Genomic DNA, 114,963 nt, shown 5'->3' on the forward strand with positions numbered 1-114,963 from the left:
TAATGCTGTACAGCCGCAAGTCTGATATGAAAAGGATGTTTCATCGTTCTGGACCTCCAGATTCCGGAATCTGGTGTCCAGGATCTGGGGTTCAGTGCACCGCCTCCCCCCTGGCTACCCCGGCTCCCGGCAAAGAAAATCGCCGCTACGCGGTGCACTCAGCTTATTCCCGCAGGCTTAGGGTCGGGGGCAATCCTACATCCATGTAGGTCGCCCCCTCTCGGCGCATCCCTGCGCCTCGCCCCGGCCTACAGGAAACGCTTCGTCGATTTTCAGCCGGACGAGGGAGTCGCTGTAGGTTCTTTATTATCCTGAAATTATTTTATCGCGATAAGCATACGAAATTACAGGTGCTCCCTCTCCCACCGGGAGAGAGTACAAACACCAAAAACGGCAACCTGTGAGTTGCCGTTTTGCGTTTACCTATGCCACCTGCTGACTTTCCTCTTCTGTGCGCTGGGCCTCTTCGGCCTCCTGCGCCAGGAGCTGTTTCTCGTACACCTTAAAGAACGGGTAATAGATGATGGCGGAGACCACCGCGAGCAGCACCACGAGGATCGCCGCGCGGAAGTCCCAGCCCAGCGCCCATGCGGCTCCTACAGGCGCAGGCGCGGTCCAGGGAACAACGGAAATCACACGGCCAATCAGATCCAGCTTCATCGCCGCCCACGCCAGCACGGCGTTAACCATTGGCGCCAGCAGGAACGGGATAAAGAACACCGGGTTCATGACGATTGGCGTACCGAAGATCACCGGTTCGTTGATGTTGAAAATGCTCGGTACCACGCTCAGACGCCCAATGGAGCGCAGATGCGCGGAGCGACTACGCAGATAGCAGAACACCAGCCCCATCGTAGCCCCGGAGCCACCAATCACAATGAAGAAGGTCCAGAACGCCTCCATAAAGATGTGCGGCAGCGGCGTGCTTTGTGCCAGCGCGGTCTGGTTCATCCCCAGGTTGGTGAGCCAGAACATCTGCAGCATCCCGGAGACAATCGCCGCCCCGTGAATGCCCGCAAACCACAGCAGGTGCCCAATCAGCACCGCCAGCAGTATCGCCGGTAGCGAGTCCGCCGCTGCCACCAGCGGTTTAAAGATGGCCATGATCGCCTGCGGGATCAGCATGCCAAACTGTGACTGAATAAGCAGGCTCAGCGGATAGAGGGTTAACACCACCACCAGCACCGGGATCAGCAGGTCGAAGGAGTTTTTGATCATCGGCGGCACCTGATCGGGCAGGCGAATACCGATGTTGTGAGCCTTCAGAAAACGCATCATCTCAACACAGTAGATCGCCACCAGAATGGCGGTGAAGATCCCCGTGCCGCCGAGGCTATCCACCGGCAACGCACCTTTGGTTTTTGGCGCGGCAATCAGCAGGAAGGCCATCAGCGACAGCATGGCGCACATGAAGGGATCGAGCTGATGCGACTTAACGTAATGCTTGCCGAGGTTGTAAGCGATAGCGGCACAAATATAGAGGGACATCACGCCCATCGTCATATCGAAGGGGGTGAGGATCTGGCCTTCGAACTGTTTTGCCATATCCAGCCAGGCGCGGGCGAAGCCCAGGGTGGTGTCCGGTGAAAACGGCGGGTAGGCAAACACCAATAAGAACGAGCCGACAATCATAAACGGCATGGCGGAGATAAAGCCGTCGCGGATCGCCATCACGTGACGCTGGGAAGAGATGCGTCCGGCAATGGGGCTGACATAGTTTTCGACAAAGCGGAATATCAGGTTAAACGCAGCATGGTTGGCAGACATAACGGCTCTCCTGTCAGACGATCGGTTCGGGCGCTGTTACGCCGCACGTTGTTCCATATACCACTTTCACCACCTTGCTGGTTCGCATACCAGCGGTACTGCTCAAACGGATAGGTTTCATAATCGACTCTTATTATTGGATACAGGGGAAATGACGTAATCAGTATTAATCTCCGCATCATGGTCTGCAACCGGTTACTGTAACCGGTTTCCGTGATTGTGAAGAGGATCCAGAAATCGCTGATATCAGAAGTGGGTGACTTAGGAAATATTTACAGAGCATAATTTCTTATGACAGATTACGCAGAGTATTTTTCTGGAGGAAACAATGAGTTTGCAGTCTGTGCGCCAGTTTTTTGCTGATCACGCCCCGGATGTTGAAGTCATCGAGCTGGGTCAGAGTACCGCCACCGTTGCGCTGGCGGCCGAAGCGCACAACGTTGCGCCGGGACAGATAGCGAAAACGCTGTCGCTGAAAATTAAAGACGAGGTGATCCTCGTGGTCGCCAAAGGCGATGCGCGCCTTGATAACAAAAAGCTGAAGCAGACGTTTGGCGCAAAAGCCCGGATGCTTAGCAGCGATGAAGTGGTGACAATAACGGGACATCCCGTTGGTGGCGTCTGCCCGTTTGGACTGGAAACGCCGCTGGCGGTTTACTGTGATATTTCGCTCAGGGAGTATGCGGAAGTTCTGCCTGCCGCCGGGGCGATCCACAGCGCGGTGCGCATTTCTCCGGAAAGAATGGCGGAGCTCACTCAGGCTACATGGGTGGACGTTTGTCTGTAAGACCCGCGCCAGACATTATTCTGGCGCAGTCTTATATGCCGATTATGAAAAATGCGGAACAATAAAGCGCGGCGCGCGGTGATCCGGTACAGGGAAATGCGTCAGGATATCTGCCGCGTGCAGTAACCCCACGTCAGAACGAACACCAAGCTTAAGCATGGCATTAAACTTATGCGCACGAATGGTTTTGATGTTGCGATCCAGTCGGATGGCGATTTCCGGGATGGAAAAGCCGCACGACATGAACTGCAAAATGGCGCGTTCAGTCGGGCTCAGCAAACGCCCACGGTGAATATTCCAGTGGTTGTTGTGGCAGTCATTTACCCGTCGGTTCTCGCTCAATAATTTGCTCAGTTGCTCCTGCAGGTCGGCCAGCGGCGCGGATTTCAGAAGGACCCCGTGCAGACGTGACGGCGAAAGCTGATTAATCAGGCTTGCTTCTGACGCATCCGATGCCAGCACAATTCGCTGGATAGCACCGTGAGTGGCTGAAATTTCCTTAATACATACCAGACAGTTACGCCGCTCTTCACGCTCATCAGAGAGCGAATAAATCAAAGACGCGTACGGAACAAAATTAAGTGAGGACTGAAAACTGGCAATATTACTAAACAGATGGACTTCATAACCTTTGAATGCCGGACTGGCAAAAAGATGCTTCAGCCCCATAGCACTCATCATGCACTTTTCGACGATAGCGATATGTCTTTTTGTAGCGCTCTTTTCCATTCGTCTTGCTCTCCATAGGCAGAGAATAAACTCAGCTCTTTCATTCCCTTAGTGCTGTTAATCCACGCATACATTTCGGCGTTACTCGTTAAGGCGAGTCTTCTCATTGCGCTATTTTTTTGCGCGCTTACCGTTTTATTACTCTTTTTGAGCAATGCGGCGATTTGATTAATTCCCCATCCTTTCCCAAGCAAGCGTAATACTTTACGCTCCGAGAACGTCAACATGACATCGTCCTGATTGTCATAAAACTCTTCCGGATCGGGTCTTAATAACGTCTGACTAATACGTTCGGCATGTTCACTGCCGGAACGAACTGCCTTAACCAGGCCTTCGACAGGTTCTGCGTCAGACAGTAACGTACTTTCTGGTCGCATCAGAAGTTCAACGGCAAGAGGATAAAATGCGCGAGAAACCAAAAATATCCAGTGAATATCTCTATACTGATTTTGTAATGCGTAATACTGATTGCAAATATTACGCGGATTATGCTGTTCACCTGAAATATCAACGATGATCACAATGGCGCGACGCAGTTGAAGAAGCGTGAGTTCTTCATGGGAGCGGCAGTATGAACGTTCGTAGTCTGGGAAATAGCGTGACATAATGCTCCCGATACCGGTTTGCATTATGGGTGATTTACCAATTATTATTACGCTTTTACAAGCTATTGTCGGTACTTGTGTTCCGAATCCATTCATACGGCCATTCCGTGTCTTTCATCCAGTTGAAATACCTGATCATTTAAAATGGCGACGTAAAAATGTAATGTTTTTCCTTTTTCGTTAGCTGAGCAAAATGAGAGTGCGATAAGAACCAGCATCACAAATGTATACACCGCCAAAACGGCGTTAATATCGCAAAATAATGACTAAATGTTAACCCTTGCCCCGTGATATTTTCAGAAAGAGTAAATTAGATACTCTAAATATAAATTTAATAAATGTAAAAATATAAAAAACATAGAAATTAATAATTAATCATCTGAAAATAACACCTGGTGACAGCACCAATCTGCTTAAACCTTGATCTGGCCCAGCGCAAGCGCCACAGGGTTGTGTGCTAAAAGTAGACATTCCGGCCATTCAACACCAACTCTCCCTCAGGGCAACAGATGCAGGCAGATCAGTCCCCACAACGCGCCGCCACGCGACTGTGTATTCAGTGCGGCCTTTTTTTATTACAACACGGAGCCGAAAGCGCCCTGGTGGAAGAGCTCTCCACCCGCCTGGGGCTGGCGCTGGGCATGGACAGCGTAGAAAGCTCCATCTCCTCCAACGCCATTGTGCTGACCACCATCAAAGGGGGCCAGTGCCTGACCTCAACGCGAAAAAACCACGATCGCGGGATCAACATGCACGTCGTCACCGAGGTGCAACACATCGTGATCATGGCGGAACACAAGCTGCTGGATATGCAGGACGTCGAAAAACGCTTTAGCCAGATCAGGCCGTTGCGCTATCCACGCTGGCTGGTGGTGCTGATGGTGGGCCTCTCCTGCGCCTGTTTCTGCAAGCTCAATAACGGCGGCTGGGACGGCGCCCTGATCACCTTTATCGCCAGTACCCTCGCCATGTACGTACGACAGGTGCTGACAGGCCGGCATCTGCACCCGCAAATTAATTTCTGCATCACCGCGTTCGTCGCCACCACCGTCTCCGGGCTACTGCTGCGACTGCCGGGTTTCGCCACGACACCCACCATCGCCATGGCCGCCAGCGTGCTGCTGCTGGTGCCGGGCTTTCCGCTGATCAATGCCGTGGCGGATATGTTTAAAGGGCACATTAATACCGGCCTGGCACGCTGGGCGATTGCCAGCTTACTGACCCTCGCCACCTGTATCGGGGTGGTGATGGCCATGACCTTATGGGGGCTTCGCGGATGGGCGTAATCGATTTTCTCTGGGCGCTGGCCCAGGACATGATCCTGGCGGCCATTCCGGCGGTGGGGTTTGCCATGGTGTTTAACGTTCCCCGTCGCGCCCTGCCGTGGTGCGCGCTGCTGGGGGCTATCGGCCACGGCTCGCGCATGGCGATGATGACCGCTGGAATGAATATCGAATGGTCGACCTTTATGGCCTCAATGCTGGTCGGCAGCATCGGGATCCAGTGGTCGCGCTGGTATCTGGCGCACCCGAAAGTCTTTACCGTCGCCGCGGTGATCCCGATGTTTCCGGGGATCTCAGCCTATACCGCGATGATTTCGGCGGTGAAGATTAGCCATTTTGGCTACAGCGAAGCGCAGATGATCATGCTGCTGACCAATTTCCTGAAGGCCTCGTCGATTGTCGGCGCCCTCTCAATCGGGCTGTCGATACCCGGACTCTGGCTCTACCGCAAGCGCCCCCGGGTCTGAGAGTTGTGTTCTCCCGCAGCCGTGGCGATAATCCTCTGTTCTCATATGGCTAAGTAAGGAGCGGATGTGGCTAACCCTGGCAGCGAAAACGCAGAAAACAGCGACGGATCCCGCCTGAAAGATAAAATCTTCCTCAGCGCCCTCTCGCTGTTTGCCGAGTACGGGCTTAACGGCGCGCGCATGGAGCAGATTGCCGAGAAAGCGGGCACCACCAAGCGAATGGTGGTGTATCACTTTAAGACCAAAGAGAACCTCTACCTGCTGGTACTGGAGTATGTCTACACCCAGATCCGCGCCAGTGAAAAGCAGCTCAGCCTGGAGGCGATACCGCCGGTAGAAGCGCTGGTGCAGCTGGTGGAAACCACCTTTGACTATCACGCCGATCACCCCGACTACATTCGTATCATCTGCATGGAGAACATGCAGCGCGGCCGCTATATGCAGCAGTCAGCCTTATTGCGCCAGGTCAACCGCAGCGCGCTGGATCTGCTGGAAATCATCCTGAACCGCGGCAAAGAGAAGCAGCTGTTTAATGAGACGGTGAACGCACGGGATCTGCACCGCCTGATCAGCAGCTTCAGCTTTCACTATGTGGCTAACAGCTACACCTTTACCCTGCTGTTTGAAGACGGGGCCGATGAACAGGCCCAGCGGCAACACTACCGAAAAATGGCGGTTCAGGTTGCCTTGCGTTATACCTGTCCTTAGCTCACACAACCCTGAGATAAGGAACCAACCATGTCTTTAGATAAAGTTGTCTATACCGCCAAAGCCAAAGCCACCGGTGGCCGTGATGGTCGCGCCACCTCGTCCGATGGCGTGCTCGATGTGAAGCTGGGCGTGCCCAAAGAGATGGGCGGCGCGGGCGGTGAAGTCACCAACCCGGAACAGCTGTTTGCGGCGGGCTATTCAGCCTGTTTTCTCGGCGCGATGAAGTTCGTGGCCGGGCGCGACAAAATCACCATGCCGCAGGATGCCTTTATTGAGGGCGAAGTGGGAATTGGGCCGCTGCCAACCGGGTTTGGCATCGAAGCAAAACTGAATATCCACCTGCCGGGGATGGACGCCGCCGAGGCGAAAAAACTGGTCGATGCGGCACACATTGTCTGCCCGTATTCTAACGCCACCCGCAACAATATTGATGTGACGCTGAATATTATCTCCTGACTTTTCAGGGGGTCAGGGAGCGGGTCTCAGACCCCTGCCTGCCCCCTCCTCTCTGTGCTACCATAAGCCCATATCTCGTCCGCAGTAATTCAGTAGAGAAGTGCTATGTCCTCCAGAATCCTGACCACCAGCGTCACTGGCATTGATGCCTTTATGCACGATCCCCGCGGCGTGCTGGCGAATGCGCAAGGCGGTACCGTCGCCGTATTTGCCGATAACGCACCGGCGTTTTATGCGATCACGCCGCAGCGTCTGGCCGAGCTGCTGGAAACGGAAGCGCGCCTGTCGCGCCCGACCAGCGATGTCACTCTGGATACCCAATTCTTCGACGAACCCACCAGCGCGCCGGTTGCGGTGCCGATGGGGAAATTCGCCATGTATCAGGGCTGGCAACCTGACCCGGACTTTCAACGCCAGGCGGCGCTGTGGGGCATCGCCCTCACCCAGCCTGTTGCCCCGGAAGAGCTGGCCGCCTTCACCGCCTACTGGCAGGCGGAAGGGAAAGTGTTTCATCATATCCAGTGGCAGCAAAAGCTGGCGCGCAGCGTGCAGATCAACCGGGCCAGCAACGGCGGTCAGGCCAAACGCGATGTAAATACCTTTTCTGAACCGGATAAACAGATCCCCCACGGATTCCGAGGTGCCAAATGAAAGAGTTCGGCGAACTGATGAAGCGTCTGCAAAAGATGATGCCGGCCAACGTCAAACCGGCCTTTACCACCGGCGAAGAGCTGCTGGCGTGGCAAAAAGAGCAGGGAGAAATCCGCGCGGCGGCGCTGGCACGGGAAAACCGCGCCATGAAAATGCAGCGCACCTTTAACCGCTCTGGCATTCGTCCCCTGCATCAGAACTGCTCCTTCGATAACTACAAAGTGGAGAGTCAGGGGCAGTTGAAAGCCCTGCAGCAGGCGCGCCAGTACGTTGAAGAGTTCGACGGCAACATCGCCAGCTTTATCTTCAGCGGCAAGCCGGGCACCGGCAAAAACCATCTCGCGGCGGCCATCTGCAACGAGCTGCTGCTGCGCGGTAAATCGGTGCTGATTATCACCGTGGCCGACATCATGTCAGCCATGAAGGATACCTTCAGCAACCGGGAGACCAGCGAGGAGCAGCTGCTTAACGATCTCAGCAACGTCGACCTGCTGGTGATTGACGAGATCGGCGTGCAGACCGAATCGCGCTATGAAAAAGTGATCATCAACCAGATCGTCGATCGCCGCTCCTCTTCCAAGCGCCCGACCGGTATGCTCACCAACCATAACGTTGATGAAATGACGCGTCTGCTGGGCGAGCGGGTGATGGATCGCATGAAGCTCGGCAACAGCCTGTATGTGATTTTTGACTGGGAAAGCTATCGCAGCCGCGTTACCGGTAAAGAGTATTAGGATTGTTTACCGCGAAGCGCACAAGCATGAGGTTTATACTGGCTGCCATTCCGCCCGACGGGCAATCGACAGAGCATGCTTTATGAAAACACATTTTCTTCTCAGCGCCGCAGTCAGCGCCCTTCTGATGACGGGTGCAGCACAGGCAGCCTCCTCCTGGCAGGACACGCTTAACAGCGCCGCCAGCCAGCTTAGCGCGGGCAGCACCTCTTCCCAGAGCGGCGGCCTCTCCGCTTCCGCATTGACCGGTCTGCTGGGCAGCGGCACCGAGTCGCTCTCCGCCAGCAACATGAATAACGCCGCCGGGATCCTCGAGTACTGCGCCAAAGAGAAGCTGGCCTCGATGACCGATGCCACCAATATTAAAAACCAGGTGCTGGGGAAACTGGGTATCGATACCCCGCAAGAGCAGCAGCAGGACACCAACTATCTGGAGGGCATCCAGGGTCTGCTGAATGCCAATAACGGCGAGCAGCTGAATCTGGAAACCATCGGCAACTCACCGCTGGCGAAAAAGGTCAAAGCCCAGGCCTGTGATTTTGTCCTGAAACAGGGCATGAGCTTTATCTCCTGATCCCCGAAACGCCGCGTCCCTTACCGCGGCGTTTACCCCCATCCCCCGCAGAAAGCGACGCCGGTCAAACATTCGATTTTCTAAACCAAATCCTAACAACAGCACAATTACGTGACACTACAATTGCAGCTTGATGGCATCGCCATTACATTGGATCACCCAAAAATTAAACAGTTAATCCGCTAATATGCGGATGCCTTTGTTGAGGATAAGCTGTTGTCAGAGTTTATTTCTGTTGCCCTGTTTCTCGCCTCGGTCGTTATCTATTCCCGCAAAGCGGGTCGTAACACCTGGTGGTTTGCCGTCACCCTTATGGTGCTGGGGCTTTTTGTCGTTTTAAACATTACCCTCTACGCCAGTGACTACTTTACCGGCGACGGCATTAACGATGCCGTTCTCTACACCCTGACCAACAGCCTGACCGGCGCAGGGGTTAGTAAGTACATACTTCCTGGTGTTGGCATCGTGGTAGCGCTGGTGACGGTGTTCGGCCTGCTGGGCTGGATCCTGCGCCGCCGTCGCCATCATCCGCACCATCTCGGCTACAGCCTTCTGGCGCTGGTGCTGGCCCTCGCCTCGGTGGACGCCAGCCCGGCGTTTCACCAGATCACCGAGCTGGTGAAATCGCAGTCCCGCGATGGCGATCCCGACTTTGCCGCGTATTACAAAGAGCCGGGTAAAACCATTCCCAATCCGAAGCTCAATCTGGTCTATATCTACGGCGAAAGCCTGGAGCGGACCTATTTTGATAACGACGCCTTCCCGGATCTCGCCCCGGAGCTGGGTGCTATCAAGAACGAAGGGATCGATTTCAGCCATACCGCGCAGCTGCCCGGCACCGACTACACCATCGCCGGGATGGTCGCCTCCCAGTGCGGTATTCCGCTGTTCGCCCCGTTTGAAGGCAACGCATCCGCGTCGGTGTCCAGCTTCTTCCCGCAGAATATCTGCCTCGGCGATATCCTGAAAAACTCCGGTTATCAGAACTATTTCATGCAGGGCGCCAACCTGCGTTTCGCCGGGAAAGACGTGTTCCTGCAGTCCCACGGCTTTGACCATCTGTATGGCGCAGAAGAGCTGAAAACCACCGTCGCGGATCCGACGTACCGCAACGACTGGGGCTTCTACGACGATACGGTGCTGGATGAAACATGGAAAAAATTCGAGGAGTTGTCGAAGTCCGGCAAACGTTTCTCGCTGTTTGCCCTGACGGTGGATACCCACCATCCGGACGGTTTTATCTCCCGCACCTGTCAGCGCAAGAGCTACGCGATTGACGGCAAACCGAATCAGTCGTTCAGCGCGGTGGGTTGCAGCCAGGAGCATATCGCGGCGCTGATCGAAAAAATCAAAGCCTCGCCTTACTTTAAAAATACGGTGATTGTGGTCTCTTCCGACCATCTGGCGATGAAAAACACCGCCTGGGATGCGCTGAACAAGCTCGATCGCAGCAACCTGTTCTTTATTCTGCGTGGCGATAAGCCCCAGCAGGAGGTGATGGCGGTGAAGCGCAACACCATGGATAACGGTGCCACGGTGCTGGATATCCTCGGCGGGGATAACTTTATCGGCCTGGGTCGCAGCAGCCTCTCCGGGCAGTCGCTCTCCGAAGTGTTCCTTAACATGAAGGAAAAGGTGCTGGCGTGGAAACCGGACGTGATCCGTCTGTGGAACTTCCCGAAAGAGCTGAAAGACTTCACCATCGACAGCCAGAAAAACATGATGGCCTTCTCCGGCAGCCATTTCCGTCTGCCGCTGCTGCTGCGCGTCTCCGATAAGCGGGTCGAACCGCTGCCGGAAAGCGAGTACTCCGCTCCGCTGCGCTATCAGCTGGCGGACTTTGCCCCGCGGGACAACTTCGTCTGGGTCGATCGCTGCTACAAGATGGGCCAGCTGTGGTCGCAGCCGCTGGCGCTTTCCACCGACTGGTGCGTTTCTCAGGGCCAGCTGGGCGGTGAGCAGACAGTGCAGCACGTCGATAAAGCGCAGTGGAAAGGCAAGACGGCGTTTAAGGATACGGTGATCAGCACCGATCGCTATCAGCGTAACGTCGAGTTGTTGAAAGTGTCCGACAACGACATCCGCTACAAGGCCGACAGCTTTGTCTTTAACGTGGCCGGCGCGCCAGAAGAGGTGAAGCAGTTCAGCGGGATTTCACGTCCGGAAACCTGGGGCCGCTGGTCCAACGCCCAGTTGGGCAATGAGGTGAAGATCGAATACAACCAGCCGCTGCCGGCGAAATTCGATCTGGTGATCACCGCCAAAGCCTGGGGGCCGAACGTCAACAAGCCGATCCCGGTGCGCATTGGCGATAAAGAACAGACCCTGACGCTGGGTCATGACGTCACCACCACCACGCTGCATTTCGACAACCCGTCGCGCAGCAGCACGCTGGTGATTGTGCCGCCTGCACCGGAGTCCACCAACGAAGGGAATATTCTCGGCCACTCTCCGCGTCAGCTGGGGATTGGCATGGTGGAGATCAAAGTGGTTAACGCCGAAGGGTAATTGCGGTGTGGGTGCCGGGTGGCGCTGCGCTTACCCGGCCTACAAAACCGTAGGCCCGTGCAAGCGAAGCGCCGCCGGGCACAAAAGCGCCCTGCCTGAACAGGGCGCTTTTTACATCAGAAGGTTTCCCAGTTATCACCGCTGTCGGTAACGGCCGCTTTACGCGTCGTGACCGGCGACACCACGGTTTTCACCGCTGCGTTGGCACGGGCTTTCTGCTGCTCCTGCTGAATACGGAACACCGCCACCGCCTGAGTCAGGCGGCTCGCCTGCTCTTCCAGTGCCGCCGCTGCCGCTGCAGATTCCTGCACCAGCGAGGCGTTCTGCTGCGTGACGCGATCCATCTCGGCAACCGCCAGACCCACCTGGTCGATACCGCGGCTCTGCTCGTCAGAGGCAGAGGCGATCTCGCCCATGATGTCGGTCACGCGGGTCACCGCGCTGACGATTTCACCCATGGTCTCACCGGCGCTTTCTACCAGCGTGGAACCCAGCTCAACGCGACCTACAGAGTCTTCGATCAGGCTCTTAATTTCGCGTGCCGCCTGGGCGCTACGCTGGGCCAGGTTACGTACTTCACCCGCCACCACCGCAAAACCACGACCCTGCTCACCGGCACGCGCTGCTTCTACCGCCGCGTTCAATGCCAGAATGTTGGTCTGGAAGGCAATACCGTCGATCACGCTGATGATGTCGGCAATCTTCTGCGAACTGCCGGCGATGTCACGCATGGTTTGCACCACGTTATCCACCACTTTACCGCCCTTCTGCGCGGTCTCGGACGCGCTCAGCGCCAGATGGCTCGCCTGACGGGCGTTTTCGGCGTTCTGCTTCACGGTGGCGGTCAGCTCTTCCATGCTCGCAGCGGTTTCTTCCAACGAGGCCGCCTGCTGCTCGGTACGGGAGGAGAGATCGTTGTTACCCATGGAGATTTCGCTTGCGCCGCTGTAGATGGCGTTCGCGCCATTACGTACGTCGCCCACGGTACGCATCAGTTCAGCCTGCATATGACGCAGCGTATCGGCCAGCTGGCCCATCTCGTTAGAGCCGTCAACTTCGATGCGTTTCACCAGGTCGCCGCTGGCGATGTGGCGAATGCTGTCGGTCAGGCGGTTCAGCGGAGAGATCAGCGAGTGACGGATACCCAGCCAGACGCCGACGATCACCACCAGCACCAGGATCAGCACGCTTAACAGGATCCAGATAGCCTGGCTGTAGGAGCTGTTGCTGTCATCCACGGCGGTCTGATACAGATGATCGTTCTGCTGCAGATAGTTCACGTACTGCTTCTCAAAGCCGTCCTGGTAGCTCTGGGTCGGCTGATCGAAGAACTCGTTGATCTTGCCCGCACCCAGGAGCTGGATCAGTTCGGCCAGCGCACCGTGATAGATATCGTAGTTGCGTTTGATTTCCAGCGCGGCGCCTTCACTCTGGCGCGGGTCGCGCGGCAGAGCTTCGTAATCCGCCCAGTTCTTTTCCGCCTGCTTCAGGGAAGCCGCCGCAATCTGCATCAGATCGTTTACGGTCGCGCCGCTACCGATGTTGTTCTGATCCATCATGTAGCGGATGCCCGCGCGGTTCAGGGTGTTACGGGTTTGCAGCAACGCTACCCAGCTGCCGTTAAGCGTGGACTGTTGCTGACGAATGGTTTGCAGGACGGTGAAGTTTTCTTTGTCATGCTTCAGGGCATTAAAGAAAAGACCACCGGATGTGAGCTGTAAAAGGCCAAAAATAACTAAGACCAGCAATAAGCTGGTAACAATTTTGATACGTTTTAACATGATTTCTCTTTCCCACCAGACTGGTACAGAATTTTCGGCCTGAAACAGGAAAACTTTACGGAAATTGTGTTGATGACCGCAGCGATCTACTCCTCTTCTTCTGTCGTCCCCGTTCCGTCACCCAGGGCAATAAACTCCTGCAGCAGCGCCGTCAGCTGCTGCATTTTCTCCGGCGTGTATTGCGCCTCAATCCGCTGATAGGCCTCTTCCACCTGCGCCTGGGCGCGTTCATACAGCGCGTTACCCTCGCTGGTGAGCGACACGTACAGCTTGCGCTGGTCGTTGAGCGGCTTTAAGCGCAGCACCAGTCCGTCACGCTCCATCCGCGTGAGAATGCCGGTCAGGCTCGGGCGCAGAATGCAGGTGCGAAACGCCAGGTCGTGAAAATCCATCGACGGATGTTCCGCCAGCACGCGCACGATCCGCCACTGCTGCTCCGTCAGATTCTGCTGCTTGATAATCGGGCGAAAAAAGGTCATCGCGGTTTCCCGCGCCTGGAGTAGTGCGATAGTTAACGAATCGTGCATGGCGCTCCCACCTCAACATCATTAATAACGAAACAATCAATGCATAATGCTGCATCTGCACGCCAGCGGCGCGACTGAAAAGTCTAACAGATATCACATTAAAAAATTAACTTACTGATATATAATACTAATTATATATACATGTAAATTTATTGTTATCACTATCACAAATCATTTACTTCTGTTTGCCAAACGCACACCGGAGGTCTAAAACCTATTCATTAACATATTAATGAACTCAAAACCCGGTAAGCGGGCCAGAGGAGAAAGGAATGAAAGGTACTGTTTTCGCGGTGGCACTCAATCACCGCAGCCAGCTCGACGCCTGGCGCGACGCATTTAACCAGCCCCCTTACAACACGCCGCCGAAAACCGCCGTCTGGTTTATCAAACCGCGCAACACCCTGATCCGCTCCGGCGATGCCATCCCGCATCCGGAAGGGGAACAGGTGCTGAGCGGCGCCACGGTGGCGCTGATTGTGGGCAAAACCGCGACAAAAATCCGCCCGGAAGAGGCGGCGGAGTACATCGCCGGTTACGCCCTCGCAAACGAAGTGAGCCTGCCGGAAGAGAGCTTCTACCGCCCGGCGATCAAAGCCAAATGCCGGGACGGTTTTTGCCCGCTGGGCGAGATGGCGGCGATAAACAGCGTCGATAACCTGACCATCACTACCGAGATCAACGGCCGGGAAGTGGATCGCTGGAACACCGCCGATCTGCAGCGCAACGCGGCCACCCTGCTGAGCGAGCTGAGCGCCTTCGCCACCCTGAACCCGGGCGACGCCATTCTGCTGGGCACCCCGCAGTCCCGCGTGGCCCTGAACCCGGGCGACAGCGTACGCGTGCTGGCCGCAGGCCTGCCGACCCTGGAAAACAGCGTGATCAACGCCCGCGAGCTGCCGGAAAACCGCACCTTTGCCTGGCCGCTCTCCACCAGCGGCACCCTGTTTGCTCTGGGGCTGAACTACGCCGATCACGCCAGCGAGCTGGACTTTAAGCCGCCCACCGAGCCGCTGGTTTTTATCAAAGCGCCAAACACCTTTAACGAACATAACCAGACCTCGGTGCGCCCGGACAACGTCGAGTACATGCACTACGAAGCCGAGCTGGTGGTGGTGATCGGCAAAACCGCCCGCAACGTCTCTGAGGCCGACGCCATGGACTATGTGGCGGGCTACACGGTCTGTAACGACTATGCGATCCGCGACTATCTGGAGAATTACTACCGCCCCAACCTGCGGGTAAAAAGCCGCGACGGCCTGACGCCCATCGGCCCGGATATCGTGGATAAATCGGCGATTGCCGACCCGCACAACCTCACCCTGCGCACCTGGGTCAACGGCGAACTGCGCCAGCAGGGCAGCACCCGGGATCTGATCTTCAGCGTCCCGTTCCTGATCGCGTACCTGAGTGAATTTATGACCCTGCAGCCGGGGGACATGATCGCCACCGGCACGCCGAAAGGGCTGGCCGACGTACGCCCGGGGGATGAAGTGGTAGTGGAAGTGGAAGGCGTTGGCCGTCTGGTCAACCGGATTGTCAGCGAGGAGACACGGTAATGAAGAAGATTAACCACTGGATCAACGGTAAAAACGTAGCGGGTAACGACTACTTCCACACCACCAACCCGGCCACCGGCGAGGTGCTGGCGGAAGTGGCCTCCGGCGGCGAAGCCGAGATAAACCAGGCGGTAGAGGCGGCGAAAGCGGCGTTCCCGAAATGGGCCAACCTGCCGATGAAGGAGCGCGCGCGCCTGATGCGCCGTCTGGGCGATCTGATCGACCAGAACGTGCCGGAGATCGCCGCCATGGAGACCGCCGACACCGGCCTGCCGATCCACCAGACCAAAAACGTGCTGATCCCGCGCGCCTCGCACAACTTCGAGTTCTTCGCTGAAGTGTGCCAGCAGATGAACGGCAAGACCTACCCGGTCGATGACAAGATGCTGAACTATACCCTGGTGCAGCCGGTGGGGGTTTGCGCCCTGGTCTCGCCGTGGAACGTGCCCTTTATGACCGCCACCTGGAAGGTTGCGCCCTGCCTGGCGCTGGGCAACACCGCGGTACTGAAGATGTCGGAACTCTCGCCGCTGACCGCCGACCGTCTGGGGGAGCTGGCGCTGGAAGCCGGTATTCCGGCGGGCGTACTGAACGTGGTGCAGGGCTATGGCGCGACGGCGGGCGACGCACTGGTGCGTCATCATGACGTGCGCGCCGTGTCGTTCACCGGCGGCACCGCCACCGGACGCCGCATCATGCAGAGCGCCGGACTGAAAAAATACTCGATGGAGCTGGGCGGTAAATCGCCGGTGCTGGTGTTTGAAGATGCCGACATCGAACGCGCCCTGGACGCCGCCCTGTTCACCATCTTCTCCATCAACGGCGAACGCTGCACCGCGGGCTCGCGCATCTTTATTCAGCAGAGCATCTACCCGGAATTCGTCAAGCGCTTTGCCGAACGCGCCAACCGCCTGCGGGTGGGCGATCCGACCGATCCGAACACCCAGGTCGGGGCGCTTATCAGCCAACAGCACTGGGAGAAAGTCTCCGGCTATATCCGTCTCGGCATTGAAGAGGGCGCCACCCTGCTGGCGGGCGGCCCGGACAAACCATCCGATCTGCCTGCGCACCTGAAAAACGGCCACTTCCTGCGCCCGACGGTGCTGGCGGATGTCGACAACCGCATGCGCGTCGCCCAGGAAGAGATCTTCGGGCCGGTGGCCTGCCTGCTGCCGTTTAAGGATGAAGCCGAAGGGCTGCGTCTGGCTAACGACGTGGAATACGGCCTGGCGTCGTACATCTGGACTCAGGACATCAGCAAAGTGCTGCGCCTGGCGCGCAACATCGAAGCGGGCATGGTGTTTGTGAATACCCAGAACGTGCGCGATCTGCGTCAGCCGTTTGGCGGCGTGAAGGCCTCCGGTACCGGCCGCGAAGGCGGTGAGTACAGTTTTGAAGTGTTCGCCGAGATGAAAAACGTCTGTATCTCGATGGGCGACCATCCGATCCCAAAATGGGGGGTGTGAAATGGGCAAGTTAGCGTTAGCAGCAAAAATCACGCACGTTCCGTCGATGTATCTCTCTGAGATCCCGGGCAAAAACTTTGGCTGCCGTCAGGGGGCCATCGACGGACATAAAGAGATCGGCAGGCGCTGTCGCGAGATGGGTGTTGATACCATCATTGTGTTCGATACCCACTGGCTGGTGAACAGCGCCTATCACATCAACTGTGCGGATCATTTTAAAGGCGTCTACACCAGCAACGAGCTGCCGCACTTTATCCGCGACATGACCTACGACTACGACGGCAACCCGGCGCTGGGCCAGCTGATCGCCGACGAAGCGGTGGCAAAGGGCGTGCGCGCCAAAGCGCATAACATCCCGAGCCTGAAGCTGGAGTACGGCACCCTGGTACCGATGCGCTACATGAACGCGGATAAGCACTTCAAAGTGGTGTCGATCTCCGCCTTCTGCACCGTGCATGACTTTGCCGACAGCCGCAGGCTGGGGGAGGCCATCATCAGCGCCATCGAAAAATATGACGGCACCGTGGCGGTGCTCGCCAGCGGCTCGCTGTCGCACCGCTTCATTGACGACCAGCGCGCCGAAGAGGGGATGAACAGCTACACCCGCGAGTTTGACCGGCAGATGGACGAGCGCGTGGTGAAGCTGTGGCGCGAAGGCCAGTTCAAAGAGTTTTGCAGCATGCTGCCGGAGTACGCCGACTACTGCTACGGCGAGGGCAATATGCACGACACGGTGATGCTGCTGGGCATGCTCGGCTGGGACAACTACGACGGCAAGGTGGAGTTTCTCACCGAGCTGTTCCCGAGCTCCGGCACCGGCCAGGTTAACGCCGTTTTCCCTCTGCCCGCATAAGGACGCCCCATGCCGCACTTTATTGTCGAATGTACCGAGAACATCCGCGACCAGGCGGACCTGCCGGGCCTGTTTGCTCAGGTTAACGAGGCGCTGGCCGCCACCGGGATCTTCCCCCTCGGCGGCATCCGCAGCCGCGCGCACTGGGTGGATACCTGGCAGATGGCCGACGGTAAGCATGATTACGCGTTTGTGCATATGACGCTGAAAATCGGCACCGGCCGCAGCCTGGAGAGCCGTCAGCAGGTGGGCGAGATGCTGTTTGGGTTGATTAAAGACCATTTCGCCGGACTGATGGCGGCGCGCTATCTGGCGCTGTCGTTTGAGATCGAAGAGCTGCACCCGACGCTGAACTTCAAGCAGAACAACGTGCACGCCTTGTTTAAGTAGCCGTCTGCTTGCCCCTCACCCTGACCCTCTCCCCACAGGGGAGAGGGGATAATACCGTCACAGGATACCGCCATGCTCGATAAACACACCCATACCCTGATTGCCCATCGCCTGCATCAGGCGGAACAGACCCGGGAGCAGATCCGCGCCATCTCGCTGGATTACCCGTCCATCACCATTGAGGACGCCTACGCCGTCCAGCGCGAATGGGTGAGCCTGAAGATCGCCGAAGGCCGCGTGCTCAAGGGCCACAAAATCGGCCTGACCTCAAAAGCGATGCAGGCCAGCTCGCAGATCAGCGAGCCGGACTACGGCGCCCTGCTCGACGACATGTTTTTCCATGACGGCAGCGATATCCCCACCGACCGCTTTATCGTCCCGCGCATTGAAGTGGAGCTGGCCTTCGTGCTGGCCAAACCCCTGCGCGGCCCGAACTGCACGATGTTCGACGTCTACAACGCCACGGATTACGTGATCCCGGCCCTGGAGCTCATCGACGCCCGCTGCCACAACATCGACCCGGAAACCCAGCGCCCGCGCAAGGTGTTCGACACCATCTCCGATAACGCCGCCAACGCCGGGGTGATCCTGGGCGGTCGCCCGATCCGCCCTGACGAGCTGGATCTGCGCTGGATCTCCGCCCTGCTCTACCGCAACGGAGTGATCGAGGAGACCGGCGTCGCCGCTGGCGTGCTGAACCACCCGGCGAACGGCGTGGCGTGGCTGGCGAACAAGCTGGCACCCTACGACGTGCAGCTGGAACCCGGCCAGATCATCCTCGGCGGCTCCTTTACCCGTCCGGTGGCGGCGAGCAAGGGCGACACCTTCCATGTCGATTACGGCAACATGGGCTCCATCAGCTGCCGCTTTGTCTAAGGAGACGACCATGGAAAACGCCTTCAAAAACGCGCTGAAAGCGGGCAAACCGCAGATCGGCTTATGGCTGGGGCTCACCAGCAGCTACAGCGCCGAACTGCTGGCCGGAGCCGGTTTCGACTGGCTGCTGATCGACGGCGAGCACGCGCCCAACAGCGTGCAGACCGTTCTGACCCAACTGCAGGCTATCGCCCCCTACCCCAGCCAGCCGGTGGTGCGCCCGTCGTGGAACGATCCGGTGCAGATCAAACAGCTGCTGGACGTCGGGGCGCAAACCCTGCTGCTGCCGATGGTGCAAAACGCCGACGAAGCGCGGCTGGCGGTGCGCTCAACCCGCTACCCGCCTGCGGGCATTCGCGGCGTCGGCAGCGCCCTGGCCCGCGCCTCGCGCTGGAACCGCGTCCCGGATTACCTGCAACAGGCCAACGACGCCATGTGCGTGCTGGTGCAAATTGAAACCCTAAGAGCGCTGGAAAATCTGCCGCAGATCCTGGATGTCGAAGGGGTGGACGGGGTCTTTATCGGCCCGGCGGATCTCAGCGCCGACATGGGCTTTGCCGGTAATCCGCAGCACCCGGAGGTGCAGGCCGCCATTGAACAGGCCATCGCGCAGATCCTAAGCGCAGGTAAAGCGCCCGGCATCCTGATGGCCAACGAACAGCTGGCCCGTCGCTACCTTGAACTCGGGGCGCTGTTTGTCGCCGTCGGCGTGGACACCACCCTGCTCGCCCGCGGCGCCGAAGCCCTGGCAGCACGCTTTATCGATACCCCGGTTACGTCAGTTAATAACAATAAATCCGTCTACTAAACGTAAGATCTGGAGCGCACCATGACGACCCTACAAACTCAAGACACTAAAGCCGTTGAACATCGCGTGATCAACAAGCTGTTTCGTCGCTTGATCGTGTTTCTCTTTATCCTGTTTGTCTTTTCGTTTCTCGACCGCATCAACATCGGCTTCGCCGGACTGACGATGGGCAAAGATCTGGGCCTCACCTCCACCATGTTTGGCCTGGCCGCAACCCTGTTTTACGTTACCTACGTACTGTGCGGGATCCCCAGCAACATCATGCTGGCGAAGATCGGCGCCCGCCGCTGGATCGCCGGGATCATGGTGGTGTGGGGCATCGCCTCCACCTGCACCATGTTCGCCACCAGCCCGCAAACGCTCTACGTCCTGCGCATGCTGGTGGGCATTGCCGAAGCCGGTTTCCTGCCGGGGATCCTGGTCTATCTCACCTGGTGGTTCCCCGCCTATCACCGCGCCCGCGCCAACGCGCTGTTTATGATCGCCATGCCGGTGACCATGATGCTGGGCTCGATCCTCTCGGGCTACATTCTGGCGATGGACGGCCTGTGGAACCTGAAGGGCTGGCAGTGGCTGTTCCTGCTGGAGGGGCTGCCGTCCGTGGTGCTTGGCGTGGTGACCTGGTTCTTCCTGAACGACACGCCGGATCAGGCGACCTGGCTGGACGATGAAGAGAAGCAGACCCTGAAGACGATGATCGCCCGGGAGCAGGAGAACGCTGTTGCCCACGCCGCTACCCCGCGCTCGACGCTTCGCGAGGTATTGACCCCGGCGGTGCTGCTCTACACCCTGGCCTACTTCTGCCTGACCAACACCCTGAGCGCCATCAACATCTGGACGCCGCAGATCCTGCAGAGCTTTAACACCGGCAGCAGCAATATCGTGATTGGCCTGCTGGCGGCGATCCCGCAGTTTTGCACCATCCTCGGGATGATCTGGTGGAGCCGCCGCTCCGACAGGCTGAAAGAGCGAAAAAAGCACACCATCCTGCCGTACCTGTTCGCGGCGGCGGGATGGCTGCTGGCATCGGCGACGGATCACAGCCTGATCCAGCTGCTTGGCATCATCATGGCCTCAACCGGATCGTTTACCGCCATGGCGATCTTCTGGACCACCCCGGATCAGGTTATTAGCCTGCAGTCCCGGGCGGTGGCGCTGGCGGTGATCAACGCCATCGGCAACGTCGGCTCCGCCGTCAGCCCGCTGCTGATCGGCATTCTCCGCGACGCCACCGGCAGCTTCAGCTCCGGGTTGTGGTTCGTGGCCGGGCTGCTGGTGGTGGGTGCGCTGGTGCTGACGCGTATTCCGATGACCCGGCAGGAGAGCCGGGAAAGCGTGCCGGACATGGCGACGCAGAAGATCCACTGAGGAGCAGCTATGTGCCAGAGCCCGATTGCCAATATCGACATCAGCAAAGAGTACGACGAGAGTCTGGGTACTGACGATGTGCACTACCAGTCCTTTGCCCGCATGGCGGCCTTTTTTGGCCGCGATATGCAGGCCCATCGCCACGACCACTATTTTCAGATGCACTTTCTTGATACCGGGCAGATCGAGCTCCAGCTGGACGATCACCGCTACTCGGTGCAGGCCCCGCTGTTTGTCCTGACCCCGCCATCGGTGCCGCACGCGTTTTTCACCGAGTCGGACAGCGACGGGCACGTGCTGACGGTACACGAAGATCTCATCTGGCCGCTGCTGGAAGTGCTCTACCCCGGCACCCGGGAGACCTTTGGGCTGCCGGGTATGTGTCTGTCACTCGCCGATAAGCCGGACGAGCTGGCGGCGCTCAGCCACTACTGGCGGCTGATTGAACGGGAGTCCACCGGGGATCTGCCCGGTCGGGAACACACCCTGGTGCTGCTGGCGCAGGCGGTGTTCACCCTGCTGCTGCGCAACGCGAAGCTCGACGACCACGCGGCTAACGGCATGCGCGGCGAACTGAAGCTGTTTCAGCGTTTCAACCAGATGGTCGACGGGCACTTCCACCAGCACTGGACGGTGCCCGATTACGCCAGCGAACTGCACCTCACCGAATCGCGCCTGACCGACATCTGCCGCCGCTTTGCCAACCGCCCGCCGAAACGGCTCATCTTCGACCGCCAGTTGCGCGAAGCCAAACGGCTGCTGGTCTTTTCCGACAGCGCGGTGAACGAGATCGCCTGGCAGCTGGGGTTCAAAGACCCGGCCTATTTCGCGCGGTTTTTTAACCGGTTAGTGGGGTGCTCGCCAAGCATGTATCGGGCGCAGAAGGTGCCGGTGTCTTGACTCCTCTGCGGCCTGTTCCCCGGTGGCGCTGCGCTTACCGGGGCTACGAATCGTAGGCCGGGTAAGCGTAGCGCCACCCGGCAGGCAAACCGCACAGGATCACTGCACGGTCAGGTGCATAAGCTACTCAACGAGATGCGGTGGTAAATCGACATCACACAGATAACGAAGCTGGTTTAGCGCCTGCAAAGCATGCTTCCAGAAGCAGGTGGTTATAGAGAGTGCGGCCTGATCCCCTCACCCTAACCCTCTCCCCACAGGGGAGAGGGAACAAACCGGCACACTCACGTAGGCCGGGATCGCTACGCTTCACCCGGCAGGCAGGCCGCACAGGATCAATGTTTGAAAGCTGTTCATTCAGCGATTTCAGTGCAACTGAAAGGCACCGCGAAGCAGCGATTTTCTTGCCGGTAGCCCAGGTCGCCAGGGCGGTGGCGATTGAGCCGCCCTGGCACGTTCACCGGTTCCGTATTAACAAAGAAGCACGGCTCTGGAAGTGAACGGAACCCCCACCTGAGCCGCCTGTTCCCCTCACCCTAACCCTCTCCCCACTGGGGAGAGGGAACAACCCGCACACTCACGTAGGCCGGGTAAGCGCAGCGCCACCCGGCAGGCAGACCGCACAGGATCACTGCACGGCCAGGTACACCAGTTGCTCGACGAGATGCGGTGCTAAATCGACATCACACAGATAACGAAGCTGGTTTAGCGCCTGCGAAGCATGCTTACAGAAGCAAGCTAATCAGGAGCTTGAAAGCTGTTAATTCAGCGATTTCAGTGCAGCTGAAAGCAACAAACCTGAAGCCTCACCCTGGTCCGGCTGAAAATCGCTGAGTCGTTTCCTGCAGGCCGGGGCGAGGCGCATGGACGCGCCGAGAGGGCATAGCCTGCATGGATGCAGGCTGGTGCCCGACCCGAAAGCCGGAAGGAATAAGACGAAGGCACCGCGAAGCGGCGATTTTCTTGCCGGTAGCCCGGGTCGCCAGGGCGGTGGCGATTGAGCCGCCCTGGCACGTTCACCGGTTCCGTATTAACAGAGAAGCACGGCTCTGGAAGTGAACGGAACCACCACCTGAGCCGCCTGTTCCCCTCACCCTAACCCTCTCCCCATAGAGGAGAGGGAAAAACACCATTCACCCTCAAACCCCACCCCGATCACAATTCTCAAACCCGCCTGAAAAGTACCCGTCGTTGACCCATTCGTCCCTTCACGGCCCGCCTCTCTCACGCTTCAATTAAACAACAAAAACAACACATAAATTTAACAACCATATTCCGATACGAGGTCCCTATGAAACCTGAAGATTTCCGCGCGAGCACCCAACGTCCGTTAACCGGCGAAGAGTATCTGAAGAGCCTGCAGGATGGCCGTGAGATCTACATCTACGGCGAGCGTGTGAAAGATGTGACCACCCATCCGGCGTTTCGCAATGCGGCGGCCTCGGTCGCGCAGCTGTACGATGCGCTGCACAAACCTGACATGCAGGACACGCTGTGCTGGAACACCGATACCGGCAGCGGCGGTTACACCCATAAGTTCTTCCGCGTGGCGAAAAGTGCCAGCGATCTGCGCCAGCAGCGCGACGCCATCGCCGAGTGGTCCCGCCTGAGCTACGGCTGGATGGGGCGCACCCCGGACTACAAAGCCGCCTTCGGCTGCGCGCTGGGCGCTAACCCGGCGTTTTATGGTCAGTTCGAGCAGAATGCCCGGAACTGGTACACCCGCATTCAGGAAACCGGCCTGTACTTTAACCACGCTATCGTCAACCCGCCGATCGACCGCCATAAACCGGCCGACGAAGTGAAAGACGTCTACATCAAGCTGGAAAAAGAGACCGACGCGGGGATCATCGTCAGCGGCGCAAAAGTGGTTGCCACTAACTCGGCGCTGACCCACTACAACATGATCGGCTTTGGCTCGGCGCAGGTCATGGGCGATAACCCCGACTTCGCCCTGATGTTTGTCGCACCGATGGATGCCGAAGGGGTGAAGCTGATCTCCCGCGCCTCTTACGAACTGGTGGCTGGCGCGACCGGGTCTCCTTACGACTACCCGCTCACCAGCCGCTTTGACGAGAACGATGCGATCCTGGTGATGGATAACGTGCTCATCCCCTGGGAGAACGTGCTGATTTACCGCGACTTCGACCGCTGCCGTCGCTGGACCATGGAGGGCGGTTTCGCCCGCATGTATCCCCTGCAGGCGTGCGTGCGCCTGGCGGTGAAGCTCGACTTCATCACCGGGCTGCTGAAAAAGTCGCTGGAGTGTACCGGCACCGCCGAATTCCGCGGCGTGCAGGCCGATCTGGGCGAGGTTGTGGCCTGGCGCAACATGTTCTGGGCGCTGAGCGACTCCATGTGTTCCGAAGCCACCCCGTGGGTCAACGGTGCTTACCTGCCGGACCACGCGGCGCTGCAAACCTACCGCGTGATGGCCCCGATGGCCTACGCGAAGATCAAAAACATTATCGAGCGCAACGTCACCAGCGGCCTGATCTACCTGCCGTCCAGCGCCCGGGATCTGAACAATCCGCAGATCGACAAATACCTGGCGAAATACGTGCGCGGCTCTAATGGCATGGACCACGTGGAGCGCATCAAGATCTTAAAACTGATGTGGGATGCCATCGGCAGCGAGTTCGGCGGTCGCCACGAGCTGTACGAGATCAACTACTCCGGTAGCCAGGATGAGATCCGCCTGCAGTGCCTGCGCCAGGCGCAGACCTCCGGCAACATGGACAAGATGATGGCGATGGTCGACCGCTGCCTGTCTGAGTACGACCAGAACGGCTGGACGGTTCCGCACCTGCACAACAACACCGATATCAACCTGCTGGACAAGCTGCTGAAATAAGGCAGCGGGAGGTAAACATGCAACATGATGAACAACGCCTGCGTTTTCGCGACGCGATGGCCAGCCTCTCTGCGGCGGTCAATGTCATTACCACCGACGGCGAAGCCGGACGCTGCGGCATCACCGCTACCGCCGTCTGCTCGGTAACGGATACCCCACCGTCGGTGATGGTGTGCCTGAATGCCAACAGCGCCATGAACCCGGTTTTCCAGGGGAACGGCAAGCTGTGCATTAACGTGCTCAACCACGAACAGGAGCTGATGGCGCGGCATTTTGCCGGAATGACCGGCATGGCGATGGAGGAGCGGTTCACCCTCTCCTGCTGGCAAAAAGGGGCGCTGGCCCAGCCGGTGTTAAGCGGAGCGCTGGCGAGCCTGGAAGGTGAGATTAGCCAGGTACAGACCATCGGCACCCACCTGGTCTACCTGGTGGCAATCAAAAATATCCACTTAAGTGAGGACGGACACGGGCTGATTTACTTTAAACGCAGATTTCATCCGGTGTTAATTGAGCAAGAATTAACCGTTTAATTCCCTCCCCCAGCCAGTCGCCTTCGCGGCTGGCTATTTTTCATACGATTTAGTTTACCTTAGAAATAATCACTGACATTAATTCTCATAGCCCAATAAGAATTTTCTCGCCCCCACCAGAGTTAATAGGCTTTTGCTATTTTTCCGCGATCGATACGCAAATTGAATGAATTTCAAATGACAGAATCGTCCTAATTATGTAATCTCCGTCACGCAAACATTTTAGTGAATAATAAAAGTCAAATTAGTTGTTGGCTGAATAGTACCCCTGCGTCATTACAATAAAAGCTGCACAATTTTTAGCCGGAATGGGACTTTTCCGTGCGGTAGCCTACCCTTTTTTTGGATTCTCTTACTTACGCCTGCGTTTTTGCATCTCCTGCGCCTGCAAGATTTCTCCGCTGATTTGCTATTAAAATCAGCCGAATATCATCAAAGTTTTATTTCACATTCCAGTTTTAGAATTGTTGGAAAATATTGATCTTATGAAGAATGCAACTCGCCTTCTGGTGATTTCGCTCGCCCTCATGCTGAGTGGCTGCGCATATTCCCCGAAGCAGGTTGAAGCATCCCGACCGCTTGTGAATCAGACTGCTTCTACCGACCTCCAGGCTATGGCAGCCAACCTGCAACAACCTCTGAACACGCTGCCGCAGGGCGCATCGCTCAGCGCCAATGGCAATACCTACACTTTAGGCCAGCGCTATGTCTCTGCCCTTGGGCTGGAATGCATTGAACTGCTGCGTAACCGCAACTACAACCAGTCCCAGCGCGGTGTGACCTGCAAGAACGGTGATACCTGGTATCTGGTACCACAGCTGGAACAGGCTTCCGCCAGTAACCTGCTTGCCGTGCAATAATTTTGAAGAGAAATGTTGTGAAGATAACGAATTTACGGCAATTGAGTGCCGTTCTGTTGCTGGCCTGCGTCTCCTGCGCATCTTTAGCCGCCCCCACCCAGCAAGAAGCCCAGGCTTTTGGGATGAACACCCCGGCAGATAACGGCGATGGCCGACTGCAACTTGGCGGCGAGCAGGCGATGAGCGGCCAGGCGAACACCTCCTCCACCACCGGGACTTTCGCGCAGCAAAACCGTCAGGGCATGTTACTGCCGGGCGAGTCCGACGTGCGTAAATTACTCCCGCAGTCCGAGTCCGGCCTGCCCCCTCCTTACGGCGCCAACCTGTTTGCCGGTGGCTATGAAACCGAGCGCAGCGACGGCCTGAACGATAATTACCTGATTGCTCCTGGCGACAAGCTGAATATCTGGATCTGGGGCGCAGTGAATTTCTCCAACGTCGTGACCGTGGATAATCAGGGTAATATTTTCATTCCTGATGTCGGGCCAATTAACGTTAAAAATGTGGCGGCGAGCAAGGTTAATAACTTAGTCACCAGCCACATCAGCGAAGTATTCACCAATAACGTTAATGTTTACGTTAATTTATTGACCGCGACGCCGGTCAGCGTATATGTCACCGGACCGGTGATCCGCCCTGGACAATATGCCGGACAGTCATCCGACAGCGTTTTATATTTTCTGAAACGCGCGGGGGGTATCGATTCCGACCGCGGAAGCTATCGTCATATTAAAGTATTGCGCCAGAACCGCGTGATCCAGCAGATCGACCTGTACGAGTTTATGCAGCAGGGCAGAATGCCGAAACTGTCGCTGAAAGATCAGGACGTGATCCTGGTTGAACCGCAGGGGCCGATGATCAACGTGGCGGGGAAAGTGCGTAACCCGTTCCGTTTCGAGCTGAAGAACAGCACCGCGCTGGGCTCTGAGCTTATCGACTACGCCCTGCCGCTTGCCAAGGTGAGCCATGTGGGCGTGATTGGCGATCGCTCCAACGGCCCGTTCTCGGTCTATATGCCGTATAAAGATTTCGACCGCATTCAGCTGAGCGACGGCGATAAAGTGCTGTTCAACGACGACATGCATGCGCAGGTGTACGACGTGCAGGTGATGGGCAGCTACCGTGGGCCGTCTTACTTCACCGTGCGTAAAGAGACCCGTTTGCACGATCTGCTGAACCACATCCCGATTGACCCGAACATGGCGGATTACGGCTCGATCTACATCATGCGTAAGAGCGTGGCCGCGCGGCAGAAAGAGATGCTGGAAGACTCCCTCAACCGCCTGGAGCGCAGCGTGTTTACCGCGCCAGCCAGCTCCGACGGTGAAGCCTCCATCCGTACCAAAGAAGCCGAGCTGGTGATGCGCTTTGTGGAAAAAGCCCGCAAGATCCAGCCGCTGGGTAAAGTGGTGGTGTCAGATAAGGGCGTTATCGCCAACATCCTGCTGGAACAGGGCGACCAGATTGTGATCCCGAACAAAACCGACCTGATTCAGGTGGGTGGCGAAGTGATGATGCCGCAGGCGGTGGTGTTCAACAAAAACGCCAGCCTGGAAGACTACGTGGCCTGGGCAGGCGGCTTTACCGACCGTGCGAACGACCAGCGTATTGCCGTGGTACATGCCAACGGGCTGATGGAGTTTAAAGACGGCGGTGATGTGATGCCGGGCGATCAGATTCTGGTCATGCCGAAAGTGGACAGCAAAATGATGCAGTCCATCAAGGACATCACCCAGGTCATCTATCAGGTTGCCGTGGCGGCCAACGTGGTCCTGAATTAACCCTCAACGCGGGCTCGCTTCATCGCGGGCCCGTTCTGTTACATCGGCCTTCTTATGCTTAAACCTGTTCTCAATCAAACGCCCCGCAGCTCGTTCCAGGTGCTGCGCGATGTGACGTTTGGCCTGCTTATTCGTGAACTGAAAACGAGATTTGGGAGTTACCGGCTGGGGTATGCCTGGGCGCTGTTGGATCCGTTGTTGATGATTGGTTTGTTTAGCGCGATTTTTGGGATGCGCGGGCACAGTGGGTTTGGTGGCGCGCCTGCACCGCTCTTTATCACCGCAGGCTATCTGCCGTTTATCTTCTTTAAAAATGTGGTGAGCAAACTGCAGTCAGCGGTCAATGCTAACAAGGGGCTGTTCTGCTACCGCCAGGTGACGCCGTTCTCCACTTTTATCGCCCGATTTATCCTTGAGACCATCGTTGGCATGATGGTCGGCGGCATACTGATCCTGGGATTATTGTGGTTTGGGTTTGATGCCGTGCCAAGCGATCCCTTACAGGTGATCCTCGTTTATCTCATGTTAATGATCTTTTCATTCTCGCTCGGCATCATTTTCTGTGTGACGAGCAATTTAGTTAAAGAAGCCGATAAATTCCTACGTCTATTAATGATGCCGCTCTTGTTTATTTCTTGCGTTATGTATCCTCTAGCGAGCATTCCAGCGCAATATCAACACTGGTTTTTATGGAATCCGTTGGTCCATGCCCTTGAGTTGATTCGTTCAGGTTGGATAAGCGGCTATATCAGTCCGAATGCTAGTTGGGGTTATTTATTCGGAGTAACCTTAATGCTGCTGACGTTTGCCATGTGCTGTTATCGTCTGAACCATCGCCGCCTGATAGCAAGCTAAGAGATATAGCATGATTGTTCTGGAAAATGTCTCCAAGTATTACCCCACCAAATTTGGCCGCAATTATGTTTTGCGGGATGTAAGCATCACGCTGCCGCACAATCGTAATATCGGTATTTTGGGTGTCAATGGGGCAGGTAAATCTACCTTGCTTCGCCTTCTGGGCGGCATGGATATGCCCAATAAGGGCAAAGTCACCCGCCACAGTCGTGTCTCCTGGCCGTTGGCTTTAAATGGCGGTTTTCAGGGAAGTATGACTGGACGGGAAAATACCCGCTTTGTTTGCCGCATCCATGGCGTGCGTGACACCGGGGCTATTGAAGAGTGGGTAAAAGAGTTTTCGGAAATAGGCCAACATTATGAGTTACCGATTAAAGGCTACTCCAGCGGTATGAAATCGAAATTCTCTTTTGCCGTCAGTATGGCCTTTGATTTCGAAATCTACCTGACCGATGAAATTATGTCCGTTGGGGACGCCCGCTTTAAGCAGAAATGTATTGATACTTTTAATCAGAAACGTGAGACCGCCAGCTTAATCATGGTATCGCACGATATGAAAAACTTACGCCAACAGTGTGATATGGGTATTTTGCTGCGCAACGGTACCCTCGAGGTGTTCGACAATATTGACGATGCCATCCGCATTTATCAGAGTTTGTAATTAGCCGAAAAATCATGACCCAACCTATTCGTTCCAATAAAGCATCAGGAATGATGCGTAAGCTGCGCAAGTTAAAAAATAAACCGAAACATTTTATTGTAGACTCCAGCGGATTCCGTCTTGCTCAACGCTCATGGAAGCATAGCCTTAAGCTCGGCAGCTTTATGTGGGTAGTCGCCTGTTTTGCTATCGCTGTTCTCTACTTTGGTTTAATCGCTTCAGACCGCTATGTGAGTCGCGCGCAATTAGTCATTAAACAGGCCGACCAAATAAAGATGTTGCCTGATGCGCTGTCAATGCTGGGCCTGGGTGGAAGCAACCATGAAGATGTGTTGCTTGTACAAGATTACATGAACTCTCCAGATCTGCTCGCAAAACTGGATAAAGAGTTGGGTCTGAAAGCGCATTATCAGAGCCACGATGTCGATTATTTTTCGCGCTTATCTGGTGATGTAAGCCAGGAAGACTTTCTTAAATATTATCGGGAGCATCTGTCATTACGTCTGGACGATATCTCGGGAGTACTAACCATAGAACTGCAAGCCTTTGACCCTGCTTATGGTCAACGCGTGGTTAGCCTGATGCTTAAAGAATCAGAGGGCTTTATCAATAAACTCGGTCATCAGGTAGCACTGGAACAACTGGCTTTTGTCGAAAAAGAGGTCGATCGCGCTTACCAACGTGTTCAGGATGAAAAAGCAAAGGTTCTTGATTTTCAGAACAAACATAATCTGATTAGTCCTGAATCAACCAGTACTGCCCGCTTGGGTGTTGTCAGCCAGATCGAAAGCGAACTGGCAAGTCAGCAAGCGCAACTGAAACAATTGCAGAGCTATATGCGAGACACAGCCCCTGCAGTAATTTCAGTCAAAGCCAGAACGGAAGCCTTAACTGAGCAACTGGCGCAGGAAAAGGCCAGACTCACTGGCACCGATCAGGATGCGATGAATGAAGTTACCGCTCGCTATATGGATGTCCAAACGCAGGCTACTCTGGCCGCCGACCTTTATAAAAGCGGGCTTATCAGCCTGGAGCAAGCTCGGGTTGAGGCGTATCGTAAACTTAAGTACTTGCTTGTAGTGAGCCAACCGTCACTTGCTCAAGATGCAGAATATCCGCGACGTCTCTATAATCTGGCGACTATCGGGGTACTGCTTTGTCTGATGTATGGGCTAATTGTTATGGGTCTTGCTACGTTGCGTGAGCATCAGGACTAACCCCTCTTAAGAACAAAATTAATATCGTTATTTTAATGTAGTCAATTCGAGAAATTTACATTATGAAAAACCAACAGACAGTGGATGTTCGCAGTTTTTATGATGAAGTTCCATTTGATGGGGACATTACCGAAAGTATTGAACAGACATTTAAACAGCAAGGCGAGACGTTGCTTAATTTGTCAGAGCAATTTAACAAAGCGCAATACAAGTTAGCCCTGTCGTTGATGCTACAGTGCAAGGGCCACGTTATTATTTGTGGTATGGGCAAATCGGGTCACGTAGGGCGTAAAATGTCTGCGACATTTGCTTCCACCGGTACCCCTAGTTTTTTTGTACACCCTGCAGAAGCTTTTCATGGTGATCTAGGAATGATCACTTGTGATGACGTGGTTATTTTAATTTCAAATAGCGGAGAAACTGATGAGATATTAAAGCTCATCCCTTCGCTAAAAAATTTTGGCAACCGTACTATCGCAATCACTGGCGGGTTACAATCTACCTTGGCCAAAAACGCTGATGCAGTATTAGAAATAAAAATGCAAAGTGAATCTTGTCCTAACAACCTTGCACCGACGACATCTACTACGCTAACTATGGCAATCGGTGATGCATTGGCATCCGCGTTGATGAATAAACGCCACTTTATGCCAAATGATTTTGCCAGATTCCACCCCGGTGGTAGCCTGGGCCGCCGTTTATTAACTCGTTTAAAAGATGTAATGAGTCAACGACTTACAAAGGTATCCCCCGATTCGCCTTTAAAGGAAGTTATTGTAGATATGACTCAGGGTCATCATGGTATAGCGCTAGTAATAAAAGCACATATACTTATCGGAGTCATTACCGATGGAGATTTGCGAAGAGCGATGACAAGAAATGATTTTGATTTAAACACCTTCAAAGCAGAGGATATTATGACGCTGAACCCCATTACCGCGTCTCAGTATTCAATGTTAAGTGATGCGGAAGATTTAATGAGAGAGTGTCAAATAAAGCAACTTCTAGTAGTAGATGATACAAATACACCTGTGGGCATTTTAGATTTTTATAATTAGTAGTACTTCGCACTATGTTAGGAGTTGCAAGTAATAAAATATTTCTTTTTACTTTCGAAAAATTATTTTCAAAAAGTAGCAACTCCTTACTTAAAAATAATATTAACTTCATTATAGTATTAATTTAAAATTCTCATTTTTTAAAAATTATAAAGTACAAAAAACCCAACTCATTTTCACTATTTTAATTTACTGTTAAAAGCAAATAATAATTAAATTATAAAATTAATAAGCGAATTTTACTGCTATGTTTTTAATCATAGTAAAATATATTAGGTTATAACTTCATTACTTACTTCAATAAAAAACTTAAAATTACGCAAGGATTTATTAAAAGACATTAATACATCAAGCACAAATAAATTATTAGAGATGAGTCATAAGTTCATGATTTATAATAAATTCGCTATTTTTACAAAGCTTCCTTTTATTTCCCTAATGCTTTTCAGTAGATTTTCATTATCGGAAATGCTTTGTGAACTACCAACATCTCTAAAAGGTAATATTACATTAAATAAAAGTTGTATATATAGTGGCGGCTTAACTATTGCGGATAGTTACACATCATTGGATTGTAACGGTGCAGAGATTGATGCAAGTAAATTCAAAGATGGTATTTTGATTAGTTCAAAAGGGAAAGAAATTAAAAATATAACTATAAAAAACTGTAAAATAAAAAATGCTATTGAATCTGGAATACGTTCCTCATGGTTAGGACGCGACACTAACAAATCAAAGGAATTGAATAGATATCTAAAAACCCCGCACAAAATCATTATTGACAATGTTGAAATAATTAAATCTGGAAAAAATGGTATTTTCATAGATGATTATTCTTCATTCGTTACTATCAAGAAATCTACTATCAAATACTCTGGCTCAACCGCTATATATATAGAGCATGACTCGAAAAATAACATTATTGATAGTAACTTAATACAATTTAATGGTTATAAAAATGATTTCCCTAGGCGAGAAGCTATAGCAATTGATTCCTCTCAACATAATATTATCATTAATAATAATTTTATTAATAATGGCTTGGGAGGGATTTTTATCTACAAGAATTGTAGCGAACAAATTCATAGTGGCAAACAAGAAATAAGAAAAATGCATTCTAACTATAATGTAATTGAAGGAAATCACTTTGAAAATGAAAAAATAGGTGTTTGGCTGGCTTCAAGACAGAATAAAAATTTAAAAAAATGGATTGTGGCGATGAACCTATTGATATTGAAAGATTTTATTTTCGAGATTATGCTGATCATAATAAGGTAATCAACAATTTTTTTAATTATGTCAAAGTTCCTATTATCGATTTTGGTAAAGAAAACAATATATCTGGAAACGTCATTAATTAATTTTATAGCTATCATATGACATTCCTATTCGAAATTAATTATATAGAGGTATTGAGTAAGTGAATAGAAAATTTAAAAAACTTTTAAAAAATCCCAGTTTATATTTCAAAGATGCAATTGGCAATTATAAAAAAAGAAATGATGCTGAAACTGAAGGGATGATTTTTGCATTTCATATAAATGAATGGAAACGACCTATTATTAAATCATGGTTTAGCGATCGAAACTTTACATTTGTTCCTTTTAATTTCAAAAATAACACCATCAAAAATAATTGGCTAAATAAAATTAAAAACACAAAAAATGCCGAGATTTTTGTATGGGGAATGAATTTGCCTGAACCATTTTCTTCTCTCAACATAAAAAAAACTTTTATAGAAGATGGATTTATCCGTTCGATAGGTTTAGGCGCGTCCCATACACCACCTCTATCACTTAATTTTGACTCCAAAACTCTTTACTTCAATGCTCGCGAAGAGTCTGATCTTGAGCTCCTACTTAATACAGCCAAATTTGATGAGCATATTCTCACTAGAGCTAAAAAACTTAAAGAAAAATTAATTTCTACTGGCATTAGCAAGTATAACAACTCCTCTCCAGTAGATTTGTTTAAGATCTATGGAGAAAAAAATGCTAAAAGAATCTTGGTTATTGGGCAAGTTGAAGATGATGCATCAATTGAATACGGCTCAAAAATAAAATATACTAATAATGATCTTGTTACACTTGCCAGATTAGAGAATCCAGATGCACAAATTTTCTATAAACCTCATCCGGATGTACTTAATGGTTTTCGGAAATACCAGTCCAATCCTCAGGATGTAAAAAATATATGCCAAGTCATTACACAAGATCTCCCTCTGTCCCAAGCATTTAAAACAATAGACCATGTTTATACCATTTCTTCTTTGGCTGGATTTGAAGCCCTGATTAGAGGCATTCACGTAACTACTTTAGGGTGCCCTTTCTATTCAGGATGGGGATTAACTGATGACAGGCAAGAGAATCCTCGCCGACAACGCACTCTTACGGTAGATGAGCTTTTTGCTGGAGCGTACATACAATATCCAAAATATTTCGATCCTATTTATAGGAAATATATTACGCCAGAAGAAGCATTAGAAGTGCTTGTTCGCCAAAGGGAATTGGTGCACCATTCGCAGGCTGAAGAATTAAAAGAGCTTGAAAATATAGTTACAACTACATTCTGTTTCCGTATTAATGATTGGAAACGGCCTATTATTGAAAGTTGGTTTCCTGATAAAAAATTCGTTTATGTGCCTTTTAATTTTAAAGATAGGGAAATGACAAAAAAATGGGTTCAGAAGATAAAGAATACGAAAAAATCCGAAATGCTAATTTGGGGAATGAAACTGCCAGAAGCATTTAGGAATATTGAAATTAAGAAAATTTATGTAGAAGATGGGTTTTTGCGTTCAATTGGGCTTGGGGCTGCACATACACCTCCGATTTCACTTAATTTTGATTCAAAAACCCTTTATTTCAATGCTCGTGAAGAGTCAGATTTAGAGGTAATCCTTAACACTTTTAAATTTGATGCAGACTTGTTAAAAAGATCTCAAGAATTCAGAGAAAAATTAATTTCATCGGGGATTAGCAAATATAATAATTCCTCTCCAGTAGATATCTCATCTATATATGGAGAAAAAAATCAAAAAGAGTTTTAGTAATTGGCCAAGTCGAAGATGATGCATCTATTGAATACGGCTCAACAATAAAATATACAAATAATGAACTAGTGACCATTGCTAGATTAGAAAACCCCAATGCTCAAATTATCTATAAACCTCATCCAGATGTACTTAATGGTTTCCGAAAATACCAGTCCAACCCCCAGGATGTGAAAAATATATGTCAAATAATCACCCAAGATCTTCCTTTGTCGCAAGCATTTGAAACGATAGATCATGTTTATACTATATCTTCTTTGGCTGGCTTTGAAGCTCTTATAAGAGATATCCGTGTGACTACATTAGGATGCCCTTTTTATTCAGGATGGGGGTTAACTGATGACAGGCAAGCAAATTCACGTCGTCAACGTAAACTTTCAATTGATGAACTTTTCGCTGCCGCCTATATTCTGTATCCAAAATATTTCGATCCTATTTACAAGAAATATATTTCACCGGAAGATGCATTAGAGGCCCTTATTCGGCAGAGAGATATAATCCATCAATCACAAGTTGAATCTACTAAATATAGCGAAAAACCAATGACAACCGTTTTCGGTTTTCATATCAACGATTGGAAACGGCCGATTATTGAAAGCTGGTTTCCTGACAAAAAATTCTTATATGTACCTTTCAATTTTAAAGATAAAGAAACATTAAAAATTTGGGTTAAAAAGATAAAAGACACAAGAAATGCAGAAATGCTGATTTGGGGAATGAAACTACCCGTAGCATTCAGTAAGCTTGAAATTAAGAAAACCTATGTAGAGGATGGTTTTTTGCGTTCTGTCGGCCTTGGCGCAGCACACACACCACCGCTTTCACTTAATTTTGATTCAAAAACTCTGTATTTCAATGCTAGAGAAGAATCCGATTTAGAGGTTCTACTTAATTACTTTGATTTTGATGAAAACATGCTAAATAGATCTCGTGAATTTAGAAAAAAGTTAATACATTCTGGTATAAGTAAGTATAATAACTCATCACAAGTTGATATTAACTCTGTTTATGGCCAGAAAAAATCAAAAAGAATTTTAGTTATTGGTCAGGTTGAAGATGATGCCTCTATTGCATATGGTTCCGCAATAAAATATACAAATAATGATATTGTGACAATTGCAAGACTTGAAAACCCTGAAGCACAAATTATTTATAAACCTCATCCTGATGTAATTAACGGATTCAGAAAACACCAGTCTAATCCTCAGGATGTAAAAAATATATGTCAAGTTATCACTCAGGATGTTCCTTTAGCCCAAGCACTCGAAACCATAGATCATGTTTACACTATATCCTCTCTTGCTGGTTTTGAAGCTCTAATACGCGAAATAAAAGTAACTACGATGGGTTGCCCTTTCTACTCTGGTTGGGGCTTGACAGATGATAGACAGCCAAATTCTCGGCGTACACGTGTTTTAAATATTGATGAGATCTTTGCCGCATCATATATCATATACCCAAAATATATGAATCCACTCACTCGAAAACATATCTCCCCTGAAGAAGCTCTTGATTTCTTAATAAAAATGAAAGAATTTAGCACATGCCAAACTACGATTGCTAATAATGTTCAATTGGAAAATAATGTAAAATTAGATGAGCTTCTGCTAATACGAGATGATATCCAAAACCTACAAGAGACGATTAGTTTATTATCTAAGCGCATTGATTCCCATCTCATCGAGCATGTGAAAAAAAGCCATGTTACAAATTAATGTTTATTGCTTAGACAAAGGCTGGCTCTTTAATGATTTAAAAGAGCTATTTAATATTGCTGGTTGTAAAGCTAGTACTAATCCTCAAAATAATTGTGACGCCTGGATATGCATTCGCTCATCAGAATTAAAGTTTTCACCAGATATTACGCGAACAATTGTCCAGGTTCATAATATGGAACCTCACGATATTCATTTATTTAATGCAGCATTGGGAGTTGTTTTTACTCATCCTATGCAAGAATGGTTGTGGCGGCGAAGCGGGTATAATGGAACATCTATTACGATACCAATCGGAACCCGGAAAATTATTCAGCCTCATGCCATTATGCCTCAGCGACCTACGGTTGGTTTTTTTTGCGGAGAAAATAGATTTAAATGGAAAGGATCTGATGTCTTCAAAAAAGTCGTTATTGCTGCAAAAAAATAGTCGATTTTGATGTTTTAATGATAGGACGTGGCTTAGATCATATTTCTGATTTAGGACTTTATGAGAAGAGAGCAGCAAATCCAGATGATTATTCAAGAATAGATTTACTTTTTACAGCATCTATAAGCCCAGGCGTACCTTTAAGCGTTTATGAAGCTTGTGCGTGTGGCAAAATAGTAATTACAACTCCACGATGGTTTCCTCCGGGGCGTTGGCCCTCTGTAAAAACAGGGCAGACACATAGAGAATTAACTAAACATCTTATATCTGCATTGAAAAATCGTGAAAATCATTTTAACAATGCTATTAAATATGCATCTTCACCATATATATTGGAGGACTGGATCATCAAAAACATTGATTTTTTGAATAAAAAACTTAAGCGCAATCTTGATATCATTAATAAATTACCAAGGTAGTTAATAACAACCAAGGAAAATAGTTTATAATCCTACTCTCTTTTATTGATTATTAAACTAAAGCCAATAACTCAGTGTGCAACGTCAAATTCTTTATAATAAACAAATTTATTTTACCTATCACCACAAAATATTTTGCTAATGATTCAAGTGTTTCTTTTTAAATTCGATTAAACTTTAGTGTATTTAGTATTTAATTATTAAATTTGCTTACGCTACAACCTACGCTTACTACGCATACGAATAATATTATCTGCATTAGGTTGCTATTGTAGGCATGGCCAGCGTAAACGTATATCACCTTTCAATGCTGATGGCTTGGGGTAAATAGTATTGGATCTGGTTCATTTTAAGAATTATAATCCATATATATGATTATTCACTTCAAGAATGGTAAGTAATGAGATTTCAATGAAAAACATAAAAGTTAACGGCAATTTTTCTGAAAATAAAATAATTTCATCTGGGATTGAAGCTTTAGGTGACAATCAGATAAAGTTTTGGAATAAATCGTCTGGCAATATAATAAAATTCGGCAACTCTTTTTATTGTAATAACCTCAACATTGTATTTAAAGGTAATAATAATAAATTAATTATTGGTGATGATGTCAAATTTACTGGTCACATTCTTATTGTTGGTTCCAACCGAACAGTTCAAATTGGTAATGGCACTACTGCGCAAGGAGTTTATATTTTAAGCAGAGATGCAGATGTTACAATAGGTAATAACTGCATGTTTTCAAGGGAGATAGAAATCCGTTCCACTGACGTTCATAAGATTTATGATTTAGCAACCGGTGATCGACTTAACTTGGCTAAAGACATTATCATTGGTAATCATGTTTGGATTGCGGCAAGGGCTATTGTATCTAAAGGTGCCATAATCCCAGATGGATGTGTAATTGGTGCTTCATCTTTTGTAAACAAGGCTTTTGATATTCAGAACTGTATAATTGCAGGTACACCAGCAAAAGTTATTAAAGAAAATATAAGATGGGAAAGGTAATTTCATAACGCGTACTATTTATTAGTAATTTCATCAGTATGAGCGCCCCCATTTATTTTTGAAGATAACTATCAAATAATGTAATATTTCTTATATCTTCTACTAACCTGAACATAATGAACCCATGAGTATCTTTCTGATATCTATTGAATAGTTATCGACAATACATCTGAAAATTAATTAGTTACATTTTTAATCACTAAAGGAATATACCGTGTTTTTAATTGCAGGCCCTTGCGTAATTGAATCAGAGCAACTCGTCATGGACGTTGCCGGACGTATCAAAGAAATCACCGACAAACTGGGTATGGAATACATTTTCAAATCCAGTTTCGACAAAGCTAACCGTAGCTCTACCGATAGCTTCCGTGGCCCGGGCATGGAACGTGGCCTGCAGATCCTGCAAAAGGTTAAAGAGACCTATGGCTTACGTGTATTAACCGATGTGCACGAAGACACTCCAGTAGAAGAAGTTGCCTCTGTTGTTGATGTTCTGCAAACTCCCGCTTTCCTGGTGCGTCAGACTAACTTTATCCAGCGTGTCGCTCGTTGTGGCAAGCCTGTGAACATCAAAAAAGGTCAGTTCCAGGCACCGTGGGATATGGAGCAGGTAGTTAAGAAATGCCATGAAGTTGGCAACCAGGATATCTGGCTGTGCGACCGTGGCACCTCATTTGGCTACAACACCTTGATCTCTGATATGCGTGGCCTGCCGGTAATGCGTCGCACCGGCTGTAAAGTTGTCTTTGATGCCACTCACTCTGTGCAGCAACCGGGCGGACAGGGTGCTACCAGTGGTGGTCAACGTGAATTTGTTCCTGTACTAGCGCGTGCTGCCATAGCTGTCGGTGTAGATGGCCTGTTTATGGAAACGCACCCAGAGCCAGCTAAGGCATTAAGTGATGGGCCGAATATGTTGCCTCTTTCTGTCATGGAAGAGATGTTGACCGTATTAGCTGAAATCGATCAAGTTACTCGCTCTCACCGCTTCCTCGAAGATACTTTGATTTAAGTATTTTCCCCTCACTATCGACGAAAAGGCGTATTCAATAATACGCCTTTGCTTTATCCGCCCTGCCGCTAAATTAATGGACTTTTTTATGCCTTACAAAATTGTAATTCCAGCCCGTTATGGTTCCAGTCGTTTACCGGGTAAGCCCCTGGCGTTGATTGATGGTCGCCCTATGGTTTGGCATGTATGGCAACGTGCACTGGAAACCGGGATCACATCTGCGGATATCTGGATTGCAACCGATGATCAACGCATCTATGACACAGCCATGGATTTCGGTGCCAATGTGGTGATGACCGATGTTAACCACAGCTGCGGTACTGACAGACTTGCCGAAGTCGCTAAGCTGCAAGGCTGGGCTGACAATGAGATCGTGGTCAATGTACAGGGCGACGAACCTCTGCTTCCCGCACATCTGATCAAGCTAGCAGCTGATACCTTAGCAGCCGATCGTGAGAGTGGTATTGCTACACTGGCATGCCCTATCATGGATTTCGAGCAAGTTATGGCTCCACAGTGCGTCAAGGTAGTAACAAATGCAGCAGGTCAGGCACTCTATTTTTCTCGTGCGCCTATTCCATGGGATCGGGACACGTTTGCCCAGTTGAAAGCTACTGATGCAGATGTTGCGCTCACTGGCGCAACGTCGAGCTGGTTACGTCATATCGGTTTATACGCTTATAAAGTCAGTACCCTGATGTCTCTGAGCAATCTTCCTGTCTCTCCGATCGAGCAACTGGAGTCACTTGAACAGCTAAGAGCACTCTGGCATGGCATCAAGATTGCCGTTGCCCGTGTCGAACAGGCTCCTCCGCACGGTGTTGATACCCCGGAAGATCTGGTACGTATCCAGCGTCATTTCGAGTCTGAGGTTGCAACAGCATAATGACGGTTTGGGTCAGCAGCAAAGGTGTGTATATCCGCCGCCATCAGATTGCCCCTCTTCTTGGGCAGGATGTTGAGCGCTATACGTTGCGATCGCAAGTAGTAACAGGAGATCTGTTTGCTGGCTGGGGCCAGAAAGCCAATACCCGCCAGATCAAACAAAAAGCCCATGAACTCGGGTTGCCGTACTGGCAGCTGGAAGATGGCTTTATCGGGTATATTGGCCATCCCGCCAGAGGGGGCAAAGCCGTCTCCCTGATCGCCGACCCTGTAGGGATTTACTACGACGCCCGCCAGCCGAGCCGCCTTGAGCAGCTGATCGCCACACCATGCGATGACAAGATGCTGGCCCGCGCTGAGGCACTGGTCTCTGCGCTGCTGCGACACGGCATCACCAAGTACAACTGCTATGCCGCGGGCAGCGGTTTACCCGACGCGCTGGCGGCACGTCTGCGCGGCGATGCGCGCCCGAAAGTCTTGCTGATCGACCAGGTGGCGGGGGATCTCTCTATCCCCGGCGCGCTGGCGAGCGAAGACGATTTTGTTGAGATGGTGGCGGCGGCGCGACGTAACCACCCGGGTGCCCGCCTGCTGCTGCGTACCCATCCGGATACCCGGCTCGGCAAAAAGAGCGGCGTGCTGGCGCGTCTGGAACTGGATGACGTGGACGTGGTGGCCGATCACTGCCATCCCCACGCCCTGCTGAACGAGGTAGAGGCGGTCTATACCGTCTCCTCCCAGATGGGCTTTGAAGCGCTGCTGCTCGGCAAAGCGGTGTACTGCTTTGGCATGCCGTTTTACGCCGGGTGGGGATTAACCCACGACAGCAAATCCTGCCCGCGTCGCCAGACGCAGGTCAGCCTGCCCCAGCTGGTAGCGGCGGCGCTGATCCTCTATCCACGCTATCTGGATCCAGTCCTGGGCCAGCGCTGCGAAGTGGAGCAGGTACTGGAGATCGTTGCCGGTCAGCAGAGTCCTGCGCCACAGTATCGCCGCCTCTACATGGTGGGCTTCTCGCTGTGGAAGCGTGCCTTTATGCGCGCCTTCTGCCAGCCGCTGGCCGAGGAGCTGCGCTTTGTGCGCGCGTTACCGCAACAGCTGGCCGCCGACGAGCAGGTGCTGGTGTGGGGCAGCCGCCACCCTGAACTCCAGAGCGCCATCCGGGTGGAAGATGGCTTTATCCGCTCCCGGGGGCTGGGCTCGAACCTGTGCCGTCCGTCGTCGCTCTCCATCGACCCGGTGGGGATCTACTTCGACAGCCGCCGTCCGAGCGGCCTGGAGCAGCTGCTTAATCAGCATCAGCTCACCGACCAGGAGTTAACCCGCGGTGCCGCGCTGGTGGATCTGCTTCGCCAGCACGGGGTAAGCAAATACAACGTCGGCACCGTCCAGCCGTTTACCCCGCCCGGTGACGGACGTTCGCTGGTGCTGGTGGTGGGCCAGGTGGATGGCGATGCCTCGATCCTCACCGGCAGCCCGGTCGTGCGCAGCAACGAAGCGCTGCTGTGGGCGGTACGCGCCGCAAGACCAGAGGCGCATATCCTGTTTAAACCGCATCCGGACGTGGTGGCGGGCAACCGGGCAGGCGCCATCTCGGACGCCTGTCTGGCCAGCTGCGTCGACAGCCAGGTGCTGGATCTGGGCCTCACCAGCCTCTATCCCCACGTGGACGAGCTGCACACCATGACCTCGCTGAGCGGCTTCGAAGCGCTGGTGCAGGGGGTGAAGGTCACCACCTGGGGCCAGCCGTTCTACAGCGGCTGGGGGCTGACCGAAGATATGCACCCTGCCCCGCGTCGCCAGCGCACCTTGCCCCTGGCAGCGCTGGTCTATCTGACGCTGGTGGCCTATCCGCGCTACATCGACTGGCAGAGCGGGCTGTGGATGAGCCCGGAACAGTTAATACGCCAGCTGGCCGTGCAGGGTAACTCCTCATCGCAAAAAGCCAGCCGCTGGCAGCGCTGGCAGCTCAAACTGAGCTATCTGGCGCAGACGCTTCGTTAGAAAACTATTTATCCCTGAAAATTAAAGAAAAGCGGTCATCAAGCCGTTAACTCACCTGTCTCATCAAACGGATCTGGGAAACGAAATGGAAGAGCAAGCTATCCGCCATTTATTAAGTGGCCGCCGATATCTTTTGTTACAAGGACCGATGGGCCCCTGCTTTGCGCGTCTGGCGACCTGGCTGCAGCACAGCCACCGCGAAGTGAAGCAGGTCTGCTTTAATGCCGGAGACGCCTGGTATGCCGCGAAAGAGACGTCGCTGCACTACACCGGCCCGGTGAAAAACTTTGCCTTCTGGCTGCGCGATCTGCACAAAGACTACGCCTTCGATACCATCGTCTGCTTCGGCGATTGCCGTCCGATGCATATCGAAGCGAAGAAGTGGGCGCGGAGTAAATCCATCGACTTCCTCGCGTTTGAGGAGGGCTATTTCCGTCCGTTCTATATCACCCTCGAAAAAGGCGGCGTGAACGCCTTCTCTTCGATGCCCATCGACGCGAAATACTACCGCGAACAGCCCCTGCCGGAGCTGCCCGCCCCGACGCCGTGGAAGCCGAGCGCCTTTAACCGCGCCGCCCACGCCATGCTCTACTACGCGGCGGGCTGGTTTGGCCGCCACCGCTATCGCGGCTACCGCCACCACAAGTCGTTCTCCCCGTGGTATGAGATGCGCTGCTGGTTCCGTGCCGGTCGCCGCAAGCTGTGGTACCGCTGGAAGCAGCGCCACATGCTGAGCCATATCACCCAGACGCTGGATAACGAGTACTACCTGGCGATTTTGCAGGTCTATAACGACAGCCAGATTATTCACCACAGCCCGTATAAAGACGTGCGTGACTATATCGAAACCGTGATCCGCTCCTTTGCCCGCCACGCGCCGAAGGAGCGCCATCTGGTGTTCAAGCATCACCCGATGGATCGTGGTCACCGTTTTTATGGCGTGCTGATTAACACCCTGTGCGAAAAGTACGGCATCGCCGGCCGGGTGATCTATATCCACGACCTCTCCCTGCCCGCCCTGTTGACCCACACCCGGGGGGTGATCACCGTTAACAGCACCGCCGGGCTGTCGGCGCTGATCCACAACAAACCGCTGAAGGTAATGGGCAAAGCGCTCTACGACATCGACGGCTTAACCTGGCAGGGGCCGCTGAACCAGTTCTGGCAGGCGAACTTCGCCCCGGACAAACAGCTGTTCCAGCGTTTTCGTACCCATCTGCTCTATCACACGCAGATCAACGCCGTGTTTTACGGCAAGTCCGACTGGCTCAACGTCCCGACAGCCCTCCCCCTGCCGGAAGCCCTTACCGATTCCGAACCCGAACACTAATTCGCTGCGCGCCGGGGAAATTGCCCCGGCGGATCCGATCTGCCCCTCGCTTTTATCCCCTCGTTGCAAAAATCCCTAATGTTTATCCCAAACCTGGCCGTTATAACCTAAGACAAATTTATATGCTGAACCCCGCACTGACATATTTTGTCAGCCTGCACCGGCATAATTCACAGCAATGTTTTAGTTCACGGGAAAGCTTATATGACAATTCCGACCAGGAGTCGCTCGGCTGAAAGGTTGGTAGATATTCTGCTGGAGCTTCATTTACACGGCGTGGTTAACCGCCAGGCATTGATGCATAAATTTAATATTACTGAGCGCACCGTCTATCGCGATCTGAATGCACTTTCGCCGATTGTGGAGTACACCGGAGACGGGCAGTACCGGCTTATTCATGCCCCGCAGGGCCATGCCGGTCAGGGGCTGCATCACGTCATTGCTAACTTCCTGAATGTGGATGACTATTTCCCTGAAAAGGGGGGCGATTTCTGGGAGAAACTGGAGGCAAGAGCGGAAGAAAACCATATTATGATCCTCGGTGGCGATGCCGAGCGAAAAGAGAAATGGGATATTCACGCCCAGCTGGCGGCCTTCGAAAAGGCGATTAAGAGCCAGCAGGTTTGCCAGATCCTGTATAAAGGAAAGACCCGACAGCTTAATCCTTATAAAGTAATTAACAAAAAGAATATATGGTATTTACAAGCCACCGAAAACGGCAGATTGAAATCGTTTTCTTTAAGCCTGATCCAGTGGCTGGATATTCGCAGCGAAACCTTCACCCCGGATAACGACACCCTCGAATTGCTGGAAAAGAATCCCGACCCGTGGGTCAGCGAAGAGACATTCGAAGTGGATGTGCTTATTCCCGCGGCCATTGCGCACTATTTTAAACGCCGCGATCTGCTGCCCGGCCAGGAGGTTCTGGCGGAAGACAAACACGGCATTACCCTGCGCTGCCACGCGGCCCATGAAAACCAGATCCTGCCCCTGCTCTTCTACTGGCTGCCAAACATTCAGGTGCTGGAACCGGCCTGGCTGAGGCAGAAGTTCGTTGCCACCCTCGAAACCTATCTGGCTGAGGTGGAGTGCTCCCCCTGACATCGTGATCCGCTTCACACTATTCCCCCTGCCGACGGCGAGCCTGAACCACTCGCCCTCGCAGTTGACCGTTCATCCCGCCATATAACCACTCACAGATTTACCTTCCTTTACACGCGCGAGGCTCTGGCAAGATCGCCGCAGCATTAACCAATATCTCTCACAGCGAACCCTGACGCTTTTTTCATCTAAAAAACCAGGTCTTATTATGGATATCAAAAAACTACTTAAGCACGTTCCCTGGCTGCTGCTCGGGATCCTCGGTGCCTGTTGTCTGGCCGTCGTCGCCCTGCGCCGCGGCGAGCATATCAGCGCCCTGTGGATCGTCGTGGCCTCCGTGTCGGTCTATCTGGTGGCGTACCGCTACTACAGTCTCTACATCGCGCAGAAGGTCATGAAACTCGACCCGACCCGCGCCACCCCGGCGGTCATCAACAATGACGGCCTGAACTACGTGCCAACCAACCGCTACGTGCTCTTTGGTCACCACTTTGCGGCCATCGCAGGCGCGGGTCCGCTGGTCGGCCCGGTTCTGGCGGCGCAGATGGGCTACCTGCCGGGTACCCTGTGGCTGCTCGCGGGCGTGGTGCTGGCGGGTGCGGTGCAGGACTTTATGGTGCTGTTTATCTCTTCCCGCCGTAACGGCGCGTCTCTGGGTGAGATGATCAAAGAAGAGATGGGCCGCGTGCCGGGCACCATCGCCCTGTTCGGCTGCTTCCTGATCATGATCATCATCCTTGCGGTGCTGGCGCTGATCGTGGTGAAAGCGCTGGCGGAAAGCCCGTGGGGTGTGTTCACCGTCTGCTCAACCGTGCCGATTGCGCTGTTCATGGGGATCTACATGCGATTCCTGCGTCCAGGCCGCGTGGGTGAAGTGTCGGTGATCGGGATTGTGCTGCTGGTGGCGTCGATTTACTTCGGCGGCGTGATTGCCCACGACCCGTACTGGGGCCCGGCGCTGACCTTTAAAGACACCACCATCACCTTCGTGCTGGTCGGGTATGCCTTTGTCTCTGCCCTGCTGCCGGTATGGCTGATCCTGGCGCCGCGCGACTACCTGGCGACCTTCCTGAAAATCGGCGTGATCGTTGGTCTGGCGATCGGCATCGTGATCATCAACCCTGAGCTGAAAATGCCTGCGGTGACCCAGTACGTTGACGGTACCGGTCCACTGTGGAAAGGCGCGCTGTTCCCGTTCCTGTTTATCACCATCGCCTGCGGTGCGGTCTCTGGCTTCCACGCCCTGATCGCCTCCGGCACCACGCCAAAACTGCTGGCGAATGAAAACGACGCCCGTCTGATCGGTTACGGCGCAATGCTGATGGAGTCCTTCGTGGCCATCATGGCGCTGGTGGCAGCGTCCATCATCGAGCCGGGTCTCTACTTCGCGATGAACACCCCACCAGCAGGCCTGGGCATCACCATGCCGAACCTGCATGAGATGGGCGGTGACAACGCGGCGCTGATCATGGCGCAGCTGAAAGATGCGAGTGCCCACGCGGCGGCAACCGTCAGCTCCTGGGGCTTTGTGATCTCCCCTGAGCAGATCATGCAGACCGCGAAAGACATCGGTGAACCGTCGGTTCTGAACCGTGCCGGTGGCGCACCAACCCTGGCGGTCGGTATCGCTCACGTGTTCCACAAAGTGCTGCCATGGGCGGACATGGGCTTCTGGTACCACTTCGGTATTCTGTTCGAAGCGCTGTTCATCCTTACCGCACTGGACGCCGGTACCCGTGCAGGCCGCTTTATGCTGCAGGATCTGCTGGGTAACTTCGTGCCGTTCCTGAAGAAAACCGACTCGCTGGTGGCGGGTATCCTGGGCACCGCGGGCTGCGTTGGCCTGTGGGGTTATCTGCTTTATCAGGGCGTTGTCGACCCGCTGGGCGGCGTGAAGAGCCTGTGGCCACTGTTCGGTATCTCTAACCAGATGCTGGCGGCGGTAGCCCTGGTGCTCGGCACCGTGGTGCTGGTGAAGATGAAGCGCACCAAATACATCTGGGTGACCGTGGTTCCAGCCCTCTGGCTGCTGCTCTGCACCACCTGGGCGCTGGGTCTGAAACTGTTCAGCACCAACCCGCAGCTGGAAGGCTTCTTCTTCATGGCTAACCAGTACAAAGAGAAGATTGCCGCAGGCGGCGGTGAGCTGACGGCCCAGCAGGTTGCCAACATGAACCATATCGTGGTGAACAACTACACCAACGCGGGTCTGAGCATTCTGTTCCTGGTGGTGGTCTACAGCATCATCTTCTACGGCATCAAAACCTGGATGAAAGTGCGTAACGCCGACGGCCGTACCGATAAAGAGACCCCGTACGTCCCGGTTCCTGAAGGCGGCGTGAAGACCTCTTCACACCATTAATCCTCTCTCTTCCCCCTCTCCCCTTTGGGGAGAGGGCCGGGGTGAGGGGAAACAACGCCCGGCGATTCCCCTCGCCGGGCTTTTTCTTATCAGGATGGGTTATGTTTGGTAACTTAGGCGAAGCAAAAAAATACCTCGGTCAGGCGGCAAAAATGCTGATTGGCATTCCGGACTATGACAACTACGTTGAGCATATGAAGACCAACCATCCGGATAAGCCGTACATGACCTACAACGAATTCTTCCGCGAGCGTCAGGAAGCGCGCTACGGCGGAGGTGGAGAAGGCGGCGTACGCTGCTGCTAAAGGAGAAACCATGACACCGATTGCAGTTACCCTACTCACCGGCTTTCTCGGCGCGGGCAAAACCACCCTGCTGCGCCACATCCTCAACGAACAGCACGGCTTCAAAATCGCGGTTATCGAGAACGAGTTCGGTGAAGTCTCGGTGGACGACCAGCTGATTGGCGATCGCGCCACCCAGATCAAAACCCTGACCAACGGCTGCATCTGCTGCACCCGCTCAAACGAACTTGAAGATGCCCTGCTCGACCTGCTCGACAGCCGCGATCGCGGTGAGATCGATTTCGACCGCCTGGTGATTGAGTGCACCGGCATGGCCGACCCTGGCCCGATTATCCAGACCTTTTTCTCCCACGAAATCCTCTGTCAGCGCTACCTGCTGGACGGCGTGATCGCCCTGGTCGACGCGGTGCACGCCGACGACCAGATGAACCAGTTCACCATCGCCCAGTCGCAGGTGGGCTACGCCGACCGCATCCTGCTGACCAAAACCGACGTGGCGGGCGAGAGCGATAAACTCCGCGAACGTCTGACCCGCATCAACTCGCGCGCGCCAATCTATACCGTTACCTTTGGCGATATCGACCTGGCACAGCTGTTCAACACCAACGGCTTTATGCTGGAAGAGAACGTCACCACCAGACCGCGTTTCCACTTTATGGCCGACAAGCAGAACGACGTCTCCTCGATTGTCGTCGAGCTGGATTACCCGGTGGATATCAGCGAGGTCTCACGGGTAATGGAGAACCTGCTGCTGTCGTTTGCCGACAAACTCCTGCGCTACAAAGGGATGCTGTGGATCGACGGTGAACCGAACCGCCTGCTGTTCCAGGGCGTGCAGCGCCTGTACAGCGCCGACTGGGACCGCCCGTGGGGCGACGAGCAGCCGCACAGCGTGATGGTGTTTATCGGTTTAGAATTGCCGGAAGATGAGATCCACGCCGGGTTCGCGGCGTTGCGTAAATAGCCGCACAGACTTTCCCCTCTCCCCTATGGGGAGAGGGCTAGGGTGAGGGGAAAACGCCTGATGGCGCTGCGCTTATCAGGCCTACGGTCATGTAGCTCCGGTAAGCGCAGCGCCACCGGGGGCAGTCGGGCGAAAGGCAGTAAAGTTACCGCTCAAAATGTAAATCCACGTATTTATCTGTTACATCAGAAACATTATTGGAAATTATAAGAACTCCAATTAATTCATGGCTAACCAGTTTTTCCCCGCCGTTCAGCTTCTATTTAGCCAATAATCTAAACCGCCTCTCAACGTGAAAAACTTAACGATTGACGCGGCGGTATCGAAACCTTTCAAACACATCATCAGCACAATTTCCAAACAAAATCAGCATAAAACCTCGCTCACAGTCACATTTGCAGCCGTAAACCTCGCCTGTTAGGGTGTTCGCAGACAAATTAGATGACGAGGCATAAAACATGAAAAAGCTTAATATCTTCATTCTTTCTGCACTGACCGCGATCTCTGGCTCCGCGATGGCGATGGGCGGCAGCATTGAGCAGGGCAAAAACTTCACCAACCTGAACCTTGAGATGGGTAAATCTTCCTCAGGTCTGTATGCCGAAAGCAACTGGCTGAAAAACACTGACGACGGCACCCAGACCGGCGGCGTTGGCGCGGGCTACAACGTTGAAGTGGGCCCGGTAATGCTGAATGCCGGGGCAAAAGCCATCTACATCGGGCCGAAAAAAGGCGATAACGGCGTGGCGTTCCCTGTCGGCGGCGGCGTAAACGTTGCTCTGACCGACAGCATTAACGTGTTCGGTGAAGGTTATGTCGCCCCGGAAGGGCTGAACAACAGCGTGAAAAACTACGTTGAAGCCAACGGCGGCGTGAGCTGGACCCCGGTCAAACCCGTCACGCTGAAAGTGGGTTACCGCCACGTGAGCGTTGATGGCAAAGACGGCCGCCCGAACCACACCCTGATTGACGGCGCCTACGTTGGCGGCGGCGTAAGCTTCTAAAGCACCTGATGGCGCTGCGCTTATCAGGCCTGCGGATCACGTAGGCCCGTGCAAGCGCAGCGCCGCCGGGCAAAACTGCACTCACTCTTACCGTTGCACCTGCATCACTTCCTGCGACTCCTGATGCGCCGCCACCTCCTGCGGGGTTAACCACAGCGGTTTACGCCCGAAGGTTTCATACATCTTAAGCTGATCGCGATAGTGCTTATCCGGCGTACCGTCCGGAGCGATAAAACCGCTCTGCCCGGGGGCCATCACATCCCACGCCAGCACCGGCGCTTTTTGCGAGGTCGGCGAGAAGACAATCATGTCGTTCTCCGTACCGCGGTTCTGATACTCCGCCTGATGCACGGCCTCTTCCGGGGCCGCCTGGGGCACGCCAAAGAAGTTGTTCGCGCGGAAGGTCAGCGCCATCGCCGGGGTTTTCCACTGAGCGATGTCGTTGCCGTACTGCTTCGACAGCGTCTGCCAGGCCTCTTGCAGGGCGGCTAAAATCACCTCCTGCTGCGGCTTGCCGTTAAACAGATCCACCGTCTGCGGGATCGCGGACTTGTCCCCCTGCAATGCCTCGTACAGCAGCTTCGCCCCCACGCTGATGTTCAGCGAACCGGTCGGCCCGTCCTGGGTGGTTTCATACCCGCTGGCGCTGTACCACTTGTCGAACGGCTGCGGTACCGCCGCCGCGACGGTCTGCTTCAGCATGCTGGTCAGCCAGGCATTGAGGATCGCCGAGCCCGGCTGTTGCAGGGTTTTGCCGTCGTCATTGAGCAGGTTCACCCCGTCCCAGTCGCTGAGCAATTTCACCATCTGCTGACGCGGATCCTCTCCCGGCAGTTGCGCAGTGGCATTTTGCAGGGACGGTAAAAACAGCCGACGGGTCAGATCCTGACGGCTGGTTTGCTTAATCAGATCCCAGGCCTGTTCGTAAGTGAAGGTGGGTTGTTTATCGATAAGCTGGCTGATCTCAGTCACGCGATCCGCACTGCCCCACAGGAAGGCAAAAAGATCCGAGGCCGGATACCCCTGCTGGGGAGAGTTGTTCCAGTTGGCGATATAGCCCGATTTCGGGTTATAGACCTTTGGATTGAGATCGAACGACAGCAGTCCCTGCCAGTCCCACTTGCCGGTACCCGGCACCGGCAGACGCGGATCGTGCCCCGGCTGGCGCTTCGGATAGGCCCCGCCATGGACATAGCCGATATTGCCGTCGATATCCGCGTAGTACCAGTTGATGGTCAGCGCCTGCTTCGCCGCCTGCTGCGTCCACTCCTGCCAGTTTTTGGCCTTCATCTGATGGGTCCAGGCCAGCAGAGACGCCACCTCTTTACCCTCCCAGGCGCGGGCTTTGGCATAGGCCGTCTGGGTGGCGGTGTCGGTCTTGATCACGTTGCCGTGAAGGGTGCGGTAGACGGTAAAGGTCTCCGGCTGCCCGTCTTTGACCTTGATCGTCTCTTCCCGGCTGAGCATCTTCACCCACTCGCCGTTATGCAGGTAGTAGCCGGGTTTATCGGCAGAGAGTTGTTCCGCAAAGATGTCGACATCATCGCCGAACCCGGCGGTCGATCCCCAGGAGATGGTGCCGTTATGGCCAAACACCAGCCCCGGATAGGCGAACGGCGTATTCCCCGTCACATCATAGCCCGCGCCGTGTAAGCCGATGCCGTAGGTGTAGGCTGGCGCATACCAGCCAAACTGCGGGCCATTGACCATGATCGCTTTGGCGTCCTGTGATTTGCTTTTGCCCAGCACCCACATGTTGCTGGTGGTGGGATACCCCGCCAGACCGTTAGCGCCGCCGTGAACGAACTGCGCCATGATAGTCTCGCGGTTTTGCGCCGAGGTCAGCGCCAGCAGCCCGCCATCATCCCCTTTCGCTGGCCGGTCCAGCATCGGCGGCGTTATGTCGTAGCGCGGCAGCAGCGCGGCGGTCTGGGTGGTGGTCAGATCGAATTTAACCGGATACTGACTCTCCTGCGGGGCGATGGTGGTGGGCGCCGCCGGGTTCACCAGCCATTTCAGCTGGTTAAAGACCGCCATCCCTTTCACGCCGTATTTATCTTTTAGCGCGGTGAGCAGAGCCAGATTGTCGATTTCGCTGTTGGCATCCGAAAAACGGTTCGCCATGGTGCCAACAAACACCATCGCCACGTCGAAGGCTTCCCAGCGTTTTGGCGCAAAGCCGAAGGTGGTGAACTGCTTTGGCAGCAGCTTGCCGGGATCGCGGTTGACCTGGTCTATCCAGGCGTTCATCCCGTCGGCATAGCCCTGCAGAATGGCTTTGTCATCGGCGTCCAGGGCATCAATCTGCGCGCGGATCGTCTCCGGCCAGAAGTTCTGGCGAATGTCCTTGTCGAATTTAACAAAGGTCTTGCCCAGCACTTCCGCTACCTGTCCCTGGGTGCTGCGTCGCGCCATCTCCATCTGGAACAGGCGATCCTGGGCGACGACATAGCCGTAACCATAGAACAGACGGTAGGTATCATCTGCGTAGATATGCGGCATGCCGTACTCATCGCGCACGATTTTGACTTCGGTTGAGGGGGTTTCAGCTCGCGCTGTCAGGGTCCATGTGCAGGCCAGGGATGCCACAATACAGTTCACGATCATACGGCTTCTGTTTATCATTGTATCCTCTTGCAGGTGTATGATTAGCGGTTTCATACTAGCAACAGGGCAATGCTTATCCAGAAACAGGGGATTGTTTCTCTGTGAATTGTGAGGGCGCTAGCTAATTAATGACACAGATATAATCTTATGTCACATTTATGCGAATCACTTTAAGGCGAGGGTTTATTTCCTCTCCCCTGTGGGGAGAGGGTCGGATAAATGCCTATCGGCGAATCACCACCAGCTTCTGGTTCACAAACTCTTTGATCCCCAGATCCGACAGCTCACGCCCGTAACCGGAACGCTTCACGCCGCCAAACGGCAGCTCTGCGGCGGTATCGGTGAGCCAGTTGATCCACACCATCCCGGTCTCGATTTTCGAGGCCATCTTTTTAGCGCGATCGGTGTCTTTGCTGAAGATCGCGCCGCCCAGACCGTAGTGCGAGTCGTTGGCGAGTTTGACCGCCTCCTCGTCGTCTTTCACCACGTAGATCTGCGCCACCGGCCCGAAGAACTCCTCGAAGTACGCCGGGTTATCGCGAGTGATGTTGGTCAGGATGGTCGGTTCAAAGAAGCTGCCCTCACCCTGCACCGGCTTGCCGCCGTAGTGCAGCGTCGCGCCATTTTTCACCGCCTCTTGTACCTGTCTGGTCAGGGTTTCCAGCGCGTCTTTTGAGGAGAGCGGGCCAAGCGTGGTGCTCTCATCCAGCGGATCGCCGATCTTCACCTGCTTAAAGGCTTCGGTGTATTTAGTCAGGAACTGCTCCGCGATTTTCTCGTGCAGAATAAAGCGCTTAGCCGCGGTACAGACCTGCCCGGCGTTGGCAAGGCGCGCGTTGACGCCAATCTTCACCGCCTTCTCCAGGTCGGCATCGTCGAGCACTACGAAGACGTCGTTACCGCCCAGTTCGAGGGTCGATTTTTTGATGTGCTTCGCTGCCTGAGCCGCCACCACGCTACCGGCCTTTTCAGACCCGGTGAGCGCAGCACCCTGCACGCGATCGTCCGCGATGATCTTCGCTACCTGATCTGAAGAGATAAACAGGTTGGTCCAGGCTCCGTCCGGGGCACCGGCTTCACGCACAAGGTGGGCGAAGGTTTCGGCACAGTGCGGCACGATGCTGGCATGTTTGGCGATCACCGGGTTACCTGCCGCGAGGTTCGGGGCCAGCACGCGCATCAGCTGGTAATAGGGGAAGTTCCACGGCTCCACGGCCATCACCACGCCGATGGGGTGATGCTCAACCCACGCCTCGCCGAGCTCCGACGGGTATTTCACCGGGGCGAGATGCTGCTTCGCGTTATCCGCATAATAACGAGCGATCTGCGCGCAGAGTTTTACCTCGCCGCGGCTCTGGGCAATGAGTTTCCCCATCTCCACGCTGGCGATTTTTGCCAGCTCTTCGCTGCGGGAATCAATCAGATTCGCCAGCTTGTGCAGCACCGCCAGGCGCTTGTCGATACTGCCTTTTGACCAGTCGGAATGGTAGAGCGCATCAGCCGTTTTCAGCGCCGCTTCGACGTCAGCATCAGTATGAGAAGGATATTCTTTGATGAGTTTGTTGTTGGCAGGATTCACTGTCTGATAGGCCATTGTTGCCTCCTTTTTTACCGCTTGGGGTATTAAGGGTAGTCAAAATAGCTGGGTATGAAGGTAAAGTTGGGTATAAAAGAGGGGGGCCACCCGGAGGTGGCATGTTTTTGTTAAGTACAGGGCACTCATGCCACACAGCGTTCGTTCCAGCTGTCCTTAAAGGCAATGTTTCCATCAACATACTTCCACTGAATAGACTCGTAGCGAAGCTCAATGTTTTCTAAATGTGTTCCAGTACCGGAACCCGGATGAAGGCTGGGTGTAATACCCGTGATTTTTACGTTTTCCATAAAGATATTGAAATATTCAACCTCCCTGCCTGCATCTACTATTTGATACATTTTTATTTCTGCTGATTTGAGGGTATATCCACGACTAATAGCGCGATATAAAAGAGGGGTTACCCGGTCAAACTCTTTTTGAAACAAAATTGGCGTATGGATACGCGTACCGGTTAACTTCCCCGTACTCGAATCTGTTGGAATAGTCATGTGATGTGACAACGACTTTATCTCGATAGATCCTACACGCCCCAGGACGCAACACCCTCCAACTACAGGAGAGCCATTTTCATCCGTTAACCATAAATAAGCTGGATTTGACATATCATTTCCCTCTTTTCAATTTTTCCTGTTACGATAATTTTCTAACATACCAACTACTTTCGAACATATGTAGAATAAGACCAACCATACAGCAGCATAAACAAACTTCATAGGCCACGCGACAGGTAGCATGATGCACATTATTAAGCCACCTATAAATAATGCTGACTCGACGAAATTCCAGATAAAGACAACGCTTGATACAAGCGTGCGTGAAATTGTTTTAAACCCCGAAGAGCGGTTGTTAATTGACATTTAATTGGCTCTCAACGATCTCAATTATTTTATTGAAGTAAGGCTGCCCCAGTTGATGAGCTATATGGATTGCTTCAACAAATGGTTTTACAGCAGGCTCAAAAAGAAAATAAGACAGATCGTAATCATGTGGACGAAGTAATTGATAAATTTCAGGCACTTTGATAGCAAGCTCTTCTGACACACTTATGGAACGCTCCGCCATCCCCCCTATAAGCAACAGCATGGTGACCTTACCGATCCAGCTGTTAGCGGACGCAGCGCCAATAAACGAGACACGTGTCAGAACGGCTGCTCCTATAGAAGAGATAATTTTCGCGGTGACTAAGCGACCTGCAACGGATGAAACAACGCCACGATAAACACTATTTTGCTGGCTTATAGTGAGATATTTATTAAATTTTTCAAAGATCATCTCAACTGCGTTTGTAACGTGGTCATAATTTAAAATATCGTTATGAATTGCCTCCGCCATGCGGATTCGTTCAGTTTGATGCTTAAAGCGAGAGTCTGTGTCAAAATAGCCTATGGCAAGGTATCCAAGGTCAAGAGGAACAGTAAGCGCTCCATTTATTAAGCCAGGAATTACACCCGGTGATACAAGAATATCAACTATTCGGTTAGCGATTTTTTTCACATCATCTGTAGCTATATCTCCAATGAAAATAGCAGTATCTACCATGATATCTACCTCCTTTTTATAAGCCTTAAACTTTATATCACTTCATTCGCCTTAAACAAATAATTATTTGCGAGCTAAAAATAACATTCATGCCATCTATAAATAAATTATTTATATCACCAAAATTAGCCATATGTATTTTTACTATTTCGGGTAATTAAAATAGTTGGGTATAAAACGGGGTCATCCAGAAACACAAAAGCAAACCGGCACACACTTTGTAGCCCCGGTAAGCGCAGCGCCACCGGGGGGAAAATTCCACCGAGGTTAATTCTTGTTTTGATCGCACAGCATGCTATAACCCCCATACCCCTCCAACCGGTAGCCGCCATGACCCATACCCGTCACGTCAATCAGACCTTTATCCGCCAGCCCGGCGTGGAGTTGCGCAGTACCTGGCAGAGCACCCAGGCCTATAAGCGTCACAGCCATGCGCAGCTTTCCATTGGCGCGATCCTCGAGGGGCAAACCTGCTGCTCCTGCAACGGCGAGCCGTTCATCCTCTACCCGGGCGATCTGATTGTCATTCCGGCGCATATGGCGCACAGCTGTAACCCCGTTGAGGGTCAACCCCGCAGCTACCACATGCTTTATCTCGATACCGATATTGAGCCCGCCATGCAGGTGATCCGCAGCGAGGCGCTGTTCCGCCAGTATCTGGCGGTGGTTGACACCCTGTCGCCCGAGGCGATCGCGGCCCTGCTCTCGGGGCTTACAGAAAACAGCGCCCCGCCTGACCCTCTTCGTCCCTCAAGCCTTGCCCTGCTGCAGACCTTACGCCACAGCCTGCAGGAACCGCCCTCGCTGGATGTTCTGGCCCGGCGCTTTTCACTGCGCAAAGAGACACTTATCAGAACCTTTAAGCAGGATACCGGCCTGACGCCCGGCACTTTCCTGGCAATTTCCCGAGTCGAGTTCGCCAAAGCGCGTCTGCGCGCCGGGGATGACATCGCCGACGTCAGCTACCAGAGCGGCTTTGCCGATCAGAGCCACTTCCATAAAACCTTTGTCAGCTACGCTGCCGCCACGCCGCGCCAGTACGCCACCGGGCGATCAATATCCGACAATAATTAGCGCCCGCCCCTCTGTAACCTGACCTCAGTTTTGCTGATGAGGTCACTATGGAACTGCTCACCACTCTCTTTCCGCCCGCTTTTCTGGCCCTTGCGCTGGCGCATTTCGTCGCCCTGCTCAGCCCCGGCCCGGACTTCTTTTTGCTGATGGGATTTGCCGCCCGCCACCGTCTGCGCGGCAGCGCCGGGCTGTGCGTGGGGATCGCCCTGGGTAACGGACTCTACATCCTGCTGGTGATACTCGGCTGGAGCGCGCTGCGCCAGTTCACCCTGCTTTTTAACGTCATTGAGCTACTGGGAGCCCTGTATCTGCTGTGGATCGGCTGGCATCTGATCCACAGCCGCGCCCGTACTCTGGCGCTGGATAATGCGCAGACGGAGCGTCCAGGCTTACGCAGGCAGTTCCTGCTTGGTCTGGGATCGGCGGTATTAAATCCGAAAAATGCGCTCTTTTATCTGGCGCTGATGACCGCCCTGCTGGGCCCAAACGTTACCCTGCTCCAGCAGTCGGTCAGCGGTCTCTGGATGGTCACAGTGGTGCTGATGTGGGATCTGGCGGTGGTTTCCGTTATCGCCTTGCCTGCCATTCAGCGGCGGCTGAGCAACCATATCTGGAAGATGGAGCGCGCGGCGGGGGTGGTGCTGATCGCGTTTGGCGGCTGGATCCTGTGGCAATTTTTTTACCTTCTTGCCGCTTCCCTCTATCCTTAACCCTATGGAAAAACTCGCTGATCTCAAACGCGCCAAGCTCCTGGCGCTGTCGCTGCTGCTGATTGCCGCCGCGACTTTTATCGTAACCCTGTTCCTGCCCCAGACCTTCTGGGTGCGCGGGGTGAAGGCCATTGCCGAAGCGGCGATGGTCGGCGCGCTGGCGGACTGGTTTGCCGTGGTAGCACTGTTTCGCCGGGTGCCGATCCCGTTTATCTCGAAACATACGGCAATTATCCCGCGCAATAAGGACCGGATTGGCGACAATCTCGGCCAGTTTGTACAGGAGAAATTTCTCGATACCCAGTCGCTGGTCGCGCTTATCCGTAAGCACGAACCGGCGCTGCTTATCGGCAACTGGTTCAGCAAGCCGGATAACGCCCAGCGCGTCGGGCTGCATATCATGCAGGTGATGAGCGGGTTCCTGGAACTGACCGACGACGGGCGCATCCAGCGCATGCTGAAACGGGCGGTGCATAAGGCGCTGGATAAGGTCGATTTCAGCGAAACCAGCGCCGCGATGCTGGAGAGCATGACCAAAAACAACCGTCACCAGGTGCTGCTGGACGCGGTGATTAACCGCATGATCACGCTCCTGCAGCGCGACAGCACCCGCGATTTAATTGCCGCGCAGATCGTTCACTGGCTGAAGACCGAGCACCCGCGTAAGGCGAGGATTTTACCCACCGAATGGCTGGGGGATCAGAGCGCCGAGCTGGTGTCGAATGCGGTGAATGCCATTCTGGATGACGTCAGCCACGACCGCACCCATCAGATCCGTCAGGCCTTCGACCGCGCGGTGCTTAAGCTGGTCGATAACCTGAAAAACGATCCGGAAACCGCGGCCAAAGCCGAGAACATCAAAACCTATCTGAAGAACGACGAGGCCTTTAACCGCTATCTGGGCGAGATGTGGGCCGACCTGCGCCAGTGGCTGAAGGCCGATATGCAGCGCGACGACTCCCGCGTGAAGCAGCGCCTCGCCAACGCCGGGCTGTGGTTCGGTGAAACCCTGGTGGCGGACACCAACCTGCGCGCTTCGCTGAACGAACATCTGGAGCAGGCCGCGCACCGCGTGGCCCCGGATTTTGCCCGCTTCCTCACCCGCCACATCAGCGACACGGTCAAAGGCTGGGATGCCAAAGATATGTCCCGCCAGATTGAGCTGAACATCGGCAAGGATCTGCAGTTTATCCGCGTCAACGGCACCCTGGTGGGCGGCACCATCGGGCTGATTTTATTCCTGCTGTCAACTATCCCGACGTTTCTCCACTGAGACCTGAGGCGGGTTAATCACGTAGCGCGTCGGCGCGAAACAGTTGAGAAAAAGATGCATCAGGAACACCATCGTCAGGGTCGCCACCAGCGCCACCGTTACCGAAACGATGCGGTAGAGATCGCTGAACACCAGGTCGCCGTCCGGATGCATATTCTGGCCGAACATAATCCCGATGGTGGTGATGCTGGCAAAACCGACCCCGGCCCCCACCTTCTCCATCACGTGCAGGCGGGCGCCAAACCCCAGCCCGAGACCAATCAGCGGCATCATCAGCAGCATGTGGCTGCTGTGATCGTAGAGCACCATCTGCACCAGCAGAATATAGAGGCAGCCGAGCACCACCCCGACCACGCGCCACAGGGAGCTCATCACCGCGCCGCGATAGTGCATCGGGAAGAGGATCAGGATCCCCGCCATCAGCGCCGACAGCGAATCGCTGAGATCGCTTATCTGGAACACCACAAAAATCAGCGTCGCCACGCTGCCGGAGAGCAGCGATTCATGGCGCACCCGGGCGGCGTCTTTCTCCAGACGCGGCGGCGGCGTGCGGGGCTCAACGTCCGGCAGCAGATAGTGCATCAGCGCGCTTAAGCATACCGCCATCACGCTGGCTTCAAGGTTGGAGAACAGCAGCGTGTGCCAGTTGGTGGTGGGATAGCTCATAAAGTTGAGCATGGTGCTCTGACACACCACCCCCATCGAGCCAAAGAGGAACAGCGGCCCCTGGCTCATAAAGCGAAAGCGCATCACGTAGAGACCAAATACCACCAGGGTCATAATCACCGGCCACTGCGCCAGATAGCCGATGATAAGCACCATTTCGACGCAGTTCAGCGCCGAGCTAAACACAAACTGTTTTGCCACGTGGCGGTTAAAGACCGGCACCAGCGACAGGAGCATGATCGGGTAGATCACAAAAAAGACGCCGTAGCTGGTGTTGTAGAAGCTCGACACGCTGAGCGCGATCATCCCGGCAAAGACGATGCGCAGCGTCTGGCGAAAGTCGTTGGCGCTATAGACGATGTTGCCGTGCGGGGTAAAAACCCGCGCCAGAGTGTTAATAGACATAATGCAGCAGGCTGACGAGGTGGATCTGCATGCCGGAGAAGAAGCGGGCAAACGGACCTTCGCTGTTATAGAGCTGCACGGTGGCGCGCGCCCCGGTCGGCAGATGCTTCGGCAGCGGCTCGTCCAGCGCCACGTGAATGCGCATGCGCTGCGCGTCACGCACCCAGCGGTTGGAGGTCTCCGGCTCCGACAACTGGCCGTTCACCGCTTCCTGCCCGGCGAGAATACCGGCGTCGCTGCTGGTGACGTGGGCGCGGAAAACGTGGCCCGGGAAGGCGTCAAACACCACCGCCGCGTCGGTGCCCTGGCGGGTATGGCGCAGGCTCTTTTCGCGGAAATCGGCGACGATATCGCTCTGGTTGTTCACCAGCGCCAGCGCCGCCGTGCCGGAGGTGGCGTAGAAGCCGGGGCTCAGCTGCACGTTGCTGACCGTCCCGTCCGCCTCGGCGTAGATCTTCGTCCAGCCCAGATTCAGCTCGGCCTCTTCCAGCGCGTTGCGGTATTTTTGCAGCGTCACGTTACGCTTTTCATCGCGCTCGCCGCGCTCAATGCGCAGCTGATGGATGTTGGCTTCCAGATTCGCCACGGCCTGCTCGCTGCCCTGCCAGGTGGTGCGGACTTTATCCAGATCCGCCTGAGAGACGTTCTGCAACGTGCTGAGTTTCTGATAGCGATCGAAGGTGACCTTGTCGTTGCGGGCGGTGAGCTGGGCGGTTTTCAGGTTCGCCTGGGCCGCGACGATTTGCGCGTCAAGCTGCTGGTTGGCGAGGCGGGCCTGCTCCAGCGCGATCTGCGCCGCATCCACCTTATTACGGAACGGGGTCGGATCGAGTTCAAACAGCAGATCGCCCTTCTTCACCTGGCTGTTGTTGTGCACGTGTACCGCCGCGACATAGCCGGAGACGCGGGCGGACACCGGCGTGACCACGCGCATCACCGTGGAGTCCGGCGTCAGCGGGATCCAGATATCGGCGATAATGAAATAGACAAACATCAGCAGGAAAGAGGCAATACTTACCCTTACCCAGCGGGCAAACTTTTGTTCAGGGGTCATGATTAGTTGGTCTTGTTATCTTCTTCGCGGATAGTCCGCAGATTGCAGGCGATTTGATTAAGTGTGGCGCTGAAAATCTCGAGATGGTCCGGGGCGATATTCTGCGATACCCGCTCCTGGAACGTCTCGATAACCTGCGTCAGGGTTTTCAGCACCGCGTTACCCTCGGGTGTGAGGGTCAGCAGCCGGATACGCTTGTCATAAGGCGATGTGGTGCGCAGCAGATAGCCCTGCTTTTCCAGCTGTGAAAGGGTGCGCATCAGCGGCGGCAGTTCAATACCCTGCACCTCCGCCAGTTCGCTCACCGAGACGTTATCCCCCAGTTGCTTTAGCTGCATCATCACCGTCCAGCTCGACTGGGTTAACCCGGTATCGAGAATGGCATCGTCAATGACCGCGCGCCACTGACGCACAATCATTGCCATCCGCATGCCCATTGGCCTGCGGCAGAACAGATCTTCTTCACGCATGGGGGATCCTCGCTTCACACGCTGAGAAGATAATAGTTATCAGGGTAAGTATCAAGAAACGAGGATGTTAAGAGCAGGAATTGCGAAACGGTCAGGCTAGTTGATCACCTTATGCAGGGTGCTATGAAAAGCCTTTTGCTCCTGGGAAAACAGGAGAAACTCGGAGGCCGACAGATATTGCTCAACGGCATTCCACGCCACCACCTCGGTATAAAGTTCGGTGAGCAGAGTCATAAGCGTGTGGGTTTTATTTTCCCAGACTTCGTGGGTGAAGGGCTGGTTCTTATTTTTATCACTCAGCCATATAAGATTTAATTTAATATCCTTAAGGGTTTTTCGCAGAGTGGCCGGCAGATCGTTACTGCCAAGGCGGGAAATATAGTTTTCTGACAGTGCAGCAAGGCTATCCGGCGTACATGGCTTGCCCGAGTGTGAAATAACGCACTGGAATAACATGCTTTCTGCGTAATTTTTTAATTTTGACATGGTTTATAGCGTTCCCTGTTAATACATTCCATTATGCCAACAGCTCAATATTACGGCGACTGTTGTGAGCGTTAACTTTTCATAAATATTGAGACCTGGCAATCGCAATAATATTAAATGTTGATATAAGACAATTCTAATTAAAAACACATAAGCAATAAGAATGAATTGAGTTTAAAGCATAGATGACCTGTATTATTTATCGTGCGGCCAGGCATGCTGCCGAAAATAATGCGTAATTGAAAAATCCCTCTTTAAGCGGTATAGTCAAATGTACGGAAGAAATCCGTACAAGAAAAAACGTGGAGTAAAAATGTCAGCACTGAAAAAACAGCGCATCGACCTCAGGTTAACGGATGAAGACAAGGATCTGATCGAAGAAGCTGCGGCGATGACTAACCAGACGATCACCCAGTTTATGGTTAACAGTGCCTCGGAACGTGCTGCAGAAGTCATTGAGCAGCACCGCCGTCTGATCCTCAATGAAAATTCGTGGAACAGAGTGATGGATGCACTCGACAACCCGCCAGAGCCGAACGACAGGCTGAAACGCGCAGCAAAACGTCTGCAAAACATGGAGTAAGGCGTGGCTAATCTGACGATAAGGATGTTTTCACATGAGACGCAATATGATTTAACCGAATTCGACTGCGGGGAAAGTACCCTGAACCGTTTTCTGTTTGATCACCTTGCGCGCCAACACGGCGGGCGCCTGCTGCGTGCTTACCTGCTCATCACCGACGATCCCGTGCCAAAAGTGCTGGGCTACTATACGTTGTCCGGCAGTTGTTTTGAGAAAGAGAGCCTGCCCTCGAAAACCCAACAGCGCAAAGTACCCTACGTCAATGTTCCCAGCGTCACGTTAGGGCGTCTCGCCATCCATCAGGATTTACAGGGCCAGGGCTGGGGAATGACGCTGGTGACCCATGCCATGAAAGTGGTGCACCTAGCCTCACAGGCTGTTGGCATTCATGGCATGTTTGTGGATGCGCTCAACGACAGGGCGAAAGATTTTTACCTGAAGCTCGGCTTTGTTGCTTTAACAGGCAGCAACGTTAATTCCCTTTTTTACCCGACAAAATCAATCGAGAAACTGTTTGCAGGGTAAGCGGTAATTCGCCGGGTGGCGCGACGCTTACCCGGCCTACGGCCACATGTAGGCCCGGCAAGCTTGCGCCGCCGGGCAATGTTTCAGCGGCCGAAGTGTTTATCAATGGCCCGTCGTCCTGACGCGGTTACCGTCACCTCGCGAAAGCCTTCTACCCGTCTGATCCAGCCTTTGGTTTCAAGATGAATCAGCAGCGCTGCGCCCGCCTCGCCGCCAAGATGGAAGCGGCGCTCGCTCCAGTCCAGGCAGGCGGAGCAGGCTTTACGCCGGGGGTTAGCCTTTAGCACAATCCCCATTGCCAGAAACGCCTCGCGACCTTTCACGGTGAGGGCCGAACCGTCCGCCGTCAGCCAGCCCCCGGCCTGCATAAAATCATAGATTTGCACGGCGACCGTGCCCGCCAGATGGTCGTAGCAGGTGCGCGCGAGACGCATCGACTCTGGCGCGGTCGTTTCCGGCGGCGTGATGCGGCCCCAGGACAGGCCCATCATCTGCTCCACCAGCTCCGCCACGTCGTGCCCCGCCAGGCGATAGTAGCGATGCCGACCCTGAGAAAGACAGGTTATCAGCCTGCCGTCCACCAGCCGGGCGAGATGTCCGCTGGCGGTTGAGGGGGCCACATCCGCCACGGCGCTGAGCTCTGTCGCGGTCCACGCCCGCCCGTCCATCAGCGCACAGAGCATTTTGACCCGTGACGGATCGGCCATCGCCGCCGCGACAGCAGCAACGGCCAGCTCCAGCGCGGCACTGTTATCAGGAGGTAAACTCGTCTTTAGCATGGGCTGCCCACGGCTCGGTGATCTCTGCGGCCAGCTTATCATTATCCGTCAGCAGAATAAGGTGATTCGCATGATCGCTGTACTGCGTCAGGATGGACACCCCCTGCGCTGCCAGCGCGGCGGCGATCTCGCCCAGTTCGCCAGGGCGCGCCTGTTTCAGCTTACGGATCAGCGGTTTTCGCACCATTTGCACGTTAAAACCGGCATCAACAAGCACGCGCCGGGCTTTTTCGCCCTCTGCCACCAGGAAGTGCGCATCCACGCCAAACACGCCGCCGCCCTCAAGCCCAACGCCGTTGCACCCCAGAAGCTGCCCAAAACGCGCCAGTTCGCCGGGAGTATCGTTGAATATCACATGAACGTCATACATCGGCGTGCCCTCCGGTTTCTGAGCTGTATTCCCGCACCACCTCCGCCACGCGGATGCGGTAGTGGGTAAAGATCGATGCCCGTCCTTCGGCCTGCGCCGCCTGATGAAATGCGTTCTGCTTCCAGCGGCAGATCGCCTCCTCGTCCCGCCACCATGAGAGGGAGAGGATTTTGCCGTCAGTGGTCAGGCTCTGAAAACGTTCGATATCGATAAAACCGTCGATATCCGCCAGGAGTGGCTTTAGCTCGGCGGCCAGTTGCAGGTAGCGCGCCTGGTGCGCGGGGGCTGCTTTGGCTTCAAACAGGACTGCAATCATGATGTTCTCTCCATTGTGAGGTTAAGGAGAGAGTGCAGGAGTGAGCAGGAGAATGCTTCGGTGAAAAGCGAAATGTGGCATTTCTGCGCCGGGGACGCCGGGTGGCGCTGCGCTTACCCGGCCTACGCTTCGTGCGGTTGTGGCATTGGTGCGCCCGGGATGCCGGGTGGCGCTGCGCTTACCCGGCCTACGGCCACATGTAGGCCCGGCAAGCTTGCGCCGCCGGGCGTTTTTTAGCCGAGGACTGACTTCGGTTCCAGAAATGCGCTGATGCCCCATGCGCCCATCTCGCGCCCTACGCCGGAGTGCTTAAATCCGCCAAACGGCGCTTTGGGCTCGTGGGCGAGGGTATTCACCAGCACCCGACCCGCGTGGATCTGCTGCGCCACCCGACGGGCGCGCTCCGCGTCGCCGCCCAGCACCATCGCGCTCAGGCCGTATTCTGTCTCGTTGGCAATGGCGATGGCCTCTGCCTCATCGCGATACGCGATCACGCACAGCACCGGGCCAAAAATCTCTTCCCGGGCGATGGCCATCTGGTTGTGCACGTCGGTAAACAGCGTCGGGCGGACAAACCACCCGTCACGTGTGCCCTCCGGCCGCCCCTCCCCGCCCGCCAGCAGACGCGCCCCTTCCGCCAGCCCTTTCTGAATGTATCCCTGCACCCGCAGCCACTGTTTCTCGCTCACCATCGGGCCGACCTCGGTGGCCGCGTCGCGCGGATCCCCCGACTGCACCGCCGCGATGGCCCGGGCCAGCGCCTGCTCGATTTCAGCCTTACGCGACTGCGGCACCAGAATGCGCGTTCCGGCCACGCACGCCTGGCCGCTGTTCATCAGCCCGGCCTGCACCGCCAGCGGAATGGCCTGCGACAAATCGGCATCATCCAGCACGACCGTCGGCGATTTACCGCCTAACTCCAGCGTGACGCGGGTAAAGTTCTCCGCCGCGTTGCGCAGGATCGCTTTGCCGGTCTGGGTCGAGCCGGTAAACGAGATTTTTGCCACATCCGGGTGACGGCTTATCGTCTCCCCTACCGTGTCGCCGCGCCCGGTGACGATGTTAAACACCCCCGGCGGCAGATCTGCCGCGTGCAGCGCCTCGGTCACAATCTGCGTCTGCAGGGCGCTCATCTCGCTGGGTTTGATCACCGCAGTGCAGCCTGCCGCCAGCGCCGCCGCCAGTTTGCCGCAGATAAAGCCCGCATCGCTGTTCCAGGGGGTAATCAGCCCGGCCACGCCGAGCGGGGTCATCTCAACCTTTGCAGCACCCGCCGTCAGGGTAAACTCAAACGCCTCCAGCGCTTCAATGGCCTGGGCAATCACCTCGGCCGGATAGCTCGCCATCCACGCCGAGCGCGACGCGGGCGCGCCGTACTCTTCAATCACCGCCTCCAGCAGATCGTCGTGGCGGGCGGCCACGGCAGCATGCATCCGTTGCAGGGCGGCGATGCGCTCCTGCTTTGTGGTTTTGCCCATGCCGGAAACGCCGCGTTTGCTGCGGCAATGGCGCGTTCGGCATCCACCGCGTCGGCCAGACGTACCTGCCCGATAACCCGTGCCGTCGCCGGGTTAAACAGATCGAAGCGCTCGCTGCCGTGTGGGGTGACAAATTCACCGTTGATATAAATCTGTTCGATGTGATGCATAACGACCTCCTCAGACTGGATGGGGAGAGTCTGGCATGCCTTCTCCGTTACGATAATCCACGCTATGCTGCAAAGGTTGTTTCGATTTTCAGGATAATCTATGCACCGTTCAGGACTGACAGAGCTGGAAGTGGTGATGGCCGTCGTGCGTCGCGGCAGTTTTCGCGCCGCCGCACAGGAGCTGGGGATGTCGCCCACCGCCGCGAGTAACGCCGTTGCCGGGCTGGAAAGCCGTCTGCAAACGCGCCTGTTTCACCGCACCACCCGCAGCGTGGCGCTCACCGAGGCGGGACAGCGCTTTGTGGCCCGCGTCGGCCCTGCATTGCAGGAGATCCGCCAGGCAAGCAGTGAGATCCACAGCGATGCCGACGAACCTGCCGGTACCCTGCGTCTGAACGTGCCGAATAACGTGGGAACCCTGTTTCTGGACGAGCTGCTGATCGACTACATGATCCGCTACCCGAAAATGCGCGTCGAAACGGTGAGCGAGGCGCGGATGATCGATATCGTGGCGGAAGGCTACGACGCGGGGGTGCGCCTGGCGGAGTCGGTGCCGCAGGACATGATCGCCATCAGGCTTACCCCGGATATCCGCCAGCTCGTCACCGCCACGCCGGACTATTTTGCCCGTCATGGCACGCCAGAAACCCCGGACGATCTGCTGCAGCATCAGGGGATCGGCATGCGCATGGCGCACGGGGGGATCTATCGCTGGGAGCTGGAGCGGCGCGGGGAGCAGATTGCCCTGGCGGTGCCGCCGCGTTTTGCCACCTCGGATCTGTTTGCCTCGATCCGGGCGGTAAAGGCCGGGCTGGGGGTGGGATTTTTACCGGAACTCTATATACAGCAGGAGCTGAAAAGCGGAGAGCTGGTGAGCGTGCTGGAGGAGTGGACGCAGCCCTTTGCCGGACTGCGGCTCTATTACCCCGGCCATCGCCACGTCCCGCCGGGTTTGCAGGCGCTGGTGGCAATGATCCGCGAGCGCGGTCTTACTCGAGGTTAGCCTTGTTCAGGCCGTAGGCGGCATCCAGCGAGCCCGGTTCCATGCGTGAGGTGATGCCTAAGCGGTTCCAGGCGTTGATCGCCACGATGGCGAAGTTCAGCTCCGAAATCTCCACTTCCGAATAATGTTCCGCCACGCTGCGGTAGAGCACGTCGCTGACCCCGTGCGGGCCGATCTGCGTTAGCGCTTCGGTGAAGGCCAGCGCTGCTTTTTCACGGGCGCTGAACAGCGGCGACTCGCGCCATGCGGCCAGATGGTAGAGACGCAGCTCGCGCTCGCCGGCAATTTTGGCCTCTTTCGAGTGCATATCCAGACAGAAGGTGCAGCCGTTGAGCTGGGAGACGCGGATGTCGATCAGGTGCTTCAGCGCCGGGTCGATGGAGGTCTGGCCCACCGCCATGCTCAGGTCGGACAGGGCTTTAGCGAGGGCAGGTGTGGCTTTATGGTGGTTAACGCGAGTGCTCATTGTCTTACCTCTTTTTGTGGGAGATGGGTCATGCGATGGGGTAAATTTACGCCGTTCATGACATAGTAAAAAGATACAAAAAGCGCGAAACGAGGTAGGACATGAAGCCGGGCTATCAGCAGATCTACACCCGCTATCGGGACAACATCACCCGCGGCGTACTCAAGCCCGGCGACAAGGTGCCTGCCATTCGCGTGCTGGCGGAAGAGCTGAAGGTGGCGCGCAAAACGGTTGAAACCGCCTATGCCATTCTGATCGGCGAGGGCTATCTGGTAAGCCAGGGGGCGCGCGGCACCCGGGTGAACCCGGACTTAAACCTGCCGGTCGCGGCCCCCGTGTCAGACGATCCCGTCACCGGCACGCTTCAGGAATCGCTGGTCAGCCAGCGGGAACGCGCAGGCTTTTTGCGCCCCGGCATCCCGGCGCTGGACAGCTTTCCGTACAAGAAATGGCTGCTGCTGGCGGGGCAGGCGGTGCGGGCCATGCGCCAGGAGGAGATGCTCAACCCGCCGGTGATGGGCTGGGCTCCCCTGCGCCAGGCCATCGCCAGCTACCTGAACATTTCCCGCGGGCTCGCCTGCACGCCGGATCAGGTGCTGATCACCAGCGGCTACAGCGGCAGCCTGCGCCTGATCCTCGACACTCTCGCCAGCCGCAACGACAAGGTGGTATTTGAAGATCCGGGCTATTTTATGGGCCAGCAGCTGCTCCGGCGCATCGTGCCGCGTCTGCATACGGTGCCGGTAGATCGCGCCGGGATGGACACGGAGTACCTGCTGCGCCACCACGCCGACGCCCGTTTTGCCATCGTCACGCCGTCGCACCAGAGCCCGCTGGCGGTCACCCTCTCGTTACCGCGCAGACAGCAGCTGCTCGACTGGGCCACCCGCAACGAGGCGTGGATCGTTGAAGATGACTATGACGGCGAGTTTCACTACACCCGCAAGGTGCTGCCGTCGTTGAAAAGCCTCGATCGTCAGGATCGGGTGATCTACATGGGCACCTTCAGCAAAACCGTGATGCCGTCCCTGCGCCTGGGTTATGTGGTGATGCCCGCCTGCACGGTGTCGGCCTTTAACGACTGCGCCGATCTGCTCGCCAGCGGCCAGCCGGTGCTGACGCAAAAGATCCTCACCGCCTTTATCAACGAGGGTCATTTCTTCCGCCACCTGAAAAAGATGCGCGCCCTCTACCAGCAGCGGCGCGACTGGATGATCGCCGCCCTGCACGAGGTCTACGGGGATCGCTTCTTCATCGAGCAGAACGACGGTGGGATGCACATCGTGGCGTTCTTAACCAGAGGCAGCTGCGACCTGGAGATCGCCCGTTGCTGGCAACAGCAGCAGCTGCAGGTGAATGCCCTGTCGGCGTGGTACAGCGGGTCGGGCAAGCGCTACGGGCTGGTGATGGGGTATAACAACGTGCGGTCGTATCAGGAGGCAATCGCCCTGCTGGAACGGCCGAAGCAGCAGACGCTTGAACTGTTGCGCTGAAACGCGCCGGGTGGCGGCTACGCCTTACCCGGCCTACGAAATCCCAGGCCGCACGATCCGTAGGCCCGGTAAGCGTAGCGCCACCGGGCGATACCCCCGCAAGTTACAAATCATGTCGCGACAATCCGATATCCTTCAGATGCTCATCGCTTAACTGGCTCAAAATCCTGCGCGTGCGGTTGATGCGATACCAGCGGGCAAAAATTCTTCCCGTCAGGATAAAGATCGCAAAAGGACGTCTGGCACGATTTTCATTGAATTCCATGATGTTCTCCTCAGGTTGTCTGAGGGGTTATCATCATGGATTAGGCACCCTGCAATACAGATTCAAAAATTACTTTTTTTAACATACAGATCGTCTAAAACAAGAACTGCATGGCGATTTTTATCGCCATCTGTACTGGTTTTATTTTCTGTATGGTGACAATGAGGGATACAGCATGACGCGCTACCAACATCTGGCCAATCTTCTGGCGGAACGCATTGAGCAAGGGCTGTATCGCAGCGGAGAGCGTTTACCCTCGGTGCGTGCGCTAAGCCAGGAGCACGGCGTCAGCATCAGCACCATACAGCAGGCCTATCAGATCCTCGAAAACTTACAGCTGATCACCCCCCAGCCGCGCTCGGGCTATTTTGTGGCGCCGCGTAAGGCCCAGCCGCCGGTGCCGGCGATGTCGCGCCCGGTGCAGCGTCCGGTGGAGGTGACCCAGTGGGATGAGGTGCTGACCCTGATGGAGGGACGCACCAAAACCGACATCACCGCCTTTGGCGGCGGCCAGCCGGACCTGACCCAGCCGAGCCTCAAGCCCCTGTGGAAAGAGCTGAGCCGTTTGGCGCAGCACAGCGTCAAAGAGATCTTAAGCTACGATGAGCTCGCCGGGCGACGTGAGCTGCGCGAGCAGATCGCCCGCCTGATGCTGGACGCCGGATCGGTGGTCGCCGCCGACGATCTGATCATCACCAGCGGCTGTCACAGCGCCCTCTCCCTGGCGCTGCTGACGATCTGTAAGCCCGGCGACATCGTGGCGCTGGAATCGCCGTCGTTCTACGGCACCATGCAGATGCTGCGGGGTCTGGGGATCAAGGCGATCGAGATCCCCACCGATCCGGTGACCGGGATCAGCGTGGAAGCGCTGGAGCTGGCCCTGGAGCAGTGGCCGATCAAAGGGGTGATTGTGGTGCCCAACTGCAACAACCCGCTCGGGTTTATCATGCCCGAAGCCCGCAAGCGTCAGCTGCTGGCGCTGGCCCAGCGCCACGATATCGTGATCTTTGAAGACGATATTTACGGCGAGCTGGCGTTTGAATATCCGCGGCCCTGCAGCATCCACTCGCTGGACATTGATGGCCGGGTGCTGCTGTGCAACTCCTTTACCAAAACCGTCGCCCCCGGACTGCGGGTGGGGTGGATCGCCCCGGGCCGCTATCACGACCGGATCATGCACATGAAGTATGCCGCCAGCGGCACCAACGTGCCCGTCAGCCAGCTGGCGCTGGCCGCCTTTATCCGGGAAGGGTATTACCATCGCCACGTGCGGCGGATGCGCCAGATCTACCAGCAGAATATTGATACCTACACCTGCTGGGTGCGGCAGTTTTTCCCCTGTGGGATCTGCGTGACGCGCCCGATGGGGGGTTACATGCTGTGGGTGGAGCTGCCCGAACATGTGGATATGGTCTGCGTTTCGCGGGAGTTAACCCGGTTTAATATCCAGATCGCCGCCGGATCGCTCTTTTCGGCTTCCGGCAAATACCGGAACTGTTTGCGGATTAACTGTGCCTTGCCGCCCAACGAGAAGCATCGCGCGGCGGTGGAGCAGATGGGAGAAGCGGTGAATATTGCGATGGCAGGTTAGTGCGGCCTGTTCCCCTCACCCTGACCCTCTCCCCAAAGGGGAGAGGGAAAAACCGTAGGCCCGGTAAGCGCAGCGCCACCGGGCAGTTTTACATCAGAACTTCCACGACACGCTGCCGACAATGCTGCGCTCGGCACCAAAGTAGCAGTAGGAGAGCGAGTTACAGGCCGCGACGTAGCTTTCGTCCGTCAGGTTGTTGACGTTCAGCTGCGCGCTCACCCCGGTCAGCCCCACCTTCGACAGGTCATAGCCCACCGCCAGATCCACCAGCGTGTAGGACGGCAGCGTATGGGTGTTCATGCGATCGCTGGTCACGCCATTAACGTAACGCACGCCGGAGCCCACCGTCAGGCCATCGAGCGGCCCGGTTTTGACGTCATAGCTGAGCCAGCCGCTGGCCATATTGCGCGGGGCATAGACCGCACGCTTGCCCTCTTCCTCCGGGCTGCTCTTCTTGTAGCGGATGTCGGTATAGGTGTACGCCGCCTGCAGGCGCAGGCTGTCGGTCAGCTGCCCTACCGCTTCCAGCTCAACCCCTTCGGATTCGATCTCACCGATAGAGCGGTACGGATCGGTCGGCTCCTCTTTGGTAGCGATGTTTTTCTGGTTGATGCGGAACACCGAGGCGCTGAACTGGCTGTTCATCCCCTCCGGCTCAAACTTCACGCCCGCTTCCCACTGCTTGCCTTTCATCGGATCCAGCAGATCGCCGTTGGCATCGGCAAAGCTGGTCGGGGTGAAGGCGGTGGAGTAGCTGATGTACGGCGCGATCCCGTTATCAAACAGATAGAGCAACGCCGCACGGCTGCTGAAGTTGTTCTTGTCCAGATCGCTGCGGGTATCGTTCAGCTTGTCGATATTCGACACGCTCACCTGGTCGTAGCGACCGCCCAGGGTCAGACGCCACTTATCCAGCGAGAGCTGATCCTGCAGGTAGTAGCCGGTCTGACGCAGCTTGTGCTTCTCCTGGCTGTACATGGTGATGTAGTCCGGCTTCGCGCCATACACCGGGTGGAAGGCGTCGATCGGCGGGAAGCCGCCGTAGTAGCCGGTAGTGTTGTTGCTGCGATCCTGATAATCGAGGCCAATCAGCACGCGGTGGTTCACCGCCCAGGTGTCAAAGCTGCCGTCGACCTGGTTGTCGATGGTGATGGCATCCATCTTCTCGTCAGAGCCGGAGTAACCGCGGTTGAGCTCGGTGTCGTTCAGCCAGCCTGCGGCATAGACCTGGTTCAGCTCCACTTTGGTGTGCAGATAGCGCAGCTTCTGGCGCAACGACCAGCCGCTGTCAAACATGTGCTCGATGTTGTAGCCGACCATCTCCTCGCGACGATCGTACTTGTCGTAGTCGTCCTCGCCTTCAAAGAAGGTGTTGGAGATCATCTTCCCGTTATGTGGGACCACGGTGCCGTCGTACGGCAGGCCGGAGTGGCTGCCGCCCTCGGGATCGCGGTGCAGATAGGCCATCAGATCCAGACGGGTGTTATCGGTGATGCGCCAGGTCAGGCTTGGCATCAGAGCGTAACGCTCCTCTTTCAGCGGATCGAACTGAGAGTCGGCGTAGCGGGTCATGCCGCTCAGACGGGCCGCCACGCGGTCGTTGTCGTCCAGCGCGCCGGTGACGTCAAACATCGCCCCGCGCTGATCGTTATTCCCGGCGAACAGCTTGATCTCACCGCCCGGATCGAACGAGGGTTTGCGCGAGGTGAGCGCCACGATCCCGCCCGGCGACGAGCGGCCATACAGCACCGAGGCCGGGCCGCGCACCACTTCGATATTTTCCAGGAACCAGGGATCAACCACCAGCGAGCTGTGGGAGTTGGTGTCGCCCATCATCTTCAGGCCGTCGAGATAGACGTTGTCCAGGCTGCCGTCGGAGAAGCCGCGCAGCACGATGTAGTCAAAGCGGTTCGAGGCACCAATCTGGTTGCTGTAGACGCCCGGGGTGTAGCTCACCGCCTGGCGAACGCTGGTCGCGCCCTGCTCTTCAAACTGCTCGCGGGTCACAATCGACACCGCCTGCGGGGTCTCGATATCCGGCGTCTCCAGCTTGGTCGCGCCGCTCTGCATCTGCGAGGTCACCACAACGGTTTCCGTTTTCGGCGTATCCTGCGCCATCAGGGGAAGCGCGACGCTCCCGGTTACCCATCCCACCAGCAGTGCCAGCCGCGATTTAGCGAACATGAAAATCTCCAGAGCTATTTCTAATTATTAATGAGAATTATTACCTTTTTCATTTAGAAGATAGCTATGCGCGCTGCCAGAGAACGTATGCGCAATGCCAAACCGCACGAATGGCGTTGGCGATGGGAGAAAAACGGATTAGCAGCCGTTGCGGACCGCGCCGGGGCAGATGCCGTAGCGACGGCGAAACGCGGTGGCAAAGTTGGTGGCGTGCTGATAGCCGGACATCCAGGCCGCCTGCTGCACGCTGTGGCCCTCCAGCAGATAGCGGCGCGCCAGCCCAAGGCGGCAGTCGCGCAGGTAGTCGAACACCGTACAGCCGTAGGCCTGGCGGAACTTACTGCGCAGGCTGCTGGGGCTCATCGCCGCCCGGGCCGCCAGCTGAGCGAGGCTGTACTCCTGCTCCGGAGCACTCTCCAGCAGGTGGCGGATCTGCTCCAGCCGGGCATGCTCCCCGCCGGACGCGCTTACCCGCGCCGCCCCCCCCTGCTCGCGCAGGTGCAGGCCGTGGCCCAGCAGCTGATACATCACCCCTTCCAGCAGCAGCTGGCGCGACAGGCTGCTCCGCTCCCGCTGGCGGGCGTGCTGGATCCCGGCCAGCACAAAGTCCGGCACCTGCCAGACAAAGGTCGGCGCGTTCAGCCTCTCCCACTGCTCAAGCAGCGAGGCGAGGAGCGTTTCCCGGCGGGCATCGTCGGGGTAAACCCCAAAAGAGAGGGTTTTCAGGGCGATATCCGCATCATGACGGGCCGACATCGTCTGCTGTTCGCTCAGCCTGGCGCTGAAGGCCATGCCCGGACGAACCGCATAAACTTCGCCGCTGAGGGTCAGGGTCACGCAGCCTTCCAGCACCACCAGCACATACAGCGGGCTGCTGTGGCGGGAGGTGGTTTCATAGGGTTGCAGAACGCGCACATCGGAGTGGGTTAAGGAGATGCCGGACGGCAGGGTCATCTCTTCGACATCGCCGTGCAGAACCGGGCTGGTGCTGGCACAGGCATCCGTCAGCAGCGGAAAACGGTAGTCGATGCCGTAGCGCTCGCCGAAGACCTTAAAGTCAGCAACGGAAAAGGTCTTTTTCGTTGTGGGGGTCGTTTGAGGGAGCATTGTGTTGGACATACCTGCGCCTGGAGAAGCATATTAAAAATAAAACAGTATCACTCCTTTAACGCGGCGGCAATGCAGGCTAATTTAATAAATATAAAGCTCCAACATATTGTCGGAGCTTAAATATATTTACGTTGCGGCTTCGATTATCAGGCTTCTTGCCAGCCGGCAAAGACCTCTTTATGGTTTTTAGTCAGCACCACATTATTGCCGTCAATTTTATCGACCCACTCCAGCGGAATATAATGGTGTTTGCCGCCGGATTCAGAATCATTTTTTGCCAGCTTAATACGTTCACCGTCGAGATGGTCAACCGTGCCGACGTGGGTACCGCAGCTAGCCATTACCTGAGCATGGTCCTTGATTTCACTCTTGTTTACCATAATTAATTCTCCTCATTAGGTTTCCACGGGTTGTTGCACGAAACTAACTGTAGTCCATAAATAACGTTTCTACCGCTTCATTAGCATTTCGAAACATTATTTCCCGAAGCGTCTAAGGGTCTGGCGAAATATATAAGAATAAACTGAGAATATTATAGGGTGGCGATTATGCCTCATAATTAAAGTCACGCACTCAACACGGAGGCATATATGGTAGAAGCGAATCGCACCGAAATATCCCTGGCTCTTGGTGAAGCGGTTTTAGATGTCGTACAAAAAGGCCAGGAGGTGTCGAGAGAGAATCTGGCACGGGCCATGAAAACGAAAGCGGAGCGAGAGAAAGATGACGAGCGTCTTCTTGATTACTGGAAAGCCTGTCACATCCTCGCAGCGTAAGTCAGGCGGCGCGGGGTCTGTACTCCGCGCCGTCTTTGTCGTTACTCGTCGAAGAACCAGTACCCCTGGTTAATCAGTCCGGTCAGCTCTTCCACAAATGCCGGGTTTTGCAGAGCAGCGCCCAGCTCCGCCTGGCCCAGCTCGGTGTAGCGGCACAGCGCATCTGCCGCGTTGGCATCCACCGTCTCCAGCAGTTCGCTGTTGATAAAGACGCTGCCGCCGACGTTCAGCACCCGCAGCCCGCTCAGGCGGGTCAGGGTTTCGCCGCCCATCAGCGCGTCGAGCACCTCTTCTGGTGAGTACTCTGGTTCCGCCGGGGCAACATCCAGCTCGTGACGCGGCGTGGAGATGAAGCTGCCAAACCACTGCTTGAAGTCTTCCGGCTTGCTGATCATGTCGATCATCATCTTGCGCAGACGCTCCAGCTCGTAAGCCTCCACCCGGCCCGGATGTTCGCGGCAGGTGAGATCCGGATCGCTGTAGTGCTCGCCGCCCAGATCGTTTTCCAGCGCGTAGTCGGCAAAGCTGCTGATCAGATCCCGGCCGTTTGGCCCACGGAAGCCGACGGAGTAGTTGAGCGCCGTCTCATGGGTAAAACCGTCGTGCGGGAATCCAGGCGGAATGTAGAGGATATCCCCCGGGGCCAGATCTTCATCGATGATCGGCTCAAAGGGATCGACATGCAGCAGCGCCGGATGCGGACAGAACTGACGCATCGGCAGCTTGTCGCCCACGCGCCAGCGACGGCTGCCCATCCCCTGGATGATAAACACATCGTACTGATCGATATGCGGGCCCACGCCGCCGCCCGGCACCGAGAAGGAGATCATCAGATCGTCCAGACGCCAGTCCGGCAACACGCGGAACGGACGCACCAGCTCGGCGGCAGGCGCGTGCCAGTGATTTACCGCCTGCGCCAGCAGCGACCAGCCGGTTTCGCCTAAGCCCTCGAAGTGCTCGAACGGACCGTTGCTGGCCTGCCATTTGCCCTCATTATGGCTGACCAGGCGACTGTCCACTTCCGGCTCCATCGCCAGCCCTGCCAGCTCATCCGGGCTGATTGGATCGATAAAATTCGGCAGTGCGTTCTTTAAGACAACGGGTTTCTTTTGCCAGTATTTTTCTAAAAATTCCGGCCAGTTCAGGTTGAGTTGATACGCCATGGTTAGCACCAGTTAAAAAGACAAACGGGTGTGATTATAGGAAGAGGCGGCAGCGCGCTGCCTTGTCGTGGGTCAAGCAGGGATGAAAACCTGCCGCATTCAGCCATTCGTATGACACAGCCTGTCAGTTTCACGCTTTATCGTGAGCGCGAGTTACAGAGCGACTTATATCGTTAATCACTAAGAGCGTATTGTTATGAGGCGTGCCATGAGCCCATTCATTGAACTTCCGGTTTCCGCCAGCGTGAAGACCCTGATGGGGGTCTATACCCGTAAGGAGAGCCCGTCCGTTTACTCCCCGGTGGCCGGTGAACTGCCCGAGGGGAGCCTGGTGCGCATCCAGGCGGCGGTGCTGGGTGATGCGGTGCAGGGCAATCCGCACTGGTACCGGATTGATGACGGGACGTTTATCTGGGCGGGTGCCTGCACCCGCGTCGAGCCCTACCCCGCGTTTCCGCCGGTAACCCGCGTTAACTGGAAAGCGGTGGTATTTGAGGTGCGTTAGGCGCTGATCACCCGCACATCCTGCGCCGCAAGCGCCTCTATTACCTCAGCATCCATATCGGCTTCCACCACCAGCACGTCGATATCGCTGCTTTTCGCGACCACAAAGCGCGCCACGCCGGGGATTTTGTCGGTGGTGAGCGCTACGATGGTCTGGCTGCTCTGGCTAATCACCGCTTTTTTGAACTCGCAGTCGGCAAAGTCGAACCCGGTCAGCCCCATGCCGGGATCCATCGCGCAGCCACCGATAAACGCCTGATCGAAGATAATCCCCTGGATCTGGCTGGCCGCCGTAGCCCCGACTGCACCGCCAGATGAACGCTGGATCTGCCCGCCGGTGATGATCACTTCGCACAGCGGATGGCGCAGCAGCTCGGCGGCGATGGCCGGAGAGTTGGTCACCACGGTAACGGCCAGATCTGACGGCAGCGCCTTCGCCAGGGCGAGGTTGGTGGTGCCGGTATCGATAAAAATGCAGCTACCCGCTTTAATCAACGTTGCCGCTTTCTGCGCGATCGTGATTTTTTTTGCGTGGTTTTTCTGCTCGCGGCTGATGAAATTTCCGGCATCCGCCAGCTGCAGCACCGCCCCGCCGTAGACCTTCTTACAGATCCCTTCTTTACTAAGCTCATGTAAATCCCGGCGAATGGTGTGTTCCGACACCTTCATCCGGGTCGCCAGTTCGGCGCACACCACCCGGCCATTTTCCTGCAGGATCTGGCGGATCAGATCTTGTCGTTGTTCCGGGAAAGCTGCATAATCGAGCATAAATTATCTTCTCTGGATTTAAATCGAGCAACAACGTGCATAATGTTGCATGACGACCTGCTCTGTCAATTCTGTCCCGTGCTCGCGCCGGGACAAAGGTTCAACCCTGTAAGGATGTGAAATGACCTCTCAGACCACCGGAGCCGTCCAGCGGCTTGCCACCCGGATCGTCTTTTTTATTGCCGGTTACGTTACTGCAACCTGGGCGGTGCTGGTGCCTTACGCCAAAGCGAATACCGGCGTTAACGAGGCCACCCTCGGCTCGCTGCTGCTCTGTCTTGGGATGGGGGCGCTGATTGCGATGCCGCTCACCGGGATGCTCACCAGCCGCTACGGCTGCCGCAGGGTGATTATCACCGCGATGGCGATCGTTGTGCTCACTACGCCTTGGCTTGCGATCATTCCCGATCCGCGCCTGCTCGCCGCTGCCCTGCTGCTGTTTGGCGTCGGGGTCGGGGTGACGGACTGCGCCATGAACATTCAGGCGATTATCGTCGAGCGCGACTCGCCAAAGCCGGTGATGTCCGGTTTCCACGGCATGTACAGCGTCGGCGGGATTGCCGGGGCCGGGGCGATGACCCTGCTGCTGACCCTCGGGGCCAGCGCCTTTGTCGCCTGCCTGGTTATCCTTCTCAGCGTGGTGATCCTGCTGGCCTTCAGCCTGAAAGGGCTGCTGCCCTGGGCCAATCCCGCTTCTGGCCCGGCCTTCGCGGTGCCGCGGGGCGTGGTGCTGCTGATTGGCCTGATCTGCTTTGCGGTGTTTCTCGCCGAAGGCACGGTGCTGGACTGGAGCGCGGTATTCCTCACCGAAGTCCGCGGCGTGCCTGAATCGCTGGGCGGCCTCGGCTTCACCTGCTTCTCGATAGCGATGACCCTGTTCCGCTTAACCGGCGACAAACTGATCGCCCGCACCGGCCCCCTGCGCGCCGTGGTGGGTGGCGCGATCGTTGCCGCCGCAGGCTTTGCGCTGGTGACGTTTGTCCCGCAGTGGGAGCTGTCATTGCTGGGCTACGTGCTGGTGGGCGCCGGTTGCGCCAACATCGTGCCGGTGATGTTCTCCGCCGTTGGCCGCCAGACCCGCATGCCGCAGGCGGTTGCCGTCCCGGCCATCACCACGCTTGGCTATCTCGGCGTGCTCGCCGGGCCCGCGATTATCGGTTACGTGGCCCACGCCACCTCATTAACCCAGGCGTTTATGGTCATTATGGTGCTGATGCTGGTCGTCGCAGCGCTCTCCGTGACCGTCACCGCCTCTCAACCTGCCCGCAGCGAGGGATAAGATGAATATTGCACATGTCGCACTTTGGACCCGTAATCTGGACGCCCAGGTTCACTTCTGGCAGACCGTTTTTGGCGGCCAGAGTAACGAACGCTACTTCAGCAAAAACCGCCCGGGGTTTGAGTCGCACTTTATAACGCTTTCCGACGGGCCGACCATTGAGCTGATGACGGTGCCGGATCTGCCGGACAGCCCGTCGCACCCGGAGTTTGTAGGCTGGGCGCATATCGCCCTGAACGTCGGCAGCAAGGCGGATGTGGATCGGATGGCGGAGCAGGCGCGGGTGAGTAACACGCTCCTGAGCGCCCCACGAATGACGGGTGATGGTTATTATGAAGCGGTAATTGCGGACCCGGACGGGAACCGGATTGAGCTGGTGGGGGAGTGATCCACCGTGCCAATATTTTTACCCTCGGGAGAGAGCATCGGGCCGTACCGCTGCGGCATCGCCGGGTGGCGGCTACGCCTTACCCAGCCTACAAAACATATTTCGTTTGTTTCGATTATTGTGATTTTCGTTTATTTCGATTACAGTTCTTTATGGTGTGTTTTTAATCACCCTAAACACGAAACTTAATACGCGAAAACCCGATATTGACTGGAATAATGAAATGACAAACTCACTTCTGAACAGCCTTACATTACCGGCTCCAAAGGAGATTGAGGCAGCTGTACGTGGACAAAGGGAGCTTGCTACGTTTCTGTCCACAAAGCAGGAAACGCAAAAAATTACGATTCAGGATGCACAAGACGTCACTCATCAAATAGAGCTGCCAACATCGTCACTGACGCTTCTGATGAGCATCCTGGGCGAACTGGCTGCAGGTAACGCCGTCCAGGTTGTGCCCGTGCATGCCGAATTAACAACGCAGGAAGCGGCCAACATCCTAAATGTTTCACGTCCACATATGGTGAAACTTCTGGAGGAGGGCAAGTTACCTTTCCATAAAACTGGCCGTCATCGCCGTATTCTTTTCGCAGACCTGATGAAGTATAAAGATCAGCGTGATGCAGAAAGCATACAAGCACTTCGCGAGCTGGCGGAACAAAGTCAGGAGCTTGGCTTTTACTGATGACACACTCACCTTATCCCGTCGTACTTGATGCTTGTGTACTGTATCCATCAATGCTGCGGGACCTTCTTATGCACATTGGGAAAACGGGCCTTTATCAGCCCAAATGGACTACCCGGATACACGATGAGTGGCAGCGAAATCTGCTGATTAACCGTCCTGATATCACCGCAGTCCAACTAAAGCGCACCGAAACGCTAATGAATAAAGCCTTTGGTGACGCTTGTGTATCAGGATATGAGAGCATCATTGATGGCCTTAACCTGCCCGATCAGGATGACAGGCATGTGCTCGCCGCGGCGATTCGTTCGGATTCAGAAGTTATTGTGACCTACAATCTTGCCGATTTCCCGGGGGGAAGCCTCGCTGAGTTTGATGTCGAAGCGCTTCACCCGGATGAGTTCCTGTCGGACCTTTTCGATCTGAACCACGCGCTGGTTCTTGAGGCGGTAAGAATGCAGCGCTCACACCTGCGTAATCCTTCCCTCACCCCGGACCAGTTTCTGCAAAGCTTGCTCCAGCTGGGCCTGCCAAAAACAGTGACCGAACTGGAAAAATACAGACTGCTCATTTAGCCCGTTCTGGATTGACTACAATTCAACCATTTTTAGCCTACGCTTACCCAATGCGAAAAGCGGTTTTGAAAACGCCTCTACCGCATTCATACAGTTATCATATAGTTAAATGATAATGATAATTAATGTGTTAAAGTGACTGCGTTCATAAAACTGCCGCCATAACCGCTTGAACATGAGGGAGGTAGTTTTCACGCTGAGCGAAATCCTCTCATCTCTGTCAGGCTGAATCATTGGGGCTATTAATGGAACATATTGTCTACGTCGTTGATGATGATCACGCTGTCAGGCGGTCCGTTGTCGGGCTGCTGGAGTCTGCCGGGCTGAACGCCCTCGACTTTTCCTCGGCAGAATCCTTTTTACAACACGCCTTTGAAGACGTGCCCTCCTGCGTGATCCTCGATATGCAGATGCCGACCATCAGCGGGTTTGAGGTGGCGGACTCCCTGAAGGCCAGCGGACGCGAGATCCCGATTATCTATCTAACCGGTCACGGCACCATACCGATGACGGTAAAGGCGATGAAGGGCGGCGCGTATGAGTTTCTCACCAAACCGGTGGCGTCGAATGACCTGCTGAACTCCATTGGCGACGCGCTGAAGCTGGCGGAAGAGAACGCCCTGCAGCTGCGGGAGCAGTACTCCCTGAAGCAGCGCCATCTCTCGCTGACGCCGCGCGAGCAGGAGGTGTTGCAGCTGGCGATCAGCGGGATGCTGAACAAGCAGATCGCCGCCGAGCTAGGGGTGAGTGAAATTACCGTCAAAGTCCACCGCCGTCGGGTGATGGAGAAGATGCAGGCCCGCTCGCTGGCGGATCTGGTCAGGGCCGCAGAGCGCCTGACCAGAAGCCAGCCCTCAGAGTGACGTCTCGCCCTCTGCCAGCGGCAGGGTAAAGGCGAAGACGCAGCCGTGCGGCTGGCGGTTGCTGGCCGTCAGCTTGCCGCGGTGGCGCTCGATAATGCTGTAGCTGATGGTCAGCCCCACCCCCATTCCCTGGGCTTTGGTGGAGTAGAACGAGTCAAAAATGCGCTCGCCCTGCCCCGGCGCGATGCCGGTCCCGCTGTCGGCAATCTCAAATTTGATCCCGCCCTTTTCCGGATTCGACGTCGACAGCAGCAGCGTGCCGGGACGATCCTTGATCTCCGCCATCGCCTCCACCGCGTTCATCACCAGGTTCAGCAGCACCTGCTGGATCTGCACGCTGTCAGCCACGATAAAACTGTTTTCTGCCGCCAGGGCAAAGCTGACGCTGATACTTCGACGATCCAACTCGCTGCGCGACAGGGTGATGATGTGCCGCACCAGGTGGTGCAGATCGATGCGGGTGAAGGCCGGATCCTGCTTGCGGGTCAAGGACTGCAGGCTGCGGATGATCTCCCCCGCCCGCTCGCCCTCGGAGACAATCTCCTCCAGCCCAATTCGCGCCTTATCCAGCCGGGCCGGTTCGCGGTTCAGCCAGCGCAGGCTCGCCCCGGCGTTGGCGACAATCGACATCAGCGGCTGGTTGATCTCGTGGGCGATGGACGAGGTTAACTGCCCGACGGTGGTGGCGCGCGAGACGCGGGCCAGCTCCGCCTGGGCCACCCGCATGGAGTCTTCTGCCGTGCGCTGGGTGGTGATGTCGGTGATGATGCCGTAATACTCGTTCACTTCGCTGCCCACCCCCACCGGATCGCCAATCCCCAGGATAGTGCGCACGGCGCCGTCGGCGCGGATGATGCGGAACTCGGCGCGCATGGTCAGGCCGTCGCGCACGCTCTCGGTCACCAGGGTGCTGATGCGCGGATAGTCATCCTGATGCACAAACGTCAGGAACTCCGCCATCGAGATCATCTTCTGCTTCTCCGGCAGGCCCAGAATGCGGGCGTACTCCTCCGACATAAACATCAGATCTTGCTGCAGCTCCCAGCGCCAGCTGCCGGTGTGGCTGATCTGCTCCCCCAGCATCAGCGAGGTCTGGCTTGCCCGCAGCTCTTTCTCTACCCGGCGGCGCTGCTGGTTCTCTTCCAGCAGTTCGGCATAGAGCCGGGCAGTCTCCAGCGAGATGGCGGCATGGGCCCCCAGCAGGCTCACCACCCGGGAGTGCTCGACGGTAAAGACCTCCGGCATCAGGCGGTTTTCCAGATACAGCACCCCCACCAGCCGCGCCTGCTTGAACATCGGAACGCACATCACCGCCGCGCCGGAGGTGACCAGATACGGATCCTGGCTGAAGGGGTGGAACTCCTCCGGTTTACCGGTGTGGATCTCCTGCCCGGTGCGGATCACCGCCGCCAGCACCGTCAGCGGCATCTCGGTCGCCATCGGCACGTGTTTGCGGATCTGCACCCGCACCCCGTCGGTGGTGGTGCTGGCGCTGGCCTCGATCTCCGGAATGTTGTTGTCGTTCACCCGGATCAAAAAGCCGCGCTGCGCCCCGGCACGCTCCAGCAGGATGGTCATCAGGGTTTCGATCAGCCGCTCGAGGTTGATCTCCTCCGACAGGGCGCGCGACGCCTTGATCACGCTCTGCAGATCGCGGATCTCCTCGTTGCGGGCAAAGGCCACGGTGTCCCAGGCGTTGGCCTGCCCGGGCGCCATCAGCCAGGGGAAATCCCGCTCCAGCTGGCGCACCTTCGACTGCGCCCCCGCCCGCGCCCAGGCGGTTATCGCCCCGCGGAAGTGGGCATCGGCGGCGGTGGTGTAGCCGCAGGCGTGGGCGAAGCGGCCCGCCAGCTCATGAGCCAGAGCGTTGAACGGGTTGAAGCCCCCTTCGCGGGAGAGGCGCACCGCCTTCTCGTACTGTTCGAGGGCGATGCTGTTCATGCCGTCGAGGCGCACAATCTCGGCGTAGATCAGCGCCTCTTTATCGGCGAAGGTGCCGGGGTTGATCCGCGCCCAGAGGGCGATTTTGTCGTAATGGAGGTGGATCTGGCGGCGCAGATCGGCGGTAAAGGTCTCCGGGGTCAGCTGCTGCGAGAGGGTTAGCGCGCTGTAGAGGTGGTAGTCCAGCAGATGAATATGGCCCGGCGCGGACCAGGCAAACCGCCCGGCCTGGGCCAGGTTCTCCGCCGCCTGCGGGAATTCGCCGCAGGCGAAGTGGGCCATGCCGCGATAGAGCCAGAACCAGAACAGCATGGTGGAGGTCTGCTCCGTGGCCTGCCCTGTAGCGCCGGGCAGCAGGGATTGCGGCAGCACCTCGCTGGCGCTCCAGGGGCCGCTCACCGGGGTGCGCAGGTGCTCCACGTAGTGGCGCTGCATCAGCAGGATCGCCTCCACGTCCTGGAAATGGGTTTTGCGCACGAAGGCCAGCCCGCGCTCGATACTCATCAGTACCGCGTCGAGGTGATCGCCCCGGGTCAGGAAGTTGATCACCTGATGACAGGCGGCAAAGCAGGCCACGGTCATGTCCCCGTGGGTTACGGCGGAGGTAAAGCAGGCTTTGGCGCACTCGATGGTGTAGCCCAGCGGCTGGGTCCAGACGCTGAGCTGATCCAGCGGCAGCAGGGTTTTGGCTTCAAAGGCGTCGTAGCCGTGGCGGTTTACCAGCTCCCGGGCCAGGGTGCCGTACTGGAAGCCGAGCCGGTATTCGGCGTAGCGGTGGCCAATCAGCACCCCGAACCACGCCATCGCGGTGGTGGAGGCGCCGGTAATGCCGTGATCGAGGGTCAGGTGCATCATCCGGCACAGCAGCACGAAATGCAGGCGCGAGCTGGTAAAGCTGGCGAACAGGCTGGCGCTGTTGAGCAGGTTCATCACCGCCTCGGTATCGCCATCTTTCATCAGCGGCAGCCGGTTGAAATGGCTCTGCGGATTATCGCCAACGCGGTTGCACAGGCTCTGCCAGGCCTCGTCGCACTCGGCGGTCTCCGGGAAGCGGCTGACGTGAATGCCAAACACCGCCAGCCAGCACAGGGCCGCCTCCAGCGCCAGCCGGTTGTCGGACTGGCGCATATAGACTTCCGCCAGCAGGTTGGCCGCCAGCGCCTTCTCCGCCAGCCCGCCGGGGGAGCCGAGAATGCGGTCGCACAGCCTGCGGGTGGTCTCAAGATTACCCAGCGCGAACTCGCACCCGGCCTCTTCGCTGTCGAGGATAAAATCGCTGGTGCTCTCGGGCGCGGCACCGGCGTTGCCCAGCGCCCGGGCGGTCTGGATGTAGCTCAGGGCGGACAGATAATCCCCCGAGCGCCGGGCGCGTCGGGCGGCCAGCAGGCTCAGCTCGCGGAACATCTGGCGCTGGGGCGCAGGCTGGATGCAGTCCAGCGCCGCCGTGACGTGGTGGACGGCGCGGAACAGGATCTCGTTGCCCGCCGCCTGACGGGCCGACTCCGCCAGCAGGCTGGCGGTGGTAAGGTGCAGGCGGCTACGCTCGGCGTTATCCAGCAGGGCGAACGCCGCCTCCTGAACCCGGTCGTGGGTAAAGGCATAGCCGTCGGCGCTGAGGGTGATCAGCTGCGCCGTCACCGCCGGGTGCAGGGCATAGCGGATCTCCGCCACCGACATCGACACCACCCGGCAGACCATCTCCAGCTCGCCGCTACCGCCCAGACAGGCGATGCTGCCCAGCAGGCGGCGGGTCTCTTCGGGCATCTCCTCCAGCTGCTGCAGCACCAGGGTGACCACGTTTTCGGTGTAGTGCCGGGTGCGGATGGCGTGCAGATCGTAGTGCCACTTGTCCTGATATTTATTGTGCGTCACCAGCCCGTCATCGACGATGCGGCGGAAGAACTCATGCACGAACAGCGGGTTGCCGCCGGTTTTCTCGTGGATCAGCCCGGCCAGATCGGCGGTGCTGGCGGAGCGGGTATGGAAGATGTTCGCCAGCCAGCGGGAGACCGCCTTCACCGACAGCGGCTCCGGGCGCAGCTCGGTGGTGTTGCGCGACGCCAGGTGCAGGTTCGCCAGCTGCTGATGCAGGGTGTTGTCCGGCAGCGAGCAGGCGTCCCGGTGCGCCACCACCATCAGCAGCGGCATGTTACTGCCGTGGGTCAGCAGGTATTCGAGAATTTGCAGGCTGGCGGGGTCGATCCAGTGGATATCGTCCAGCAGCAGCACCAGCGGAGCGCCCGCGCTGGCGAAGGTTTTGACCAGCGCCAGCACCATGTGGCTGAAGCGCGCCCGGGCGTCGATGGAGAAGGTATCGCTGGAGAAGCGCGGCTTGTTGTCCAGCAGCAGCCGCAGCTCCGGCACCAGACTGACGGCCAGCTCTTCGTAGCCCTCCAGCTCCCTTGAGAGGCGGATCTTCCAGTGCGCCACCTCCACCGCCGGGAGCCCCAGCAGGTGCAGCGCCAGGGTGCGAAACGCCGAGGTCAGGGCGGCATAGGGCAGCGTAGGGGAAAACTGATCCACCTTGCCCACCGCCAGCAGCGCGCTGCGGTGCTGTAAGGCCTTCAGGGCCGAGGCGATCAGCGACGACTTACCGATCCCCGACGGGCCGCTGATGGCCACAAATCCGGCAATCCCATCCCGGCTCACCCGGTCAAAGGCGTGGATCAGATCCGCCGCCTGAGGATGGGCGGTGTAGAGGGTATCGGTGAGATGAAACGCCGGCGAGCGATCCTGCAAACCCGGCGTGAAGGCGGCAATATCCCCCTCGTCGCTCAGGGTGGCCTGGCAGCGGCGCAGGTCGGCAATCAGGCCATCGATGGTCTGATACCGGTTTTCCGGTTTTTTCGCCAGCATTTTCAGCACGATGGCCGACAGCATGGCGGGCACGCCGGGGCTGACCTCTCCTGGCGATCGCGGTTCCGAGGCGATGTGATAGTGCGCCCACTTGCCCTGATCCTGGCCACCCAGCTCAAACGGCAGGCTGCCGGTAAGCAGCTCGTAAAGCACCACCCCGAGGCTGTAGAGATCGCTGCGGCTGTCCACCGCGCGATGGGTGCGGGTGGTGTGTTCCGGCGACATGTAGGCGGGCGTGCCGCCCACCACCGCCAGCCTCGACTGCTGCAGCTCTTCCGAGGTGCCGGACGACAGGCCAAAGCCCCCCAGACGACAGGTATTGTCCTCGTGAATAAAGATATTCCCCGGTTTGATATCCCCGTGCACCAGGTTGCGCAGATGCATCAGCCGCAGGGGCAGGCTGATGCGGATCGCCAGCTCCAGAAAGCTCTGGATGCAGGCCATCGGCGCGCCCACGATACGCGTCAGCAGCACAAAGGAAAAAGGGGCATAAACCAGTGCAAAGCGCCCGTGGTACTGGGTGCTGGCGACCGGGCGCACGGCCCAGTCGTCGCTCAGGTACTCCCGCAGGGCAAACTCGTTGCGCAGCAGGCGCGTTGCGCTGGCCTCTTCTTCATCGCTCACGGCGGTGGCGATGATAAAGGCTCCGCCGGAACGGGGCAGCCGGGCGTTGAGCCAGCAGAGGCTCCCCTCCTGCCCCAGCGGAGTAAAAATAACGTCTTCTTTAAGCACAAAAGCCCGCCCTTCGGATAAATTTCCGGGGGCGGGCCAGATCTCAGGCAGCGATGGGTTAGTCATCCACGTTCCTTATTTTTCTTCATTAATGGTTCTCGTGGGAAACAGGTAAAGGTGTTGTCAGCTGGCGAGCGCGCGCTGAATATGCGCCAGCAACACATCGACATTAATGGGTTTGCGCAGAAAAACAACGGCGCCATTCTCAACAGCGTAGCGCTCTATGTTGTCATCCGCATGACCAGAGATAAAAATGAGCGGCGGGGGTGAAGTGGCGATAAGGTGAAGCCTGTCGAGCATCTCCAGGCCGTTCATCCCCCTCAGGCGGATGTCGGCAATCACCAGCGCCGCGTCGGTCAGCGCGGTGGGGTGGCTGAGAAACCCCTCCGCCGAGTCGAAGGCTTCTGTGGCGTACCCCTCCGACTGCAGCAGGTTGCTTAACCCGCTGCGAACAGACCGTTCATCATCAATGATGGCTATGCGCTGCGGCATGCTCGTGTTCCTCAAATAAATCGTGATTAACCCTCACTGCCGTCGCCGGGACGGGGTGGAGGCGGAGTGCCGCTGATTTTGGGAACGCATTCGTGACGAAACCAGGTCATCGTCAGCTGGCGGCTGAAAAGACGGCGGCCAATCGGGATCAGCTGCTCCCCCACCAGCATGCCAAACAGCCCCATCAGCGCAACGACGGGCGGCGCGGGCGAGTGTACATCAATTGCGGCATAAATAACCCCTGCCAGAATTCCACAGCTCAGTGAAATGACCCAGGCTTTCATGACGAGGCTCCTGTGGAGAGGGTGACGGGCGCTTTTTGCGCGGTGTCGTCAGCGTGCAGAAAATGGCGGGTCGCCTGTTCGCCGGCCAGCATTCCCAGCAGGCCAATCAGCGCCAGCGCGGGCGGCGCGGGGGAACGCACTTTCAGCAGCGCGTAGAGCAGGCCTATCAGCACGCCTGCCGCGAGGGAAATTAACCCAGTACTCATGGTGAACTCCAGGGAGGTCAGCGGCAGGCCGGATGAGGGCCCAGCCTGCCGCGTCGAACTTAGCGGACCGGGGCCGGAACCGGGGCCAGGGTTTCGTGCTCGCTCTTCTGGCGAGACGGTGCTTTGTGCACCATGGTGTAGGCATAATCCACGCCCATGCCGTAGGCACCGGAGTGCTCACGCACGATATCCATTACCGCGTTGTAGGTCTCTTTACGCGCCCAGTCACGCTGCCACTCCAGCATCACCTGCTGCCAGGTTACCGGGATCACGCCGGCCTGGATCATGCGCTGCATCGCGAAGTCGTGGGCCTCTTTGGAGGTGCCGCCGGACGCATCCGCCACCATGTAGATCTCGTAGTCGCCTTCCAGCATCGCGCACAGGGCGAAGGTGTTGTTGCACACTTCGGTCCACAGGCCGGAGACCACCACTTTCTTCTTGCCGTTGGCTTTCAGGGCGTCACGCACTTTCTGGTCATCCCAGGAGTTCATGGAGGAGCGCTCAAGAATGTCTTTCCCCGGGAAGACGTCCAGCAGTTCCGGGAAGGTGTTGCCGGAGAAGCTTTCGGTTTCAACGGTGGTGATGGTGGTCGGGATGTTGAACACTTTGGCCGATTTCGCCAGCGCTACCACGTTGTTTTTCAGCACCTGACGGTCGATAGACTGCACGCCAAACGCCATCTGCGGCTGCTGGTCGATGAAGATAATCTGACAGTTATCCGGGGTTAACACTTCGAGCTTTGAGTTAGACATAATGGTATCCAGTGAGGTTAACAGGTGAAATCCGCCGCACCACCTTTGACGATGCGTTGACTGCATCCTATGTCTCTCTCGCCCCGGAGGTAATTATCTCTTTGTATAATTAACCTTTCGTATAGTTATACGTCGGTATAGTTATACTTTGGTATACCTATCCCTTTGTATAACTGGTTTTTTCGGTAACCGGTTCCAATAATCCTGACCAAACCCCTCTCAGTCAGGAGCAGTTATGACTTCCTCTGCTAAAGCAGATCTGATTCTGGTGAATGGCCAGTTTCATACCGTCGACCGTGAAAATCCCCTCGCCGAAGCGGTGGCCGTACGTGACGGCAAATTCCTTGCCGTCGGCACCGTAGCCGACGTGATGCAGTACCACGACGAGACCACCAAAGTGGTGGATCTCAAAGGCCATACCGCCATCCCCGGTCTCAACGATTCGCACCTGCACCTGATCCGCGGCGGGCTGAACTACAACCTCGAGCTGCGCTGGGAAGGGGTGCCGTCGCTGGCCGACGCCCTGCGGATGCTGAAAGAGCAGGCCCTGCGCACCCCGTCCCCGCAGTGGGTGCGCGTGGTGGGCGGCTGGAGCGAGTTCCAGTTTGCCGAGCGCCGCATGCCGACCCTGGATGAGATCAACGAGGCCGCGCCGGATACCCCGGTCTTTATCCTGCACCTCTACGATCGCGCCCTGCTCAACCGCGCGGCGCTGAAGGTGGTGGGTTACACCAAAGAGACGCCGAACCCGCCGGGCGGCGAGATCCAGCGCGACGCCAACGGCAACCCGACCGGGATGCTGATCGCCCGTCCGAACGCCATGATCCTCTACGCCACCCTCGCCAAAGGGCCGAAACTGCCTCTGGAGCAGCAGGTGAACTCCACCCGCCAGTTCATGCGTGAGCTGAACCGTCTGGGGCTGACCAGCGCCATCGACGCGGGCGGCGGTTTCCAGAACTACCCGGAAGACTACGAGGTGATCGCCGAGCTGCACGACAAAAAGCAGATGACCATCCGCATCGCCTACAACCTCTTCACCCAGCGTCCCGGCCACGAGCTGGAGGACTTCGAGAAGTGGACCGACATGCTCAAGCCGGGCCAGGGCACCGACTTCTTCCGCCATAACGGCGCGGGGGAGATGCTGGTCTTCTCCGCCGCCGACTTCGAGGATTTCCTCGAGCCGCGCCCGGATCTGGCCCCCGGCATGGAGGACGAGCTGGAGCGCGTGGTGCGCCATCTGGTGGAGCACCGCTGGCCGTTCCGCCTGCACGCCACCTATGACGAGTCCATCAGCCGGATGCTGGACGTTTTCGAGAAGGTGAACCGCGAGATCCCGTTCGACGGCCTGCACTGGTTCTTCGACCACGCCGAGACCGTCACCCAGCGCAACATCGACCGCATCAAGGCCCTGGGCGGCGGCATCGCCGTGCAGCACCGCATGGCCTTCCAGGGCGAGTACTTCGCCGAGCGCTACGGGATGGAGGCTGTGCGCCATACCCCGCCGGTGACCCGCATGCTGGAGACCGGCGTGCCGGTAGGCTTAGGGACCGACGCCACCCGCGTGGCGAGCTACAACCCGTGGACCGCGCTCTACTGGCTGGTCTCCGGGCGCACCGTGGGCGGCATGCAGATGTACGATCACAGCGCCCGTCTGGATCGCGATACCGCCCTGATGCTCTGGACCCAGGGCAGCGCGTGGTTCTCGAACGAGCAGAACCAGAAAGGGCAGATCAAAAAGGGCCAGCTCGCGGATCTCGCGGTGCTGAGCAAAGACTTCTTCCGCGTGCCGGAAGAGGAGATCAAGGGCATCGAGTCGGTGCTGACGGTGGTGGACGGCGATATCGTCTATGCCGCAGGCGCTTTCGGCCCGCTGGCGCCGCCTGCCATCCCGGTACTGCCGGAGTGGTCGCCGGTGGTCAAGGTGCCGGGACACTACCGATCCGCGCCACCGCAGGCCGCCCGGGTGGGGATGAGCGCCGTGCACCACTGCAGCGGGCCGTGCGGCGTGCATAACCACGCCCACGATTTTGCCCGCAGCGCAGAGATGCCGGTGGCCGACGATAACGCCTTCTGGGGAGCGCTGGGCTGCAGCTGCTTCGCGTTCTGATCATGATGAACTCAACTCAACCCCTGCCCCGGATCGACCTGGGGCTGTTCTTCCTGCGCATCACCGGCAGCCTGCTGTTGCTCTACGTCCACGGCCTGCCGAAGGTGCTGCACTTCAGCGAAGAACTGACGCGGATCGAAGATCCCTTTGGCTTCGGGCCGTACTTCAGCCTGATCCCGGCGATCTTCGCCGAGGTGATCTGCCCGATCCTGATCCTGTTCGGCGTGGCGACCCGGCTGGCCTGCGTGCCGATTATCGCCGTGCTGCTGGTGGCGATGCTGGCGGTGCACCCTGACTGGTCGATTGCCGAAGGTCAGTTTGGCTGGCTGCTGCTGATTATCTTCACCACCCTTGCCATCACCGGCCCCGGCGCGTGGCGGGTACGCTCGCGTGCCACGGAGAGATTCGCATGACTCAGGTGACCGACGCGCACATCGAGCACCCGCCTGCCCCGGCAATGTCGACGTGGCAGCCGCTGCACCAGCGGGTGTTCCGCATGCTGTGGATCGCCACGGTGGTGTCGAACGTTGGCTCGTGGATGAGCGACGTCGGCATCAACTGGAGCATGCTGACGCTGAGCGCCGATCCGCTGGATATCGCCATGGTGCAGGCGGCGAGCAGCCTGCCGATGTTCCTCTTCGCCCTGCCCTCCGGGGTGATGGCGGATATCGTCGACCGGCGCAAGTACCTGCTGTTTTCGCAACTGTGGGTGTTTATCGCCGCCGCCGGGCTGACCATTCTGTCGTTTACCGGCCAGGTGACGCCGACGGTGCTGCTGGTGGCGGCGTTTCTGCTGAGCGTCGGCAGCGCCATGAGCTCGCCGCCGTTCCAGGCGGTGGTGCCGGATCTGGTGAGCAAGGCGGAGCTGGGCCCGGCGATTGCTCTCAACTCGCTGGGGGTGAACATCAGTCGCGCCATCGGCCCGGCGCTGGGCGGCTTTTTGCTCTCGCTGGCCGGGCCGTGGATGGTGTTTCTGCTCAATGCCCTGTCGGTGCTGGGCGTGGCCTGGGTGCTGTGGCGCTGGAAGCCTGCGCTCTCGGTGCAGCGCCTGCCGCCGGAGCACTTTTTCTCGGCGGTGCGCGCCGGAGTGCGCTACGTCCACGCCGCCCCGGTGCTGCGTAATGTGTTGATCCGCACCGTGGCGTTCTTCGTCTTCGCCAGCGCGGGCTGGGCGCTGCTGCCGCTGGTGGCGCGCCGGGAGCTGGGCCTTGGCCCGGCGGGGTACGGCATCATGCTGGCCTGCATCGGGCTGGGGGCGATTGCCGGGGCGGTGCTGCTGCCACGACTGCGCCAGCGCCTGAACGCCGACCGGCTGATGGTGGCGGCAAGCCTGGTCTTCGCCCTCACCATGCTGGCCCTGGCCTTCGTGCGCCACTTCTGGCTGCTGAACCTGTTTGAGTTTTTCACCGGCTTTGCGTGGATTGCGGTGCTGTCCACGCTCAACCTGGGGGCGCAACGCAGCGCCGCACGCTGGGTGAAGGCCCGGGCGCTGGCGGTCTATCTGACGGTCTTTTTCGGCTCGATGACCGCGGGCAGCGCCCTGTGGGGACAGATTGCCTCGCACTTCAACACCTATACGTCACTCTGCGTGGCGACGGTGGGGATGCTGCTGGCGAGCGCCACGGTGCTGCGCTGGAAGCTGGAGAAAGATCCTAACCTGAATCTGGACACCAGCGGCCTGATTGCCGACGACGCCCGGGAGAACATCCCCAACGAGCGCGGGCCGGTGCTGGTCTCCTGCGAATATCTGGTTGATCCCGACGCGGTAAACGACTTTCTGCAGGCGGTCCACGAGCTGCGCCGGGTCAGGCGGCGAGCGGGCGCCATGAGCTGGGCGGTGTATGAGGATATCGACCGGCCGGGCCTGTATATCGAGACCTTCCTGCTGGGCTCGTGGGTTGAACACCTGCGTCTGCAGGAGCGCCACACCATGAACGACCACCTGCTGCAAAGCCGCGTGCTGGCTTTTCATCAGGGCGATGCACCCCCGGCGACCCGTTATCTGGTGGCGCCGGTTTAAAACCTAAAACAACATTTTGAGGAAGAGACTATGGCTACGATCAAAGCGAAAGACGGCACGCAGATTTACTACAAAGACTGGGGCGCGGGTAAGCCGGTGCTGTTCAGCCACGGCTGGCCGCTGGATGCCGACATGTGGGACAGCCAGCTTAACTATCTGGCCGAGCGCGGCTTCCGCGCCATCGCCTTCGACCGTCGCGGCTTTGGCCGTTCAGATCAGCCGTGGAACGGCTATGACTACGACACCTTTGCCTCCGACATCAACGACCTGATCACCGCGCTCGATCTGCGCGACGTGACCCTGGTGGGCTTCTCCATGGGCGGCGGCGACGTGAGCCGCTATATCGGCACTTACGGCACCGACCGCGTGGCCGGGCTGGCGCTGCTGGGTGCGGTCACGCCGATCTTCGGTAAGTCTGACTCTTATCCGCAGGGTGTGGATCAGTCGGTCTTCGCCGGCATTCGCGACGGGCTGCTGAAAGATCGCGCCCAGTTCATCAGCGATTTCGCCACCCCGTTCTACGGCCTCAACGCCGGACAGAAAGTGTCTGAAGGCGGCCTGACCCAGACCCTGAACATCGCCCTGTTGGCCTCCCTGAAAGGGACGCTGGACTGCGTAACCGCCTTTGCCGAAACCGACTTCCGTGCGGATATGGCCAAAGTCGACGTGCCGACGCTGGTGATCCACGGCAGCAACGACCAGATCGTCCCGTTTGAAACCACCGGTAAAGTGGCGGCGGAGCTGATTAGCAACGCGGAGCTGAAAGTGTACGACAACGCGCCGCACGGCTTTGCGCTGACGCATCAGGACCAGCTGAACGAAGACCTGCTGACGTTTGTGAAGGGGCTGTAAGGCTGTGGATCGGGGGGCACTGGCTCCCCGGTTACCTTTTTTCCTGTCACGTTCACACTCGTCGCTGCCGACAATACTTTTCCTCCCCTTCTCCCCTTACACTTAAGACCCTGAATACATTCCCGGAAGGTGAGATGAACAGCACTGTCTTTGACGCATTTCGTTGCCTTAATCTGCTGGCGACAGGTAATCGCGCTTTTGGTATTCGCGAAATTGGCCGTGAGATGGGGCTGGATCCGGCGAAAGTCTCCCGCCTTATGCAAACCCTGCTGGCGCTGGAGATGGTGCAGCAGGACGCCAGGCGCAAGTACAGCCTGGGAATGGGTATCCACCGGCTCTCGGCGAACGCGATCCATAATTCGGCGTTTTATACCGCCGTGCTGGAGATGCTGGAGGAGACCGGCAGCCACTCGGTGTCGATTGTCGTGGGGGTGCTGAGCGGCAAAAACGTGGTCTATCTCATCCACACTCGCGGCGGCAAAAGCATCGCCAGGGCCATCGGAAACTACGAATCTTTTCCGGTGCATGACTCGGTGATTGGCATTAAATTGCTGTCGGCGATGAGTGACGAGGAGATCGTGGCTCGCCTCGGCGTACACGATTACCAGCTGCTCAGGCGCGATATCGAAGAGGCCCGCCGTCATCAGGTGTTTGGTAAAACCTTTAACGAAACAGATTACCGCATGGCCTGTATTATTCCGGGCATGCAGGCCGCCATCGCCCTGTCGAACATTCAGGGCGATAAGCTGGACATCGACAAGCTACGCCATTTCCTGATCTCTGCCGCGCGTAAAATCAGCGGCTCCGCGCTCCCGGCGCTCCAGCAGTAGCGCGCAACGCGCTGCGGTGATGGCCACTGACTGCCCCGGCTTGTAGAGCGCGCTGCCGATCCCGACGCTGTCGTAATAGCGCAGGTAGTCGGCGGCGTTATCGACGTCCACCCCGCCTACCGCCGAAAAGCGTACCGGCGCAGAGAGCGGGCCCTTGATCATTTGCGGATAGTTTTGCGGCATGACGCTGGCCGGAAAAATCTTCAGCACGTCGGCCCCCGCCTCGCAGGCGCTGAAAATCTCGCTGGGGGTCATCACCCCTGCGCACACCCCCAGATCGTGACGTTTTGCCGCGTGGATCACCTCCGGATCAAGATTGGGGGTGAGGATAAACCGCGCCCCGGCGGCGGCGCTGGCGGCAACATGTTCCGGGGTTAACACTGTTCCCGCCCCCACCGTCACCCCATCGCCAAAGGCGGCACGCAGCCGTCGCAGGCTGGCGATCCACTCCGGCGAGTTGGTGGTGATCTCAACGGTGGTGAGGCCATGATCCCGCAGGCAGGCCACCTGCTCCACGCACTCGGCAGGGGTGATGCCACGTAAAATGGCAATAATGTCGGCGTTAGCGATCATGGCGGAATACCTCGTTCAGCCCGGCAATCAGCGCGGTTTCCGCCCCCAGCGTGGCGCAGGGCAGCCCGATTTGCTCGCAGGCTTGCTGGTAGAGAGGAAGCAGGGCCTGGCTGCCGATAAAACAGACCTTCTCTTTCACCGGATGACCGCGCAGAACCTCGTGGCCTATCAGCAGGCCGGAGAGCCAGCTTGCGGCGAAAGCCGGGTCGAGTTTCCCCAGAATGTAGCGTCCCCGACAGCGAAACAGCTCGCTCACCAGATCGCCCTGCCCTGCCTCTGCCGATTGCGCCACGCCAACCCCCTCGCTGAAGGCGCTGGCGGAAGTAACCTGTGGAGGAAGGCCTTTGCCCACCACCGAGTGATTGAGCACCAGGTGATAGAGCTCGCCGGTCATCAGGGTACGCAGACCCGTCACGCGCTGCTGCGGGCGATCGATGGTCATCCATTTGCTGTGGGTGCCCACGGCGGCAAAGGTGCTGGCGTCCGTCAGGGCGATGGCCCCGGCTAGTTGCATCTCTTCGCCCCGGCAGATCTCGTTGGCCTGCGGATCGCAGATACCTGGCCGCAGGGTCAGCGGGTTGCTGAGAATGCCGGGCAGTTCGCGACCCTTGCCCAGCAGCTCGCGGAAGCTGAGCGGTAAGGTCATATAGCCCGCATCGGCAATACCAATATTGCTGCCAATCATGCCGCACAGCAGCACGGGCAGATGCGGGTCCCAGGCCTCTTCCAGCCGCAACAGCTGCTGGCGCAAAATCGCCGGTAATTCGTCGCGCTCGCAGGTTGCGACGCCGCAGGTGTCCTGCACGGTGCGGATCACCTGGCCGTCACGCACGCTGATTGCCCGAAAATTGCTGGTGCCCCAGTCAACGGCGATGTAATTCATACCCGCGCTCCGAACACCGCCAGCGGCAGCGCGTCAGTGAGATCCTGCAACTCGTCGCGGGTGACCGCGTCCAGCCGTTTGGCCGGTTCGCGCACCACGTCGGTTGTGAAGATCCCCGCCCGGTGCAGGACGGTTTTGTGGATCGCCACGCCGATCCCCGGCTGCACGCCGTAGCGCAGGAACGGCAGATAGCGGTAGAAGAGCGACTGTGCTTCCCGCGGGTTGTGCTGCCAGGCCTGCAAAATCATGTTGATGACGTCCGGGAATTCGCAGGCGGGCATGGTGCCGATCACGCCGCGACGCAGCTCTTCGTAGAGAAAACCGGCGTTCAGGCCGCCGAACAAGCCCACGCTGTCGCCCAGAGCCTGCTTCAGGGCGGAGATTTTCAACGTGGTAGGCGGTTGCTCCACTTTGATGTACTTGATGGCCGGAAACGACTGGCAGAGCTTAACCAGCGTGGCCACCGGGATGTTGACCCCGGTCATCAGTGGCGCATCCTGAATCATGATCTCAATGTCGCAGGCCTCGCAGATATCCCGGTAAAAACTGACGATCTCCTCAGGGCCCGGTTTCACCACCGACGGGGGATTCACCATCGCGACCTGAGCCCCCCAGCGCTGTACCCGGGTGATCTCTTCAATCGCCACCCCAGAGGCAGCGCCCCCGGCGGCGGCCACCAGCGGCAGATCGCCGGTCAGCCTCCTGACGCAGGCGAACAGCGCCTCTTTTTCACCCTGGGTCAGGGCATAGCCTTCGGAGGCATTGCCGAACAGCGCCAGGCCATCTATGCCCTGTTGCAGCAGGAATTTCACCAGCCGCTCAATCGAGGCGAAATCCACCTCGCCTTCAGCATCAAACGCGGTGGCCAGAATCGGTACGTTGCCTTTTAACATGTTGCCTCCATGACGGCGTCTTCATTGATGTCAATACCCAGCCCCGGCCCCTGCGGCAGCTGATACGCCCCCTGCTGGCAGACGAGCGGCGTGGTGAGAAGCTGGTTGGCAATCTCAAAGACCGGGGGCTGATACTCCAGCATGTAGAGATTGGGGATGGCGGCCGCGACGTGCAGCGAGGCGGCGATGCAGGGCGCAAGCCCGACGCTCAGATGCGGGGCGACCAACAGGTTCCAGGTCTCCGCCAGCGAGGCGATGTGCATCAGCTCGCTGATGCCGGTGCGGCCCACGTCCGGCTGCAAAATGTCGGCCGCCCGCTGTTCGATAAAGGGTTTGAACTGGTAGCGGGTGCGCTCGGTTTCGCCCAGCGCGATCGCCACCGGGCTTTTGCTGCGCAGCTCGCGGTGCCCTGCCACGTCCTCCGGCAACAGCGGCGCTTCAAGGAAACCGACGCCGAATTCGCGCAGCGCCGTGGCCAGTTCGGCGGCATCCGCCACGCTGTAATTCCAGTGGGCATCGAGGAAGATTTTCGCCTCGTCGCCCAGGGTTTCACGAATGGCTCGCACGTTGGCAATGTCTTCCCGCACGCCGTAGCCCAGCGCCAGCTTGACGGCGTTAAAGCCCTTCTCCTGCCAGCGTGTCGCCAGCTGGCAACGCGCAGGCAGGTCGGGCTCAGGCAGGCCTGAAACATAGCAAGGAATGGTGTCACGGTACGCGCCGCCCAGCAGTTGCCAGACCGGCTGGCCGAGCAGCTTGCCTTTGAGATCCCACAGGGCGATATCCACGGCCGCAAGGGCGTCGATGTGGTAGCCGGTGATATGGCCGCGATCGCGCATTGCATCGTACATACGGGCGTTCAGCACGCCGCTTGAGAGAGGCGATTGCCCTATCAGCAGCGGTGCGAAGAGCTGGGTTATCAGCTCCGCAATCACCTGCGGCACTACCGGGGCCAGCGCTTCACCCCAGCCGACGCAGCCGTCGTCGGTGGTGATTTTGACCAGGCAGGTCTCCATTTTGCGCGAGTAGACGCAGCGGTACTCCGGGCGATAGTAGTAATCACTTTCATGCCCCTCAACGCTGCCCCCCAGATAGGCCTGCTTTGGGGTGATCTTCAGCGGAAAACATTCAACGCGACTAATTTTCATAATAACTCCGGGACGGTTAATCCAGCACTTTGCCGGCGGTCTCTTTCGCCAGCCACACGGCAATGAATGAGATAAGCGCGGTGATCATCACGTACCACGCAGGCGAGAGCGGATCGCCGGTTAACGAGATCAGGCTGGCAGAGGCCAGTGGCGTAACGCCACCGAAGATCGCCACCGTGAGGTTATAGGCGATGGCGATGCTGCCGTAGCGAATGGCGGTCGGGAACAGTTCAACCATCGCCGCACCGCAGCCGCCGTTAAACATGGCGACAAAGACGCCCAGCATGCTCATCGCCGCGATGGAGGTGCCCACCGAGCCCTGGCTCATCACCAGCATCGCCGGGTAGGTCAGCAGGATGAAACCGCCGCACCCCATCAGCATCAGCGGGCGGCGCCCCCAGATATCGGAGAGGTAGCCGGTGATCGGCATACAGACCGCGACGCTCAGCAATCCGAGGGTGGTAATGAGATAGGAGTCGGTTTTGCTGTAGTGCAAATGGGTGGAGAGATAGCCCGGCATAAAGGACTGCAATACCCAGCTGCTGACCGCTTTTACCACCACGAAGCCGGTGCAGAACAACAGGGCGCGTGAAGAGGTGGCAAGCGATTTGCGCAGGGGGGATTTCTCCAGCTTGCCGGTCTGTTTCAGCTTTTTAAACTCGCTGGAGTCTTCCATATTGCGGCGCATGTAGAGCCCGCCTAATCCCAGCGGGGCCGCCAGCAGGAACGGAATGCGCCAGCCCCAGTCGTTCATGGCGCTTTCGCCGAGCGTATGGGTGAGAAACAGCACCAGCCCCGAGCCACAGACGAAGGCCATAAAACTGAAGTTTTCGCTCCAGCAGGTCAGGGTGGCGCGACGGTTGGGTTTGGCGCTTTCGGCCAGATAGGTAATGACGCCAGAACTTTCACCGCCAGCGGCAAAGCCCTGCACCAGGCGGGTGATGACCAACAGCACCGGGGCGAGGATCCCCACCTGATGCCAGGTGGGCAAAATGCCCATCACGAAGGTGGAGCAGGAGGTGATGACGATGACGGTCACCAGCACTTTGCGCCGCCCCAGACGGTCACCCATCGAGCCAAAGAAGAGCCCGCCCAGCGGACGCATCAGAAAGCCGGAGCCGAAGACCGCGAAGGATTTCAGCAGTCCGATAACCGGATCGCCGCTGGCGAAAAAGTTAGTGGCGATAATCGCCGCCAGCGTGCCGTAAAGACCGAAATCAAACCACTCGATAAAATGGCCGATGCCCGCCGAGAGCATCATTTTGGTTCTGCTTTGGGCTGGCGCGTGCTGCCCGGCAGATGCGTAATCACCCGCGAATTCAGAGTCGGTATTAGCCATGTAACCTCCTGAGGCCAGGAAAGGTGTCAACGAATGTGACGTGTTTGTTATGAAGCTGAGTGTAAGGAATTCGCAGAGGCTGACGAGCGGGGGTTCGGGATGCGTGAGGGGTATCAAAGAAGCGTTGCGGGAAATGTTTCACATAGTGAAACAGTGAGAGAAAAGTGGTCGCTGGCCTACAAAACCGTAGGCCCGTGCAAGCGAAGCGCCGCCGGGCAAATTATGTGTCGTCTGAGGTAAAAACCATCCCCGCATAAGGCTTATCCCGACACGCCGCCAGACGCGCAGCCAGATCCCCTACGTGCAGCTCCAGCTTGTGCCCGTCCGGGTCGAGAAAATAGAATGACGCCCCTTCGCTTTTGTTCTCTTTCCAGACCGTTACGCCAGCGTCTTTCAGCTTTTGCGAGACAACTTCGAAGTTTTCCGGTGCAACAGAGAAGGCGTAGTGGGTGTAGTCGCTATTTTGCGGCGGGATAAATGTTCGCGTTTCGTCATAAGACAGGCAGAGCCAGAGATCGCCGCAGGTAAGGTAAGCCCCGGTGTGCCATTCGGCGTGCAGCCGCAGGCCGAGAAGATCGCGCCAGAATGCGATGCTGGCAGGCAGGTTGCTGACGGCGAGGGTCAGATGGTTAAGGGCGTTGAGCATGAGGTCAGTTTCGTATAGAGGTTAACCTCACTTCTTTAGCATGTTTATTGACGTATAAACAGAAGCGCCGGGTGTCGCTGCGCTTACCCGGCCTACGAAATGACAAAACCGTAGGGCCGTGCAAGCGAAGCGCCGCCGGGCAATGGCTGCTACCGTCTTTTAGACCAGGCGGCACGCATTACGGGAATAAACACCGGTGGGATAACGCCCATTTTGGGCAACGGTGAAGCAATCTCCACGCCTGGTGCCACCGCAAACCACTCGGTATTAAAAGGCAATTTTTGCAGGCGATTAAGATCAAACTTTGTCGGCCAGCTTAGCCCTGCCGTATCCAACTGATCGTCGATGACAAATTCGCCCTGATAGACGTGGTCCGTCCGGGAGGTTCCATAGACAATCAGGACGGCATGCAGATCCGGGAAGACGTTCAAAATCAGTCCGGGACGCGCTTTCGGCCCCGGATGCCCCAGATCCTCATGTTGAGGAAATCGACACCAGATGATGTCACCGATTGCCGGTAACGGGTTGTAATTATTAGTCATAAGCGTCCTGCTTATTTAAATAATGGAGAGTCCAGATCGTCCTCTGAGATGTCGAGGCCTGACATTTTTCTGACCGCATTGTGTTGCGCTTCGGTCAACGGGCCATCGTCCTGTTCGTAGGCAGGCAACACCTCTTTGGCGAGGTTGCGTAACGCCTTGTGGACTAACTCAGTCTGGTTCAGGGATAGCTCAGCCATCAGGCGGGCAAACGTCTCTTCACTTACGCCGAATTCGTTGTCAACGGAACGGAGCTGGAACAGGAATTTTTTAGGTGCAGTGCGTGTTGGGGTGGGCATGATAACCTCTCTTCTTTACCGCTATATGCAAAGTATATAGAGAGGTGGGGAAATGATCCATATAGAATGTATATAACCCTATCGATGATCCCTGTTTTCGGTAGTTAGGCATTGTGTCTTATGATCCCGTAAAATTCCGGCAACAGAATGATAAGTACATAAAATTTACTGGAGAGCATATGGACGCGGCTGAACATGATACCCGGTTTGCCTGGGCGGCTTTTTATCAGGCTTTTGCGAGTAAACTGCTGACCTGGCAAGACCGAAGAGAAGAGCTGGTCGCAGGTATTCATCGGATTGCCGCTGACGTCGGCGGCATGTCCCATCTGCAGGATAAGCCTGCTGAGGGCGAACCTCATCCTCTAAAAGATATTTGCCCCTTCACCACGATGGGGTTATTCAATCGCAATCTCACCGTTGGTAATCGACAAATTATTGCCGCCAGGCTGGCGGATTTGCTGGGCGTAGACGAACCTGTACCCGATTCATTTGACGGCATCCCCGTGCTCAATAACCAAAAGTCGTGGTTTTTTGCGTATGAGAGAACCCGTACCACCGATGACATCGATATTCTCTGGGCAATGTTTTCGCTGGCTATCAGGTTAGCGGATAATACAGATGAAGCTCAGAATGCAGATGACAAATCTAAAGCTTTTTCAATCGTATATGATGCCACGTCAAATATACACAACGTCGGCTGGAACCTGACGATGGGTTTATACTGGGCTCGTCCGTGGTTCTACCCCACGTTAGATAGCCAGTCGCAGAAGTACATCCAGAAAGTTTTAAACATCCAGATCCTCAAAAACGGTGTAAAAGGCCGCTGTAGCGCGCACGACTACCTGAACATTACACGAGCGCTTAAACAGGCCTTTACCCAGCCAAATTTCCCTGTGCATAGTTTCCCGGAACTCTCGTTGACCGCGTGGAATACGGATGTCACTCAGTCAAAAGATGAGGTAGAAAATCGGACATGGAAAGTTTATCTGCTCAACAAAATTAAGGCGTTATGCCTGCAAAAAGACAGCCCTTATTTCACCTATCAGGAACTCAAAGAAAACTATCTGGACGAAATCAAAGCCGATCATCCGAATAACAATACGGTTGAAAATTCTATTTATTATTATCTGCAGATATTACGTAAGGATGATGAATTAAAGTTCCTCAATGCTGGCAATTATGAATACCTGAACTTTGATAAAACCGAGACGCAGAATATTACCGAGGATACGGTCGAAGAGAGCGCGCCGCCCTCTAAGATCCCTCATGCACCTTACGATATCAGTAACCTGCTTGAAGAAGGGTGTTTCCTCGATGAGGACAAGCTTCGGGTTACCTTACAGCACTTGACCGACAAAAAGAACCTGATCCTGCAAGGGCCGCCTGGCACGGGAAAAACCTGGCTGGCGCGCCGTCTGGCGTACTGCCTGATGGGTGAGCAAGCCCCCGAGCGGATTAGCGCGGTGCAGTTCCATCCAAACCTCTCTTATGAAGACTTTATTCGCGGCTGGCGCCCGGGAAAAGAGGGGCGCCTGGAGCTGATCGATGGACCCTTCGTGAACGCTATTAACAAAGCGCTTAATAATCCTGCCGCGAAATATGTGGTGATTATTGAAGAGATCAATCGCGGCAATCCGGCGCAAATTTTCGGTGAAACGCTCACCCTGATGGAGGCCGATAAACGCACCCCGACTGAGGCGCTTGAGCTCTCCTATCGCAAGGAGCCGGATGAAAAAATCTATATTCCCGAAAACTTATATATCATCGGCACGATGAATATAGCCGACCGTTCTCTGGCGTTACTCGATTTAGCCTTGCGCCGTCGTTTCGCGTTTATCGACCTGAAGCCAATGTTTAACGATGCGTGGAAAAAATGGGTAAACCAAAAATTTGCGGTCGACTTAGACGTTTTAAATTTAATCGAATCGCGACTGACAGCATTAAACGAGAAACTGGCAGATGACGTCGCCCTGGGGCCACAATTCTGTATCGGACACAGCTATGTCACCCCGGCAACCGGCCAGAAGATTGGTGAAGCCCTTGCCTGGTATGAACAGGTAGTCGAGACGGAGATTTGCCCGTTACTCGCCGAATACTGGTTCGATGCTCCGAGCAAGGTCAACGACGCAAGAAAAGTATTATTAGCACAATGACTTCCGGGAGCGAGCAACATAAGACGGCACGCATTCCCGTGCGCAATCTCTGGCTACTGATGCTGTACGCTTCCGACTTGTTTCGGGAGCTGGGGCGGCGCAATGTGGCCGTGGAAGATAACCCGGATGAGATCCCCGATCTGGTGGCGAAGATCCTGCTTCATGAAATTGCGCTCCGCCGCCGTCGTAATTTAAGCATGGGTTATCAAACCCGGCATGCCTCTCTGAACCGGGTGCGGGGACGCATTGATATTTTGCATACGGCCAGCCATCAGCTGTTAGATCGGGGCCGGGTCGCCTGTGAGTTCCAGGAGATGACGCTCGATACACCACGAAATCGCTTCGTTCGCTGTGCGTTAGAACGCCTCACCTCGCTCATCACCAAACCTGTACTTGCCGCAGATTGCCGCTTTGCGGCAATGGCGCTGCGTCGGGAAGGTATAAACGGTGAGTACCCTGACAACCGCGAACTGCCCTCGGTGACGCGCTTTGGTCGCCATGATGCGGCCGATAAACCGATGGTGGATGCCGCGCAGCTGGCCTTTCAGTTGCTGTTACCTACCGAGGATCAAGGGCTCCACCTTTTACCCGCCCCTTCAAATAATCAGGCCTGGATGAGAAGACTATTTGAGAAAGGTATTGCGGGCTTTTATCGCGTCCATCTGGAAAAAGCGATCTGGCATGTCGCGGCCGGGAAAGAGCTGAAATGGGCATTGAGCGATCAAAGCGCAGGGAGTGCTGATATCTTTCCGACAATGCAGTCAGATATCGTTCTTGAACACAGGGTGAATGAGAAACGCATCATTATTGATACCAAATTTAATGCGATCCTCACGAAGGGCTGGCACCGTGATACCACGTTGCGCAGTGGCTATATTTATCAGCTGTATACTTATCTGCGCACTCAGGAGAACAATGACGATCCTTTATCCCTTCAGGCTGCAGGCATGCTGTTGCACCCTGCCGTTGGGTATATGCTGCATGAATTTATCGTCACGCAAGGACATAAGATCCATTTTGCGACAGTCGATATGGCTGCGGATGCACAATCGATAAAAAACCAGTTACTGGATTTGGTTCATCGTTGCGCACAGTCATGACCTTTACGCCGGGTGGCGCTGCGCTTACCCGGCCTACGAAAGGACAAAACCGTAGCGCCGGGCAATGCCGTTAGTGCTTCACCATCACATGCCGTACCACGGTGTAATCTTCCAGCCCGTACATCGACATATCCTTGCCGTAGCCGGAGAGCTTCTGGCCGCCGTGCGGCATTTCGCTCACCAGCATAAAGTGGGTGTTCACCCAGGTGCAGCCGTACTGCAGGCGCGCGCTCATGCGGTGTGCGCGGCCAACGTCCTGGGTCCAGACCGATGAGGCCAGGCCGTATTGGGAGTCATTGGCCCACTCCAGCACCTGCTCTTCGTCGTCGAACACGCTGACGCTCACCACCGGACCGAAGACTTCGCGCTGGATGATCTCATCCCCCTGCTTCGCCCCGGCCAGCAGGGTCGGCTGATAGTAATACCCCTTACCCTCGGCCTTGTTGCCGCCGGTGACCACGTGAATGTGCGGCAGGGCTTTCGCGCGCTCGACCGCCTCGCTGACGCGGGTGAGATGGGCGGCGGAACTGACCGGGCCAAGCTCGGTGGTTTCATCATCCGGAGCGCCCATTTTCAGGCTGGCGACGGCGACGCCCAGTTTTTCGACCAGCGCGTTATAGACCTCTTTTTGCGCGTAGATCCGGCAGGCGGCGGTGCAGTCCTGCCCGCCGTTGTAGAAGCCAAAGGTGCGCACGCCCTCCACCACCGCATCGATGTCGGCGTCGTTAAAGACGATCACCGGCGCTTTACCGCCCAGCTCCATATGGGTGCGCTTAATCGACGGCGCGGTGTGGGCAATAATATGCTCCCCGGTGGCGATGGAGCCGGTCAGGGAGACCATGCGCACTTTGTCGTGGCCGGTCAGCGGGTCGCCGACGGTTTTACCCCGGCCAAACAGCACGTTAATCACCCCGGCCGGGAAGATATCTTTCGCCAGTTCGGCCAGCTTCAGGGCGGTGAGCGGGGTGATTTCAGAGGGTTTGAGCACCACGCAGTTGCCCGCCGCCAGCGCCGGGCCCAGCTTCCAGGCCGCCATCATCAGCGGGTAGTTCCAGGGGGCGATAGAGGCGACGACGCCCACCGGGTCGCGGCGGATCATCGAAGTGTGCCCCTCCATATACTCCCCGGCGGCCAGGCCGTTCAGGCAGCGGGTGGCACCGGCGAAGAAGCGGAACACATCGACAATGGCCGGGATCTCGTCGTTCAGCACGCAGTGCAGCGGTTTGCCGCAGTTCTGCGACTCCAGGCGGGCGAAGCTGTCGGCGTTCTGCTCAATCACGTCCGCCAGCTTCAGCAGGCATTCGGCACGCGCTTTTGGTGTGGTCTGACCCCAGGTGCGGAAGGCACGATCGGCGGCCTGCACCGCGGCGTCCACCTGCTCCGGGCTGGCTTCGGCGATCTCCAGCAGTACCTCGCCGGTGGCCGGGTTGTACACGGGTTGCATCTCACCTGAACCCGCAACCAGTTCGCCATTAATCAGTAAGTTGTGTTGCATAGCCGACTCCATTGTTTTTATGTTCTGAGTGATTAGAGAGATTGTCCCGCGTTCAGGCGTTTTGCATGCTCGATCGCGTCGTTTTCCGGCGCGTTTGAGCGTCCGAACGGACGGGCCAGCGCCATGTACACCAGCCCGGAGATCACCACCACCGACAGCCCCACCAGCACCGTCCAGCGGTCGATAAAGTCGCTGCTCTCAGCAGGCTGTGCCAGCAGCCAGATGCCGCACAGGCCATAGGCCAGCGCCAGCACGTTCACCAGCATTCCCCAGCCGCCGACGCTCCACTCCCCGGCCGGTTTCCAGCCTTTCAGACGCTGGCGCAGCGCCGCCAGCACCACCATCTGGAACGAAATGTAGATGCCGATAACCGCAAAGGCGGTGATGCGCGCCAGGTTATCCGGCTGGAAGTAAACCCACACGCAGATAAGCACCGGCAGCAGGCAGCTGACGATCATCGCGTTGTCCGGGACGCTGTTTTTCGACAGCTTCGACATCCAGGCACTACCCGGTAGCATCTGGTCGCGGGAGAAGGAGAAGATCAGGCGGCTCAGCGCGGCCTGCAGGGAGAGAATGCACGACAGCATGGCGATCACCGCGATGATGATAAACACCGTGGCGCCGGTTTCCCCCAGAGCCTCGTTGAGGATCGCCGGGATCGGATCGGCGATCTTGCCGTTGACGATGTTCATCAGGTTCGGGGAGGCCAACAGGTAGCCGAGGATGGAGATCAGCGCCGAAATGGCACCAAACACGATGCTGAGGATCATCGCCACCGGGATCTTCCTGCTCGGGTTTTCCACCTCTTCCGCCACGTTGCCGCAGGCCTCAAAGCCGAAGAACATGAACAGGCCGATCAGCGCCGCCGCCATAAACGCCGGCTGGTAGCTGCCATCTTTGGCAATCACCCCCATCGAATCAAACACCACCGAGAACGGCTGGGCGCGATGGAAAATCAGCAGGTAGATCCCGAGCGCAATCACGCTGACGATCTCACACCAGAAGCCAATCCTGGCGACCCGGGCGAGATTTTTGGTGCCCGACATGTTTATCGCCATCATCATCAGTAGCAGCACGACCGAGGTGATCAGCATGTTACCGGGCGAGATTTCAAAGCCGAACAGGGAGCCGACGAAGGTGGCGGTGTATTCCGCGACCGAGGTGATGGTCACCACCAGCGCCCAGAGGTAGATCCAGGCGGCGATCCACGCATATTTTTTGCCCCACAGGCGGCGCGCCCAGGGGTACAACCCGCCGGTAATGGGGTACTGCGACGCCACTTCGCCAAACACCAGCGCCACCAGCAGCTGCCCGCAGGCGACAATCGGGATCCACCAGATGGCCGGAGGCCCCGCCAGCGTCACCGCCAGCGCAAACAGGGAGTAGACCGCCGTCAGCGGCGAGAGGTAGGTGAACCCAAGCGAAAAGTTAGAGATGAGACCGATGGAGCGGTTAAATTGCTGTGTAGTATCGCTATGAATTGCTTCACTTTTCTTGCCAGAAGTCTGTTCCATACGTTTATTCTCTGTGTTGAGTTGGTGTCGCAGGTAACACGAATCAAGGTATAGAAGAGCGCCTGAACGCCGTACAGCACCGCTCTCGCGATTTGTTAAGATTTGTATGGATATGTCACGTTTTTGTTAAGGTCGCACCTCGTTTTCCGTGAGCCCCATCACTGAGCGATGTTCAGATCCTTCTCTTTTCCCGTTTTTTCCGCTCAATTCGGTCAATTTTTACGCCTGCATCACAAAATCTAAACAATCATGCCGGTATGTGCCCATTTACCCAAAATGTAGATATTTTTAATTTATGGCTACGAAACACCCCGTTCCCTGAATACTTTCTGAGAGGATTGATTCTGATGAATGCACTGACCGCCGTAAAACAGCCCGACGAGGCGTTAACCCACACCATCACCGGTTTTCGCATCGCGCCCTCCGTGCAGTCTCCGCGCCTGCTGGAGCTGACGTTCTCAGCGGACGTCACGCAGCAGTTCCTGCGGGAGGTGGAGCAGTGGCCCATCCAGGCGCTGGAGTACAAATCCTTCCTGCGCTTTCGGGTGGCGAAGATCCTCGATGACCTGTGCGGCAACCAGCTCCAGCCCCTGCTGCTGAACACGATCCTCAGCCGCAGCGAGGGTGCCCTGCTGATTGACGCCGAGGGGGTGGATAACGTCGCCCAGGCCGACGAGATGGTGAAGATCGCCACCGCCGTGGCTCACCTGATCGGACGCTCGAACTATGACGCCATGAGCGGCCAGTACTACGCCCGCTTTACGGTAAAAAACGTCGATAACTCAGACAGCTATCTGCGCCAGCCCCATCGCGTGCTGGAGCTGCACAACGACGGCACCTTCGTCGATGAAGTGACCGACTACGTGCTGATGATGAAGATCGACGAGCAAAACATGCAGGGCGGCAACTCCCTGCTGCTGCACCTTGATGACTGGGAGTCGCTGGAGAAATTCTTCAGCCATCCGCTGGCCCGCCGTCCGCTGCGCTGGACGGCACCGCCAAGCAAAAACGTCGCGCAGGATGTGTTTCATCCGGTGTTCGACGTCGACCAGCAGGGCCGCCCGGTGATGCGCTACATCGACCAGTTCGTGCAGCCGAAAGATTTTGAAGAGGGCGTGTGGCTGAGCGAACTTTCTGACGCGCTGGAGAGCAGTAAACACATCATTTCCATTCCGGTACCGGTGGGTAAATTCCTGCTGATCAACAACATGTTCTGGCTGCACGGCCGGGACCGCTTTACCCCGCATCCGGATCTGCGGCGGGAACTGATGCGCCAGCGGGGGTATATCAGCTACGCCACCAGCCACTATCAGACTCATCAGTAGGGATTGCGCGGATGTATGATTTCGTGATTACCGGCGGCGGCATCATCGGCATGTCGACCGCCATGCAGCTGATTGAGCTCTACCCGGACGCCCGCATCGCGCTGCTGGAGAAGGAGGCAGGTCCGGCCTGCCACCAGACCGGGCGCAACAGCGGCGTGATCCACGCCGGGGTCTATTACACTCCCGGCAGCCTGAAGGCGCAGTTTTGCCTGGCCGGAAACCGGGCCACCAAAGCCTTTTGCGATGAGAACCAGATTCGCTATGACACCTGCGGCAAGATGCTGGTTGCCACCTCTGCGCTCGAGATGGAACGGATGCAGGCCCTGTGGGATCGCACCGCCGCCAACGGGATCGAGCGCGAGTGGCTGAGCGCCGCCGAACTGCGCGAGCGCGAGCCCAACATCACCGGGCTGGGCGGGATTTTTGTCCCCTCCAGCGGGATTGTCAGCTATCGCGAGGTGACAGCGGCGATGGCAAAACGCTTCCAGGCGAAAGGCGGCGAGGTGATTTTCAACGCCGAGGTCAGCGCCCTGAAGGAGCACGCCAGCGGCGTGGTCATCCACACCCGCGACGGGCGCGAGTTTGAAGCCATGACCATGATTGCCTGCGCCGGGCTGATGGCCGACAGGCTGGTCAACATGCTCGGCATCGATCCGGGCTTTATTATCTGCCCGTTCCGGGGGGAGTATTTCCGCCTCGCGCCGGAACACAATCAGATCGTTAACCACCTTATCTACCCGATCCCCGATCCGGCCATGCCCTTTTTGGGCGTGCATCTCACCCGCATGATCGACGGCAGCGTCACGGTGGGCCCCAACGCGGTACTGGCCTTTAAGCGCGAGGGCTATCGCAAGGGCGATATCTCCTTAACCGATATGCTGGAAATTATTGGTTCCTCCGGCATTCGCCGGGTGCTGCAAAACAACCTGCGCTCGGGCTTAAGCGAGATGAAAAACTCCCTGTGCAAAAGCGGCTACCTGCGGCTGGTGCAAAAATATTGCCCGAGCCTGACGGTGAAAGATCTGCACCCCTGGCCTGCGGGTGTGAGGGCGCAAGCAGTTTCGCCAGACGGGAAGCTCATCGACGACTTTTTATTTGTCACCACGCCGCGAACCATTCATACCTGTAATGCGCCCTCACCGGCTGCGACCTCGGCGATCCCCATTGGCGCGCATATTGTCAGCAAGGTTCAGACCCTGCTCGCCAGTCAGCACAACCCCGGCCGCACACTGCGGGCAGCCCGAAGCGTGGACACACTCCACGCCGCCTGTACCCGTTAATCATTCTGAGACAGGAAGCCATCATGCAACTCAACGATCCCAGCTTATTCCGCCAGCAGGCTTATATAGAAGGAAAGTGGTGCGACGCGCACCGCGGCGAGGCGATTACCGTCTCCAACCCGGCAAACGGCCAGACCCTGGGCAGCGTGCCGAAGATGGGCGCCGATGAAACCCGCACCGCGATTGAGGCGGCGAACCGCGCCCTGCCCGCCTGGCGAGCGCTCACTGCCAAAGAACGCGCCAACATCCTGCGCCGCTGGTTCGAGTTGATGATGGCCAACCAGGACGATCTGGCTCAGCTGATGACCCTCGAACAGGGCAAACCGCTGGCGGAAGCGAAAGGTGAAATCAGCTATGCCGCCTCCTTTATAGAGTGGTTCGCCGAAGAGGGAAAACGCGTCTACGGCGACACCATTCCCGGCCATCAGGCGGACAAGCGCTTGATTGTGATAAAGCAGCCGATTGGCGTCACCGCCGCCATCACCCCGTGGAACTTCCCGGCGGCGATGATCACCCGCAAGGCGGGCCCGGCGCTGGCGGCAGGCTGCACCATGGTGCTCAAACCCGCCAGCCAGACGCCGTTCTCCGCGCTGGCGCTGGCCGAACTGGCGAGCCGCGCGGGCATCCCCGAGGGGGTCTTCAACGTGGTGACCGGCTCAGCGTCGGACATCGGTAACGAGCTGACCAGCAACCCGCTGGTGCGCAAGCTCTCCTTTACCGGCTCGACCGAGATTGGCCGCCAGCTGATGGCCCAGTGCGCGAAAGACATCAAAAAAGTGTCGCTGGAGCTGGGCGGCAACGCGCCCTTTATCGTCTTTGACGATGCCGATCTGGACAAAGCCGTGGAAGGGGCGCTGGCCTCCAAGTTCCGCAACGCCGGGCAGACCTGCGTGTGCGCCAACCGCCTGTACGTGCAGGACGGCGTTTACGATCGCTTTGCCGAAAAGCTCCAGCAGGCGGTGGATAAACTCCAGCTCGGCGACGGCATGACGCCGGGTGTGACCACCGGGCCGCTGATCGACAGCAAGGCGGTAGCAAAAGTTGAAGAACACATTGCCGACGCGGTGGAGAAAGGCGCGCGCATTATCACCGGCGGATCGCTGCATAAACTGGGCGGCAACTTCTTCCAGCCGACTATTCTTGTAGATGTGCCCGGTGATGCCAAAGTGGCGAAAGAGGAGACCTTCGGCCCGCTGGCCCCGCTGTTCCGTTTTCAGGATGAGGCGGACGTTATCGCGATGGCCAACGATACCGAGTTCGGCCTGGCTGCCTACTTCTATGCCCGCGATTTGAGCCGCGTGTTCCGCGTCGGCGAGGCGCTGGAGTACGGCATCGTCGGGATCAACACCGGCATTATCTCTAACGAAGTGGCCCCGTTCGGCGGGATCAAAGCCTCCGGTCTGGGTCGGGAAGGATCTAAATACGGCATCGAAGATTACTTAGAAATCAAATATATGTGCATCGGCCTTTAACTTATGTGATTCAGGAGATTTCAATGAGCAGCAATAAAGAGTTAATGCAGCGTCGTAGCAATGCCATCCCCCGCGGCGTGGGTCAGATCCACCCGATTTTCGCCGCCCGCGCCGAGAACAGCCGGGTGTGGGACGTTGAAGGCCGTGAATATCTTGATTTCGCCGGCGGTATCGCGGTGCTGAACACCGGGCACTTGCACCCGGAGGTGGTCAGCGCCGTCGAAGAGCAGCTGAAAAAGCTGTCGCATACCTGCTTCCAGGTGCTGGCCTACGAGCCCTATCTGGAGCTTTGCGAAACCCTGAACCAGAAAGTGCCGGGCGATTTCCCGAAAAAAACCCTGCTGGTAACCACCGGCTCCGAAGCGGTGGAGAACGCGGTGAAAATTGCCCGCGCCGCCACGAAGCGCAACGGCACCATCGCCTTTACCGGGGCCTACCATGGCCGCACCCACTACACCCTCTCCCTGACCGGGAAAGTGAACCCTTACTCAGCGGGCATGGGGCTGATGCCTGGCCACGTCTATCGCGCGCTCTATCCGTGCGCCCTGCACGGTATAAGCGATGATGACGCCATCGCCAGCATCCATCGCATCTTTAAGAACGATGCCGCGCCGGAAGATATCGCCGCCATCGTGATCGAACCCGTGCAGGGTGAAGGCGGCTTCTACGCCGCCTCCCCTGCCTTTATGCAGCGCCTGCGCGATCTGTGCGACGAGCACGGCATCATGCTGATCGCCGATGAAGTGCAGAGCGGCGCGGGCCGTACCGGCACCTTCTTCGCCATGGAGCAGATGGGCGTGGCGGCGGATATCACCACCTTCGCCAAATCCATTGCCGGCGGCTTCCCGCTGGCGGGCGTCACCGGACGCGCCGACGTGATGGACGCCATCGCCCCGGGCGGGCTGGGCGGCACCTACGCCGGGAGCCCCATCGCCTGTGCCGCCGCGCTGGCGGTGATGAAGGTGTTCGAGCAGGAAGATCTGCTGGGCAAAGCCAATAAACTGGGCAACACCCTGCGCGAGGGCCTGCTGGCTATCGCCGAAAAACACTCTGAGATCGGCGACGTGCGCGGCCTGGGGGCGATGATCGCCATCGAGCTGTTTGAAGACGGCGACCACAATAAACCGAACGCCGCCCTGACGGCGCAGATTGTCGCCCGGGCGCGGGATAAAGGGTTGATCCTGCTCTCCTGCGGCCCATACTACAACGTGCTGCGCATTCTGGTGCCGTTGACCGTGGAAGAGGCGCAGCTTCAGCAGGGGCTGGCGATCATCGCCGAGTGTTTTGACGAGGCGAAGCAGGGTTAGATTTAGCGCCCGGTGTAAGCCGGGCAGTTTTTAAGGAGCAGGACCATGACCATCATTTCCCAGGCGACGGCCATAGACGGATACCGCTGGCTGAAGAACGACATTATCCGCGGCGTTTATCAGCCGGATGAGAAGCTGCGCATGAGCCTGCTGACCTCCCGCTATGAACTGGGCGTCGGCCCGCTGCGCGAAGCGCTGTCGCAGCTGGTTGCCGAAGGGCTGGTCACGGTCATCAACCAGAAAGGCTACCGGGTGGCGCCGATGTCCGAACAGGAGCTGCTCGATATCTTTGACGCGCGCGCCAACATGGAGGCGATGCTGGTCCGCCTCGCCATCGAACGCGGCGGCGAAGAGTGGGAAGCCGACCTCCTCGCCCGCATGCATCTGCTGAACAAGCTGGAATCCCGCGACGCCAGCGAGACCATGCTGGACGAATGGGACCAGCGGCATCAGGCGTTTCATACCGCCATTGTGGCGGGGTGTGGATCGCAGTATTTGATGCAGATGCGGGAAAGATTGTTCGATCTGGCGGCAAGGTATAGGTATGTGTGGTTGAGGAAGACGGTGCTGTCTGTTGCGATGTTAGAAAGGAAGCATGTGGAGCATCAGCGGTTGCTGGATGCGGTGCTGACAAGGGATGGGGTTAAGGCGGGGGAGTTGATGTATCAGCACTTGCTGACGCCGATTCCGATTATAAGGGGGGCGATGGGGGTGGGTGGGTGATTAAAGGGGCACACGCCCCTTATTTTTAGTTATGCTCTCACGTTCCAGTCATCGGTATATTGGACATTACCATCAACATAACGCCAGGTGATTTTGTCGTACATCAGGGAAACAGATTCCATATGGTTGATCTGTGAATTACCTGTCATTTTAGCATTTGGCATTCCAGGATTTATACCTGTGATCTTTACGCCCTCGATGGTCATAACGAAATAGCATTCTTCCTGCCCGGCATAGTTAATGCGATACCAGCGGATCTCTGCACTTTTGAGCGTCTGACCTGTGGAAACAGCTTTGTAAAGATACGGGCTGGCACTATCAAATTCTTTTTCGATCATCATGGGTGAATGTGAACGTTTACCAGTGATCTTACCGTTGGCGCTATCTACTGGAATGTTCAAGCCATGGCTGAAACCCACAATCTCGATACTCCCTTCACGATCCTTAACATCTACAGAGCCTTTAATATCAGCTCCTCCATCGTCCTTAAGCCACATATAAGCGGGGATAGGCATGTTACAAACTCCTTTTGGTTGTGATGCTTTTCGTAATGAAACAGTAGCAAGCGATTGTCAGCACAAAGTTAAATACGATAACTACTACTGTCGTAAAAGATGAATAATTTTGATTGTCGGGAAATACAGCTTGATAGGGTAGAAGACGGAAAAATGCCCAAAACAAACATATGAAAATTAATAATTTGGCGAACCGTTTTAACGTAGATAAGGTCCACTCCTTTAAGAAATTCTTAGGTTTTACTTTATGAAATGCGGTGTCGAATCCAGATATTAATGCGCTCAGTAAAGGAACACTGATTAAAATGTTAATAAAAATGCCAATATATGCTCTTATAGATTCGCGTGGTTCAGGATCTGGCTCACCTAGAATGAATTTTGCGATTTTATCTGAACTAGAAAAACTCACATGATTACTCATAAAGTCGAATATTAGCTTCTCATAATGCACTGATTTAGCGACGACTAGCATCACCAAAAACAAGAGCGCTATTTTGATGAATAAACTAAAGACACGCTTTACCATTGGCTATTACCTCAATCGAGCCATATGCTTTGAGTGTTTTCATGCAGGGTACGTCTATCTGCTGCGTTCGTAACAATGCATTGCGTAGCATGGCAAAATCTGAATCATGTGGTAGCGTAATGCAGCCTTCGGAAAGTATGCCTGGATGAAGACGAAAATTACCGCGCTTCACCCCTTCTATCCATGCGTAATCATCAATACCCCAGTCATCACGCCACAGTGCAAACCATTCCGAATGTTTGAATGTAGCTCCGTTGGCAAATTGGTTGTAAATATCCCTGACTCCTGTATTTATCTGAGATCTAAACCCACCTTCTGGACGATCAACAATCCAGTATTTTCCTGCGGGCACAGGGCCCATTTGAGGGATCATTCCACATGCCCCACGGTTACGGTATGCGCCATTTCCTGAGAATGCTAAAAACGTTCCTACGCCAGGAAATGATAGTGGAGAGTAATAAGCATCGTTGATGACAAACTTTCCATGTAACGCCATAATTTATCTGCCATATTTGCAAAAGGTGGCACCTATAGTAAAGACGTTAAATTATTCGTTCCATATGAACACCTTCATTTTCGCCTAAATATATTCCTATTTTTTGGAAATAATACGATATCCTTTAATTTAACTGTAATGGCGAGTGTTTCACCCATTCTCTACAGTTGAATCTATCGAGTGAGTTAAGCTATGGTGTAACCCTTTAACCTTTCACCATAATATCTTCCAGAGAGTCAAGACGTAATTCAACATGGTTGTCAGTCGATGATAAGGAACATATCTTTATTACCTTTCTTATGATTAGTCGTACAACCATTTCCCGCATTTTGCCGATTCGATCAACATGCCAATAGTGAAATCGGGCACTGGAACAAGTGTGGATTTCTTGAATGGATTCCAGGAAAAAGGCTCGTCAGGATAATAATCCTTTATATTAAAACTTCCCTTATCCACGCCGAATTCTTAAAAAACTCGTCCATGAGTGCTTCTGCTTCGTCGACATCCAGCAGCATATCCGTATCGAGGTCCGTACTGGCATTGAGTAATTGTTGGTTTTTCTCGTTATTGATGAGGTACACGCCGTTATAACGTCTTGCAAGCGCATAGATACGTTGTTCGATATTCCCGGTCATAACTATCATTTCCTTATGCGTAAAATTATAAATCGCAGCGAATTAATATATTTAATGGATATTCGAAAGCAGCCAAATAACGCTTATTACGTTTTATATTAATCTGGACTTATTTTTATTTACTGGTTAGATTTACAGGGTTATTTAACGCAATACGGGCATGCGCCAACATGCCCGTATCGCTCATCACAATCACTATTAATAGAGAATAGCAACCATGACTAATATCGATTGTATTGCAGAATCCCTGCAACCAGAAGTCTTTGCCGCTGACGACCGCGTATTTACTGTAAGTTATGCGACGCGCTATGGGGATTATACCCGCATCCCCGCATTCATCATGAAAGGCCTGTGGCTAAATGAAGCCCGATTCAGCACCGGAACGAAGGTGGATGTGAAGGTGATGAAAGGTTGCATGATACTGACGTCCCGGGAGTCCGAACCGGAAATAGAGACGCTGATGCGTGAGGTGAGCCAACTGTCGGCTAGTAAGCAGAAACAGGTGATGGACTTTGTTGGGGTGATATCGGGCCAGCTTCGAAAGGCTTAAGACAGCGAGTGAATGAGGAAGGCGCCGATGGGCGCCTTTTTTGTCTGGTCAGTAACCCGGC

General features: G+C 56.1%; 109 protein-coding genes and 2 pseudogenes. 69 read left to right on the plus strand and 42 right to left on the minus strand.

What is annotated here, in order from left to right; genetic code table 11:
• Window positions 1-423: 423 nt before the first annotated feature.
• A complete protein-coding gene (locus K5I40_RS08905; protein WP_039030481.1) occupies window positions 424-1,767 on the minus strand; it encodes a PTS sugar transporter subunit IIC in 1,344 nt (447 codons plus the stop codon).
• A 328-nt stretch (window positions 1,768-2,095) separates the two neighbouring features.
• Here K5I40_RS08905 and K5I40_RS08910 point away from each other — a divergent pair, with 328 nt between their 5' ends.
• Window positions 2,096-2,554: a YbaK/EbsC family protein gene (locus K5I40_RS08910; RefSeq protein ID WP_039030482.1), complete on the plus strand. Its 459-nt coding sequence runs from the start codon at window positions 2,096-2,098 to the stop codon at window positions 2,552-2,554.
• A gap of 42 nt (window positions 2,555-2,596) precedes the next feature.
• On the opposite strand, the gene bglJ is transcribed toward K5I40_RS08910, so the two are convergent.
• Both bglJ and K5I40_RS08920 read right to left on the minus strand, forming a co-directional pair.
• On the minus strand, window positions 2,597-3,232 hold the full coding sequence (bglJ, locus tag K5I40_RS08915; protein ID WP_039030483.1) for a DNA-binding transcriptional activator BglJ: 636 nt from the start codon (window positions 3,230-3,232) through the stop codon (window positions 2,597-2,599).
• Complete coding sequence (locus tag K5I40_RS08920) at window positions 3,232-3,888, minus strand: response regulator transcription factor (RefSeq protein WP_251929683.1); 657 nt, start codon at window positions 3,886-3,888, stop codon at window positions 3,232-3,234. Before K5I40_RS08920 ends, bglJ begins: the two co-directional genes overlap by 1 nt.
• A gap of 509 nt (window positions 3,889-4,397) precedes the next feature.
• Between K5I40_RS08920 and K5I40_RS08925 the strand changes: the two genes are divergently transcribed.
• The 8 genes from K5I40_RS08925 to opgB all read left to right on the plus strand — a co-directional run bounded on the left by K5I40_RS08925 (window position 4,398) and on the right by opgB (window position 11,272).
• Entirely contained in the window at window positions 4,398-5,174 is a 777-nt protein-coding gene (locus K5I40_RS08925; protein WP_223074358.1) for a threonine/serine exporter ThrE family protein, read from the plus strand.
• The gene (locus K5I40_RS08930) at window positions 5,165-5,638 is read left to right on the plus strand and encodes a threonine/serine exporter (protein ID WP_039030485.1); all 474 of its coding nucleotides are present in this window, start codon (window positions 5,165-5,167) and stop codon (window positions 5,636-5,638) included. Before K5I40_RS08925 ends, K5I40_RS08930 begins: the two co-directional genes overlap by 10 nt.
• Window positions 5,639-5,704: 66 nt before the next feature.
• A complete protein-coding gene (locus K5I40_RS08935; RefSeq protein WP_223074359.1) occupies window positions 5,705-6,346 on the plus strand; it encodes a TetR family transcriptional regulator in 642 nt (213 codons plus the stop codon).
• A gap of 30 nt (window positions 6,347-6,376) precedes the next feature.
• A complete protein-coding gene (locus K5I40_RS08940; protein ID WP_223074360.1) occupies window positions 6,377-6,805 on the plus strand; it encodes an organic hydroperoxide resistance protein in 429 nt (142 codons plus the stop codon).
• A gap of 105 nt (window positions 6,806-6,910) precedes the next feature.
• Window positions 6,911-7,456 (plus strand): primosomal protein DnaT, encoded by a 546-nt coding sequence (gene dnaT, locus K5I40_RS08945; protein ID WP_039030488.1) that lies wholly within the window; start codon window positions 6,911-6,913, stop codon window positions 7,454-7,456.
• The gene (dnaC, locus tag K5I40_RS08950) at window positions 7,453-8,190 is read left to right on the plus strand and encodes a DNA replication protein DnaC (RefSeq protein ID WP_039030489.1); all 738 of its coding nucleotides are present in this window, start codon (window positions 7,453-7,455) and stop codon (window positions 8,188-8,190) included. The genes dnaT and dnaC overlap by 4 nt, the downstream gene beginning before the upstream one ends.
• Before the next feature lie 82 nt (window positions 8,191-8,272).
• Window positions 8,273-8,764, plus strand: a complete 492-nt coding sequence (locus tag K5I40_RS08955; protein ID WP_223074361.1) for a DUF2501 domain-containing protein — start codon at window positions 8,273-8,275, stop codon at window positions 8,762-8,764.
• A gap of 216 nt (window positions 8,765-8,980) precedes the next feature.
• Complete coding sequence (gene opgB, locus K5I40_RS08960) at window positions 8,981-11,272, plus strand: phosphatidylglycerol--membrane-oligosaccharide glycerophosphotransferase (protein ID WP_223074362.1); 2,292 nt, start codon at window positions 8,981-8,983, stop codon at window positions 11,270-11,272.
• 116 nt (window positions 11,273-11,388) lie between these two features.
• Here the strand turns inward: opgB and tsr are convergent, their stop codons facing one another.
• Both tsr and hpaR read right to left on the minus strand, forming a co-directional pair.
• Window positions 11,389-13,053 (minus strand): methyl-accepting chemotaxis protein, encoded by a 1,665-nt coding sequence (gene tsr, locus K5I40_RS08965; RefSeq protein WP_039030492.1) that lies wholly within the window; start codon window positions 13,051-13,053, stop codon window positions 11,389-11,391.
• Between the two features lie 86 nt (window positions 13,054-13,139).
• Complete coding sequence (gene hpaR / locus K5I40_RS08970) at window positions 13,140-13,580, minus strand: homoprotocatechuate degradation operon regulator HpaR (protein ID WP_223074363.1); 441 nt, start codon at window positions 13,578-13,580, stop codon at window positions 13,140-13,142.
• A 272-nt stretch (window positions 13,581-13,852) separates the two neighbouring features.
• Here hpaR and hpaG point away from each other — a divergent pair, with 272 nt between their 5' ends.
• The 32 genes from hpaG (at window position 13,853) to K5I40_RS09130 (ending at window position 49,207) form a co-directional block, all read left to right on the plus strand.
• A complete protein-coding gene (gene hpaG, locus K5I40_RS08975; RefSeq protein WP_223074364.1) occupies window positions 13,853-15,139 on the plus strand; it encodes a 4-hydroxyphenylacetate degradation bifunctional isomerase/decarboxylase in 1,287 nt (428 codons plus the stop codon).
• Window positions 15,139-16,605, plus strand: a complete 1,467-nt coding sequence (hpaE, locus tag K5I40_RS08980) for a 5-carboxymethyl-2-hydroxymuconate semialdehyde dehydrogenase (protein ID WP_039030495.1) — start codon at window positions 15,139-15,141, stop codon at window positions 16,603-16,605. Before hpaG ends, hpaE begins: the two co-directional genes overlap by 1 nt.
• Window position 16,606: 1 nt before the next feature.
• Complete coding sequence (hpaD, locus tag K5I40_RS08985; RefSeq protein WP_138370365.1) at window positions 16,607-17,458, plus strand: 3,4-dihydroxyphenylacetate 2,3-dioxygenase; 852 nt, start codon at window positions 16,607-16,609, stop codon at window positions 17,456-17,458.
• 9 nt (window positions 17,459-17,467) lie between these two features.
• Window positions 17,468-17,848 (plus strand): 5-carboxymethyl-2-hydroxymuconate Delta-isomerase, encoded by a 381-nt coding sequence (locus K5I40_RS08990; protein ID WP_139564237.1) that lies wholly within the window; start codon window positions 17,468-17,470, stop codon window positions 17,846-17,848.
• A gap of 72 nt (window positions 17,849-17,920) precedes the next feature.
• Complete coding sequence (gene hpaH / locus K5I40_RS08995; protein ID WP_039030498.1) at window positions 17,921-18,724, plus strand: 2-oxo-hept-4-ene-1,7-dioate hydratase; 804 nt, start codon at window positions 17,921-17,923, stop codon at window positions 18,722-18,724.
• Between the two features lie 10 nt (window positions 18,725-18,734).
• Window positions 18,735-19,532, plus strand: a complete 798-nt coding sequence (hpaI, locus tag K5I40_RS09000) for a 4-hydroxy-2-oxoheptanedioate aldolase (protein WP_223074365.1) — start codon at window positions 18,735-18,737, stop codon at window positions 19,530-19,532.
• A gap of 21 nt (window positions 19,533-19,553) precedes the next feature.
• A complete protein-coding gene (hpaX, locus tag K5I40_RS09005; RefSeq protein WP_223074366.1) occupies window positions 19,554-20,900 on the plus strand; it encodes a 4-hydroxyphenylacetate permease in 1,347 nt (448 codons plus the stop codon).
• Between the two features lie 9 nt (window positions 20,901-20,909).
• Complete coding sequence (gene hpaA, locus K5I40_RS09010; RefSeq protein ID WP_223074367.1) at window positions 20,910-21,800, plus strand: 4-hydroxyphenylacetate catabolism regulatory protein HpaA; 891 nt, start codon at window positions 20,910-20,912, stop codon at window positions 21,798-21,800.
• 863 nt (window positions 21,801-22,663) lie between these two features.
• Window positions 22,664-22,801: a hypothetical protein gene (locus tag K5I40_RS09015; protein ID WP_223074368.1), complete on the plus strand. Its 138-nt coding sequence runs from the start codon at window positions 22,664-22,666 to the stop codon at window positions 22,799-22,801.
• Window positions 22,802-23,091: 290 nt separating this feature from the next.
• A complete protein-coding gene (gene hpaB / locus K5I40_RS09020; RefSeq protein ID WP_039030502.1) occupies window positions 23,092-24,654 on the plus strand; it encodes a 4-hydroxyphenylacetate 3-monooxygenase, oxygenase component in 1,563 nt (520 codons plus the stop codon).
• A gap of 17 nt (window positions 24,655-24,671) precedes the next feature.
• The gene (locus tag K5I40_RS09025) at window positions 24,672-25,184 is read left to right on the plus strand and encodes a 4-hydroxyphenylacetate 3-monooxygenase reductase subunit (RefSeq protein ID WP_039030503.1); all 513 of its coding nucleotides are present in this window, start codon (window positions 24,672-24,674) and stop codon (window positions 25,182-25,184) included.
• Between the two features lie 581 nt (window positions 25,185-25,765).
• Window positions 25,766-26,044, plus strand: coding sequence for a hypothetical protein (locus tag K5I40_RS09030; protein ID WP_251929681.1), 279 nt, complete (start codon window positions 25,766-25,768; stop codon window positions 26,042-26,044).
• A 41-nt stretch (window positions 26,045-26,085) separates the two neighbouring features.
• Window positions 26,086-27,825: a polysaccharide biosynthesis/export family protein gene (locus K5I40_RS09035; protein WP_231568139.1), complete on the plus strand. Its 1,740-nt coding sequence runs from the start codon at window positions 26,086-26,088 to the stop codon at window positions 27,823-27,825.
• Between the two features lie 54 nt (window positions 27,826-27,879).
• The gene (locus tag K5I40_RS09040; RefSeq protein WP_223074369.1) at window positions 27,880-28,680 is read left to right on the plus strand and encodes an ABC transporter permease; all 801 of its coding nucleotides are present in this window, start codon (window positions 27,880-27,882) and stop codon (window positions 28,678-28,680) included.
• A gap of 10 nt (window positions 28,681-28,690) precedes the next feature.
• Window positions 28,691-29,341 carry an ABC transporter ATP-binding protein gene (locus K5I40_RS09045; protein WP_223074370.1) on the plus strand — a complete coding sequence of 217 codons (651 nt, stop codon included), beginning with the start codon at window positions 28,691-28,693 and terminating at the stop codon, window positions 29,339-29,341.
• 14 nt (window positions 29,342-29,355) lie between these two features.
• On the plus strand, window positions 29,356-30,558 hold the full coding sequence (locus K5I40_RS09050) for a sugar transporter (RefSeq protein ID WP_223074371.1): 1,203 nt from the start codon (window positions 29,356-29,358) through the stop codon (window positions 30,556-30,558).
• 62 nt (window positions 30,559-30,620) lie between these two features.
• Window positions 30,621-31,616, plus strand: a complete 996-nt coding sequence (locus tag K5I40_RS09055; protein WP_223074372.1) for an SIS domain-containing protein — start codon at window positions 30,621-30,623, stop codon at window positions 31,614-31,616.
• Window positions 31,617-32,003: 387 nt separating this feature from the next.
• Window positions 32,004-32,894, plus strand: a complete 891-nt coding sequence (locus K5I40_RS09060; protein ID WP_251929679.1) for a right-handed parallel beta-helix repeat-containing protein — start codon at window positions 32,004-32,006, stop codon at window positions 32,892-32,894.
• A gap of 142 nt (window positions 32,895-33,036) precedes the next feature.
• Window positions 33,037-34,665, plus strand: coding sequence for a hypothetical protein (locus K5I40_RS09065; protein WP_251929677.1), 1,629 nt, complete (start codon window positions 33,037-33,039; stop codon window positions 34,663-34,665).
• Window positions 34,666-34,694: 29 nt separating this feature from the next.
• Window positions 34,695-36,383 (plus strand): hypothetical protein, encoded by a 1,689-nt coding sequence (locus tag K5I40_RS24005; RefSeq protein ID WP_251929696.1) that lies wholly within the window; start codon window positions 34,695-34,697, stop codon window positions 36,381-36,383.
• The gene (locus K5I40_RS09075) at window positions 36,370-36,813 is read left to right on the plus strand and encodes a hypothetical protein (RefSeq protein WP_251929675.1); all 444 of its coding nucleotides are present in this window, start codon (window positions 36,370-36,372) and stop codon (window positions 36,811-36,813) included. The genes K5I40_RS24005 and K5I40_RS09075 overlap by 14 nt, the downstream gene beginning before the upstream one ends.
• A gap of 17 nt (window positions 36,814-36,830) precedes the next feature.
• On the plus strand, window positions 36,831-37,232 hold the full coding sequence (locus tag K5I40_RS09080) for a glycosyltransferase (RefSeq protein ID WP_251929673.1): 402 nt from the start codon (window positions 36,831-36,833) through the stop codon (window positions 37,230-37,232).
• A 411-nt stretch (window positions 37,233-37,643) separates the two neighbouring features.
• Complete coding sequence (locus K5I40_RS09085) at window positions 37,644-38,240, plus strand: acyltransferase (protein ID WP_223074376.1); 597 nt, start codon at window positions 37,644-37,646, stop codon at window positions 38,238-38,240.
• Between the two features lie 214 nt (window positions 38,241-38,454).
• Entirely contained in the window at window positions 38,455-39,252 is a 798-nt protein-coding gene (kdsA, locus tag K5I40_RS09090) for a 3-deoxy-8-phosphooctulonate synthase (RefSeq protein ID WP_223074377.1), read from the plus strand.
• 88 nt (window positions 39,253-39,340) lie between these two features.
• Window positions 39,341-40,138 carry a 3-deoxy-manno-octulosonate cytidylyltransferase gene (gene kdsB, locus K5I40_RS09095; RefSeq protein WP_223074378.1) on the plus strand — a complete coding sequence of 266 codons (798 nt, stop codon included), beginning with the start codon at window positions 39,341-39,343 and terminating at the stop codon, window positions 40,136-40,138.
• Window positions 40,138-42,141: a capsular polysaccharide biosynthesis protein gene (locus tag K5I40_RS09100; protein WP_223074379.1), complete on the plus strand. Its 2,004-nt coding sequence runs from the start codon at window positions 40,138-40,140 to the stop codon at window positions 42,139-42,141. The genes kdsB and K5I40_RS09100 overlap by 1 nt, the downstream gene beginning before the upstream one ends.
• 85 nt (window positions 42,142-42,226) lie before the next feature.
• Window positions 42,227-43,471, plus strand: a complete 1,245-nt coding sequence (locus K5I40_RS09105; RefSeq protein WP_223074380.1) for a capsule biosynthesis protein — start codon at window positions 42,227-42,229, stop codon at window positions 43,469-43,471.
• A 204-nt stretch (window positions 43,472-43,675) separates the two neighbouring features.
• On the plus strand, window positions 43,676-44,572 hold the full coding sequence (locus K5I40_RS09110; RefSeq protein WP_223074381.1) for a YafY family protein: 897 nt from the start codon (window positions 43,676-43,678) through the stop codon (window positions 44,570-44,572).
• Window positions 44,573-44,780: 208 nt separating this feature from the next.
• Window positions 44,781-46,934: a carbon starvation CstA family protein gene (locus K5I40_RS09115; RefSeq protein WP_138370339.1), complete on the plus strand. Its 2,154-nt coding sequence runs from the start codon at window positions 44,781-44,783 to the stop codon at window positions 46,932-46,934.
• A gap of 101 nt (window positions 46,935-47,035) precedes the next feature.
• Entirely contained in the window at window positions 47,036-47,239 is a 204-nt protein-coding gene (locus K5I40_RS09120) for a YbdD/YjiX family protein (RefSeq protein WP_032616354.1), read from the plus strand.
• A 10-nt stretch (window positions 47,240-47,249) separates the two neighbouring features.
• The gene (gene yjiA, locus K5I40_RS09125) at window positions 47,250-48,203 is read left to right on the plus strand and encodes a GTPase (RefSeq protein ID WP_223074382.1); all 954 of its coding nucleotides are present in this window, start codon (window positions 47,250-47,252) and stop codon (window positions 48,201-48,203) included.
• Between the two features lie 458 nt (window positions 48,204-48,661).
• A complete protein-coding gene (locus K5I40_RS09130) occupies window positions 48,662-49,207 on the plus strand; it encodes a YfaZ family outer membrane protein (protein ID WP_223074383.1) in 546 nt (181 codons plus the stop codon).
• A gap of 87 nt (window positions 49,208-49,294) precedes the next feature.
• On the opposite strand, the gene K5I40_RS09135 is transcribed toward K5I40_RS09130, so the two are convergent.
• The 4 genes from K5I40_RS09135 to K5I40_RS09150 form a co-directional block, all read right to left on the minus strand.
• The gene (locus tag K5I40_RS09135) at window positions 49,295-51,832 is read right to left on the minus strand and encodes a penicillin G acylase (protein ID WP_223074384.1); all 2,538 of its coding nucleotides are present in this window, start codon (window positions 51,830-51,832) and stop codon (window positions 49,295-49,297) included.
• 205 nt (window positions 51,833-52,037) lie between these two features.
• Window positions 52,038-53,408: an NAD-dependent succinate-semialdehyde dehydrogenase gene (locus K5I40_RS09140; protein WP_223074385.1), complete on the minus strand. Its 1,371-nt coding sequence runs from the start codon at window positions 53,406-53,408 to the stop codon at window positions 52,038-52,040.
• A gap of 125 nt (window positions 53,409-53,533) precedes the next feature.
• Window positions 53,534-54,013 (minus strand): type VI secretion system tube protein TssD, encoded by a 480-nt coding sequence (locus tag K5I40_RS09145; protein ID WP_139564197.1) that lies wholly within the window; start codon window positions 54,011-54,013, stop codon window positions 53,534-53,536.
• Window positions 54,014-54,257: 244 nt separating this feature from the next.
• A complete protein-coding gene (locus K5I40_RS09150) occupies window positions 54,258-54,950 on the minus strand; it encodes a hypothetical protein (RefSeq protein ID WP_223074386.1) in 693 nt (230 codons plus the stop codon).
• Between the two features lie 330 nt (window positions 54,951-55,280).
• Here K5I40_RS09150 and K5I40_RS09155 point away from each other — a divergent pair, with 330 nt between their 5' ends.
• Genes K5I40_RS09155 through K5I40_RS09165 form a run of 3 tightly spaced genes read left to right on the plus strand, consistent with a single transcriptional unit; the run spans window position 55,281 to window position 58,007 of the window.
• On the plus strand, window positions 55,281-56,024 hold the full coding sequence (locus K5I40_RS09155) for an AraC family transcriptional regulator (RefSeq protein WP_223074387.1): 744 nt from the start codon (window positions 55,281-55,283) through the stop codon (window positions 56,022-56,024).
• Window positions 56,025-56,071: 47 nt separating this feature from the next.
• Complete coding sequence (locus K5I40_RS09160; protein WP_223074388.1) at window positions 56,072-56,734, plus strand: LysE family translocator; 663 nt, start codon at window positions 56,072-56,074, stop codon at window positions 56,732-56,734.
• A 4-nt stretch (window positions 56,735-56,738) separates the two neighbouring features.
• Window positions 56,739-58,007 (plus strand): DUF445 domain-containing protein, encoded by a 1,269-nt coding sequence (locus tag K5I40_RS09165; protein WP_223074389.1) that lies wholly within the window; start codon window positions 56,739-56,741, stop codon window positions 58,005-58,007.
• Here the strand turns inward: K5I40_RS09165 and K5I40_RS09170 are convergent.
• The 4 genes from K5I40_RS09170 to K5I40_RS09185 form a co-directional block, all read right to left on the minus strand.
• On the minus strand, window positions 57,981-59,078 hold the full coding sequence (locus K5I40_RS09170; protein WP_223074390.1) for a DUF2955 domain-containing protein: 1,098 nt from the start codon (window positions 59,076-59,078) through the stop codon (window positions 57,981-57,983). The genes K5I40_RS09165 and K5I40_RS09170 overlap by 27 nt on opposite strands.
• Entirely contained in the window at window positions 59,068-60,135 is a 1,068-nt protein-coding gene (locus K5I40_RS09175) for an HlyD family secretion protein (RefSeq protein WP_156126892.1), read from the minus strand. The genes K5I40_RS09170 and K5I40_RS09175 overlap by 11 nt, the downstream gene beginning before the upstream one ends.
• Window positions 60,135-60,602: a MarR family winged helix-turn-helix transcriptional regulator gene (locus tag K5I40_RS09180; RefSeq protein WP_039030534.1), complete on the minus strand. Its 468-nt coding sequence runs from the start codon at window positions 60,600-60,602 to the stop codon at window positions 60,135-60,137. Before K5I40_RS09180 ends, K5I40_RS09175 begins: the two co-directional genes overlap by 1 nt.
• Window positions 60,603-60,698: 96 nt before the next feature.
• On the minus strand, window positions 60,699-61,088 hold the full coding sequence (locus K5I40_RS09185) for a hypothetical protein (protein WP_223074391.1): 390 nt from the start codon (window positions 61,086-61,088) through the stop codon (window positions 60,699-60,701).
• 313 nt (window positions 61,089-61,401) lie between these two features.
• On the opposite strand from K5I40_RS09185, the gene K5I40_RS09190 reads away from it, so the two are divergent.
• Together K5I40_RS09190 and K5I40_RS09195 are read left to right on the plus strand one after the other, a co-directional pair.
• Window positions 61,402-61,671, plus strand: coding sequence for a DUF1778 domain-containing protein (locus K5I40_RS09190; protein ID WP_039030536.1), 270 nt, complete (start codon window positions 61,402-61,404; stop codon window positions 61,669-61,671).
• A gap of 3 nt (window positions 61,672-61,674) precedes the next feature.
• Window positions 61,675-62,196, plus strand: coding sequence for a GNAT family N-acetyltransferase (locus tag K5I40_RS09195; protein ID WP_039030537.1), 522 nt, complete (start codon window positions 61,675-61,677; stop codon window positions 62,194-62,196).
• A gap of 83 nt (window positions 62,197-62,279) precedes the next feature.
• Here the strand turns inward: K5I40_RS09195 and K5I40_RS09200 are convergent, their stop codons facing one another.
• The 4 genes and pseudogenes from K5I40_RS09200 to K5I40_RS09215 form a co-directional block, all read right to left on the minus strand.
• Window positions 62,280-62,975, minus strand: coding sequence for a helix-turn-helix transcriptional regulator (locus K5I40_RS09200; protein ID WP_223074392.1), 696 nt, complete (start codon window positions 62,973-62,975; stop codon window positions 62,280-62,282).
• Window positions 62,950-63,345: an amino acid-binding protein gene (locus K5I40_RS09205; RefSeq protein WP_223074393.1), complete on the minus strand. Its 396-nt coding sequence runs from the start codon at window positions 63,343-63,345 to the stop codon at window positions 62,950-62,952. The genes K5I40_RS09200 and K5I40_RS09205 overlap by 26 nt, the downstream gene beginning before the upstream one ends.
• On the minus strand, window positions 63,338-63,661 hold the full coding sequence (locus K5I40_RS09210) for an antibiotic biosynthesis monooxygenase (protein WP_039030540.1): 324 nt from the start codon (window positions 63,659-63,661) through the stop codon (window positions 63,338-63,340). The genes K5I40_RS09205 and K5I40_RS09210 overlap by 8 nt, the downstream gene beginning before the upstream one ends.
• Before the next feature lie 233 nt (window positions 63,662-63,894).
• Window positions 63,895-65,309 (minus strand): annotated as a pseudogene (locus K5I40_RS09215) (aldehyde dehydrogenase family protein).
• A gap of 100 nt (window positions 65,310-65,409) precedes the next feature.
• Between K5I40_RS09215 and K5I40_RS09220 the strand changes: the two are divergent.
• Window positions 65,410-66,312: a LysR family transcriptional regulator gene (locus K5I40_RS09220; protein WP_139564180.1), complete on the plus strand. Its 903-nt coding sequence runs from the start codon at window positions 65,410-65,412 to the stop codon at window positions 66,310-66,312.
• Here the strand turns inward: K5I40_RS09220 and K5I40_RS09225 are convergent.
• Complete coding sequence (locus K5I40_RS09225; protein WP_039030543.1) at window positions 66,299-66,778, minus strand: carboxymuconolactone decarboxylase family protein; 480 nt, start codon at window positions 66,776-66,778, stop codon at window positions 66,299-66,301. The genes K5I40_RS09220 and K5I40_RS09225 overlap by 14 nt on opposite strands.
• Window positions 66,779-66,879: 101 nt before the next feature.
• On the opposite strand from K5I40_RS09225, the gene K5I40_RS09230 reads away from it, so the two are divergent.
• Window positions 66,880-68,271, plus strand: coding sequence for a PLP-dependent aminotransferase family protein (locus K5I40_RS09230; RefSeq protein WP_223074395.1), 1,392 nt, complete (start codon window positions 66,880-66,882; stop codon window positions 68,269-68,271).
• 103 nt (window positions 68,272-68,374) lie between these two features.
• On the opposite strand, the gene K5I40_RS09235 is transcribed toward K5I40_RS09230, so the two are convergent.
• On the minus strand, window positions 68,375-68,536 hold the full coding sequence (locus K5I40_RS09235; protein WP_072036680.1) for a DUF1127 domain-containing protein: 162 nt from the start codon (window positions 68,534-68,536) through the stop codon (window positions 68,375-68,377).
• 175 nt (window positions 68,537-68,711) lie between these two features.
• Between K5I40_RS09235 and K5I40_RS09240 the strand changes: the two genes are divergently transcribed.
• Window positions 68,712-70,127 carry a PLP-dependent aminotransferase family protein gene (locus tag K5I40_RS09240; RefSeq protein WP_223074396.1) on the plus strand — a complete coding sequence of 472 codons (1,416 nt, stop codon included), beginning with the start codon at window positions 68,712-68,714 and terminating at the stop codon, window positions 70,125-70,127.
• A 93-nt stretch (window positions 70,128-70,220) separates the two neighbouring features.
• Here the strand turns inward: K5I40_RS09240 and foxA are convergent, their stop codons facing one another.
• From foxA to K5I40_RS09255, 3 genes are all read right to left on the minus strand, one after another.
• A complete protein-coding gene (gene foxA, locus K5I40_RS09245; RefSeq protein ID WP_223074522.1) occupies window positions 70,221-72,329 on the minus strand; it encodes a ferrioxamine B receptor FoxA in 2,109 nt (702 codons plus the stop codon).
• Window positions 72,330-72,449: 120 nt separating this feature from the next.
• A complete protein-coding gene (locus K5I40_RS09250) occupies window positions 72,450-73,430 on the minus strand; it encodes a helix-turn-helix domain-containing protein (protein WP_251929671.1) in 981 nt (326 codons plus the stop codon).
• 137 nt (window positions 73,431-73,567) lie between these two features.
• On the minus strand, window positions 73,568-73,801 hold the full coding sequence (locus tag K5I40_RS09255) for a DUF2171 domain-containing protein (RefSeq protein ID WP_039030547.1): 234 nt from the start codon (window positions 73,799-73,801) through the stop codon (window positions 73,568-73,570).
• Window positions 73,802-74,011: 210 nt separating this feature from the next.
• Here K5I40_RS09255 and K5I40_RS09260 point away from each other — a divergent pair, with 210 nt between their 5' ends.
• Window positions 74,012-74,197 (plus strand): DUF2767 family protein, encoded by a 186-nt coding sequence (locus tag K5I40_RS09260; protein WP_039030548.1) that lies wholly within the window; start codon window positions 74,012-74,014, stop codon window positions 74,195-74,197.
• Window positions 74,198-74,238: 41 nt separating this feature from the next.
• Here K5I40_RS09260 and K5I40_RS09265 read toward each other — a convergent pair whose 3' ends face one another.
• On the minus strand, window positions 74,239-75,360 hold the full coding sequence (locus K5I40_RS09265) for a cupin domain-containing protein (protein WP_223074397.1): 1,122 nt from the start codon (window positions 75,358-75,360) through the stop codon (window positions 74,239-74,241).
• 208 nt (window positions 75,361-75,568) lie between these two features.
• Between K5I40_RS09265 and K5I40_RS09270 the strand changes: the two genes are divergently transcribed.
• Window positions 75,569-75,865: a hypothetical protein gene (locus K5I40_RS09270; protein WP_039030550.1), complete on the plus strand. Its 297-nt coding sequence runs from the start codon at window positions 75,569-75,571 to the stop codon at window positions 75,863-75,865.
• Here K5I40_RS09270 and K5I40_RS09275 read toward each other — a convergent pair.
• Window positions 75,862-76,632 carry a DeoR/GlpR family DNA-binding transcription regulator gene (locus tag K5I40_RS09275; RefSeq protein ID WP_223074398.1) on the minus strand — a complete coding sequence of 257 codons (771 nt, stop codon included), beginning with the start codon at window positions 76,630-76,632 and terminating at the stop codon, window positions 75,862-75,864. The two genes, K5I40_RS09270 and K5I40_RS09275, sit on opposite strands and share 4 nt — an antisense overlap.
• Before the next feature lie 121 nt (window positions 76,633-76,753).
• Between K5I40_RS09275 and K5I40_RS09280 the strand changes: the two genes are divergently transcribed.
• The 5 genes from K5I40_RS09280 (at window position 76,754) to K5I40_RS09300 (ending at window position 80,422) form a co-directional block, all read left to right on the plus strand.
• Window positions 76,754-77,911: an MFS transporter gene (locus tag K5I40_RS09280; protein ID WP_039030552.1), complete on the plus strand. Its 1,158-nt coding sequence runs from the start codon at window positions 76,754-76,756 to the stop codon at window positions 77,909-77,911.
• 1 nt (window position 77,912) lies between these two features.
• Entirely contained in the window at window positions 77,913-78,299 is a 387-nt protein-coding gene (locus tag K5I40_RS09285) for a VOC family protein (protein WP_223074399.1), read from the plus strand.
• Window positions 78,300-78,522: 223 nt separating this feature from the next.
• Window positions 78,523-78,984, plus strand: a complete 462-nt coding sequence (locus tag K5I40_RS09290) for a helix-turn-helix domain-containing protein (protein WP_106995644.1) — start codon at window positions 78,523-78,525, stop codon at window positions 78,982-78,984.
• Window positions 78,984-79,559 (plus strand): PIN domain-containing protein, encoded by a 576-nt coding sequence (locus K5I40_RS09295; protein WP_223074400.1) that lies wholly within the window; start codon window positions 78,984-78,986, stop codon window positions 79,557-79,559. Before K5I40_RS09290 ends, K5I40_RS09295 begins: the two co-directional genes overlap by 1 nt.
• Before the next feature lie 245 nt (window positions 79,560-79,804).
• Window positions 79,805-80,422, plus strand: a complete 618-nt coding sequence (locus tag K5I40_RS09300) for a response regulator transcription factor (protein ID WP_223074401.1) — start codon at window positions 79,805-79,807, stop codon at window positions 80,420-80,422.
• Here the strand turns inward: K5I40_RS09300 and K5I40_RS09305 are convergent.
• The 5 genes from K5I40_RS09305 to K5I40_RS09325 are packed head-to-tail and all read right to left on the minus strand — an operon-like array spanning window position 80,414 to window position 87,685.
• On the minus strand, window positions 80,414-86,017 hold the full coding sequence (locus K5I40_RS09305) for an AAA family ATPase (protein WP_223074402.1): 5,604 nt from the start codon (window positions 86,015-86,017) through the stop codon (window positions 80,414-80,416). The genes K5I40_RS09300 and K5I40_RS09305 overlap by 9 nt on opposite strands.
• 57 nt (window positions 86,018-86,074) lie before the next feature.
• Window positions 86,075-86,443: a response regulator gene (locus tag K5I40_RS09310; protein WP_138370156.1), complete on the minus strand. Its 369-nt coding sequence runs from the start codon at window positions 86,441-86,443 to the stop codon at window positions 86,075-86,077.
• Window positions 86,444-86,469: 26 nt separating this feature from the next.
• Window positions 86,470-86,727, minus strand: a complete 258-nt coding sequence (locus K5I40_RS09315) for a DUF1427 family protein (RefSeq protein WP_039030557.1) — start codon at window positions 86,725-86,727, stop codon at window positions 86,470-86,472.
• Window positions 86,724-86,933 (minus strand): DUF1427 family protein, encoded by a 210-nt coding sequence (locus K5I40_RS09320; protein WP_032616311.1) that lies wholly within the window; start codon window positions 86,931-86,933, stop codon window positions 86,724-86,726. Before K5I40_RS09320 ends, K5I40_RS09315 begins: the two co-directional genes overlap by 4 nt.
• A 59-nt stretch (window positions 86,934-86,992) precedes the next feature.
• Entirely contained in the window at window positions 86,993-87,685 is a 693-nt protein-coding gene (locus K5I40_RS09325) for a hydrolase (protein WP_039030559.1), read from the minus strand.
• A gap of 235 nt (window positions 87,686-87,920) precedes the next feature.
• Here K5I40_RS09325 and K5I40_RS09330 point away from each other — a divergent pair, with 235 nt between their 5' ends.
• The 5 genes from K5I40_RS09330 to K5I40_RS09350 all read left to right on the plus strand — a co-directional run bounded on the left by K5I40_RS09330 (window position 87,921) and on the right by K5I40_RS09350 (window position 93,494).
• On the plus strand, window positions 87,921-89,792 hold the full coding sequence (locus K5I40_RS09330) for an amidohydrolase (protein WP_223074403.1): 1,872 nt from the start codon (window positions 87,921-87,923) through the stop codon (window positions 89,790-89,792).
• Between the two features lie 5 nt (window positions 89,793-89,797).
• Complete coding sequence (locus K5I40_RS09335; protein WP_375540635.1) at window positions 89,798-90,205, plus strand: DoxX family protein; 408 nt, start codon at window positions 89,798-89,800, stop codon at window positions 90,203-90,205.
• On the plus strand, window positions 90,202-91,812 hold the full coding sequence (locus K5I40_RS09340) for an MFS transporter (RefSeq protein WP_139564152.1): 1,611 nt from the start codon (window positions 90,202-90,204) through the stop codon (window positions 91,810-91,812). The genes K5I40_RS09335 and K5I40_RS09340 overlap by 4 nt, the downstream gene beginning before the upstream one ends.
• A gap of 30 nt (window positions 91,813-91,842) precedes the next feature.
• Entirely contained in the window at window positions 91,843-92,664 is an 822-nt protein-coding gene (locus K5I40_RS09345; RefSeq protein ID WP_039030563.1) for an alpha/beta fold hydrolase, read from the plus strand.
• Window positions 92,665-92,798: 134 nt separating this feature from the next.
• Window positions 92,799-93,494 carry a helix-turn-helix domain-containing protein gene (locus tag K5I40_RS09350; protein WP_139564150.1) on the plus strand — a complete coding sequence of 232 codons (696 nt, stop codon included), beginning with the start codon at window positions 92,799-92,801 and terminating at the stop codon, window positions 93,492-93,494.
• Here the strand turns inward: K5I40_RS09350 and K5I40_RS09355 are convergent.
• The 8 genes from K5I40_RS09355 to K5I40_RS09390 all read right to left on the minus strand — a co-directional run bounded on the left by K5I40_RS09355 (window position 93,426) and on the right by K5I40_RS09390 (window position 99,811).
• Window positions 93,426-94,067 (minus strand): 2-dehydro-3-deoxyphosphogluconate aldolase, encoded by a 642-nt coding sequence (locus K5I40_RS09355; RefSeq protein WP_223074405.1) that lies wholly within the window; start codon window positions 94,065-94,067, stop codon window positions 93,426-93,428. The two genes, K5I40_RS09350 and K5I40_RS09355, sit on opposite strands and share 69 nt — an antisense overlap.
• Entirely contained in the window at window positions 94,057-94,950 is an 894-nt protein-coding gene (locus tag K5I40_RS09360) for a 2-dehydro-3-deoxygalactonokinase (protein WP_223074406.1), read from the minus strand. Before K5I40_RS09360 ends, K5I40_RS09355 begins: the two co-directional genes overlap by 11 nt.
• Window positions 94,947-95,843, minus strand: a complete 897-nt coding sequence (locus tag K5I40_RS09365; protein ID WP_139564144.1) for a dihydrodipicolinate synthase family protein — start codon at window positions 95,841-95,843, stop codon at window positions 94,947-94,949. Before K5I40_RS09365 ends, K5I40_RS09360 begins: the two co-directional genes overlap by 4 nt.
• Complete coding sequence (locus K5I40_RS09370) at window positions 95,837-96,988, minus strand: mandelate racemase/muconate lactonizing enzyme family protein (RefSeq protein ID WP_223074407.1); 1,152 nt, start codon at window positions 96,986-96,988, stop codon at window positions 95,837-95,839. Before K5I40_RS09370 ends, K5I40_RS09365 begins: the two co-directional genes overlap by 7 nt.
• Window positions 96,989-97,004: 16 nt before the next feature.
• Window positions 97,005-98,246, minus strand: coding sequence for an MFS transporter (locus tag K5I40_RS09375; RefSeq protein WP_375540636.1), 1,242 nt, complete (start codon window positions 98,244-98,246; stop codon window positions 97,005-97,007).
• A gap of 301 nt (window positions 98,247-98,547) precedes the next feature.
• Window positions 98,548-98,973 (minus strand): FosA8 family fosfomycin resistance glutathione transferase, encoded by a 426-nt coding sequence (locus K5I40_RS09380; protein WP_223074409.1) that lies wholly within the window; start codon window positions 98,971-98,973, stop codon window positions 98,548-98,550.
• A gap of 149 nt (window positions 98,974-99,122) precedes the next feature.
• Window positions 99,123-99,515 carry a hypothetical protein gene (locus K5I40_RS09385; protein ID WP_039030567.1) on the minus strand — a complete coding sequence of 131 codons (393 nt, stop codon included), beginning with the start codon at window positions 99,513-99,515 and terminating at the stop codon, window positions 99,123-99,125.
• A gap of 11 nt (window positions 99,516-99,526) precedes the next feature.
• Window positions 99,527-99,811 carry a hypothetical protein gene (locus K5I40_RS09390; RefSeq protein ID WP_138370150.1) on the minus strand — a complete coding sequence of 95 codons (285 nt, stop codon included), beginning with the start codon at window positions 99,809-99,811 and terminating at the stop codon, window positions 99,527-99,529.
• A gap of 179 nt (window positions 99,812-99,990) precedes the next feature.
• Here K5I40_RS09390 and K5I40_RS09395 point away from each other — a divergent pair, with 179 nt between their 5' ends.
• Together K5I40_RS09395 and mcrC are read left to right on the plus strand one after the other, a co-directional pair.
• Entirely contained in the window at window positions 99,991-101,964 is a 1,974-nt protein-coding gene (locus K5I40_RS09395) for an AAA family ATPase (protein WP_223074410.1), read from the plus strand.
• On the plus strand, window positions 101,961-103,064 hold the full coding sequence (mcrC, locus tag K5I40_RS09400; RefSeq protein ID WP_223074411.1) for a 5-methylcytosine-specific restriction endonuclease system specificity protein McrC: 1,104 nt from the start codon (window positions 101,961-101,963) through the stop codon (window positions 103,062-103,064). The genes K5I40_RS09395 and mcrC overlap by 4 nt, the downstream gene beginning before the upstream one ends.
• Before the next feature lie 70 nt (window positions 103,065-103,134).
• Here the strand turns inward: mcrC and patD are convergent, their stop codons facing one another.
• Both patD and K5I40_RS09410 read right to left on the minus strand, forming a co-directional pair.
• Window positions 103,135-104,559 (minus strand): aminobutyraldehyde dehydrogenase, encoded by a 1,425-nt coding sequence (gene patD, locus K5I40_RS09405; RefSeq protein ID WP_223074412.1) that lies wholly within the window; start codon window positions 104,557-104,559, stop codon window positions 103,135-103,137.
• A gap of 32 nt (window positions 104,560-104,591) precedes the next feature.
• A complete protein-coding gene (locus tag K5I40_RS09410; RefSeq protein WP_223074413.1) occupies window positions 104,592-106,073 on the minus strand; it encodes an APC family permease in 1,482 nt (493 codons plus the stop codon).
• Between the two features lie 347 nt (window positions 106,074-106,420).
• On the opposite strand from K5I40_RS09410, the gene glaH reads away from it, so the two are divergent.
• From glaH to csiR, 5 genes are read left to right on the plus strand one after another with little or no spacing between them, the layout of a single operon-like run.
• Window positions 106,421-107,398 (plus strand): glutarate dioxygenase GlaH, encoded by a 978-nt coding sequence (gene glaH, locus K5I40_RS09415; RefSeq protein ID WP_223074414.1) that lies wholly within the window; start codon window positions 106,421-106,423, stop codon window positions 107,396-107,398.
• Window positions 107,399-107,409: 11 nt separating this feature from the next.
• Entirely contained in the window at window positions 107,410-108,678 is a 1,269-nt protein-coding gene (gene lhgO, locus K5I40_RS09420; protein ID WP_223074415.1) for an L-2-hydroxyglutarate oxidase, read from the plus strand.
• Window positions 108,679-108,701: 23 nt separating this feature from the next.
• Window positions 108,702-110,150, plus strand: coding sequence for an NADP-dependent succinate-semialdehyde dehydrogenase (gene gabD / locus K5I40_RS09425; protein WP_223074416.1), 1,449 nt, complete (start codon window positions 108,702-108,704; stop codon window positions 110,148-110,150).
• Window positions 110,151-110,173: 23 nt separating this feature from the next.
• Entirely contained in the window at window positions 110,174-111,457 is a 1,284-nt protein-coding gene (gabT, locus tag K5I40_RS09430) for a 4-aminobutyrate--2-oxoglutarate transaminase (RefSeq protein WP_223074417.1), read from the plus strand.
• Between the two features lie 45 nt (window positions 111,458-111,502).
• Window positions 111,503-112,180 (plus strand): DNA-binding transcriptional regulator CsiR, encoded by a 678-nt coding sequence (csiR, locus tag K5I40_RS09435; protein WP_223074418.1) that lies wholly within the window; start codon window positions 111,503-111,505, stop codon window positions 112,178-112,180.
• Window positions 112,181-112,209: 29 nt separating this feature from the next.
• Here csiR and K5I40_RS09440 read toward each other — a convergent pair whose 3' ends face one another.
• From K5I40_RS09440 to K5I40_RS09450, 3 genes and pseudogenes are all read right to left on the minus strand, one after another.
• Window positions 112,210-112,695 carry an Hcp family type VI secretion system effector gene (locus tag K5I40_RS09440; protein WP_223074419.1) on the minus strand — a complete coding sequence of 162 codons (486 nt, stop codon included), beginning with the start codon at window positions 112,693-112,695 and terminating at the stop codon, window positions 112,210-112,212.
• 506 nt (window positions 112,696-113,201) lie between these two features.
• Window positions 113,202-113,717, minus strand: coding sequence for a DUF2778 domain-containing protein (locus K5I40_RS09445; protein WP_223074420.1), 516 nt, complete (start codon window positions 113,715-113,717; stop codon window positions 113,202-113,204).
• 303 nt (window positions 113,718-114,020) lie between these two features.
• Window positions 114,021-114,352: pseudogene (locus K5I40_RS09450) on the minus strand (DUF1493 family protein).
• Between the two features lie 217 nt (window positions 114,353-114,569).
• Here K5I40_RS09450 and symE point away from each other — a divergent pair.
• Window positions 114,570-114,902: an endoribonuclease SymE gene (symE, locus tag K5I40_RS09455; RefSeq protein ID WP_223074421.1), complete on the plus strand. Its 333-nt coding sequence runs from the start codon at window positions 114,570-114,572 to the stop codon at window positions 114,900-114,902.
• The last annotated feature ends 61 nt before the right edge of the window (window positions 114,903-114,963 follow it).

Source organism: Leclercia sp. LTM14 (assembly GCF_023736175.1).
Taxonomy (GTDB): domain Bacteria; phylum Pseudomonadota; class Gammaproteobacteria; order Enterobacterales; family Enterobacteriaceae; genus Enterobacter; species Enterobacter barmai.

Excerpts from the sequence above, each read along its gene's own strand:
- K5I40_RS09145 (WP_139564197.1), bottom strand. The coding sequence starts at position 54,013 with ATGTCAAATCCAGCTTATTTATGGTTAACGGATGAAAATGGCTCTCCT.
- K5I40_RS09395 (WP_223074410.1), top strand. The coding sequence starts at position 99,991 with ATGGACGCGGCTGAACATGATACCCGGTTTGCCTGGGCGGCTTTTTAT.
- hpaA (WP_223074367.1), top strand. The coding sequence starts at position 20,910 with ATGTGCCAGAGCCCGATTGCCAATATCGACATCAGCAAAGAGTACGAC.
- K5I40_RS09130 (WP_223074383.1), top strand. The coding sequence starts at position 48,662 with ATGAAAAAGCTTAATATCTTCATTCTTTCTGCACTGACCGCGATCTCT.
- K5I40_RS08930 (WP_039030485.1), top strand. The coding sequence starts at position 5,165 with ATGGGCGTAATCGATTTTCTCTGGGCGCTGGCCCAGGACATGATCCTG.
- hpaG (WP_223074364.1), top strand. The coding sequence starts at position 13,853 with ATGAAAGGTACTGTTTTCGCGGTGGCACTCAATCACCGCAGCCAGCTC.
- K5I40_RS09285 (WP_223074399.1), top strand. The coding sequence starts at position 77,913 with ATGAATATTGCACATGTCGCACTTTGGACCCGTAATCTGGACGCCCAG.
- K5I40_RS09355 (WP_223074405.1), bottom strand. The coding sequence starts at position 94,067 with ATGATCGCTAACGCCGACATTATTGCCATTTTACGTGGCATCACCCCT.
- K5I40_RS09105 (WP_223074380.1), top strand. The coding sequence starts at position 42,227 with ATGGAAGAGCAAGCTATCCGCCATTTATTAAGTGGCCGCCGATATCTT.
- K5I40_RS09445 (WP_223074420.1), bottom strand. The coding sequence starts at position 113,717 with ATGGCGTTACATGGAAAGTTTGTCATCAACGATGCTTATTACTCTCCA.
- tsr (WP_039030492.1), bottom strand. The coding sequence starts at position 13,053 with ATGTTAAAACGTATCAAAATTGTTACCAGCTTATTGCTGGTCTTAGTT.
- K5I40_RS08990 (WP_139564237.1), top strand. The coding sequence starts at position 17,468 with ATGCCGCACTTTATTGTCGAATGTACCGAGAACATCCGCGACCAGGCG.
- hpaD (WP_138370365.1), top strand. The coding sequence starts at position 16,607 with ATGGGCAAGTTAGCGTTAGCAGCAAAAATCACGCACGTTCCGTCGATG.
- patD (WP_223074412.1), bottom strand. The coding sequence starts at position 104,559 with ATGCAACACAACTTACTGATTAATGGCGAACTGGTTGCGGGTTCAGGT.
- K5I40_RS09240 (WP_223074396.1), top strand. The coding sequence starts at position 68,712 with ATGACGCGCTACCAACATCTGGCCAATCTTCTGGCGGAACGCATTGAG.
- K5I40_RS09135 (WP_223074384.1), bottom strand. The coding sequence starts at position 51,832 with ATGATAAACAGAAGCCGTATGATCGTGAACTGTATTGTGGCATCCCTG.
- K5I40_RS09370 (WP_223074407.1), bottom strand. The coding sequence starts at position 96,988 with ATGAAAATTAGTCGCGTTGAATGTTTTCCGCTGAAGATCACCCCAAAG.
- K5I40_RS09345 (WP_039030563.1), top strand. The coding sequence starts at position 91,843 with ATGGCTACGATCAAAGCGAAAGACGGCACGCAGATTTACTACAAAGAC.
- K5I40_RS09380 (WP_223074409.1), bottom strand. The coding sequence starts at position 98,973 with ATGCTCAACGCCCTTAACCATCTGACCCTCGCCGTCAGCAACCTGCCT.
- K5I40_RS08920 (WP_251929683.1), bottom strand. The coding sequence starts at position 3,888 with ATGTCACGCTATTTCCCAGACTACGAACGTTCATACTGCCGCTCCCAT.
- K5I40_RS09375 (WP_375540636.1), bottom strand. The coding sequence starts at position 98,246 with ATGCTCTCGGCGGGCATCGGCCATTTTATCGAGTGGTTTGATTTCGGT.
- K5I40_RS09085 (WP_223074376.1), top strand. The coding sequence starts at position 37,644 with ATGAAAAACATAAAAGTTAACGGCAATTTTTCTGAAAATAAAATAATT.
- K5I40_RS09110 (WP_223074381.1), top strand. The coding sequence starts at position 43,676 with ATGACAATTCCGACCAGGAGTCGCTCGGCTGAAAGGTTGGTAGATATT.
- K5I40_RS08940 (WP_223074360.1), top strand. The coding sequence starts at position 6,377 with ATGTCTTTAGATAAAGTTGTCTATACCGCCAAAGCCAAAGCCACCGGT.
- K5I40_RS09220 (WP_139564180.1), top strand. The coding sequence starts at position 65,410 with ATGCACCGTTCAGGACTGACAGAGCTGGAAGTGGTGATGGCCGTCGTG.
- K5I40_RS09280 (WP_039030552.1), top strand. The coding sequence starts at position 76,754 with ATGACCTCTCAGACCACCGGAGCCGTCCAGCGGCTTGCCACCCGGATC.
- K5I40_RS09330 (WP_223074403.1), top strand. The coding sequence starts at position 87,921 with ATGACTTCCTCTGCTAAAGCAGATCTGATTCTGGTGAATGGCCAGTTT.
- K5I40_RS09060 (WP_251929679.1), top strand. The coding sequence starts at position 32,004 with ATGATTTATAATAAATTCGCTATTTTTACAAAGCTTCCTTTTATTTCC.
- K5I40_RS09315 (WP_039030557.1), bottom strand. The coding sequence starts at position 86,727 with ATGAAAGCCTGGGTCATTTCACTGAGCTGTGGAATTCTGGCAGGGGTT.
- mcrC (WP_223074411.1), top strand. The coding sequence starts at position 101,961 with ATGACTTCCGGGAGCGAGCAACATAAGACGGCACGCATTCCCGTGCGC.
- csiR (WP_223074418.1), top strand. The coding sequence starts at position 111,503 with ATGACCATCATTTCCCAGGCGACGGCCATAGACGGATACCGCTGGCTG.
- K5I40_RS09390 (WP_138370150.1), bottom strand. The coding sequence starts at position 99,811 with ATGCCCACCCCAACACGCACTGCACCTAAAAAATTCCTGTTCCAGCTC.
- K5I40_RS09270 (WP_039030550.1), top strand. The coding sequence starts at position 75,569 with ATGAGCCCATTCATTGAACTTCCGGTTTCCGCCAGCGTGAAGACCCTG.
- K5I40_RS09300 (WP_223074401.1), top strand. The coding sequence starts at position 79,805 with ATGGAACATATTGTCTACGTCGTTGATGATGATCACGCTGTCAGGCGG.
- K5I40_RS08905 (WP_039030481.1), bottom strand. The coding sequence starts at position 1,767 with ATGTCTGCCAACCATGCTGCGTTTAACCTGATATTCCGCTTTGTCGAA.
- dnaT (WP_039030488.1), top strand. The coding sequence starts at position 6,911 with ATGTCCTCCAGAATCCTGACCACCAGCGTCACTGGCATTGATGCCTTT.
- glaH (WP_223074414.1), top strand. The coding sequence starts at position 106,421 with ATGAATGCACTGACCGCCGTAAAACAGCCCGACGAGGCGTTAACCCAC.
- K5I40_RS09055 (WP_223074372.1), top strand. The coding sequence starts at position 30,621 with ATGAAAAACCAACAGACAGTGGATGTTCGCAGTTTTTATGATGAAGTT.
- K5I40_RS09310 (WP_138370156.1), bottom strand. The coding sequence starts at position 86,443 with ATGCCGCAGCGCATAGCCATCATTGATGATGAACGGTCTGTTCGCAGC.
- hpaR (WP_223074363.1), bottom strand. The coding sequence starts at position 13,580 with ATGCACGATTCGTTAACTATCGCACTACTCCAGGCGCGGGAAACCGCG.
- K5I40_RS09170 (WP_223074390.1), bottom strand. The coding sequence starts at position 59,078 with ATGTCTATTAACACTCTGGCGCGGGTTTTTACCCCGCACGGCAACATC.
- hpaX (WP_223074366.1), top strand. The coding sequence starts at position 19,554 with ATGACGACCCTACAAACTCAAGACACTAAAGCCGTTGAACATCGCGTG.
- K5I40_RS09340 (WP_139564152.1), top strand. The coding sequence starts at position 90,202 with ATGACTCAGGTGACCGACGCGCACATCGAGCACCCGCCTGCCCCGGCA.
- K5I40_RS09365 (WP_139564144.1), bottom strand. The coding sequence starts at position 95,843 with ATGTTAAAAGGCAACGTACCGATTCTGGCCACCGCGTTTGATGCTGAA.
- hpaI (WP_223074365.1), top strand. The coding sequence starts at position 18,735 with ATGGAAAACGCCTTCAAAAACGCGCTGAAAGCGGGCAAACCGCAGATC.
- K5I40_RS09360 (WP_223074406.1), bottom strand. The coding sequence starts at position 94,950 with ATGAATTACATCGCCGTTGACTGGGGCACCAGCAATTTTCGGGCAATC.
- K5I40_RS08925 (WP_223074358.1), top strand. The coding sequence starts at position 4,398 with ATGCAGGCAGATCAGTCCCCACAACGCGCCGCCACGCGACTGTGTATT.
- K5I40_RS09120 (WP_032616354.1), top strand. The coding sequence starts at position 47,036 with ATGTTTGGTAACTTAGGCGAAGCAAAAAAATACCTCGGTCAGGCGGCA.
- K5I40_RS09385 (WP_039030567.1), bottom strand. The coding sequence starts at position 99,515 with ATGACTAATAATTACAACCCGTTACCGGCAATCGGTGACATCATCTGG.
- K5I40_RS09045 (WP_223074370.1), top strand. The coding sequence starts at position 28,691 with ATGATTGTTCTGGAAAATGTCTCCAAGTATTACCCCACCAAATTTGGC.
- K5I40_RS09185 (WP_223074391.1), bottom strand. The coding sequence starts at position 61,088 with ATGTCAAAATTAAAAAATTACGCAGAAAGCATGTTATTCCAGTGCGTT.
- hpaH (WP_039030498.1), top strand. The coding sequence starts at position 17,921 with ATGCTCGATAAACACACCCATACCCTGATTGCCCATCGCCTGCATCAG.
- K5I40_RS08910 (WP_039030482.1), top strand. The coding sequence starts at position 2,096 with ATGAGTTTGCAGTCTGTGCGCCAGTTTTTTGCTGATCACGCCCCGGAT.
- yjiA (WP_223074382.1), top strand. The coding sequence starts at position 47,250 with ATGACACCGATTGCAGTTACCCTACTCACCGGCTTTCTCGGCGCGGGC.
- K5I40_RS09225 (WP_039030543.1), bottom strand. The coding sequence starts at position 66,778 with ATGAGCACTCGCGTTAACCACCATAAAGCCACACCTGCCCTCGCTAAA.
- K5I40_RS09205 (WP_223074393.1), bottom strand. The coding sequence starts at position 63,345 with ATGTATGACGTTCATGTGATATTCAACGATACTCCCGGCGAACTGGCG.
- K5I40_RS09150 (WP_223074386.1), bottom strand. The coding sequence starts at position 54,950 with ATGGTAGATACTGCTATTTTCATTGGAGATATAGCTACAGATGATGTG.
- K5I40_RS09260 (WP_039030548.1), top strand. The coding sequence starts at position 74,012 with ATGGTAGAAGCGAATCGCACCGAAATATCCCTGGCTCTTGGTGAAGCG.
- K5I40_RS09305 (WP_223074402.1), bottom strand. The coding sequence starts at position 86,017 with ATGACTAACCCATCGCTGCCTGAGATCTGGCCCGCCCCCGGAAATTTA.
- K5I40_RS09325 (WP_039030559.1), bottom strand. The coding sequence starts at position 87,685 with ATGTCTAACTCAAAGCTCGAAGTGTTAACCCCGGATAACTGTCAGATT.
- K5I40_RS09040 (WP_223074369.1), top strand. The coding sequence starts at position 27,880 with ATGCTTAAACCTGTTCTCAATCAAACGCCCCGCAGCTCGTTCCAGGTG.
- K5I40_RS09115 (WP_138370339.1), top strand. The coding sequence starts at position 44,781 with ATGGATATCAAAAAACTACTTAAGCACGTTCCCTGGCTGCTGCTCGGG.
- gabT (WP_223074417.1), top strand. The coding sequence starts at position 110,174 with ATGAGCAGCAATAAAGAGTTAATGCAGCGTCGTAGCAATGCCATCCCC.
- bglJ (WP_039030483.1), bottom strand. The coding sequence starts at position 3,232 with ATGAGTGCTATGGGGCTGAAGCATCTTTTTGCCAGTCCGGCATTCAAA.
- hpaE (WP_039030495.1), top strand. The coding sequence starts at position 15,139 with ATGAAGAAGATTAACCACTGGATCAACGGTAAAAACGTAGCGGGTAAC.
- K5I40_RS09295 (WP_223074400.1), top strand. The coding sequence starts at position 78,984 with ATGACACACTCACCTTATCCCGTCGTACTTGATGCTTGTGTACTGTAT.
- K5I40_RS09080 (WP_251929673.1), top strand. The coding sequence starts at position 36,831 with ATGATAGGACGTGGCTTAGATCATATTTCTGATTTAGGACTTTATGAG.
- K5I40_RS09230 (WP_223074395.1), top strand. The coding sequence starts at position 66,880 with ATGAAGCCGGGCTATCAGCAGATCTACACCCGCTATCGGGACAACATC.
- K5I40_RS09275 (WP_223074398.1), bottom strand. The coding sequence starts at position 76,632 with ATGCTCGATTATGCAGCTTTCCCGGAACAACGACAAGATCTGATCCGC.
- K5I40_RS09025 (WP_039030503.1), top strand. The coding sequence starts at position 24,672 with ATGCAACATGATGAACAACGCCTGCGTTTTCGCGACGCGATGGCCAGC.
- K5I40_RS09165 (WP_223074389.1), top strand. The coding sequence starts at position 56,739 with ATGGAAAAACTCGCTGATCTCAAACGCGCCAAGCTCCTGGCGCTGTCG.
- K5I40_RS09100 (WP_223074379.1), top strand. The coding sequence starts at position 40,138 with ATGACGGTTTGGGTCAGCAGCAAAGGTGTGTATATCCGCCGCCATCAG.
- K5I40_RS09160 (WP_223074388.1), top strand. The coding sequence starts at position 56,072 with ATGGAACTGCTCACCACTCTCTTTCCGCCCGCTTTTCTGGCCCTTGCG.
- K5I40_RS09210 (WP_039030540.1), bottom strand. The coding sequence starts at position 63,661 with ATGATTGCAGTCCTGTTTGAAGCCAAAGCAGCCCCCGCGCACCAGGCG.
- K5I40_RS09155 (WP_223074387.1), top strand. The coding sequence starts at position 55,281 with ATGACCCATACCCGTCACGTCAATCAGACCTTTATCCGCCAGCCCGGC.
- K5I40_RS09320 (WP_032616311.1), bottom strand. The coding sequence starts at position 86,933 with ATGAGTACTGGGTTAATTTCCCTCGCGGCAGGCGTGCTGATAGGCCTG.
- K5I40_RS09250 (WP_251929671.1), bottom strand. The coding sequence starts at position 73,430 with ATGTCCAACACAATGCTCCCTCAAACGACCCCCACAACGAAAAAGACC.
- K5I40_RS09410 (WP_223074413.1), bottom strand. The coding sequence starts at position 106,073 with ATGGAACAGACTTCTGGCAAGAAAAGTGAAGCAATTCATAGCGATACT.
- K5I40_RS09180 (WP_039030534.1), bottom strand. The coding sequence starts at position 60,602 with ATGCGTGAAGAAGATCTGTTCTGCCGCAGGCCAATGGGCATGCGGATG.
- K5I40_RS09050 (WP_223074371.1), top strand. The coding sequence starts at position 29,356 with ATGACCCAACCTATTCGTTCCAATAAAGCATCAGGAATGATGCGTAAG.
- hpaB (WP_039030502.1), top strand. The coding sequence starts at position 23,092 with ATGAAACCTGAAGATTTCCGCGCGAGCACCCAACGTCCGTTAACCGGC.
- K5I40_RS09200 (WP_223074392.1), bottom strand. The coding sequence starts at position 62,975 with ATGCTAAAGACGAGTTTACCTCCTGATAACAGTGCCGCGCTGGAGCTG.
- K5I40_RS09235 (WP_072036680.1), bottom strand. The coding sequence starts at position 68,536 with ATGGAATTCAATGAAAATCGTGCCAGACGTCCTTTTGCGATCTTTATC.
- symE (WP_223074421.1), top strand. The coding sequence starts at position 114,570 with ATGACTAATATCGATTGTATTGCAGAATCCCTGCAACCAGAAGTCTTT.
- K5I40_RS09140 (WP_223074385.1), bottom strand. The coding sequence starts at position 53,408 with ATGGCCTATCAGACAGTGAATCCTGCCAACAACAAACTCATCAAAGAA.
- kdsB (WP_223074378.1), top strand. The coding sequence starts at position 39,341 with ATGCCTTACAAAATTGTAATTCCAGCCCGTTATGGTTCCAGTCGTTTA.
- gabD (WP_223074416.1), top strand. The coding sequence starts at position 108,702 with ATGCAACTCAACGATCCCAGCTTATTCCGCCAGCAGGCTTATATAGAA.
- K5I40_RS09255 (WP_039030547.1), bottom strand. The coding sequence starts at position 73,801 with ATGGTAAACAAGAGTGAAATCAAGGACCATGCTCAGGTAATGGCTAGC.
- K5I40_RS09190 (WP_039030536.1), top strand. The coding sequence starts at position 61,402 with ATGTCAGCACTGAAAAAACAGCGCATCGACCTCAGGTTAACGGATGAA.
- K5I40_RS09265 (WP_223074397.1), bottom strand. The coding sequence starts at position 75,360 with ATGGCGTATCAACTCAACCTGAACTGGCCGGAATTTTTAGAAAAATAC.
- K5I40_RS09015 (WP_223074368.1), top strand. The coding sequence starts at position 22,664 with ATGGACGCGCCGAGAGGGCATAGCCTGCATGGATGCAGGCTGGTGCCC.
- K5I40_RS09440 (WP_223074419.1), bottom strand. The coding sequence starts at position 112,695 with ATGCCTATCCCCGCTTATATGTGGCTTAAGGACGATGGAGGAGCTGAT.
- K5I40_RS09335 (WP_375540635.1), top strand. The coding sequence starts at position 89,798 with ATGAACTCAACTCAACCCCTGCCCCGGATCGACCTGGGGCTGTTCTTC.
- lhgO (WP_223074415.1), top strand. The coding sequence starts at position 107,410 with ATGTATGATTTCGTGATTACCGGCGGCGGCATCATCGGCATGTCGACC.
- K5I40_RS09075 (WP_251929675.1), top strand. The coding sequence starts at position 36,370 with ATGTTACAAATTAATGTTTATTGCTTAGACAAAGGCTGGCTCTTTAAT.
- K5I40_RS09290 (WP_106995644.1), top strand. The coding sequence starts at position 78,523 with ATGACAAACTCACTTCTGAACAGCCTTACATTACCGGCTCCAAAGGAG.
- dnaC (WP_039030489.1), top strand. The coding sequence starts at position 7,453 with ATGAAAGAGTTCGGCGAACTGATGAAGCGTCTGCAAAAGATGATGCCG.
- K5I40_RS09350 (WP_139564150.1), top strand. The coding sequence starts at position 92,799 with ATGAACAGCACTGTCTTTGACGCATTTCGTTGCCTTAATCTGCTGGCG.
- K5I40_RS08955 (WP_223074361.1), top strand. The coding sequence starts at position 8,273 with ATGAAAACACATTTTCTTCTCAGCGCCGCAGTCAGCGCCCTTCTGATG.